Raw genomic sequence first — 88185 nt, 5'->3', positions numbered from 1 at the left:
TATCTGGATGATGGCAATCTACCTATTTGCAATAATTGGGTCGAGAATCAGATGCGTCCCTGGGCGTTGGGGCGCAAGAACTGGCTGTTTGCAGGTTCGCTGCGCAGTGGTCAGCGAGCGGCAAACATCATGACGTTAATCCAGTCAGCAAAGCTGAATGGCTTGGATCCGTATGCCTATTTAAGTGATGTGCTGAAAAGGCTGCCGACACATAAAGTGACCCAGATTGAAGAGTTACTGCCACACTGCTGGAAACCTAAATCGAATTAAAATTGGTATGGGATTCAGCGGACGCTTACATTGCAACAACATTTTTCTATGTCTCTTGAAAACATTTTCAAAACCTCAATCAGACAATGGCGCAATGGGGGCTAAGTTAATGGCTCATGAGCGAATTTTGATGTGGGTACATTAAGAGTTACATTGCACATAATTTTTGATACTATGTATTAAAATTGTTCACTAAAAGTAAATGATATGAAACACAATCTTGTACTAATTTTGGTGGTGTTGGTCGTTTTATTAGGTTATCTTGTTTACTTGGAAGAGCAAACGAGAAAGCAGGCAGAACTGAACCAAGTTTTGACAGAATCTGCAAATTTATCGCTAGAAAAAACAGAAGTCGCTACACCTCACGCTTTGCAAGTCACAGAATAAACGTAGAAATTTCTAACATGCTGTCTGGTAATTGTCTTATTCATCACTCTTTTGTGTGGTTCACTTTATCGTAAAATTTTATCTTTAATTCAAAAAACTAGAATTTAAAAAAAATCCCTATGATATAATTTGCCAATTGAAACTGCTTCATCACAACTCAATTGCATTACTTTTGAGAGTGCCTGAAGTAAAAAAGATGAATAAAGCTGCATAAAATTTATGCGGCTTTTTTATTTAGCATTCCGAAATTTTGATTTTGATAAAATCAAATGCTTGATTGTGAATTAAGTTTATCTTTTTTTTGTAATTTTACATGCTTATTGGGCAAATCCATTGTTGCAACTGACACAGGCTTTTAAGTGCTGACTTAAAATTCAGTCATGCTGCAAATTAAGTTTATTTACAGGGGCTAGGTCATGACGACTCCTAATCCATCCTCAGCAGGAATGCTTGAGCGCTTATTCAAATTAAGCGAAAACAAGACTACATTCCGTACCGAGATTTTGGCGGGTGTAACCACCTTCTTAACTATGTGTTACATCATTATTGTCAATCCAATGATTTTATCTGAAACAGGAATGGATCATGGAGCTGTCTTTGTCGCCACCTGCTTAGCCGCAGCAATTGGCTGTTTGGTGATGGGAATTGTTGCTAACTACCCAATAGCACTGGCACCGGGCATGGGGCTAAATGCCTATTTCACTTACTCGGTGTGTTTAGGCATGGGAGTGCCTTGGCAAACGGCTTTGGCTGCAGTTTTTGTATCAGGGATTATCTTCATTGCCATTAGCATGTTTAAAATCCGTGAAGCAATTGTCAATGCCATTCCTATGTCATTAAAATTAGCCATTGGCGGTGGTATTGGTTTATTCCTTGCTTTAATCGCACTTAAAAATGCTGGTGTTATTGTCGATAATCCTGCGACTTTGGTGGGCTTAGGTGACTTAAAACAACCCACTGTACTTTTAGCGCTATTGGGGTTTTTAATGGTGGTGGTGATGCATCACTTTAAAGTGCGTGGTGCAATTATCATCAGTATTTTGGTGCTAACTGCGATTTCAACAGCTTTAGGTCTAAGCGAATTTAAAGGAGTGGTTGGTGAAATTCCATCTATTGCACCTACTTTTATGCAGATGGACTTTGAAGGTCTATTTACAGCAAGTTTAATTGGTGTAATTTTCGTATTTTTCTTGGTCGATTTATTTGACTCTACAGGCACTTTAGTGGGTGTTTCACACCGCGCAGGCTTGTTACAAGATGGTAAATTACCTCGTTTGAAAAAAGCGCTTTTTGCCGATTCTTCTGCCATTGTAGCAGGTGCGGCATTGGGTACATCTTCAACAACGCCATATATTGAATCATCTGCAGGTGTTGCAGCGGGTGGTCGTACTGGTTTAACCGCAGTGATTGTTGGCTTGTTGTTTATTGCCTGTTTATTTCTAGCGCCGCTCGCGCAATCGGTACCTGGTTTTGCAACAGCACCTGCCTTGTTATTTGTGGGTGTATTGATGATTCAGGGCATTGTGCATATTGATTGGGATGACATTACCGAAGCAGTACCTGCCTTCTTAACCCTCGTGTTCATGCCATTTACCTATTCCATTGCCGATGGCATCGCCATGGGCTTTATTAGCTATGCGCTGATTAAACTACTCACAGGCAAAGCGAAATCTGTACCTTATATGGTTTGGATTATTGCTGTACTTTGGGCATTAAAATTTGCCATGTTTGGCGGTTAATATTTTAAACGGAAAAGGGGTGTAAACTCAGTTTGCACCCTTTTTTATTTTGATCAGTTTTTAAAACTCTCCCATTCAATAGCAAAAAGGACAGAACATGAATCAACTTGAGCTAATCCGAGCATTACCTAAAGCAGAACTGCATGTGCATATTGAAGGTACTTTTGAACCAGAATTGATGTTTGCTATTGCGCAGCGCAACCAAATTGACATCCCTTATCAGTCTGTAGAAGAAGTCAAACAAGCCTATAATTTTCATAACTTGCAGTCTTTTTTAGATATTTATTATGCAGGCGCACAAGTGTTGGTGCATGAGCAAGATTTTTACGATTTGGCTTGGGCGTATTTTGAAAAATGTGCTGAAGACCGTGTGGTACATACCGAAATGTTTTTTGACCCGCAAACCCATACCGAGCGTGGTGTGGCATTTGCAACCGTGATTAATGGTTTACAACGTGCTTGCGAAGATGCACAAACAAAATTAGGCATCAGTTCACATTTAATTATGTGTTTCTTGCGTCATTTAAGTGAAGATGCTGCATTTGTTACGCTAGAAGAGGCTTTACCTTATAAAGACCAAATTATTGCAGTAGGTTTGGATTCAAGCGAAGTCGGGCATCCACCTTCAAAGTTTGAGCGTGTCTTTGCCAAAGCGCGTGAAGCAGGCTTTTTGGTCGTTGCTCATGCGGGCGAAGAAGGGCCTGCTGAATATGTCTGGGAAGCATTAGATTTACTGAAAGTAAACCGTATTGATCATGGTGTGCGTTCTGAAGAAGACCCTGTGTTAATGCAACGTTTAATTGAAGAAAAAATGCCGCTCACGGTCTGCCCATTGAGTAATTTAAAGTTGTGTGTGGTGGATGATATGGCACAGCACAATATTCGTCGTTTGTTACAGCAGGGTGTTAAAGTAACCGTCAATTCAGATGACCCAGCTTATTTTGGTGGCTATATGAATGATAACTTTGTTGCAATTAGCCAAGCTTTAGATTTAAGCAATGCTGAATTAAAACAATTGGCGATCAACTCTTTTGAAGCATCATTTATTTCGGTTGAAGAAAAGCAAAAATGGATTGAACAAATTCAGACATTACAGGCAAGCACCCACTGAACACATCTTATGCACTTGTCCTCTAAGCCTAAATTTAATCCTCACTTAAATACCGAAGTGAGGATTTAAATAAATGTCTACAAATAACCAGACAGCTATTATTTCTCATGCGAAAAACGAAGGCCATACCGCGCTGAATTTAAATAGCTAATTGTTCAGGCTTGTAAAGCAGTGAATGTTTCAATTGCTTCAGTCGCTTTGCAACATCGATAGAATGCAAATCTTCTATATAAATGGATACGTTCAATTGATACTAAGCCAGAAAATGATCGCTCCCATTACTCGATAAACCTGCATTTATCAGCTTACCTTGCTCTGCATGATTAAATTATTTTTCTATATGTTGTCAACGGCATTCAAAATTGCCCCCTTTGATCTTGTTTTAAGTTTCAATCTGGGGCTGAACCCCACTATGACCTTAAGCCTAAGCACACGAATGTAGAAATTGCAAAAAGCTATTCCTTCGCCAAACAAGTTTAGGCACAATAGCGACATTGTTTCATCCAAATGACTTGAATATTAAATACAGGAAATATCCATGAAAAAACTACTCGCTGTATTTGCACCTATCGCTTTGTCCTTATCTGCATGTACCACAACTACAGGTACTACTACAGGAACGACAACTGCACCGACAGCAACTCAACAATTGGGTATGGCGGCGATTAAAATTGCCATCAACGCGAAATGTGTCACTGAACTGAATAACATTCCTGCATGGCACACTGCGACACGTATGATGACAACAACGCAAAAGCAAAATGTTCAAGCTGAAATTTGTGGCTGTGTCAGTGAAAAAGCACCACAAAACGTGACAGCAGTAGATTTAGCCACTGCAGCAATTGACCCTGCTGCCCGTGCAACTATTGTGAGCAATGCAGTATCTCGAACCATTAATGCATGTGTGGCAGAAGCAGTAAAATAATTTAGTGAATCTGAACAATTAAAAAGGCGCCGTGATGACGCCCACCGTGAGTTAGGCTGAATATTTCAGCCTATTTTTTATGGAAAAAGATGATGAAAATTGCAGGTGTAGATGAAGCAGGGCGTGGGCCTTTAGTGGGTTCTGTTGTCGCTGCGGCAGTTATTTTAGATCCGAATAACCCGATTGAAGGTTTAAATGATTCTAAAAAGTTGACTGAAAAAAAGCGTGAAAAGTTGTTTGTTGAAATTCAGGAAAAAGCTTTAGCTTGGGCAATTGCAGAAGCATCAGCAGCCGAAATTGATGAACTGAATATTTTGCAAGCGTCGTTATTGGCAATGCGTCGAGCGGTAGAAGCCTTGTCTATTCAACCTGAGCATGTCTTGGTCGATGGCAATAAAATTCCGCAAGGTTTAGCAATGTCGTGTGATGCAGTTGTTGGGGGCGATGCATTACATGCAGAGATTTCGGCAGCCAGTATTTTAGCCAAAGTGGCGCGTGATCGTGAAATGGTGTTGCTTGACCAAGCATTTCCGCAATTTGGTTTTGCCAAACACAAAGGTTACCCAACCAAAGCACATTTTGAAGCCATTGCGCAGCATGGCGTAATTGCGGCACATCGACGAAGTTTTGCACCTGTGCGTAAGGCTTTGGAATTGATGGAAAAATAACATTAACTTAAAAGTAAATCTATTGCTGAGTTGTAGATAAAAGATTCTGTATATAATTAGAATCAGCGAGCGACTTAGAGATTGGGCAAGTTTTAAAAAAAGCATTCAGCAAGAAAATTAAAGCGGCAAATGAGCCGCTTTATATTCAATAAACTTCATCGTTTAACGTCAAAGTCATTATGCGAGTAGTTATCTTCTTCAAATGAAGGTTGGTAATCTTGATCTAAGTGTTGCAAATGCTCATGCATGGCACGCTCGTGTTGAATACGTTGATAGATTTCTTCACGATGTACCGATACTTCTTTTGGCGCATTTACCCCAATACGAACTTGGTTACCTTTGACACCCAGCACAGTCACGCTGACTTGGTCCCCAATCATTAATGTTTCTCCGACACGTCGGGTGAGAATCAGCATGTTTATCTCCTTGCAAAATGCTAAACCTGCATTGATTTTTAAAGCAATTTAAAAGTCACAACCAAATAAAAAACCAGTAAATTTTTACGGCACGTATCATTATTTATTTTATAAGATACAGCGCTGTCAAAATTTATGAAAGCATATTGCTCAATATAACAGAGCCACTATAAAAAAAACTATAGTGGCTCTAATTTTTTGTACTTTTTCGCAAAATTTGTCAGACAATTACATTTTCTGACAGGGAGTCATTAAGCGCGTGCGCTAGACTCGCCGCTTTCACGATCTAGACCAAATACAGTGTGTAAACTACGAACTGCAAGCTCTAGGTAATTTTCTTCAATGATTACTGAAATTTTAATTTCAGAGGTAGAAATCATGAGAATGTTAATGCCTTNATTATTTATTTTATAAGATACAGCGCTGTCAAAATTTATGAAAGCATATTGCTCAATATAACAGAGCCACTATAAAAAAAACTATAGTGGCTCTAATTTTTTGTACTTTTTCGCAAAATTTGTCAGACAATTACATTTTCTGACAGGGAGTCATTAAGCGCGTGCGCTAGACTCGCCGCTTTCACGATCTAGACCAAATACAGTGTGTAAACTACGAACTGCAAGCTCTAGGTAATTTTCTTCAATGATTACTGAAATTTTAATTTCAGAGGTAGAAATCATGAGAATGTTAATGCCTTCATCAGCAAGGGCAGTAAACATTTTGCTTGCAACGCCCGCATGTGAACGCATACCTACACCTACGATAGATACTTTGACAATGTCGCTACGTGTCGCGACTTCACGCGCACCAATTTCTTTTGCAGTAGCTTCAAGAATTGATTTTGCTTTGGCAAGTTCACCGCGGTTTACGGTAAAGGTAAAGTCAGTAGTACCATCTTCTTCTACGTTTTGGATGATCATGTCGACTTCAACATTGGCAGCGCCAATAGGTGACAAGATTTTAGATGCAATACCTGGCTCGTCAGGCACACCTAAAATAGTTAATTTTGCTTCGTCACGGTTAAACGCGATACCTGAGATGATAGGTTGTTCCATGTTGTCTTCCAATTCAGTAGTAATGAGTGTGCCGACATTTTGTTTAAAATCTTCGTCGAATGCGCCATCATCGTCATTATCAAAACTTGATAATACACGTAAAGGAACTTGGTATTTACCTGCAAATTCAACCGCACGAATTTGCAATACTTTAGAACCTAAAGATGCCATTTCTAGCATTTCTTCAAAAGAAATACGATCTACTTTTTTAGCTTTTGGTGCGACGCGTGGGTCTGTGGTGTAAACCCCATCTACGTCAGTATAAATTTGACACTCATCAGCTTTCAATGCAGCAGCAAGTGCAACGCCAGAAGTATCAGAACCACCACGACCTAAAGTAGTGGTGTTACCTTCGGCATCAAAACCTTGGAAACCAGCAACCACAATCACACGGCCTGCGTCTAGGTTTTCAGTCAATACATCGGTATTGATTGATTCAATACGTGCTTTGGTAAATGCGCTGTCAGTTTGAATACCAACTTGGCGACCTGTTAGTGATTTTGCCTCAACACCAATAGAATTCAGCGCCATCGCTAACATCGAAATCGTCACCTGTTCGCCTGTAGACACCATTTGGTCTAATTCACGCGGATCAGGGGTTTCGGTAATGGCTTTCGCGAGAGCGAGTAGGCGATTGGTTTCGCCACTCATGGCAGAAACGACAACCACTATTTTGTGGCCATGATCATGCCAGCGCTTCACACGACGAGCAACATTTAAAATGCGCTCGGGAGTACCCATTGAGGTACCGCCATATTTTTGAACGATTAGTGCCATAGTTGTTCCATATAAGCCATGACCCTGAATTACCGGTGCAGGGTCAGTTACACAAAAAGTGAGATTATTTTGCCGCAAGCCAAGCAGTTAAACCTGCCATCACCGATGCAAAGTTCTCGTTAAGTGGCGCGCCACCTTGTGCCAAATCAGGTTTACCACCACCTTTACCACCTAGTTCTGTCGCCAAGTGTTTGATGATGTCTCCTGCTTTAATCGTAGCAGTAAAGTCTGGTGCAACAGAAGCGATCAAGCTGACTTTATCGCCCTCTACACCTGCAAGTACAATCACTGCTTGGTCGAGTTTGGATTTTACACCGTCGTGCAAGTTACGCAGTGATTTTGCATCCATATTTTGTACAGTCGTTATGAGCGTAGTACGCCCAGCAAGTTCTTGTACTTGACTTAAAAGTTCATTTGCTTGGAAGTGCGCTAATTTTTGATTGAGCTGTTCAATCTGCTTTTGAAGGCTAGATGCTGTATCGACCAATGTATTCACTTTTTCTAAAGTCTGGTCTTTTTGTGCTTTCAACAAGGCATTGATGCTGTTGATGTCACGTTCAGTCTTTTGAACAGCTTCAATAGCTTTGCTGCCTGTAATTGCTTCAATACGACGTACGCCAGCCGCAACACCACCTTCAGAAATGATTTTGAATAGACCAATATCACCTGTACGTTTTACGTGAATACCACCACACAGTTCAATTGAGAAGTTTTTATCTTCAATAATAGAACCCATTGAAAGTACGCGAACTTCATCGCCATACTTTTCACCAAATAGCATCATTGCACCTTTGGCTTTGGCTGCTTCAATATCCAGTAATTCAGTAGAAACTGCGGTATTGGCAATAACTTCTGCATTGACCAAGCGCTCAATTTCTTGTAATTGTTCAAATGACACAGGTTGATCATTGGCAAAGTCAAAACGTAAAATGTCTGAAGCAACTAATGAACCTTTTTGCTGTACGTGTGCGCCTAAAACTTGACGTAGGCCAGCGTGTAATAGGTGTGTTGCAGAGTGATTGCGCGCAGTTGCTTCGCGGATGTCTGCTTTTACAATGGCTTCGACGATTTGCGCAGCTTTTAAACTGCCCATGGTGACAATACCTTGATGTACAAAGGCACCACCAGATTTTTTGGTGTCTTGAACTTCAAAGATACCGGTATCGTTTTTGAAGATACCTGTATCGCCAATTTGACCACCGCTTTCTGCATAGAAAGGAGTTTGATTGAGTACGATTAAAGCTTCATCACCTTCAACGACTTCATCAACTTGCTCACCATCCTTATAGATGGCGATGATTTGACCTTCGCCTGAAGTCGCATCGTAACCATCAAATTGCGTGTCACCCTCAACTTTCACAATTGAGTTGTAGTCAACCGCAAACTTACCTGCGTCACGTGCACGTTGGCGTTGTGCTGCCATTTCAACTTCAAAGCCTGCTTCGTCAATGGTCAATTCACGTTCACGTGCGATGTCTGCTGTTAAGTCAGTCGGGAAGCCGTAAGTGTCATATAGTTTAAATACTACTTCGCCTGGAATTACGGAACCTTTCAGTTGTGCTAATTCACCCTCAAGCAACTTCAAACCTTGCTCAAGTGTTTTGGCAAATTGTTCTTCTTCTTTCAGAAGTTGTGCTTCAATACGTGCTTGTTGTGCTGCAAGTTCAGGATAGGCATCACCCATGACTTCAATGAGTGGCTTCAACATTTTATGGAAGAATGAACCTGTTGCGCCTAATTTGTTGCCGTGACGTACTGCACGACGAATAATCCGACGTAAAACATAACCACGACCTTCATTCGATGGATTTACGCCATCAGCAATTAGGAAGCAGCAAGAACGAGCGTGGTCAGCAACTACTTTGAGTGAAGCAGGGTAGTCGACAGGTTTACCAGTTTGCTGTGCCGTTGCTTCAAGCTCAGTAGTATCTAAACCAATAATTTCTGCTGCATTTTTGAGTAAGTGCTGGAACAGATCAATTTCGTAGTTTGAGTTGACGTGTTGCAATACTGCAGAAATACGCTCCAAGCCCATACCTGTATCTACAGAAGGTGCTGGAAGCGGGTGTAATACACCATCTGCAGTGCGGTTGAACTGCATGAATACGTTGTTCCAAATTTCAATGAAACGGTCGCCATCTTCTTCAGGTGTGCCTGGTAAGCCACCCCAGATATGATCGCCATGATCATAGAAAATTTCAGAACACGGACCGCAAGGACCTGTATCACCCATTGCCCAGAAGTTGTCTGAAGCATATTGGCCGCCTTTGTTATCGCCAATACGGATAATACGAGAAGCATCTAAACCAATTTCTTTGTTCCAGATGTCAAATGCTTCATCATCGGTGTGGTAAACCGTGGCATATAAACGGTCTTTTGGTAGCGCTAACCATTGTTCGCCTGTTAGAAACTCCCAAGCAAATTTAATTGCATCACGTTTGAAATAATCACCAAACGAGAAGTTACCTAGCATTTCAAAGAATGTATGGTGACGAGCAGTATAACCGACATTGTCTAAATCGTTGTGTTTACCGCCTGCGCGTACACATTTTTGTGACGATACAGCCCGCACATAATCACGTTTTTCCAGCCCTAGGAAACAGTCTTTAAACTGGTTCATACCCGCATTGGTAAATAATAAGGTTGGGTCGTTGGCAGGAACTAGAGAACTCGATGTGACACGTGTATGCCCTTGCGATTCAAAGTAACGCAAAAATGCTTCACGAATTTCAGCTGATGTCATAAAACGAGTACTCACAACCAAGTCACTCCATAAATTCTGATTTGGCTAAATGCAAGACAGTCTGACAAAAAATAATTCTTTTGCTGTCATGCAGGCTTAAAATTTTAAAAACGCCAAATTATAACGGAAAAAGCCACTATCACCAATCATTTTAGTGTGAATAGATGACAATTCTGACGCAAACTTGGTTGCGATTACGCAGAATAAATCTTTGCATTAGAAGATGATGAATATTTATATTCAAAATAAGCGTTTACTGTAGGTCACGGAGTATGCCGAACTGCCATAAAGTAGAATACAAAATTTAAGAAAACGTAAATGTAAGCTAGAAAGTCAAAGCTGATATTTTTGATTTGCCGAATTAAACAACAAATTGCGTGAAAATTCGCAGCATTGATCTGATTTTTTTCAGTAAGGCCTCAAAATCTATTAACATAGTCTGTGCTTAAATTTTGATTTCATTATGAAAGGATCGGTCATGCAACGAGTGGCAATCAATGGCTTTGGTAGAATCGGGCGCAATGTGCTGCGGGCTTGGTTTGAAAATCCCAAAGACTTTCATTTTGAAATCGTCGCCATAAATGACATTGCCGATGTAGAAACCTTGGTTCATTTATTTAAATACGACAGTACCCATGGTCGTTTTAAAGGGCAGGTGGAAATTAGCCTTGAAAATGAACAGATTTTTTTGAATATTTCTGCAGGTTTGGCGCAATTAAAAGTTCAGGTGTTGAATCAGGCTCAACCTGCACAGTTGCCGTGGCAAGCTTTAAATGTAGATGTGGTATTGGAATGCACAGGGTTGTTTCGTTCCCGCGAGGCGGCAACGCAGCATATTACTGCGGGCGCCAAACGTGTGATTATTGGCGCTGCACCATTCGATACTGTAGATGCTGCGATTGTTTATGGTGTCAATCATCACGAAGTCAAAAATACTGACCAAATTATTTCCAGTGTGTCTTGCACCACGCAGGCTTTAGTACCACTGGTTAAAATTATTGATGATGCTTTCGGAATTGATACTGCATTAATGACTGAAATTCATGCAGTGACAGCCGATCAAACTGTATTGGATCAGGCGCATCGCGATTTACGTCGTGCGCGCGCATCAGGACAAAATATTATTCCGACAACTTCATCTGCCTTGGGTGCTTTAAAACAAGTCATGCCAAAAATGGAAGAGCGGATTGATGGTTATTCGATTCGTGTGCCAACCATTAATGTTGCAGCTATTGATTTAACTTTTATTTCGCAGTCACCAATTACGGTGCACAGATTGAATCAGGTGTTATGTGCTGCGGCTGTGCATGATTATGCCGAAATAATGCAAGTGACCGATGAGCCTTTGGTATCGAGTGACTTTAATCATTCACCTTATTCGTTAATTGTCGATTTAAGCCAAACCATGGTGGTAGGACATCAAGCCAAAGTTTTTGCCTGGTATGACAACGAGTGGGGTTATGCCAATCGGTTACTGGATTTATGTGAATCTTTTAGTCAGCGGGTAGAGTAAGCGCTACTTTTAAAGACATATACAAAGTCTAAAAAGCATGTAATAGTGTTGAATAACTTTATAATTCGTATTCACGGTTAATTCGCTAATTGATAAAACAAAGTTTGCATAGAAAATTTGAATAGAGTAGTAGCATGATGATTATTTTGTTGTGGGGATTTATTTTTTTGCTCGCACTTGCCGTCATTTTTCTGATTTGGTTGCAGTTTAAAAATCAGGCAGACAGTAGCAACGATATGCGGCATCAACAGCAAGTCGAGCAAAAAGTATTACATTTAGAAGAGCATCTGAAAAAGACTTTAGAAATTATGCAAGACTTGGCCAAAAAGATGCAGGTTCAGCAAGAAGCGCTGGATAAAACCGTGCAAAAAACAGCACAGCTTGAAATGCAAAACGCCGAGTTGGTCAGTTTATTGGCAAAGGCAGTTAAACCAAATCAGGACTTTTAAATGGTGGTTTTGAAAGATGTCGTGTATTCATGTTTTTTTACCGCATATTTCAGAAAAAGTCAGGTGCATGCGCAAAAGTATCATGCTAAACTAGGAGAAATCGGGTGTCCTCCCGATTTTTTTATGCGGATTCGTTCCGCGCAAACAAGAATTTAGGTTTACAACATGCCCATTTCAGAGACATGGTTATTACCTGATGGTGTAGCTGATGTATTACCAGAACAAGCGCAAGTGATTGAAAACTTGCGTCGTAAGTCACTGGATTTCCTCGCATCTCGAGGTTATCAGTTGGTGTACACGCCATTCATAGAATACATTGAATCTCTATCTTCTCTTTCAGAATCGAATCAAGATTTAGACCTTGCCACATTTAAAGTGATTGACCAACTTTCAGGTCGTTTGCTGGGTGTTCGTGCCGATATGACACCCCAAGTAGCGCGTATCGATGCACATGTACATCCTGTAGATGGTATTGCACGTTACTGCTATGCTGGTACGGTTTTACATACTAAACCACAAGGTTTTAATTCCACACGTGCACCATTGCAATTGGGTGCAGAGTTATTTGGTTCAGATAGCATTGATGCCGATGTAGAAATGGTTGATCTGATGATCAGCTTGCTCAAAGAAGCAGGTCTGGCAGAAGGTGTGCATTTAGACTTGGGTCATGTCGGTATGTTCCGGAGCTTGGTTAAACAAGCAGAATTAAGCAAAGCCACTGAACGTCAATTGTCAGATTTATATCAGCGTAAAGCATTGCCTGAACTTTCAGAATTTACCAGAGATTTAAACTTCGGTTCAGATTTTTATGCTTTAGGTCGCTATGCCAGCGATTTAAATGCTTTGCGGGCTCATTTAAGTGCTGAAGTGTTGGCAAATAGCGAATTTAATCAAGCATTTGAAGCCGTTAAAGCAACACAAGCTGAAATTCAGGCGCGTTGGCCAAATCTGCATATTGGTATAGATGTGGTTGAGCTGCGTTCTTATCACTATCACACTGGCTTAATGTACGCGGTATATGCACCAAATCGTGCTGCGCCATTGGCACAAGGCGGCCGTTATGATGGCATTGGTCAGCATTTCGGACGTGCGCGTCCTGCAACAGGTTTCTCTTGTGACTTGTTTGTATTAAGTGCAGGTCGTTTTGAATCATCTTCTGTTGTTGTTGCGCCTAAAGGCTCACAACCTGATTTAATCGCTGCTATTCAAAACACACGTGTACAAGGCTTTAGTGTAATTCAATTGTTGGGCAATGATGATTTAAACTCGGTTCCATACGCAACGCACCAATTGGTTCTTGCACATGGTGAGTGGACAGTCGAAAAAATTTAATCGCCAAGGCATGTTTCATGTTACAAGTCTTGGTTTTCAATTTTAACAGCATGATGTAATGAGGCTATTATGGGCAAGAATGTTGTGGTACTTGGTACCCAATGGGGCGACGAAGGTAAAGGTAAGATCGTCGACCTGCTCACCGATCAGGCGGCGGCAGTCGTTCGTTATCAAGGCGGACACAACGCAGGCCATACTCTCGTGGTTGGTGGTAAGAAAACTGTATTACACCTCATTCCATCAGGTATTTTACGTGAAAACGTACTGTGCTTAATTGGTAATGGTGTTGTACTTTCTCCTGAAGCACTCATTAAAGAAATGGGTATTTTGGAGCAAGAAGGCGTGCCAGTGAAAGAGCGTTTACGTATTTCACCAAACTGTCCGCTTATTTTGCCGAACCACATTGCACTTGACCAAGCACGTGAGAAAAAACGTGGTAATGCCAAAATTGGTACAACAGGTCGTGGTATTGGCCCAGCTTATGAAGACAAGGTTGCACGTCGTGCGATTCGTGTTGCTGACTTGGTTCGTGGCGGTGAAGCATTACGCGCTCAATTGACTGAATTATTGGACTATCACAACTTCCAATTGACACAATACTACGGTGTTGAAGCAGTTCAGTTAGATGAAGTTTTAGCGCTATGTGACCAATGGCGTGAAGTGATTGCACCATTAGTGGTTGATGTAACGACTGAAATTCATAATTACCGTAAAAACGGTGACAACATTATGTTTGAAGGTGCGCAAGGCTCATTGCTTGATGTTGACCACGGTACATACCCGTATGTGACTTCATCGAACACGACTGCGGGCGGTGTAAGCTCAGGTTCAGGCTTGGGTCCATTACATTTAGACTACGTTTTAGGTATTACCAAAGCTTATACCACACGTGTTGGTGCAGGCCCATTCCCAACAGAGTTGGTATACGACGCAGCAAATGACGTGGGTGATGCGATTGGTAAACACTTAGGTACTGTGGGTCATGAGTTCGGTGCCTCTACAGGTCGTCAGCGTCGTTGTGGTTGGTTTGATGCCGAAATTTTACGTCGTTCAGTCGATGTAAACTCACTTTCTGGTATTTGCTTGACCAAGTTAGATGTGTTGGATGGTTTAGAAGAAATCAAAATCTGTGTAGGTTATGAAAATGCCGATTCAGGTTGTGTAGGTTCTTCTGATGCGCTTGCATACGAAAATCTAAAGCCAATTTACGAAACTATGCCAGGTTGGTCTGAATCAACTGTGGGCGCGACCAGTGTAGAGCAATTGCCTGAAAATGCAGTGAACTACATCAAACGTCTTGAGCAGTTAATTGAATGTCCAATCGATATTATTTCTACAGGCCCAGACCGCGCAGAAACGATAGTATTGCGTCATCCATTTGATGCTTAAGTGGTTGTGCTTTGACATAACATACAAGTTCAGATGATGTACTCAGCCCTGTCTAAATGATGGGGCTTTTTATTGATGTTGTTTCAGTTTCAATAGCGACTCATTTGGTGAAAAATTGCAGATGATGCTGAGTGAGTTGTTTTTTCAAGACTAAAGTTGCAGATGACTGGCACTGTGCAGCGCTGGGTGGCTTGTTACAATGGCTTTAGAAAATTAAATTTAATAAAGGTTATGCAGGATGCATAAAAATATTACCAGTACGATTTTTTATTCTTTATTGTTCGCAATGGGCGGTGCACCGACCATTGCCATGATGCTGATTTTATCGCAAAAGCATGATCCGAATATTATGTATCAGGCATTTATGGGTTTGAGCGTTATTTTTGCCTGTATTTTGGTGCCGCTGATTCTGATTCAAAATGCGTACCTACTCTACAAACGCAAAAATCCAGAAATGGAAGAAAAAATAGAAGTAGTGTCTAAAATTTACTTGGGTTTAAATATCTTCTGTTTAGTGTTTTGGTTGTGTTATCAATTTCTTTACTAAGGCAGTGATTGATCGCTTAGACATACAATCTGTACACAGCTTAGGAGTTGTTTACATAAATGATATGATTATGAAGTGATTATTGATTTAAAGCCTTGAATTGATTTCATATAATTGATTGGTATGAAGATAGCTCGCAAGGCGGAGATTATTATAATGAACAAAAAACTGATGTTAAGTTTATGTGCCGCAGGCGCAATCACTTTTTCAGGCTGTACCACTGTGGCAGATATGGCTGGTGCAGATACTGCCACCTTAAATGCAACTGCATCTAAAAGTTATAACGAAATGGTACAAGATGCACGCAATAAAAATCAGTTAGACACGAGTTCAACCACGTATAAACGTATTAATACCGTGTTTCAGCGTTTGATTCCATATGCCAACCAAATGAACCAAACTGGGCAGCCTTTCCAATGGCAATTGGCGGTGCTTAAGTCTGATCAGGTAAACGCTTTTGTTGCACCTGGTGGTAAGGTTGTGTTCTATACAGGTATTGTCAACAAACTGAATTTGACCGATGCTGAAATTGCCGCAATTATGGGTCATGAAATGGTGCACGCACTAGAAGAGCACGCGAAAAGTAAAATTGGTGCGCAAGCTTTAACAAACTTGGCGCTGAATGTTGGTTTAAGTGCAGCGGGTAACAACGTAGGTCAGTTGGGTGCTGCTGCAGCACAATTAGGTACTCAAATTGGCATAGGCTTGCCTTATTCACGTAATTTGGAAGGTCGTGCCGATCAGGGCGGTTTAATGCTGATGGCGCGTGCAGGTTATAACCCGCAAGCTGCAATTACCCTTTGGGAGAAAATGAACAAGCTTGAAGGTGGTGGCGGTGCGTCATTCTTATCGACTCACCCATCGAACAGTCAGCGTATTGAAGCAATGCGTAAAAACTTGCCAGCAGCACAAGCGGTATATAACCAAAACCGTCGTTAAGATGACATCAGTCAGTTAGACAGATAAATAAAAGAAAGGATACGTATGGAAATGCGCATCCTTTTTTAATTTCATTTTAAAACAGGGTTTAAAAATAAAATTAAGGTGCCGGGTTGGGCTGCTGACGGTGAATCGCTTCAATGTCTTGTAAAATTTCATCAGATAAGTTGATCTCAAAAGCATCAATATTTTGTTTGAGTTGTGCCATATTGGTCGCGCCAATAATGGTACTGGTCACAAAAAATTGCTGCTTGATAAAGGCCAGCGCCAGTTGCGTCAAACTCAAGCCGTGTTGTGCTGCAAGTTGGGCATATTGTTCGGTCGCCCATTCGCTTTGTGGATTGCTGTAACGGCTAAAACGTGAATATAGCGTGACACGGGCATTGGCAGGGCGTGCACCATGACGGAATTTACCAGTTAAATAACCAAAAGCCAAAGGTGAGTAGGCGAGTAGTCCAATACCTTCATAATGGGCAATTTCAGACATGCCGATTTCGTAAGTGCGGTTCAGTAAGTTATAAGGATTTTGTACGCTGACAAATTTGCTTAATCCTAGCTGTTCTGCCAAGTGTAGAAACTTCATGGTGCCCCAGGGGGTTTCGTTTGACAGGCCAATATAGCGAATCCGTCCTTTTTGAATTTCTTGTTGCAACGCGGTTAAGGTTTCAGCAAGGTCGGTTACTTCTTGCGTATTTTGTGCTTCTTGGTTGCCATAACCGAGTTTGCCAAAAAAATTGGTCGGACGCTGCGGCCAGTGCAGTTGGTATAAGTCAATATAGTCGGTTTGAAGGCGTTTTAAGTTGCCATCTAGCGCAGATTGAATATCCTGTGCGTTAAAGCGAGTTTTGCCATCTCGAATATGACTGCCGCCTTGCGATGGGCCTGCAATTTTAGAGGCTAAAAATAATTTATCACGTCCGCCACGTTGCTGTAACCAATTACCAATGATAGTTTCAGTTGCACCTTGAGTTTCTATTTTGGGCGGTACGGGATACATTTCTGCGGTATCCCAAAAATACACGCCACGCTCTAAGGCATAATCCAGTTGCTCAAAGGCATCTGATTGCGTGTTTTGTTCACCAAAGGTCATGGTGCCCAAGCAGATTTCTGGAACTAAAATCCCCGTCTTTGCCAATGGTTTAAATTGCATATTGTCTCTCGCTCAAGATTATATGTATATATTGATGTTACAAGAGCTGAAACCATTTTGCGCCACTTGTGGCTGCGAAAATTGCTACTTCATTGTAGTGACAGCAATAATAGTATTTTGATAATTGTAAATGGTAAAAAGTTAACAGCTGGTAATAAAAAAGCAAATCCGAAGATTTGCTTTTTTTAATGAGCATATAGATGGTTTACTCGTCATCAAAGTTGCCATCAGTGGATTCATTTTGCTCCAATGAAGCATCAAAAATAAGAATGGCTTTACCATCAGTTTCAATCATGCCTTGCTCTTCAAGTGTTTTTAGAACACGCCCGACCATTTCACGTGAACAGCCGACAATACGACCAATTTCTTGGCGTGTAATACGAATTTGACGACCGTTTGGCAAAATCATGGCTTCTGGCTGCGCAGAAAGATCAATCAAGCAACGTGCAATACGACCAGACACATCTATAAAGGCAAGGTCAGTCACTTTACGTGTAGTATTTTTTAAACGACGTACCAGCTGTGCAAAAACGGCATAGCTTAAATCGGGATATTGTTTGCTGAGTTCGTGGAAATTTTCATAAGTAATTTCTGCGATTTCACAGACATCACGAGTACGAACCTCTGCAGTACGTTGCGGATTCGATTCAAACAGACCCATTTCCCCAAAAAAGTCGCCTGGATTCAAATATGCCACAACAATTTCGCGATCATCATCTTCGCGAAGAATAATTGATACTGAACCTTTTAGAATCAAATATAATGATTTTGATTCAGTCCCTGCATCAACAATAGTTGTCCGTTTTGGATAACGGTTGATGTATGCACGTTTTAATAATGCTTTGACTGATTCAGGCAGTTGTCCTGGGGACAATGCATCAGTACTCAGCTGTGAAAAGTTGGAAGTCATGCTAACGGTTCCGAAAATGGATAAATAATAGATCGCACAAGACCTAAGCTGAACTTGTCACACAGTAGAGATGAAATTCCTTATCAACTCAAGTTATGTTAGTGTACAAATACCCGTGTCAATTTATAGTTTTTTTTAGGTAGTTGCAATGCAAACAAGTGTTCAATGGTTAGAGAACGTTGCTTTTGAAGCCAAATCAGAAAGTGGTCATTCTGTAGTGATGGATGGATCCGCAGAATATGGCGGTGAAAACCGTGGTCCACGTCCTATGGAGTTAATCTTAATGGGACTTGGTGGTTGTGCTTCATTCGATATTGTGACTATTTTAAAGAAATCACGCCAAGAAGTGACGCATGTTGAATGTCAGTTAACAGCAGAACGTGCCGATAGCATCCCTGCAGTGTTCACCAAAATTCATTTGCATTTTGTGGTCAAAGGCAAGGCTGTCAAGGAAAAGCAGGTCGCGAAGGCGGTTGAACTTTCAGCAGAAAAATACTGTTCTGCCAGTAAAATGCTATCTGATGGTGGTGTTGAAATTAGCCATGATTTTGAAATTATTGAACAAGATTAAGCGTTGACTGATAGGTCATACAATGGTTGGTATATTTGCCAATCATTGTAACTAAATATTTCTATTTACATGAATAATAATCAAAAGCCTTTAATTTATTGATATACAAGTGTATGTCAATCATTCAACTCACTATAAAAAAATTACCAGACTAAACTTGAAATTTACTTTAATCAGTCTAATATTATAATTGAAATCTAACTGTTAATTTTTAATTAAGATTTTGAAAAATATATAAAAAATTTAATTGAAATTTACGCCTGCGTTCCCATATATCCATCAAGTACACAATTTGTTGTGAGGAATAACAAGAATGCGTTTTGAAAAGTTTACCAACCGCCTACAGCAAGCTTTATCCGATGCCCAATCTCTCGCGATAGGGAAAGATCATACTGCCATTGAAGGCATTCATTTATTGGCGACTTTGCTCGAAGAAGCCTCCAATGTAAGTTTATTACAACAAGCAGGCGCCAACCTACGTGATTTGCAAAGCAAATTACAGCAAGCGATTGCCGATGCACCGACTTTGGCCAATCCAACAGGCGATATCAACTTAAGTCCAGATGCGGTTAAAGCCTTGAATTTGGCTGACAGCTTTGCCCAAAAAGCAGGTGATGAGTTCTTGTCAACCGATTGGTTGATGCTGGGTTTGAGTGAAGTGGGCGCGACCAAAACACTACTGAACAGTGTAGGCGTGACCTCAGACAGTTTGCGTAGTGTAATTGACAAAATTAGAGGGGATGAAAAAGTCATGAGCAATAATCACGAAGATCAACGTGACTCACTCAATAAATATACCATCGACTTAACTGAACGTGCATTGGCAGGCAAGCTAGACCCTGTTATTGGTCGTGATGATGAAATTCGTCGTACCGTTCAGGTGTTGTCACGCCGTACCAAAAACAACCCAGTACTCATTGGTGAACCTGGTGTGGGTAAAACTGCGATTGTTGAAGGTTTGGCGCAGCGTATTGTGAATGGTGAAGTGCCAGAAAGTTTAAAAGGTAAACGTGTTTTATCTTTAGATTTGGGTTCATTGTTGGCAGGTGCGAAATATCGCGGTGAGTTTGAAGAACGTCTAAAAGCTGTCTTAAAAGACTTGGCGAAACAAGAAGGTGAAGTCATCTTATTTATTGATGAATTACACACACTTGTGGGTGCAGGTAAAGGCGACGGTGCCATGGATGCAGGCAATATGTTGAAACCTGCATTGGCGCGTGGCGAATTGCGCTGCGTCGGTGCCACTACTTTAGATGAGTATCGTCAATATATTGAAAAAGATGCGGCTTTAGAACGTCGTTTCCAAAAAGTATTGGTCGATGAGCCAAGTGTAGAAGACACCATTGCAATTTTACGAGGTCTGAAAGAACGCTATGAAGTACACCACGGGGTTAAAATTTTAGACTCTGCGATTATTGCCGCGGCTAAAATGTCGCACCGTTATATCACCGACCGTCAACTTCCCGACAAGGCAATTGACTTGGTGGATGAGGCAGCGTCACGGATTAAAATGGAGCTAGATTCTAAGCCTGAAGCCTTAGATAAATTAGAGCGCCGTTTAATTCAATTGAAACTGCAACTTGAAGCCGTGAAGAAAGATGAAGATGCAGGCAGCCGTGCCGAAGTTGCGCATCTGGAAAAACAAATTATTGAAGTTCAGAATGAATACAATGATTTGGAAGAAGTCTGGAAAGCGGAAAAAACCTTGGTTGAAGGTACTAAGCAAATACAGACTCAGTTAGATCAGGCACGTATGGCATTGCAAAAGGCGCAGCGTGAGAACGACTTGGCAGAAATGTCACGTTTGCAATACGGCGTGATTCCTGAGTTGGAAAAACAACTGGCACAAGATGAGTTGGTTGAAGAGAAAGAAGAACCAAAATTATTGCGTAACAAAGTTACGGACAATGAAATTGCTGAAGTCGTTAGTGCAGCAACGGGCATTCCTGTATCGAAAATGCTGCAGGGTGAGCGTGAAAAACTGCTACACATGGAAGATTTCTTGCATAACCGTGTGGTGGGACAAGACGAAGCTGTGGTAGCGGTATCGAATGCAGTACGTCGTTCACGCGCTGGTTTGTCTGATCCTAACCGTCCAAGTGGTTCGTTCCTGTTCCTTGGCCCAACAGGGGTAGGTAAAACAGAATTGACCAAAGCGTTGGCAAACTTCTTGTTTGACAGTGATGATGCCATGATTCGGATTGATATGTCTGAATTTATGGAAAAACACTCGGTTAGCCGTTTAGTTGGTGCGCCTCCGGGCTATGTTGGTTATGAAGAAGGTGGTGTGTTAACCGAAGCAGTGCGTCGTAAACCGTACAGTGTGGTGTTGTTTGATGAGGTGGAAAAAGCCCATCCGGACGTATTTAACATCTTATTGCAAGTGTTGGATGATGGTCGCCTGACCGATTCGCAAGGTCGCGTGGTGGACTTTAAAAACACTGTAATTGTGATGACTTCTAACTTGGGTTCTCACGATGTACGTGAACTAGGTGACAATCCAACACGTGAAGAAGTACGTGCCGTGGTCATGGCAGCAGTGTCGCAACATTTCCGCCCTGAATTTATTAACCGTATTGATGAATTGGTGGTGTTCCATTCATTGGAAAAAGCACAAATTCGTGGCATTGCCGATATTCAATTGGATCGTTTACGTGCACGATTAAGCGAACGCGATTTGCGCTTGTCGATAGACGATACTGCATTTGATCAATTGATTGAAGCAGGTTTTGACCCAGTCTACGGTGCGCGTCCATTGAAACGTGCGATTCAGCAACAAGTGGAAAACACGTTGGCGCAAAAAATCTTAGCAGGCGACTTTGTTGCAGGCGATACGATTTTAATTAAAGCTGAAAATGGTCATTTGCTGTTTGAAAAAATGAAACTCAGCTAATTGGCTATATGTTAGCAACTTTCAAGAAACCCAGCTTCGGCTGGGTTTTTTATGACTGACAATTCAGGTCACATTAGTAAAATTTTTGGTCAAAAGTGACAGCTATTTTAAATATTTTGTGATAAATATTTTATTTAAGTGATTTATTTGCAAAACAATTATCTTTTTTAAAGAAGATTAATTATAATTTTTTTATCAATAAAAATAGATAAATTCTGAGCAGAATCTATGTCAAAAATAGTATGGGGTGGAATGGGGGTTGCAGTGTTAGCAGGAGCTGCCGCTGCGGGAAATTTATATGCAGATAAGAGCCTGCGTGAGCATTATCAACAAAATTCAAATCCTGCACCTAATATTAGCTTGCAATATACAGACTACCACATGGCGACTTTGACAGGTACTGCCAAATGGAAAATGACCATTATTTCAGACCCGTGTAATGCTAAAGAAAAATTGGTGTTTCACGGACAAGATCAAATTCAGCGGACATGGAAAGGTTACCAAATTGATTCTAAAATGAATTTGGAACAAGGGCAGGGCCAATTTTCCGAGTTATTTCAGCAGCCTTTAAATATGACAACACAAGTAAATTGGTTGGGCGTGTCGACCACAAAATTGAGCATACCTGCCATAGAGAAAAAAGAAGCAGGACTTGAAGCTAAATTTTCGCCTATGCAGATTGAGTTTCAGGCGAAACAAAGTCAAGGGCATCAGAAAATTGTAAATATGAGTTTTGATGTGCCTCAATTGACGGTGCGGGATCAATTTGGACATCTTCAAGTAAAAGGTATGCAGTTTAAAACCAATCAGGCTTTGAATGCACAGTCTTTAGAGCCGGGCTATTTTCAATTCAGTATTGCAGAAATGCAGCGTCAAGACCCAAAAGCAGTGGGTTCAGGCAAAATGAAGGACTTCAGTTGGCGTATGGATACTCAACTGCATGAGCGTACGGTTGATATTCATTCAAAATTTAAAATTGCCGAGTTAGGTTTAAATAATGTGCCTGCCATGCAAGATTTGCAGTTCAATTGGGATGTTAAAGATTTGCAACGCACAAAAATGCAGACCTTTTTTGATATTATTCAAAAACAAAGCAATTCCTGCTTAGAAGCAGAAAACTTTAAGAAAGAAGTTCAACAAGCCTTGTTGGCTGTGATTAATGAGGGCTTTCAGTTCGAATCCAAGAAGAATCAGTTGAAATTAGGCACAGGCAGTATTCGGGCAGATTTGGTTGGTAAAGTGATGCCAGGGCATCAAACCACTGTAGAAGGCTTAGCGAAAATGTTCCCAAGTTTATTGGAAATGCAAACCGATGTGAGTTTTAACAAGCAAGTGGTCAAAACCATTATGAATAATTATATGAATGCTGCAGGTAAAAGCATGTCTGATCAAGAGTTGGAACAGATACTCAGTGCGATGCAAGGCAATCAGCAAATTCAACGTGATGGTGATGAATTTAAACTGTCGATGCATTATCAATATGGTGAAAAGAAGTTTTTAACTGGTCAATAATCTAGATACTGATCTACGATAAAACAAAGCCTGTTCAAATGAACAGGCTTTGTTGTATTGCCATATCGTTTATTTAAACAGGCGGGTGCTGAATTTTCCAAGCACGGTGGATTTTGGTATTGCGTTTGAAATCTTGCCCAATGGTTTCATGGCTAATTTCCTGCACATCAAACATGGCTTCAATTTCTTCATCCATTTCAAAACCACGGTAGTTGTTGGAGAAGTACAGCGTACCGCTTGTGGTTAAGCGGTTCATGGCACGTTTAATTAAAGAAACGTGGTCGCGTTGTACGTCAAACGTTCCGTAGAATTTTTTAGAGTTAGAGAAAGTTGGTGGGTCAATAAAGATCAGATCATATTGTTCATGACCTTCTTTGAGCCATTCAAAACAATCGCTGGCAAAGAATTGATGTTGCTCATCGGCATGGTCTACCGTTAAACCATTCAATACAAAGTTTTCTTTAGACCAGTTTAAATAAGTATTAGACAAATCGACACTGGTGGTGCTTGCTGCACCGCCAAGCGCGGCATGTAAACTTGCAGTCGAGGTATAACTGTATAAATTCAGGAAGTGCTTGCCACGGGCTTCTTTGGCAATGCGTAAACGCATTTGACGATGGTCAAGGAATAAGCCTGTATCAAGGTAGTCGGTGAGGTTGACCAAAATTTTAGCCTGACCTTCCTGCACAATAAAACGCTTCGAGGCTGTACTTTGTTTGGTGTACTGGTTTTTACCTTCTTGACGGGCTCGGGTTTTAATAAATACCGCATCGCGCCCTAAACCTGTAACGGCGCGAATGGCTTGTAAGGCAAGGTTAAAACGCTTTTTGGCTTTTTCAGGGTCAATTTTTTTCGGTGGTGCATATTCCTGCACGTGCAAACGGTCGCCGTATAAATCGACTGCGACATTAAAGTCAGGTAAGTCGGCATCGTATAAACGCAGACAATGCACATTTTCTTTCACGGCCCATTTTTTCAGACTTTGCATATTTTTTTGCAAACGGTTGGTGAAGTCTTCTGCACCTTCAATGGGTTCAAATTGTTGCGGTTGCCAATCTGCCAAGAATGGACGTGCGACTGCTGCAGGTTTGATCGTACCAAAACGGACATAAATTGGTAGTTTACCGTTCATCAAACGTAAAATTTGTGGGTCATTGAAAGCCAACACATCGGCTTGTTCAACTTGGGCTGCAATGACGGCTGCTTTTTGATTTGGGAAATGCTTTTGCAAGAGTGCAGACAGACCCAAATATAAGGCACGGTTTGAGGCTTTATCACCTAAACGCTCACCATAAGGCGGGTTGGTTACAATAAAGGCTTTTTTGCCTTCGGCTTGAAAGTCGGGCCAGTCAGCCAAAGTACGTTCTTCAATTTGAATCTGATCGAGCAGACTTTCAAAGCCTGCCGCAATAATATTTTGCTTGGTGGCTTTGACTGCTTCCCAGTCAGCATCGAAAGCATAAAGTTTTGGCAAGGGTTGTTGTAATGCAGTTTGATGGCGTTCTGCCGCTTCTGCTTTAATACTCATCCATAATTCATGGTCATGACCTTGCCAACCATTAAAACCAAAACGACGTACTAGACCTGGCGCACGGTCAGTCAGCATCATTAATGCTTCAATAATAAAAGTACCCGAACCACACATTGGGTCTAGAATAATGTCGGGTTGAATTTGTTGTAATTGACCTTTTTGCAGAATAGCTGCGGCAAGGTTTTCTTTAATTGGAGCATCGGTCATAAAACGACGATAGCCGCGCTTATGCAATGAATCGCCCGATAAATCAAGGCAGTATGTATGTTCTTTTTTGCCTGCCAACACGTATAAGGTAATTTCTGGCTGTTTGATGTCGATGCTTGGACGTTTGCCCACTGCATCCATAAATGAATCGACCACACCATCTTTAACGCGCAAGGTCGCAAACTGGCTATTTACTTTGATGTCACGTTCAATGTGTAAACGCACTGCAAATGTACTTTGTGGGGCAAAAATGAGTGACCAGTCAAAGCTAAGCGCACCTTCATAAAGCTCTTCGGCTACATCGCGCGCGTCGTGACTGAATTCAATTTCGTGTGTGTGAATTGGCGTAAGGACACGTGAGGCTAAACGTGACCACATGCAGACACGATAGGCATTTTCGAGTGTGCCTTTGAAAATTAAACGACCCGGTAAACGTTCGATATTTTGAATACCTAAACCTTGCATTTCTTCTTGCAATAAGGTTTCAAGTCCATCTGCACAGGTGACCCAATATGTAGAAAGACGGGGTTTCGAATTCATGAAAATTTCCAAAAGCAATTCAGCAATCGGCTATTTTACCGTATTTTGTGCTAGAAAACTTAGTGATTTAGCGTGAATCGTGCAGAATTTTAAAGGTCTTGGTTTGAAGAGTTTCAGGGCATTTTTTACTATTTTTTCTAAAAATGCAGTGAGGATGCAATGACATCCCATAAAATTTTGAGTGATTGTATTGCGCAAGAATAAAAACCTGAATATTCACATGATTGGTATGTATTTTGCTCATACATTGTTGTGATGGTGAACATTTTGCAGATGAGCATCAAACACTGCAAAACAACAATGAAGCGATAAGGGGAATATTTAAATGACCACGGCTACTTTAAACACGGCACAGGCTTTAGCGGCAAATAACGAGATTTTTTCAGTTGCAACTTTAATTTATACGCGATTAAGACGGGTCAGTGGACGTGTGATTGATGTCATGTATCTGGTGGAAAATTCTGACTATGCACGTGCAGTGCTGCAATTAGCGCTCGCTACACACGATGAGGAATTGTGCCGTTATGCGCTGCGCTTAAACAGTATATTGGCTAACTTAATGGATGCTGATGCAGAAATAACGTCGCCGCAGACTGAAGTGCAGCAATTAGATGCAGTAGAAAATATAGATGACTTGACTGAACCGACAGCTGAAGAAATTTATCGGGCGCAGGTGTCGCATCATTATATAGGGGCATTGCGTTAAACGGGGAATAGTACAGACTTTGCCTACATAGCCTGAAGGTTGCGTAGGCTGTTGTAGGCGAAGATTGACCCACCAGATGTTCATCAAGCTCATATCAAGATGATTGGCTAGCAGAGCAGTTAAATATAAATGCCATCCTTTCACATCGCTTTGTAGAGTATTAAGCATGAAAGAAAGTGTAGATGAGTCTGCATGACTTAATTTTTAAAATCATAAGTTTCTTTTGACTAAATCACGCCAAGTTACACTGCTTTGCCAAATCAATTTCTGTATAATGCGTTAACTTAACGTATAAGGAATCTCTCATGCATTTGGCGGCATTGCATACTCCGAGCCAGATTCAATTGAATAAAGATGGGCATTTAAAACACTTTTTAACCATCGAAGGTCTTTCCAAAGAAACCCTCACCCAAATTCTGGACACAGCACAGTCCTTTTTCAATGAACAAAACCAACTGATCACCAATAATTTGCTCGAAGGGCGCACGGTGATGAATTTGTTCTTCGAAAACTCTACTCGTACCCGCACCACATTTGAAGCCGCAGCCAAGCGTCTTTCTGCCAATGTACTCAATATTGATATTGCCCGTTCAAGTACCTCTAAAGGTGAAACTTTGCGTGACACTTTGTGGAACTTAGAGGCGATGGCTGCTGACATTTTTGTGGTGCGTCATTCATCTTCAGGTGCAGCACATTTTATTGCTAAAACGGTTTGCCCAAAGGTTGCCATTATTAATGCGGGTGATGGCCGTCATGCACATCCAACGCAAGCGATGTTGGATATGCTGACCATTCGCCGTGAAACCCAACGACCTTATGAAGAATTAAGTGTTGCGATTATTGGTGATATCAAACATTCACGCGTGGCGCGTTCCGATGTGGCTGCCTTGCAAACACTGGGCTGTAAAGACATTCGCGTGATTGCACCGAACACTTTGTTGCCCTACGGTTTTGATGAATATGGCGCAGGCGTGCGTTTATTTAACAAAATGGAAGAAGGCATTAAAGATTGCGACGTGATTATCACCCTGCGTATTCAAAATGAACGTATTGATTCGCCAGCACTTGCCTCACAAGCCGAATTCTACAAAATGTACGGTTTAAACAAAGAGCGTTTGGCGCTTGCAAAACCAAACTGTATTGTGATGCATCCTGGTCCAATGAACCGTGGTGTCGAAATTGATTCAAGCATTGCCGATGGGCCTCAATCGGTGATTTTAAATCAAGTAACCAACGGTATTGCGGTACGTATGGCGGTATTGGCCTTGGCGATGCAAGGTCAATTGCAAGAACAAGGTTTGATTGACGCGATTGCGGTATAAGGAAAAAGTCATGGCGATTGTAAAAATTGAAAATGTACGTGTGCTTGACCCAATCCAGCAAATTGACCGCGTACAAACGGTATATCTTGAAAATGGCAAGTTGGTTGCAGAAAGTGCAGATATTAGCGAAAGCATAGATGCCCAAGGTCAATGGCTCATGCCAACTATGGTCGATTTATGCGCACGTTTACGTGAACCTGGTCAGCAACAACATGGCACGCTCAAATCTGAAGGCAAGGCCGCACGTGAAAACGGAATTCTGCACTTATTTACGCCACCCGATTCTAAACCAATCGTGCAAGACAACGGTGCACTCATTCATGGTTTGGTCGAAAAAGCCATGTTGGATGGTGGCATTTATTTAGAAGTGATTGGTGCACAAACTCAAGGTTTAAACGGCAAGCAGCCTGCCAATATGGCGGGACTGAAAAAAGGCGGCTGTAGTGCAGTGTCCAATGCCAATGCACCTTTTGAAGATGATGATGTGGTAATTAGGACTTTGGAGTATGCAGCGGGTTTAGACATGACTGTGGTGTTCTATGCTGAAGAACCACAAATTGCCAAAGATGGCTGTGTGCATGAAGGTTTTATTGCTTCGCGTCAAGGCTTACCCATGATTCCGACTTTGGCTGAAACCGTGGCGATTGCCAAGTATTTGCTGATGATTGAAGCCACAGGTGTACGTGCGCATTTTGGTTTATTGTCTTGTGGTGCCTCAGTTGAGTTAATTCAACAAGCCAAAGCTAAAGGTCTGCCTGTTACTTGTGATGTTGCGATGCATCAACTGCATTTAACCGATCAAATTATAGATGGTTTTAACTCGTTAGCGCATGTACGTCCGCCACTGCGCTCTGAAGAAGACAAAGCTTTGCTACGTCAAGGTGTAAAAGATGGCGTGATTGATGCGATTTGTACTCATCACGAGCCTTTAAACAGTTCTGCAAAAATGGCACCATTTGCGGATACTTTATCAGGTTTTACTGCATTTGATACTTATATTCCATTTGGGATTCAACTGATTCAGGAAGGTCTGCTCAGTCCATTGGAATGGGTAGAAAAAGTGACCCTTGCACCTGCACGTGTAGCAAAAATGCAAAGTCGTTGGGAACAGGAAGCGGGTTGGGTCTTGGTTGATCCAGAAGTGGAATGGACGCTCAACAAAGAAACGATTGTGTCACAGGGCAAAAATACGCCTTTAATCAATCAAGTGGTGAAAGGCAAAGCAGTACGCGTCTTTACTGCTTAATTTGCTCTGAATGATATTTTATTTTCAAGTTTAAATAAAAGTCAGCTTCGGCTGGCTTTTTTTTGAATTTTAACAATCCCAAAATAGAAAACTCTACATTCCGTTGACTCAAATTTCACAACAAAATCAAAACACCACAATTTATTACATTTGTTTAAATTTTAAGCATATATATTAAAAAACAACATGAAAACAAAGACAAAAAAGAGGACATATATATGCAAACAGATTTAATAGACTTACTCAAACAAAGTGTGTCATCCATTGTATTAGACGGGGAAACTCAGCATTTGCTTGAAAAAAATCAGGCATTGAATAGTTTTTATCCCATTTTATTGTCTATTTTAAATTCACGTCCTGAACTGATTGATACTCTGCAGCGACAACTAAATCCGCGTGTGGGGGATGTCTTTGGCGCAAATCTATCTTTAAAACAGCAGTTTTTAGATTTGGTCAGCGGCACAGCACCGCAAACCGAAATTGAAAACACCCTGAATCGTTCAATTGCACCTAGTCTAAACTTTCTTGAAAATCAGGCAGGTTCATCAGACCCAGTTGCGATTCAACATTTATTGCAAAATAATTTAGATTCAATTCAGGCAGCTTTGCCGCAGTGGGCAACAGCTTTATTGGCTGCATTGGGGGTAAATAATGCTGCAGGACAAACCGTACATCAAGCACCTGAAGTTATTGTGACTGAGCCAGTAGAAGAACGCCGTTCGTGGTTATTGCCAATTTTAGCTTTAATTATTTTAATTGGTTTATTGGCATTTTTATTCCGTGCATGCAGTGACCGCAACCTAGCGCCTGCAACCACACAGACCCAAGTGGCAGCAAATCAGGCTGCAATGTTACAAGTCAGCACTGGCAGTGATGGTAATTTGGTGACCTGTCAAATTTTGTTAAATAATCCAAGCTATATGGAAATTTTGCAAAATGAAGTGAAGCAAATTTTTAATCATCCAACAGGTTGTGGTGCAGAAAATTTTACCAACTATCATTCAGAATTTATTGATCAGGATGTGATTCCAAGCGTGTTGAAAATGCTGAAAGGGGTACCGAATGTCAATTTAAACTGGRTGGGCAATCAACTGTCTATTCAAGCAGCGAACCCTGCCGATGCAGAGCGTTTAGCCAGTCAAATTCGTCCATTGGCTAAAAACATGACTGTAGTGACTCAGCAACCTGCAGAAAACACAGTAACCGATGTCAATCAGGCTGTAACCAGCAGTATTAGTAATGCCGAGCAGGCTTTGGCTGCAATTAATCCTGACAATATCCGCGCGTTAGATGTTGCGACGGCACTCAATATGCAAATCATTAATTTTGATTCTGCATCGACTGAAATTCCAGCAGCCAATAAGTCTATTTTAGATCAGGCTGCGGTATTGATGCAGCGCGCGCCACAAGTGCAATTAACCGTGAAAGGGCACACCGATGCCGTAGGTGATGCCAATGCCAACAAGACATTGTCACAACAACGTGCGCAAGCCGTGGTCGATTATTTAGTATCACGTGGTGTAAACCCAGGTCAGCTGCAAGCCATTGGTTTTGGTTTAGAGCAGCCGATTGCGTCAAATGCAACCCCAGAAGGCCAATTTAAAAACCGCCGTATTGAGTTTGAAGTCTTGAATGTAGATACAGGCACGGTACGTAGTGTGGAAGATGCAGGCGTGGTAGAGCAAAAGGCGCCTCAATCTTAAAATAGGTCTATTTTCTTGTAAGCCTTCACTTTGCAAAGTGAAGGCTTTTTTATTGCGGATCAATCCCGAAGCATTGTTCATAAATGGTGCGTAAAGTCAAAGCATTGGGCTTAGAAGCTTGTATGACTTTCGGGATCTTAAGCAATCTCAAGTGGAACGATTAAAAAGATGCAGGTTTATTATAATAACCAGAATCTCGATACTTTGCGCGAATATTATCCTAATGGAATGAGTACCTGAAACTTTGATGATCAACTAAATACTTTGGATAGTGTTCGTCAAAAAGTATGAAAGTGTGTAGTGCTGGTACTGACGGTTAAGGTGAAAACACCCAAGACCCTATTGGTTTATTACATTAAGTTGAAAACTTTGCCATTGCAAACCGAATCTTTGCCAATCAATATGTTGGTTCAAATGGAAGACACTCCTTGGCTTAAGTCGAAAAGCTGGATGTGATTGAGTGGATTCGTACTATTTTACGATGCGTCTTATTATCCCAAACAGCTACAATCGATTATCGGCAGGGCGTGAGTGATTATCTGACTCAGACCAGGCACTCGCATTTATGGCATGAGCAAATACGTTTTATAAAAGCAGATAGACATCAATTTGCCCAGCAAGCACAGCTAGAAAACTTGCAGTTTGATGCGGCCAGGGCGATTTGTGGCGCATTATGTACCAGTAGAAAAAATATTATTTTTTCAAGATATTTACCAAACATTAAAACCTGTAGCGATTTTATTAAGCTATGATCTGATGCAGCAGACTGAAAATATAGAATTGCGGTGGATGCAGAATTTGGCTTTGGATTGTGGTTTAACTGCAATACAAGCAGAAAAAATGCTTGCACGATTATTTGGAGAATTTCATTTAATTGCTGCAGATACACAGACGGGATTGCTGGCTCTAGTCGGTTTCCGCCAGTGTAAAAGGTATTGTTAACTCATGAGTTATTATGGTTTTTTGCGTAGAAATAGTTGAGCTAGATTCAATCAGTAATCTTTGTAGTAAAAGTATCAGCACAAGAAAAGTCAGATGAGGGAAAGAGAAAGAATGTCAGCATATTACACTTTACTTAAACGTGAACAACATGCCGATGGTTGCTGTACTGCGTACTATCGTTGCAACATTCATGCACAAGGTGCGTGGAACCCGCATGAACAACACATGGCACCTGCAACGGGTATATTATGTGCAGAGCTTGAGCAATTTATGCTGCGTGATGATATGCGCATTGGTCGGGTTGGTTTAGATATTTTTGGCTTGATTGCCTTTGGGGAGTTTAGTATCACTACCCGTATGATCCGACCAGGTAAAACCATTGAGTTGATTGAAGCGGAAATGTGCGCTGAAGGAAAAACCTGTATTGTGGCGCGCGCATGGAAAATGAAGACCTCAGATACACGCGCGATTGCAGGACTGGAAGATTTACCCATAGAAAACCCTGAATATTTGTCCCATTGGGATGGTATGCGTTGTTGGCCAGGCGGCTATATTCAAAGTATTGAAACACGTGCGCATCCGGATCGTCGTGCAGGTAAGGGCATCGTTTGGTTAAGAAACCAATTTGATATGGTCGAAAATCAAAGCACCTCCAGTTTTGTGCGTTTATTGGGGATGGTGGATACCGCCAATGGCGTAGTACCACGCATAGACCCAAATGCGGGTTGGGGTTTTCCAAATCTAGATTTGCAAATCCATTTACACCGATTGCCGCAAGGTGAATGGTTAGGTTTAGAAGTGACACAACAATATGGTGAAGATGGAATCGGCTTAACGAGTGCTATTTTGCATGATACTCAAGGGCCATTTGGGCGCAGTGAGCAGATTTTAACTTTGCGCCAATTCTAAATCTATTCAACATCAAACAAAAAACATCAGGACGAATTGCTTCGTCCTTTTTTTATTGGCATGCTGTGTGCAGATTATTTCATCTTATTTTATCTGAAAATATTATGCGAATTAGTTTGATTGGTGCAGGGCGCGTTGCACATCATTTGGCTCATGTTTTAAACGCACAGCATCAAATTGTGCAAATTTATAGCCGTAGTCTGGACAAAGCACAGCATTTGGCTGCGCAGGTTGGCGCAGAAGCGATTGCAGAAGTAGAACATCTTCATTCAGACCTAGATTTAGTGATTATCGCAGTGAGCGATCAGGCCATTGCACAGGTGATTCAGGAAGTTCATCGTGACTTAAATCATGTGTTGATTGTGCATACCTCAGGCAGTACTAAACTAGATGTATTGCGACAGTATCATGCACGTTCAGGGGTATTTTATCCCTTGCAAACCTTTAGTCTAGAGCGCGAAATTGACTGGTCAGAAACGCCTTTATTGATAGAAGCTGCCCTTGCTGAAGATCAGCAGCTTTTAATGACTTTGGCAAATAGCCTAAGCAAAAGAGTCTATGCTTATACTTCAGAACAGCGTTCAAGTTTGCATTTGGCTGCGGTATTTGCCTGTAATTTTAGTAATTATTGCTATGACATGGCCAAGCAACTGGTCGATGCTCAGCAAGTAGATTTTAGTTTGCTATATCCGCTTATTTTGGAAACTGCGCATAAAGCGATCCAAAATGCCCCGTATCACATGCAAACAGGGCCTGCTATGCGGGGTGATCACAATATTTTAAACATGCATCAAGACGTATTGGCAGCAGGGCAGCAACATGCACTTGCCGAAGTTTATGCGCTAATGAGTCAACAGATTTTAACGCGGCATCAACCCTAGTCATTTGATGCGATAAAACGAGTTCACATAACAAATGCTTCCTTGTGGAAGCATTTTTTCTAGCAGAAATTAGTTAATTTTTTTGAAGATAAAGTCATTAATCTTATGACCTGCTTCAATTCCACGACGTTCAAACTTGGTTTGTGGACGCCATTCAGGACGCGGGTAGCTATTGCCTTTACCCGCCAAATTTTCTAAACGTGGACGATTGTCCAATACATCTAGCATCCATTCTGCATACGGTTCCCAGTCGGTTGCAGCATGGAACGTCCCGCCCAACGCTAATTTTTGCTCTACCAATTCCATACGTTCATGGGCAACGAAACGTCGTTTGAAATGACGTTTTTTCTGCCATGGGTCTGGGAAATAGAGTWGAACCGTATCAATGCTGTTGTCTGGCATTTCACGTAGCACTTGAATTGCATCGGCATCTAAAACACGTAAATTGCTTAAACCTGCTGTACCTGCTTCATAAACACATTGTGCAATCCCTGGAATATGGACTTCAATCCCGACAAAGTTACGTTCAGGATTGGCCTGCGCCATCAGTACCAAAGAACGACCCATCCCGAAACCAATTTCTACGGTGAGCGGGCGTTCAGGGTGTTCAAAATGCTGACGTAAATCGCCAACAGGATATTCCAAAATTAAGTTACCGTATTGTTCCAAGGCACTACGTTGTGACGTATTCAATGGTGAAGAACGGCGCATGAACGTTACAATTTCACGATGCTCGTTGAGGTTGTCCAGCTCGACAACGTGCTGGTCTAATTGATCGTTCGACATAATTTTGGCAAATCTAATAAATTCGAATGCGGTATTTTAAGTCCTGAGCCTTTGAAGTCAAATTTTTTCGCTGTTTTTCGCAGCGCCGCGCAAGATTGCGATCCATCTGCATCGTTTGAGCATAAAAAATGCCGAATCATCAAGATTCAGCATTCAGTGCCTTTAACAGTGTTTTAATATTTTTTCAGTAATTACGGATTGGTACTGTATTGATCAATTAAGGTGTGACTGGCCTCATTTAATCCAATAATATACACTTTAACTTGTTGAGCTTTAAATTTGTTCACCACGGTATTTAGCATATTTACAGAGGTAATATCCCAAATATGGGCATGCGTTAAGTCGATGGTGACATTGCTAATATCTTCTGAAAAATCAAAAAACTGATAAAACTTTTCCGAACTACTAAAGAAAATTTGCCCAGAAATCACATATTGGCGAGTATGTTCGCCCAATAAAAATGAGCTGACTTTAACTTCACTTTCCAGTTTATTCACCAAAAATAGAGCAGAAAGCAGTACGCCAACAAAAACACCCAAAGCAAGGTTGTGGGTAGCTAACACTACAATCACCACAGCTAACATAACAATATTGCTTTGTTTAGGATGTTTTTTAAAGTTACGGATGGAATCCCAGTTAAAAGTCGTGAAAGACACCATAATCATAATTGCGACCAGTGCTGCCATAGGAATATATGCCAACCAATCTTTGAGAAACACCACCAAGCACAGTAAAAATACCCCTGCAGTAAGTGTAGATAGACGTGTGCGCGCCCCAGAACTGACGTTGATAATAGATTGCCCAATCATGGCACAGCCTGCCATACCGCCCATAAAGCCACTAACAATATTGGCATAGCCTTGACCGCGACATTCCTGATGCCGATCTGCTTCTGTGCCTGTGGCTTCATTGACAATCGTGGTGGTCATCATGGTTTCAAGCAAACCGACTGTGGCTAAGGTCATGGCATAAGGGAAAATAATCGATAAAGTTTCAAAATTTAGCGGAATGTCAGGTATTATAAAAATAGGCAGCGTATCTGGAAATTGTCCCAAATCGCTTACGGTGCGCGTATCTGAACCAAGTAATATAGCAACCACACTTAGTACAATAATGCAGACCAAAGGTGAGGGGATGCTTTTACCAATTTTAGGGATGTAAGGAAATAGATAGACCACCGCCAAACCTAATCCTACAAACAAATAGCCTAAGCCATCCATTTGCGATAATTCAGGCAGTTGTGCCACAAAAATTAAAATCGCCAAAGCATTTACAAAGCCATAAACTACCGATTGCGAAACAAAACGCATCAGTTTTGCAACTTTAAAATAGCCTGCTATAACCTGAATCAGCCCTGTGAGTACCGTGGCTGCCAATAAATATTGCAAACCATGTTCTTTGACTAGGGTAATCATAAGCAATGCCATAGCGCCTGTTGCGGCAGAAATCATGGCAGTACGCCCACCAAAAAAAGCAATCGTGACCGCAATACAGAACGAGGCATATAAGCCGACTTGCGGATCGACGCCTGCAATAGCCGAAAAGGCAATTGATTCAGGAATTAATGCCAAACCTACGACTAAACCCGCCAAAACATCGGTACGGATATTGGAAAACCACTCTTCTTTTTTCAGGCTAATCACTATCTCAATTTCATGAAACTTTAAAGGGCTGTATGATAAAACATCTTGAGATAAAAAAAGCAGCTAAAACAGACTTGAAAAAGCCTGAATTTTGCAGGATAGTCAAACCGTAAGGGCTTTTTAAGACATTTACGTTTTTTGCAATTCATAGGTTCAATCACTTGCAAGTTTGTGACAGGCGATTTAGAAAAGAGATAGTTATATAACAAGGATCAAATATGAAGCTTTATTATTCACCAGGCGCATGTTCTTTAGCAGCACATATTATTTTAAATGAAGTGAATGTCGATTTTGATATTGAACGTGTGGATTTAAAAACCCATAAAACAGAAAAGGGTGTCAATTATTACGAAATTAACCCTAAAGGCTATGTACCTGCTTTAGAAATTAACCCGGGTTTGATTTTGACGGAAAACGTAGCAATATTGCCATTTTTAGCGCAGCAAGACCCTAAACAAGACTTAATTCCGCCATCTGGTTTAGGTCGTGCTAAAGTTTTGGAATGGTTAGGTTATTTAAACTCAGAATTACATGACGCTTACTCAGTATTTTTTGGCGCGCCTTTAGATGCAGAAGCCAAAGAAAAAGCGTATGCAGAAATTGATCGCTTGTTGACTTATATTGATCAAGCAATTGAATCATCAGACCATGAATATTTGGTGGATGATAACTTCGGCCCAGCCGATGCGTATTTGTTTGTCATCACCAATTGGTCAAACCACATTGAGCATGATTTAACCCCTTATAGCCATGTGGTTGAAATCCGTAATAAAGTTGCTGCACGTCAGTCGGTACAAATTGCGATGCGTGATGAAGGCTTGATTCCTTAATCGGCTTTTATTCACCAGAACCAGGTAGTAAAAAAAGACGTTGAGTTGATACTTAACGTCTTTTTATTTGAGTTGTCGAACTTGGAAAAGACCGTGCAACTTTTTTATGATTACTTAAAGAAATAACCCGTTTCAGGTGAGCTGGCATTCGCCATACGCTTACGTGGCATACGTCCTGCCAAATAAGCTTCTCGCCCTGCTTCTACAGCTTTACGCATAGCAGAAGCCATCAATACAGGGTTTTGTGCAGCTGCAATTGCAGTATTCATGAGTACGCCATCACAGCCTAATTCCATGGCAATCGCCGCATCACTGGCTGTACCTACACCTGCATCCACCAATACTGGTACTTTGGCATTTTCTTTAATAATAGAAATGGTGTGCGGGTTTAAAATACCTAATCCAGAACCGATCAGGCTACCCAATGGCATAATGGCCACACAACCCATACTTTCCAGTTCTTGTGCCACAATCGGGTCGTCTGATGTGTAGACCATGATCTCAAAACCATCGTCAATCAGCGTACGTGCAGCTTTTAATGTTTCGGTGATATTTGGATAGAGGGTTTTTTCATCGCCCAATACTTCCAGTTTTACCAAGTTGTGACCATCGAGCAATTCACGCGCCAGCATACAAGTACGCACGGCACTGTTGGCATCGAAACAGCCTGCGGTATTCGGCAAAATAGTGTATTTTTCAGGTGGAATCACGGAAAGTAAGTTGGGTTGATCAGGATGTTGCCCAATGTTTACACGACGAATGGCAACCGTGACAATTTCTGCGCCACTGGCTTGAATCGCCAAATCAGTTTCGGTTAAATCTTTATATTTTCCCGTACCCACCAACAAACGTGAATTAAAGGTACGTGAACCGATTTTAAATGTATCTTGCATGGGTGCTCCAGATTAGCCGCCACCAACGGCATGAATAATTTCAATGCGGTCTTGATCGCAAATAGGGGTTTCGGCAAGTTTACTTTTGGCAATAATTTTTTCGTTTTGCTCCACAGCAAAACGTTTGCCTTCTAAATCTAATGCCTGAATCAGTTGTAACAGGGTCGTGTGAGAGGTCTGTTGTGCTTCGCCATTCAGATAAATTTGCATGACCGAGAATCCATCTTCAAAATTACAAAATACAATTGAGCTTTATTTGGCATATTTCATGGCTTGCCATGCTAAGGTCAGCCAACCAGCAATCATGAGAGCACCACCAATTGGGGTAATCATGCCCAAACCGCGTACAATGTCCAATGCCATGATATAAAGTGAACCGCAGAAAAATAAAATACCCAGTTGGATTAGAATAAAACTGGCTTTAATGGGAAGTTGTGGAATCACTTTAGCTAAGATGCTTAATGCCAAAAGTCCAAGAGCATGATAGAAAAAATAATCTGTTGCAGTTTGCCACCAACCCAATTGAACCTCAGTTGCACGGGCTTTTAAACCATGTGCACCAAATGCACCGAGTAATACCGCAACCGCTAAATTCAAGGCAGAAATTGCAATCCACATACGCAAATTGACCTATTTAATTTTGCGCTTAACCTTAGCACATTTTTAAGCTTGGGAAAATCTGAGAATTGCCTGCCCGTATGTGGGTTGTACAAATCCAAGACAATAAAAAAGGGCAGTTTGCCCAATTTTATTTTTCGATGTGTTTGTATTCATCTTGAGAGTGTCAGTTTAGTTTGATGACATTGCCACTTTAATTTTTTCCATGGCATTTTTTTCGAGCTGACGAATACGTTCTGCTGAAACATTATATTCTGCTGCCAATTCATGCAGGGTCGATTTATCATCATCTAACCAGCGACGCTGCAAAATGTTACGTGAACGATCATCCAACTGCTCCATGGCTTCATGTAGGGCAGAAGTGCTTTGTTCTTCGTAGTCTTCGTTTTCGACCAAACGTGCAGGGTCGTAACGGTTATCTTCCAAATACAATGCAGGTGCAACATAAGTTGAACCTTCATCGTCATCATCGCCCTGTGCTTCAAAAGCTGCGTCATAAGCCGTTAAACGACCTTCCATTTCCAAGACTTGTTCTGCAGTCACATTTAAGTCATTGGCAATAGATTGTGCTTCTTCAAGCGTCAGTTTCTTGCTAGATTTTTTGAGACTACGCAAATTAAAGAACAATTTACGCTGTGCTTTGGTGGTGGCAATTTTAACAATACGCCAGTTACGAATAACATATTCGTGAATTTCAGCTTTAATCCAATGCACGGCAAATGACACCAAACGCACGCCCATATTCGGGTCAAAGCGTTTCACGGCTTTCATTAAGCCCAAGTTGCCTTCCTGAATTAAATCGCCCTGCGGTAAACCATAGCCCGCATAACTTCGTGCAATATGCACCACAAAACGTAAATGCGACATGACCAACATTTTGGCCGCGTCTAAATCTTGATCGTAATAATAACGCTCGGCTAACTCTTTTTCTTGTTCAGCCGTTAAAATAGGAATTTGGTTAACAGTACTAATATAAGCCCCGAGGTTTACCCCTGGTGCAGATAATGACAGGGGCATCAACTGATTGCTGCTGTCACTCATGAGATCTCCTTATAGGATTTGGTAGGTAAAATAACCGATGTCTTTATCTTAATGCCAATATTCTACTTAAATAAGTAAAATTGGTGTAGATATGTAAATCTTTATAGCAACAAGTGGCGAATATTAAGTCATTAAAACAAATGAACCATCAAACAGATGCACTTATTGCGATACTTTGGGCTTGGCAATGTCAATCACGTAATGAAACTCTGTCGCCGAAATTTGGCTGGCTTCACAGCTGTATTGATGTAACTGACAATAACGCGCCACATCTTGCTGGCTGTGCGGATCAGATGACTTCAATAAAAACCGAGCAGAATCTGAATGTTTAAGGGCGCGTTTTAGCATCAATAAAGGCATAGGACAAGGTTGTCCCATGGCATCAATCACTATGATAGGTTGTTCAGCATCACACAGCATTGAAGTAAAATTTCGCCTTAAAAAACAGAATGATCATACTAGCAAATTCACTCACAAATCCCAAATAAATTTCATCCGAAGCATAGGGGCTATTCATTGCACGGCTTACTGCACATTAGGGGTAGAGAATTGGTTTAATCTCTAAGAAATTTGCAATAAATCTATAGCTCAAAATTCTGCTAAGTCACTTAACAGAAATAAAATTTTTCTATTTGTTCAAATCTTTTTAAACTGAACAAGATTAATCAAAAAAAATCTATTAATTGTCATAAAGCCGTGTTAAGCTCGATGCGTATTTAGGATTATAGATAGACAATCGTTGTTTGTCGCCCTATTACAAATGGATGTAACCGGGATTTTGTTAATAGTTATACAGAATGATTACAAGCTTAGAAATAAAAATATTTTTAAACTTTGTTTGCTCTGCTGTTTGCAACACCGGGTGGTCCTTCTTTTTAATCAATGAGGATTAACTTATGACAGCTCGTGAACAAGGCGTAGTTAAATGGTTCAACGACACTAAAGGCTTTGGCTTTATCCAACGCAATGGCGGCGACGATGTATTCGTTCACTTCCGTGCGATCCAAGGTGACGGCCACCGTTCACTTCGTGACGGCCAACGTGTTGAATTCAGCGTAGTAAAAGGCCAAAAAGGCTTCCAAGCTGAAGAAGTACAGCCACTAGACTAATCTCTCGATTATTCTAAAAAAACGCTCCAATCATGATTGGGGCGTTTTTTATTTGTATTTCTGTTTATAATAGGTCAGTTTTTTGTCTGTATAAGTTCGAGCATATATTTATGTCTTCTGGTTTTGAAACCTTAAATTTACATCCGCAATTGAAACAGGCTATTGATGCTTTGGGTTTCAAGGAAATGACGCCAATTCAGCAAAAGGTTTTAAAATTTACTTTGGCTGGACATGATGCTATTGGTCGTGCGCAAACAGGTACAGGAAAAACTGCTGCCTTTTTAATTAGTGTCATCAACGATTTATTGAATAACCCAATTCAAGGGCAGCGTTATCGTGGTGAACCGCGTGCTTTGATTTTGGCACCTACACGTGAATTGGCTTTGCAAATTGAAAGTGACGCAAAAGATCTGACCAAATATACCGACTTAAATGTGGTGACTTTGTTGGGTGGTGTAGATTTTGATAAGCAAAAGTCACAACTCAATAAAAACTTTGTTGATATTATTGTTGCAACACCAGGGCGCTTAATTGATTTTGTAGAACAAAAAGAAGTTTGGCTCGATCAAATTGAATTTTTAGTGATTGATGAAGCAGACCGTTTACTAGATATGGGCTTTATTCCCGCGGTAAAACGTATTGTGCGTTATTCACCGCGTAAAGAGCAGCGTCAGACGTTAATGTTCTCTGCAACTTTTAGTTATGATGTATTGAACTTGGCTCAACAGTGGTTATTCGAACCTGTTACAGTGGAAATTGAACCTGAAAAGAAAACCAATGCCGATGTTGAGCAACGGGTATATATGGTTGCTAAAACTGATAAATATAAATTGCTTGAAGAAATTTTACGTGATGAGCCTATTGAAAAAGTCATGATTTTTGCTAATCGTCGTGATCAGGTGCGTAAGCTTTATGATCATTTAAAGCGAGATGGCTATAAAGTAGTGATGTTGTCGGGTGAGATTGCACAAGACAAACGCTTAAAAATGCTGGATCAATTCAAAAACGGTAAACATAACATCATGATTGCAACTGACGTTGCAGGGCGTGGTATTCACGTCGATGGTGTGTCGCATGTAGTGAATTTTACTTTGCCTGAACAGTCTGATGATTACGTCCATCGTATTGGTCGTACTGGTCGTGCAGGTACACAGGGTGTGAGTATTAGCTTCTTGTCTGAAGATGATGCGTTCTATTTGCCAGAAATTGAAAAGGCGATTGGTCAAAAATTGCCATTAACGCGTTTAGATGGTTATTGCTAATCATTAAATTTTTAAGCTATTTTTAGTTTAAATTTTGCTGTTCTTAGTTTAAAAGTCGCTCTCAGTGGAGCGACTTTTTTTGTATTGGGTTGTTGAGTTGTCTTGTCGTATTTACTTTGCCTGACATCTAAAGGTCAGCACAGTTTGGTAGTCATCATCACGAGCAATATCAGTATTGCGTCCTGCARTCGTACCTAAAACATTTGCAGCTGCTTGAATCATTTGTCCCGTTTGTTCATCTACCACACCTTTGAGTGCGCCGTTATAAGATGTTTTTTCATCGACCAAGACTGGAGCGGCACGCGTACCACAGGTTTTATTGGCAGCTGTAATTGCATTATTTTTAGAAATAATATTACTTTTACCTAAACCTGTGACTTCATAAAGGTTGTTTTCTTTTTGAATGGCAAGAGAATTATTCGGTGTGGTGGCACATGCTGTTAAAAGTGCAAAAACGGCAAGGCTAGAAAAGGTGACTATTTTTTTCATATCTACCTCAGGGTTATAACGCTGTCGCGCGTATTGTTTGTTGATGATATTTCAATACAAATGAGCAGAGATTGAAAATAACAATTTGATCTAGTTGAACATAATCTGGCTGTTTTTAAATGTAGACACTGTATATGCTGTGTTGATAATTCGTCATTGATTTATACGCATCAAACCCAATGTATTATGCAATTTTATGCTCTTAAGCTATAAATAAATGAGTCAAAGCATCAATTTTGAGATATTTTGCGCAGGTTCATCTTAAAAGCGCAGGCATCCAGACTCTAATCAGAATCTTGCAAATAAGCATACGGAAATAGCGCAATTTTTTGAGTTTATGCTAATCTTAACTGAGCTTTTTGAAATAGTTATATAAGTTAATGACGGATACAGCGATAGAAATCGTTCATCAGAATATTCATCAACGCCAGTCTATGGGGCAGTTAGTTGATCCTGCACCAAATGCTGTGCAGCTTGAAATGGCTTTTCAGGCCGCTTTAACCGCGCCAGATCATCATCGTTTAAAACCTACGCGCTTTGTGGTAGTTACTGCTGAACAGCGTGCAGCATTTGGTGAGTTACTTTTTCAGGCTTTGACAGATATGGGCGAAACTGATGCAGTCCAGTTAGAGCGAGTGAAACAACATCCGTTTCGTGCGCCACTTTTGGTGTTGGCGTTAACGCAATTTCAGGATCATCCGAAAGTCCCACGTTTTGAGCAGACTTTAAGTACAGGTGCTGCGGTACAGAACTTTTTATTGTCTTTGCAGGCACAGGGTTTTGCCAGTATGTGGCGCAGTGGRGCAGTCGTTGAGTCGAACTTGCTAAAACAAGCTTTAAACTTAAATTCAGATGATTTTATTTCAGGCATTATYTATGTGGGAACAGCGGCCAAAGCCATTCCTGCGCGCGCTGAGATCAATACGCAAGCTTATGTTCGTTATTGGAACGGATAAGTCTATTTTTTAGGATATAACAATAATGTCAGAAGTAAACTTTACCGATTTGGTTGAACCTGTTGCAGTAGATCGAAAAACTGCGTTACGCATTACAGTATTGGGTGGTGGCAGTTTTGGCACAGCAATGGCCAATACAGCAGTCCGTAATGGCTGTGACACGATGATTTGGATTCGTGACGAAGCGACTGCCAAAGAAATTAATGAAACGCATATTAATCGACGTTATTTACCAGATTTTCAGTTGGAACAGGACTTAAGAGCCGTTTCAGACTTAGAAACTGCAGTCCGTGACCGTGACATTATTTTAGTGGCTATTCCAAGTCATTCGTTCCGAAGTGTGTTGCGTCAAATTAAGCCTTTTATTAGTGCCCAAGCAGTGGTGTCTTTAACTAAGGGGATTGAAGCCAAAACTTTTAGTTTTATGAGCGATATTATCCGCGAAGAATTACCAGAAGTGCCGTATGGCGTATTGTCTGGCCCGAACCTTGCCAAAGAAATTGTGGCGGGGCAGCCTGCAGGTACGGTCATTGCCAGTCATTCTGAATTGGTGCGTTATGCGGTGCAACAAGCTTTGCATAGTGCCTTATTCCGTGTTTTTGCCAGTGATGATGTGAATGGTGTGGAATTAGGCGGTGCACTGAAAAATATTTATGCAGTAGCAATGGGGATGGCGGCAGCCTATAACGTGGGTGAAAACACTAAAAGTATGATTTTAACCCGTGCATTGGCAGAAATGAGCCGTTTTGCGGTGAAACTTGGCGCAAATCCATTGACCTTTTTAGGTTTGTCGGGTGTTGGCGACTTATTTGCAACGTGTAGCAGTCCATTGAGTCGTAACTATCAAGTAGGTTATGCATTGGGTAAAGGCAAAACGTTGCAACAAGCCACGGAACAATTGGGGCAAACAGCTGAAGGAATTAATACCATCGTGCAAGTGCGTGCGCGCTCGAATGAATTAGATGTGTATATGCCAATCACTTGTGCGCTTTATGAAGTGATTTTTGAAGGTGCGCCGCCCATGAACATTGCACTGTCTTTAATGAAGAATGGACATCGTAGTGATGTGGAATTTGTCTTGCCACATCATCTAGTTTAGTTTTACATCCATCAAAACAGCGCCACAGCAGGTAAAAACTTGCTTGAAATATGACAGTTTGGTGAACTGAATTGTCATATTCTCAGGTTATACTGAGCGTATAATTTGAGTTAAATTGACACAACTTAATCTGTTTCATCCTATAAGGAAATTCTATGCAACTGACTCTTGTTCGTCATGGTGAAGCCGCTCCTGCAGTGATGGGTAATGATCATCAGCGTCCATTGACTGAGCGTGGTCATATACAAGCACAAGAAACAGCGGACTTTTTAAAGAATATTATTCAGCCCGATGTATTTGTGGTCAGTCCTTTACTACGTGCACAAGAAACTTTGGCACATTTGCAGCAATATTTTAAAGATGTGCCTGTGGTGGTATGCAATGCCATTAAACCTGAAGATGATGCAAAAGTAGCAGTAGAATGGTTGTCGCAATTACCGTATGAGTCAATTGCAGTGGTATGTCACATGAATGTGGTGGCTTATATGTCTGAGATTTTAACATCAGAATCGTTTAATCCGTATCAATTGGCAGAAGCACGGATTTATGAACAGGCTGTGATTGCTGCGGGACTTTCAACCCAACTCAAAAGTTTTATTCCAAACGCATAAAATAAATGTATAAAGTTAAATACAATTCAACGGTAGAACGATAATAATGCTGTATTTATGGATGCCAGAAGCCAATGGGGTTTGGCAATGGTCAACAGGGGAACATTGGACGCAGGCAGATAATCTTGATGCCTTGATTCAGTCATTGCAGCCTTTTCAAGGGAAAGATGCTGTGGTGTTTTTTCCAAGCCGTGATGTACAAATCATGCAACAAACTTTGCCTAAAGCCCAATATAAACAATTGGGTGCAGATGGCGTGAAGTATTTATTAGAAGAATATACCGTATTGCCAATTGATGCGATGCAGGTGGTTCATCATTTTGTGCCACCTGAGCGAATAACCGTGTTGGGAATGGCTAAGCATAGTATTGAAACCTATTTGCATGTATTCAGTTTGTTACCAGTTAAAATTAGTGCATTGTTACCTGACTTTTTAATTTTGCCGCAACCTGAAGCAGGACAAACGGTGATTGGAAATATTTGCGGACGTTTACTGGTACGTGAAAGTGAATTTTTAGGTTATTCAGTTGATGATTTGGCGCTTTATTTAGATTATCAAACTGCAGAACGCAATTATAGAATCACCAACTTCTGTGCAGAGCAGATGCAAAGTATTGAAGCATTTGTAACCCAAGAGCAGTTAGAAAGTTTTCATTATGTTGTGCCTGTATTGCCTAAAGCCAAACAGCATCCATTCAATATGCTACCAAAAGCCAAGCACGACACGGGTGTTTCAGGTTATTGGAAAGCCTGTGCTGCAGTACTCCTTGGGATTTTAATTGTACAATTTAGCTATGATGCACTGCGCTGGAGCAAACTTAAAAAAGTAGCTGATCAAACAGCGATTCAAGCCATAGAACAGTATCAATATTGGTTTGGCGCAAACAGCCGTATTACCGAACAAAATATTCAAAGTCAGTTTCAAAGTCAGGTACGCATGAGTAAAAATGCAGATACTCAAGCGCTGCAATTGCTTAGTCGCGTTGGCCCTGTGTTGATGCAAAATCAAATTGTGGCTAATCGTGTGAGTTATGATGCGAATATGTTGAACATGGAGTTGAATGCCAACTCGGCAGCAACCTTGCAAGCACTCACCCAACAATTAAATCAGCAAGGTTTTAAGGTCGAGCTAGGTAATATTCAGCCGAGTGCATCAGGCGCAGTAGGATTGGTGAAAATACAATAATGAAAGCCATGGAAAAAATGTCCACTTTGATGGATCGACGTATTGAACTGATACAAGATTATTTAGATCGTTTAAATCCACGTGAACGTGTTTTGGTGGTCTTTACCACAATCTTTGTGATTGTTGCTGCTGTAGGTTCGGCTCTGTGGTATATGCATGCTGCGGCCGAAAAACAGCAAAAACGGGTGAATGACCTTAAAGACTTGGTGGTGGTGATGCAAAGTCAAGCGGTCACCATGAAACCTGCTAATGATGCACAACTCAGTGCAGCCGATAAGATTCAGCGTGTGGCTCAGCAACAGGGCTTATCGGTCGCTTCGCAGCAAAGTGGCGACAAGATGCAACTGGTGGCGAGTCATGCTAATTATGCTGTATTGGCAAATTTTTTAACCCAATTGGCGCAAATGGGTTTAAGTATCGAAAAAATGGAATTAATTTCTGAAGCAGGGCAGATTAAATTAACTGCGACAGTCCAGTAAAGGCTAAAAATAAAGTCCGAAACTCGGAAAATAAACTCATGTCAAGCATAGCGTTTTGAATGGGCTAAGCCTATAATATGGCGACTTAGAAAGCAGTAGACTTTTGCAGATATGTTGTATTCTCTAGCCCGCCCGCTGTTATTTTCTTTAGCACCAGAGCGTGCACATGAGCTGACACTATCACTGTTGAAATCGAGCCATAAAATGGGCTTGATGCGTCAAAAGACTGTAGCGAAACCAGTGACTTGTATGGGAATTGAATTCCCTAATCCAGTAGGTTTGGCAGCGGGTCTAGACAAAAATGGTGCGTATATTGATGCCTTAGCTGGTTTGGGCTTTGGGTTTATTGAAATTGGCACCATTACGCCACGTCCTCAAGCGGGCAATCCGCATCCACGTTTATTCCGTATTCCACAGGCCAAAGCCATTATTAACCGTATGGGTTTTAATAATGATGGGGTCGATCAGCTGATTGAAAACGTCAAAGCGGCAAAATTTAAAGGCATTTTGGGAATTAATATTGGCAAAAATGCCGATACACCAGTTGAAAATGCAGTAGATGATTATCTGATTTGTTTAGAAAAAGTCTATAACTATGCCTCTTATATTACTGTAAATATTTCATCACCGAATACCAAAAACTTGCGTAGTTTACAAAGTGGTGATGCGCTGACTGAATTATTGCAAACGTTAAAACAACGTCAGTTGGAGTTGGCTGAAGAGCATCAGCACTATGTGCCGCTAGTGTTAAAAGTTGCCCCAGATTTAGATGCAGAAGATATTCAATTCATTGCCAAACAATTGTTGCAATTTAAAATTGATGGTCTGATTGTGACCAATACAACTTTGTCTCGTGAAGGTGTAGAAAACTTACCACATGGTGATGAAGCAGGTGGTTTGTCTGGCGCACCTGTGTTTGAAAAAAGCACCGCATGTTTGGCGGCTTTTTCAGAAGCACTCAAAGGTGAAATTCCTTTAATTGGCGTAGGTGGTATTCTTTCAGGCGAACAGGCGCTTGCTAAAAAAAATGCAGGTGCATCTTTGGTTCAGGTGTATAGTGGCTTGATCTATGCAGGTCCTGAACTGGTTCAAGATTGTGTGAACGCATTCTAAGCTCATGAACGCCATTGATATCGTTATTCTGATTCTCTTGCTCATTGGAGGGCTGAACGGTTTGCGTCAAGGATTTATTAAAGCCTTTGCGAACTTGGTCGGATGGATTTTTGCCCTGATTGTTGCGGCAAAATATGCCACAGTCCTCGCACCTTCAATGTCAGCGCTGAGTAGCGATCCAGTGGTGCAAAAAATTGCAGCCTTTGCCTTTATTGTTTTGGTGATTGTGGTACTCACTTGGATTGTGACCGCCATTTTAAACAGTGTATTAAAGAGTTTAAAACTGGGGCCATTAAACCGTTTGGCAGGTGGCGCATTTGGTACCTTGAAAGGTTTGCTTATTGTCCTTATAACTATTCAGGGGATTGGTCCTTGGGTAGAAAGTTCTCCTTATTGGAAACAATCTAAATTCGTACAAAGTTTATTGCCGTATGCACCGTGGGCAACTGAATTGTCTAAAGACGCTGCCAATGAGGCTTTACAGCACATCAAGTCGAAAGATGCAGCGCCATCTTCCGATGTAGCATCTGACGCAAAAGAGAATACATCTGGCGCAGATGGCTCAACGAATAATCCTTTTTATTAATCCTAGCTGGTCTGCGAGGTTGCTATGTGTGGAGTTGTTGGTATAGCTGGTAAATCACCTGTTAACCAAATGTTGTTTGATGCATTAACGATGTTACAACATCGTGGACAGGATGCAGGTGGGATCGTAACTTGCCACAATGGACGTTTGTTCTTGCGTAAAGATAACGGTATGGTGCGTGATGTATTCCATACACGCCACATGCGTGCGTTACAAGGGAACTATGGCATCGGTCATGTGCGTTACCCGACTGCAGGTTCTTCAAGCAGTGCCGAAGCGCAGCCATTTTATGTGAACTCACCGTACGGGATTACTTTGGCTCACAATGGTAACCTGACCAATGCTGAAGAAATTCATGAAGATCTGTTTAAAACAGATTTGCGTCACATGAACACAGACTCTGATTCAGAAGTGTTACTAAACGTATTTGCCCATGAGTTACAACATCGTGGCAAATTAAGCCCAACACCTGAAGATATTTTTCATGTGGTTAGCCGTGTGCATGAGCGTTGTAAAGGTGCTTATGGCGTAGTGGCAATGATCACTGGTCAAGGTTTGGTTGGCTTCCGTGATCCAAATGGTATTCGTCCACTTATTTATGGTTCGCGTGAAACTGAACAGGGTATGGAATATATTATTGCATCAGAATCTGTGGCAATTACTGCACTTGGCTTTAAAGTTGAGCGTGATATCGCACCGGGTGAAGCAATTTTTATAAATGATGCTGGTGAGTTATTTATCCAGCAATGTGCCGCTAAACCTCAATATCGTCCATGTATTTTTGAATATGTGTACTTTGCTCGTCCAGATGCGACCATTGATGGCATTTCTGTGTATAAAGCCCGTTTAAAAATGGGTGAAAAACTGGCGCATAAAATTTCCAAAGAATGGGGCGAGCAGCACGATATTGATGTAGTGATTCCCATTCCTGATACATCCCGAACCTCGGCTTTAGAGTTGGCAAATATTTTAGGGGTTAAATTCCGTGAAGGTTTTATGAAAAACCGCTATATCGGACGTACCTTTATTATGCCAGGTCAGCAATTGCGAAAAAAATCAGTGCGCCAAAAACTGAACCCTGTTGAGCTTGAGTTTAAAGGCAAAAATGTACTGTTGGTGGATGACTCGATTGTCCGTGGTACGACTTGTAACGAAATCATCCAAATGGCACGTGATGCAGGTGCGAAAAAAGTATTCTTTGCTTCGGCAGCGCCAATGGTGAAATATCCAAATGTGTATGGTATTGATATGCCAGCCAAAGATGAGTTAATTGCGTCTAACCGTAATGTCGAAGAAATTCGTGAAATTATTGGTGCAGACCGCTTAATTTTCCAAGATTTAGAAGACTTAAAACAAGCCGTTCGTACCCATAAAGTACCGCATTTGACTGAATTTGATTGTTCAGTATTTGATGGTGTGTATGTGGCTGGCGGAATTGATGAAGCTTATCTGAATGATCTTGAACAAAAGCGTAACGACTTCGCTAAAAAAGGCAAAGATGGTTATATTGATGTCAATATTGATGCTGCGTCAGTAGACTTAACTGGTGTGAAAGAGAGTTAATTCTTTTTCTGATCAGCTCATTGAGAAAAGCGGGAAATTCCCGCTTTTTTCATTTATGATGGTGGCTCAAATACAATGTAATTCAGGATGTTTACATTGAGGTCTGTGAGTAGTTACTTGATTAAAAACAAAAATATGATTTGGTCTGCAATTTTATGTTTGGTTGCAGTCGCTTTGACCCTGTTTATCTTAAACACAGTTTTGGGTCTGTTGGTTTATTATGTGGATTCAAGCCAGTCCATCTATTGGCACAGTCTAAGCCCATACTGGATTACAGTTTTAGTGCTGATTATGACGGTATCCGTCATTTTGGAATTTTATGTTTTTCGTTCAGGCGGTCACTCCTTGGCAAAACAATTGGGTGCGCGTCGTTTAACCCAGTTTGAAAGTACCCCAGAAGAAAGTACTGCACTTAAACTGAGCGAACAATTGGCAGATACTTTTCAAATTCAAGCACCCACCGTATATGTATTGCCCGATGAAATTGGGGTAAATGCCTTAACTGCAGGTTTTAGTCATAAAGATATTGTGATTATTTTGACTTGGGGTGCTTTACAAAACTTGGATGAACAAGAGCTATATGGACTACTTAGCCATGAGTTTAACCATATTTTGAGCGGTGAAACCATTGATAATACTAAGCTTAAAATCCTCTACAGTAGTCTAACCACGTTGAGTAAGTGGGGCAGTAGCATCGCCAAACTTGGCTTTGGACAGCATCGTGATGCACCGCCACATAAACTGGCAACTTTTTTTGTTGCTGTGGGTGGTGGCATTTGGTTATTGGGTAGTTTGGGAGTGTTGATTACTCGCTTCATTAAATACATTAGCTTAAGCGGACGTACTTTTAAAAATGATTTAAAAACCAAGCGCTTGATTCAAAACAATGCCAATATTCAAACTTTGCTGCGAATTTATGTGCATCATGCGGGATCGCAAATTCATAGTGAATATTCAGAATCGATTTCCCACATGTGCTTTGCTAACTCGCTCAGTCCGCAAAGCTGGATGAATATTCATCCAAGTATTGAAGCCCGTATTTTTGAGCTTGATCCAACCTTGGTACAAGACTTACAACTCGAAAATTTGAAGCGTTTACGCAATCAGCCTTTGTTTAGCCTATTTCGCTCGTTAGAAGAAATGAATGCTGAATATTATGCGCCGTGGAGCTCGCCGCAACCTTTGCCTTTGCTGCGCTTGTCGCCGATTAGCTTTGCAATTAATGATGCAATTAAGCCACTCAAGCCTGAAATTCGCAATAACATGCCGCGTCCAGAGCTAATTCAGCGTGCCTTACAAACGGCAACGGGTTCGCGTGAGGTGATTGTCGCTATTTTGATGATTCGCCAATATCGTGAATTTATTCCTGCTGAAGCAGAAGTGAGTCGTGCAATTGTAGATGCTTTATTACATTTGGATGGGCGAGTACATATCTCGATTTTCCATGAAGCGTGTAAAAATATTGGTGGTATGCCGCTGAGTATCGCACGGCAGTTTCTAACCAAATTAGCAAAAATCATTCAGGAAGATGGCGAGATTGGTTTGTTGGATGCCTTGCTGCTTGAACGTATTAAGTTTGAATTGAACTTGCTGCCGTTACATACACCCGCAGCGTTACACGAAGTTAAACCGCAAATTGTACGTTTAATTGATGCTTTATTGCATGTGCAGCAAATCAATAGCGTCAATCAGTTAGATGTACGTGAACGTATTTTAGAACGTGTTTTAACTGCAGATGAGCTTATTGCTTATGAAGAAATTTCAGATGAACCAATTGATTTATCAGAAATTTTAAATGATATGGCAGGTTTGCTGCTGCGTGATCGACTGATGGTGTTGGGCATTGCTGAAATTTGTTTGTGGAATGACCGTATTATCACCCAAGATGAATTGGATGTTTTGGAGTTGCTCTATTGGCGTTTAGGTTTTAAAACCGAAGAAATTGTCGAGCAAATGCAAAAACAAAACAGTTTGATGATTGTGTGACACTGATTGATTAGGTGTGTTTAAAGCAGATTTTGAGAAAAATACGAATAGGTCAGATTGGGTGAAAGAAAGCACAGCATTGTGCAGCCTTTCTAGGTAGAATAGGTGCTATCTTGTATATTCTTCTGTGATGAAAATGTGCAGCGAAAAATTAGCTAGGTGATGATAAACATGATGGCGCATCAGCGTGAGATTTTAGCCAGTTTGGGGATCGATATTTGGGTTTCTAGAACTGCTGTGCCTCAAACTTTGCCACAATCATCGCTTTGGCGCGATTTAGCTGCCCCTGAATTACACAGTGAAATTATTGTTCTAGCTACAGTCAATCAGCAATCAAAACAACAACAGTCAACTATTCTCGAAGAGCCCGCGCAAGAACCATCTCCTCAACATACAGCGGTGGAAGTGGTTGCGCCAGACGATATTCCTGAAGCGCGTGTGATACTTCAGGTCGAAGCCTTTAGCATTGAAGCTTTACAGTTACCACATTGTGTTATTTTGGTAGAAAGCACTGCATTGAGTCAGAAACAGCAACAATTGTGGCGTAATATTCAGCATGCGCTGCAGGCTGAATATCATGTATTACAATGGCCTTTTGCCTTAGAAGTATTACAAGACGGCATAGGGGTAGAAAATTATGTACAAGGTTTTGTTGATGTTTTAAGCGCTGATAAAAACATGCTGATTTTAGGTCATTTACCGCATTTTAAATCTGAACAGTGTTTGCATTTAGCCAGTTTGCAAGAAATGCTAGATCAGCCACTGTTGAAAAAAAGCCTGTGGGATGCGATCCAAGCCACATCGTGACAGCTCAAAGCCTAAGTCGATTTTGATATTCAAAAATTTACCTATTTAAGTAATTAGAGACAAGGAACAGGGATAATCATGCGTAAAAAAGTGGTGGTGTTTAGTCAAATTGATGCAGAAATTTTAAGTAAGCTAGAGCAAGATTATCAGGTGGTGCAGGTCAGCCCTAAATTGGGTGATGTGAATCAACAGTTGCTTGAGCATGTGCAAGATGCCGATGGCATGATTGGTGCAGGGCGTTTGCTTAATCAAAGCAACTTGCATACTGCAAACAAACTCAAAGTGATTTCGAGTGTTAGTGTCGGTTATGACAACTATGATGTAGATTATTTAACCCAACAAAAGATTAGCCTCTGCCATACACCGCATGTCTTGACTGAAACTACAGCCGATTTAGCCTTTACCTTATTGATGAGTGCAGCACGACAAGTGCCATATTTAGATCGGTGGACTAAACAAGGACAATGGAAAAGTACTGTTGGCGCAGCGCAGTTTGGACAGAACATTTATGGTAAAACTATTGGTATTGTAGGTTTAGGGCATATTGGTGCTGCTATCGCGCGTCGTGCATTTCATGGTTTTAATATGAACGTGGTGTACCATAATCGTCGTGAAAAAATGGAAGTGGCGCAAGCATTTAATGCGGAATATTTGAGTCTGGATGAATTGCTACAACAGTCTGATTTTGTGGTGCTGGTAGTCGATTTAAATGTGGATTCTAAAGCCTTAATTGGTCAGCGTGAACTGGATTTAATGCAGTCACATGCAATTTTGGTCAATATTTCGCGTGGTTCGGTCATTGATGAACAGGCACTAATCCAGACCTTGCAAGCAGGCAAAATTTTTGCCGCAGCTTTGGATGTCTATGACAAAGAACCCCTGCAAGAATCACCATTATTTGAGTTAGACAATGTCGTCACTTTGCCGCATATTGGTTCTGCAACTACAGCAACTCGTAAAAAAATGGCAAATTTAGCTTATAAAAATTTGGTTGATGCGCTGGAAGGACGTCGTCCACAATATGTGGTTAATCCTGCTTGCTATACGCCCTAAAGTTACAAGTGACTGGATAAAAATTGATAACACATCATTGCAAATGCGTTCATTTTTCAATGTTATAGTGAATCATAATGCAAGATATGTATTTGAGATCATCCATTGAAACGTGTATTACTGATCTGCGGTTTGAGTTTTGCCAGTATTGCGACAACCCAAAGTGCCAATTTGACCACCACAGCACAATTTAATGTGCCTGAAATAGGCAGTGGTGTGGGATTAATCGATCAGCAAAAAGAACGCAGTATAGGCGAAAAAGTCTATCGGGAAGTGCAGCGTAAAATGCCTGTCACGCAAAACCCGTGGCTAGAAGATCAATTAATCAATACGTTTTCGCACCTACTCAGCCAAACTCAACTGGGGCAACCTATTGGGCTACTCATTATCAATGATCCACAAATTAATGCTTTTGCCGTGCCAGGCGGTTTATTTGCGTTAAACACAGGTCTTATTAATTCTGCCCGTAATATGGATGAAGTTGCCGGTGTAATGGCGCATGAAATTGCCCATGTATCTCAACGTCATTACAGCCGATCTCAAGAGGCATTTAAAGGGCAGGGCTTGTTAGCTCTAGCTGGAGTTGTGGTTGGGGCATTGGTTGCCTCACAAGCTGATGGTGATGCAGGCGCAGCAGTGATGATGGGTTCTCAAGCCGCTTTAATGGATCAGCAATTGACCTATAGCCGTAATCAGGAACGTGAAGCAGACCGTATAGGCATGCAATATATGTATAGCGCAGGCTATAACCCACAAAGCATGGCAGATTTTTTTGAAGTGATGCACCGTACCACCAGCCGAGTCAGTTTCTTGCCAGATTTTTGGTTTACCCATCCCTTAACCTCAGAGCGGATGAGTGAGGCGCGTTTACGTGCCAATCAATTACCACCTGTGCCAACCTCGCTGCGTGATGAAGACTTTGAAATTTTAAAGTTATATAGCTTGGTGGTTTCTCAGCAGGCGACAGAACAACAGCTCAAAGCATTTGCAACCCGTAACCATTTTGCTGCACAGTTGGCTTTGGCTTATTTTTATAKCCAGCAAGGCGATTTTGTTTTGGCGCAGCAAACCATAGATCAGGCTAAAAATCACAATCGTTTACATAATTTATTTACACTTATTCAAACTGACATTTATTTAGGACAAAATAAAATTGATTTGGCGCTCAAAACAATTAGCTCACCTGCGCGAATTATGCCTGAAAATCGTGCACTGAATTATAAATGGGCAGAGGTTTTGATTCGTCAAAATCAAACCGCACAGGCAGAAAGTATTTTGAAGGATTTCTTGCAAAAAAATCCGCGTGATTTATCGGCCTGGAATTTAATGCAGCAAGCGGCAAATGCAGACCGAAGTTCTGCCTTGCGCACCGTAAATGTGTTACGGTATCGTGCAGAAGTACAGTATTGGTCGGGTTGGGAAGAAGAGGCAATTAAATCATTACTGCACGCGCAGCGCTTAGCCAAAGACAATCAGGCGATGTCGGCAAATATAAAAAACCGTGTGACTGAAATGCAAAGAGAGCGACAGTTAAAAATATAAGTCAGGCGTACATACGGTGACATAACAATAAAGAAAAGGAGTTTAAGAATGATTGAGGGACAATGTTTATGTGGTGCGGTGTATTACCGTTACCACGCCGAAATTCAAAAAACAATATTATGTTTTTGCCAGCATTGCCGCCGTGCGCAAGGCAGTATTATGGGATGGAATAGTCCAGTTGCACGTGAACATTTTGAAGTGGTGCGTGGCTTAAAATACTTAAAAGAATATTTTCACAGTCCCAATAAAGCACGAGTATTTTGTCAGGAATGTGGCAGCCCGATTTATTCTTATCGGCTAGATTTACCCGATATTATTCGTTTGCGTTTAGGAACTGTGACACAAGGCAAAGTTCCCGAACCATGTGAGCAAGCTTTTGCGCAATACAAACCAAACTTTTTGGCAATTGAGTCCTGTGAATAGTTATTCACTGAATATACAGTGCTAAAATATAACTTGAAATTGAGTTAAAACGACCCTGAATTGAAAATGAAAAAATATATCTATTTATGCCTTATTTTGGGGATGAACTTGCCAAATGTCTATGCTGCGAGTGCAGAGCAGTATGTGTTAGCTGTCGAAGAAATTAATATGCAATATAAACAAGATGCTCGACAGTTTTTACGGGGGTTAAATCCACAACAGCAGGGTTTTAATCCGCAGCAACAGCAGCAGTTTTGCGGCATTGTCAGTCGTTATGTCGATCGCTTATATCAGGCAGCAGATGAAAATCGTGCCTATTTGGATCGTCGTTATCAGAATATTAATAAACAGGATGTGATTCAGCAGGTCAGCGCATCTAAAGAAATGCAATTGCTGAAAAAGTATCAAGTGAACTGCGATTTAAAGTAAAAAGCGTCTAAGGGTGAGTAATAATTTATCTCATCCTTGATCTAGTATTTTACTGAATAGTATTGGAGCGAAAGATTAAACAGGTTTAATCTGACTTTTAAATGAGTGTTTGGAAAAACACAAATTTGGGATGAGTTGATTAGCTTAATTTGCTTTTAATTTTTGCAGATACTTGTGCAGGATCGGCGCGCCCGGCTATGAGCGGACGCAGAGAGTTCATCACCTTACCCATATCTTTCATGCTAGTAGCTTGTTGCGCTTGAATGGTTTGCGCAATCATGGAATCAAGTTCTTCCTCAGTCATAGCTTCTGGTAGAAACTGAGATAACACCTCAATTTCAGCTTGTTCCTTACTAGCTAAATCTTCTCGGCCAGCGCCTTCAAAGGCTTTAACCGATTCTTTACGTTGTTTAATTTGCTTTTCAATGACCGCAAGAACCTGAGCATCGTCAAGCTCTTTGCGCTCATCGACTTCGATTTGCTTAATTGCCGCCTGTAGACTACGAATTACCGTTAACTTACCCATTTCTTTGGCGCGCATTGTCGCTTTCAAAACGTCAGTGATTTGGTTTTTTAAAGTCGTCATCATTTAATCCAGACAGGCAATCACAAATTAATTAGTAAAGGCGAGTAGTACGTACTGATTCACGCGCCAATTTCTTTTGGTAGCGTTTAACAGCAGCAGCTTTTTTGCGCTTACGTTCTTGAGTTGGTTTTTCGTAGAATTCACGTTTACGTACGTCAGCTAAAACACCTGCTTTTTCGCAAGAACGTTTGAAACGACGGATAGCTACGTCTACTGGTTCGCCTTCTTTCAATTTAACTTGTGGCATGAAGAATCCTCATTAAGTTATGGATAAGATCTGGGCGAAATTGCCCACGATCACAAGTGAAGGTCAATATTTTACTCATTTACATCTCATATCACAAGTCTATAATAGATTTCGCAATAGAATTGATACAGGTTATAGGCAATTTAATGATCGTTTTAGGCTTGGAAACATCTTGTGATGAAACGGGACTTGCACTGTATGACAGCGAGTTGGGTTTGCGCGGGCAAGTACTGTATAGCCAAATTAAATTGCATGCAGAGTATGGTGGTGTAGTACCCGAACTGGCTTCACGCGACCATGTGCGTAAACTGATCCCTTTAATCAATCAATTACTTAAGCAGAGTGAAGTCAAAAAATCTGAAATTGATGCCGTGGCGTATACCCGTGGCCCAGGGTTAATGGGTGCACTCATGACAGGTGCTTTATTTGGACGAACTTTGGCATTTGCCTTAAATAAACCTGCGATTGGCGTGCATCACATGGAAGGGCACATGCTTGCACCATTATTGTCTGCAACACCACCAGAATTTCCGTTTGTGGCTTTATTGGTTTCGGGTGGACACACACAGCTCATGGCAGCTTATGGCATTRGTCAATATGAATTGTTAGGTGAGTCGATTGATGATGCTGCGGGCGAAGCTTTTGACAAAGTTGCCAAAATGATGGGTTTACCGTATCCAGGTGGGCCAAATATTGCCAAATTAGCCGAACAAGGCGATGCCACAACCTTTGAATTTCCACGTCCAATGTTGCACCAAGGCTTAGAATTTTCATTTAGTGGTTTAAAAACTGCGGTTTCAGTACAAATGAAAAAGTTGGGTGATGCAAACCGTGATGCAGACATTGCGGCAAGTTTCCAAGAAGCGATTGTTGATACTTTGGTGAAAAAATCGGTAAAAGCTTTAAAACAAACGGGTTTAAAACGCTTGGTGATCGCTGGTGGTGTGAGCGCAAATACTCGTTTACGTGAGCGTTTAGAAGCGGATTTAGCTAAAATTCGTGCAGCAGTTTATTATGCAGAACCTGCATTATGTACCGACAATGGTGCAATGATTGCTTTTGCGGGTTATCAGCGTTTAAAAGCAGGGCAACAAGATGGTTTATCTGTAACGACTACACCACGTTGGCCGATGACGGAATTAAGTAATCCAAACGAAGCATAAAGCGGGTTGATGAAAAGAGGTGTAAAAGCCTCTTTTTTCATTTGTATCAACATGATAAATCTTGTTGAAGGTGTTCGGCTTTATTTAAACTCTATGCCAAACTACGAATTAAAAATAAGTTGTGAGAATAAAAGATGTATACGGGACGTTGTTTATGTGGACAGGTTAATTTTTCCATTCAACAGAAAATTCATACAATTTATCATTGTCATTGCAGTTTGTGCCGAAAGCAGAGTGGTACTGGTGCAAATGCTGCAACCTTAGTTCTTCAGCAAAATTTTAACTGGGAATCCGCTAAGAATACTGTCCATACTTATAAGAAGGACAGTGGCTTTACCTCATCTTTTTGTACTCAATGTGGATCCCCTGTACCTAATCAAGTGGGAAAAACGGATTATATGTGGATTCCTTTAGGTCTACTGGAAAATAATCTTCAACCAGAGCGGCGATTAAATTTTTGTCTTCAGTCGAAAACTGCTTGGATACCCACACTCGTTGCAGATCAGGATTATGCTGAATTACCAGAGTGGACGGTATTAGCATCACATTTTCAGTCGGATAGTTGATATTTTAGATATGCCATTTAAATTAGAAAAAGCCCAATAAGTTTATTGGGCATTGAATGAATTGAAACATTTTACAAAGATTTTAACTGCGCAGACCCAATCCAGTGCTTCGAGAATTGATAAGCGGCACGACCAGAACGCTGCCCACGCGCCTGACACCAGCGTAAAGCTTCGGCACGCGCTTCAGCGGTGAGTTCCATCTCCGCCTTTTGCAGATAATGCTCGACAATTTCTAAATACAGATTCTGATCCATTGGATAAAACGACAGCCACAGACCAAAGCGATCAGACAATGAAATTTTTTCCTCAATCGCTTCTTGGGGATGCAATTCAGTATATTGTGGTACATCTACACGAGTGACAGGTGTGTTTTCGTGCATAAATTCAGGCAGCAGATGACGTCTGTTACTGGTCGCATAGATAATAAAATTACTGGAACCTGATTGTAATGAACCATCTAAAACACTTTTTAAAGTACGATAATTTTCATCTTCTGCGTTAAAAGCTAAATCATCGCAATAGACAATAAATTTCTCAGGGCGATGCTGAATGATTTTTTGAATTTCTGGTAATTCAGACAAATCATCACGTTCAATTTCAATTAAACGTAATCCTTGATTGGCATACTCAGTCAGCAAGGCTCGTACAATAGATGATTTGCCCGTACCGCGAGAACCTGTAAGTAACACATCATTTGCAGGTAAGCCATTTAAAAACTGCAATGTGTTTTGAATGACTTTTTCTTTTTGCTTTTCGATCCCTTTTAAATCATCTAAATCTATTTTTCTTGGTTGTTGAATCGCCATCAATTGTTGATCTTGCCATTTGAATGCAATAGCAGAAAAGTCGGTTTCTTGTTTTAAAGCAGGTAAACTTTGCTGTAGTTGTTGGAGTACATGCGAAAGTGATAATAAAATGTTGTCGGGTAAATCTAGGTTTGCCATGATAATTCAGCTTAAAAAATTCAGATCATATTGCTACACTTTAAGACTAGCGCAATTGACCTAGAGTTGACAATCAAAGTGTGTTGAGTCATTGACGCGTACGACAAATTTTTAGATATTGTTGTGTATAGTAGGCATAGGCAAGCGTAGTGCTGCGAATAAACTAAAGGATCGAGGAAGGCTATGTTATTTAAAGGTTTTACCGAAGATGTTAATCCGCATCAAGCCTATCGCATAAAAAAGCTCAAGCGCCAAATACAAAATGCCGAATCTTATGAAGAATGGAAAAGTATTGCCATTCGTATAGATGAAGAAACTGGTGCACAAGAATGGAAATATGACAACAGTTCACCATATTTTGACGCGGAAATTATTTCGCATCGTTTAAATTTATTACGCCGCTACCGCACTACCGACCGCAGTCGCGATTTAATTTATATATTGCGTGAAGGTTTAACTTTTGACATCGCCAATATTGCCCATCCAATGTTGTTCACTGCAACTTATGTGGGTACAAAAAAAATTATTGAAGATTATGTTGATGAGGTCAGCAAAAGTTTGGCTTTTGTCGCTTCAGATGAATGTCAGGCTTTCACCAAATCAGAAAAAATAGATTTTTTTCAGCAATGCCAAACGGCATACGGACAACCTGCATTGATGTTCTCTGGTGGTGCAACGCTAGGTTTATTTCACACAGGTGTTTGTAAGGCATTGTTTGAACAAGATTTAATGCCTAAAGTGCTATCGGGTTCGAGTGCAGGCGCAATAATGACTGCAATGTTAGGCATTTCAAAACCTGAAGAAGTACAACATATATTGGGGGGGGAGTCATTTTTCCACGAAGCATTTCAATTTAGACAAATGCGGGAAATTATTAAAGGCAATGGGGGAATTGCCGATGTGCATTATTTAAAAAAATTCCTTATCAAGAACTTAGGCGATACAACATTTCAAGAAGCTTTTCAAAAATCAGGTTTACATATTAATGTGGCGGTTGCGCCTTATGATGCATCGCAAGACTCACGCATTATGAATAGCTTTACTGCGCCAGATTTGTTGGTTTGGAGTGCGGTGTTGGCCTCGTGTGCTGTGCCAATTTTATTCCCACCAGTACGTTTAACTAACAAGCGCTATGATGGTGAACACACTCCGTATATGGGTAAAACCCGCTGGGTGGATGGCAGTGTGCGTAGCGATTTCCCGCAGGAAAAAATGGCACGTTTATATAATATTAATTACACTATTGCCAGTCAGGTCAATCCACATGTAGTGCCGTTTATGCAGGATGATATTAAGCGTTATCGCAAAGATATGCTGAGTTGGCCAGAACGGATTATTCGTCGTCAGGGCAAAGTCATTAGTCGTGGGGTAATGGATTTTGTACGTGAGCGCGCAGGAGCTGTACCGCCAGTGCGTCGTTTGCTAGATCATGGCTATGGCATTGTCGATCAACGCTATTATGGTGATGTGAATATTGTAGGAAGCTACAACCTGCGCCATTACACATATATGCTGCAAAACCCGAAACCACAATTGTTTAAAATTTTACAGCGTGAGGGCGAACGCGCGACTTGGCCCAAAATTTCATCAATTGAAACGCATGCACGTGTTGGTAAAACTTTGCAACATTGCTTAGAGTTACTAACTGCACCTCAAAGAGCAGTATCTAATGAAGTCGCAGCAGAAATTCGCGCTAGTGTAAGTGTTGTTTAATGTTTTGAATTTGGATATTGAACAGTTAGATTCTGCGCAGTTCGAGTTGCGTAGTAAAGCAAAAAGTTTGCAACATGGTCGGCATATCTATCGTTTTGAACATCAAGGGCAGTTTTATTGGCTTAAAGCCCAACAACCAGGTGTTCATAGGACAGTCGAGCAGGGCTTTGCACAAGAATGGAACTTTTATAAACAGTACGCGCAATCATCACATTTATCTTTTTTATTGCCATGTCAATTGATGGATGCTGTACCCATTCATATTCAGTCGCATGGCAATTCACATGACATTTCATTTCATTATTCACAGGTCTATTCACGTGCTTTGATTTTACCTGAAGCAAAAGCCGCTCTTGCGATGGGTAATTTACCTGAGCAAACAGAAGAGATTAAACACATATTTTGGCGTGTCTTTGAAACAGTAGAAGCATTGCATCAATTGGATTGGATTCATGCCGACCTAAAAGCTGAACATCTTGTACAGTTAGATGGACAAATCAAGTTATTAGATTTTGAGCAAGTACAGAAAGTTACAGATATTCAATGTCAAGAGATAACCGCTACACCGCGTTATATGGCGCCAGAGTTATTTCACGGGCAGCCTAAAACTGTACAAAGTGATATTTATGCTTTAGGCATTATTTTTTATGAATGGTTAACGCAACAACGCTTACAGGCAAACAGTCACCATGATTGGGCATATTTGCACTGTCAAAGATTGCATATTCAACTTCCTGCGCATCTACAAGCATTTTTACCACTACTGAATCACATGTTAGTAAAACCCTATTCACGGCGTGCGTCGAGTATTGCTGAGTTGAAATTATTGCTTAGTGGCTGAATATGCAGAAGAAAAAATCAAAAAATAGGTTTTTGTTTTTTATTTAAACAGTCATTGCGCTTTTTTATAAAAAAGGCTTGTCATCAGGAAGTGATCTCTATAATATACACAGCCATCGGGGACGTGGCGAAATTGGTAGACGCACTGGATTTAGGTTCCAGCGCCGCGAGGTGTGAGAGTTCGAGTCTCTCCGTCCCCACCACTTAAATATCAAGCCAGCTTGATTTTAAGTTATAGAGGATTGGTGTAATGGTAGCATGACGGTCTCCAAAACCGTTCGTCAAGGTTCGAATCCTTGATCCTCTGCCAAATCAAAATCCAACAACTGAGTTGGTACCCAATGTTGGGGACGTGGCGAAATTGGTAGACGCACTGGATTTAGGTTCCAGCGCCGCGAGGTGTGAGAGTTCGAGTCTCTCCGTCCCCACCATACATTAAAGAGCAAGGCAATGACCTTGCTTTTTTATTGCCTGTTATTTTAGCTTTAAATCATTGTACTTCTTTGACAGAGCTTAGATACATTTCAAGATTTAAAATTCGGCACAAAAAAGCCCATAAACAGGTTATAGGCAATATCATCTTTAAATGTTGATGAAATACGATTTGAATTTTTATTTTTGCATCCTATCGAGTTCAACCGTTATCGCATACTTATCGGTATTGTATCAATATTTATGCTTTTAAATGGTCTTCAAATTCCTCGCCTAATTTCATTGCTAAAGCGTTACCTGAAAGTTCACACGTAACCAAACCATACTCTTTTTGAAAGCTAAAAGTGAAACCGTGACCATCCGCCAAATTTTTGACTGAATAGCCTAACTTTTCTAACCAAATACGAAACGCAATTAAATTTTTTGCTTTAACAACTTTTTTCACGAGAGAACTCCCATCCATTCATTTAAATATTAATAGGGATATTTCTTTAATTTTTAAAGGGCAGCAATGTATATCTTTGATTTTTTTTTCACTGATTTTGCGAAATCTAAAGTTTTTTTAAGAAAATAGAATATTTGAAAAGAATTATCAATTTATAAGTTATTGATATTGATTGTTTTTATTAGGGTGGTGCAATTTATTCTAAGGTCTTAAATGTATTGCCTAAAGATGACTTGGAAATATTTTGTTAATAATTTTTAAGTATAGACTGTATTTATTTTCAGCATTAACATAGAGGGGCTTTGTTGCATAAATATGTAAGCATCTGATTTAAATAAATTTAATTTTGGATCAAAAAGCAATCAAAACTTTTAAAATCATATAGTTATGAAATCTTTGTGCAACAAAGCCGCTGTAACATATGAAATATCGCACGTTTCATCAACTATTCGTCAATTTAAAAGTTATCTTTAAGTTCACGTAATTTCTGAAATTCTTCGACACTTTCGGCTCTTAAAAATGGATTGGTTGCCAGTTCTAGTTCGATGCTGCTCGGTAAAGTGGGTTGATTAAGCATGCGTAAACTTTCAATCTGTTGATAACGCTCTTGAATGGAAACATTGTCTGGTTCTACATGCAGTGCAAATTTGGCATTTGCCAATGTATATTCATGTGTGCAATATACTTGAGTACGCGGAGGCAGGGCAGCCAAACGGTTTAAAGATTGATACATTTGCAAATGTGTACCTTCAAAAACGCGCCCACAGCCCATCGCAAATAAAGTGTCGCCACAGAACAATACATCCAACGCATCTATAAAATACACTATGTGCCCCAAGGTATGTCCCGGAACGGAAATAACATCAACCTGTAAATCATGAAAATTAAAATGGTCTTGGTTTAGTAATGGATGTGTGATAAACGGAATTTTGCTTAATTCTTCACGTGGCCCATAAACGGGTAAATTGCGTTTTGCAATGAGTTCAGGCACACCGCCAATATGGTCTTGATGCCAATGCGTCAACCAAATTTGTGCAATATCTAAACCATGATTTTGACAAAAATTTTCAACAGGTTTGGCATCGGTCGGGTCAACAACCACCACTTGTTTGCTGGCACAATGTTCAAGCAACCAAATATAGTTTTGTGATGGCTTTTGCGCATCAATAAGATGGACTTGGTAGTGCATGCTCGATTCCTGGAACTTAATTGTTTGTGACTATTACAGCATGCTTTTACTGGTGTGTAAAAGTGTCTCCCAAAGTAGCATGTTATTGCTTTGCTGTGTAACTGTGTGGTGATGAATAAAACGTGTAAAGATAAAATAGAGATAAAAATCAAATCCATAAAAAATGCCGTGTTTAACACGGCATTTTACAACAGAGATTCGGTGAAGTCTTAGCGGATTTTTGCAAAGAAACGACCTAAACGTGTCATTGCTTCACGTAATTCATTTTCTGCTGGCAAGAACACCACACGGAAATGATCAGGCGTTGGCCAGTTAAAACCTGTACCTTGAACCAACAAAACTTTTTCTGCTTTGAGTAAATCGAGCATTAACTTTTCGTCATCTTCAATTGGATAGACGTTTGGATCAAGTTTCGGAAAGCAATACATTGCGCCTTCAGGTTTGACACAAGACACACCAGGAATGTCGTTCAGCATTTCCCATGCAATGTTACGTTGTTCGTATAAACGACCACCTGGACGAATTAAGTCATTGATAGACTGATAACCACCCAATGCCGTTTGAATCGCGTATTGCGCCTGATGGTTGGCGCACAAACGCATAGACGCCAGCATGTCTAAACCTTCAATGTAGTCTGCAGCACGTGATTTATCGCCTGTAATTGCCATCCAGCCCGAACGGAAGCCTGCGATGCGATACGATTTAGACAAGCCATTGAATGAAATACAGAGCTGATCACCTGCTAAAGCCGCAACTGCAACATGCTCAATGCCGTCATAAATAATTTTGTCATAAATTTCATCGGCAAATAAAATTAAGTCATATTTTTTTGCCAATGCTACAATTTGTTCCAACACATGACGTGGATAAACCGCACCCGTTGGGTTGTTTGGGTTAATAATGACAATACCACGCGTATTTGGCGTGATTTTACTTTCCATATCAGCAATGTCTGGATACCAAAAGTTTTCTTCATCACATTTGTAATGAATGGCAGTACCGCCCGATAAATTTACTGCTGCAGTCCAAAGGGGGTAGTCAGGCATAGGCACCAGCATTTCATCGCCATCGTCCAGCAAGCCTTGCATTGCCATAACAATCAGTTCAGATACGCCGTTGCCAATATACACATCATTGACATGCATATCGAAAATGCCTTTTTGCTGATAGTATTGACAAATTGCTTTACGTGCAGGGAAAATTCCTTTGGAGTCGGTATAACCAATTGCATTGGGTAAGTTCAATGCAACATCATTAATAATTTCCTGTGGCGCTTCAAAACCGAATGGGGCAGGGTTGCCAATATTCAGTTTAATAATTTTATGACCGGCCTCTTCCATTTCATTGGCCGCTCGTAACACAGGTCCGCGAATGTCGTAGCATACATGCTCAAGTTTTGATGATTTTTTTATTTCGCGTGGTGTCGTGTTACCTAGTACGGACATAGTTGCATCCAATGATAAGAAGATAAATAAATTATAGATTACTGAAATATCACAATCTATGCTGAAATTTAGCTAGATATTTTGCAAGCTCTAGCGTAAATATAGAAGTACTGAAGCATGACACTGAATGTCAAAGATTTAAAGGAGTTAGTGATGGGAAAACTCAATAAAACAGACCGAGAATGGCAAAGAGAGTTATCACCAGAGGAATTTCGGATTACACGTCAAAAAGGTACAGAGCCTGCTTTTACGGGGAGATATTGGAATACTCAACAAGAGGGTATTTATACCTGTCGTTGTTGCGGTACAGCGCTTTTCTCATCAGAAACAAAATATGACAGCGGTTGCGGTTGGCCAAGTTTCTTTCGTCCCCTTCAGCCAGGGGTGATTGAGGAGCATCAGGATGACTCGCATGGTATGCAGCGTACCGAGATTGTTTGTCATCATTGTGACGCACATTTAGGGCATGTTTTTAATGATGGCCCACAGCCAACGGGATTACGCTATTGTGTCAATTCGGCTTCTTTAGAACTCAAAACAGAAGAAAAAAATGATGAGGAAAATTATCCATGACTAACATTTATCAATTTGAAGCCGAGTTGTTAGATGGACAAAATAAAGCCTTTAGTGATTATGAAGGGAAAGTTTTGTTGATTGTAAATACAGCCAGTAAATGTGGTTTTACGCCTCAATTTGCAGGTTTAGAAAAGTTATATCAACAATACAAAGATCAGGGGCTAGAAATATTGGGCTTCCCGTGCAATCAGTTTGGTGGGCAAGATCCGGGCTCCAATGAGCAAATTGGGAGCTTCTGCCAAAAAAACTATGGTGTCAGTTTTCCAATGTTTAATAAAATTGATGTAAAAGGTCCTGAAGCACATGCGATTTTCCGTTACCTGACCAACAACAGTAAAGGTATTTTGGGTAATGGAATTAAATGGAATTTCACTAAGTTTTTAATTGGTAAAGATGGCAAGGTATTGAACCGCTTTGCTCCGACCACCAAACCTGAGGATTTACAGGCGGAAATTGAAAAGGCTTTACGATAAAGGTTCGCGCTTGTGCAAATAAGATAATTAAGGCGATAAGATGATCGCCTTAAATATAATTGAAATCATTAACTTATAAAATTGCTTTAAGACGTTGAATTACTTGTTCACATTGTGCCAAATCTGCAACCAAAGCTAAGCGAACATGGTTTTCACCTGGGTTACCTTGTGCAGTTTCACGAGATAAATATCGCCCTGGAAGCACTTTAATATGCGCTTTTTCCATCAACATTTTCGCAAAGTTTTCATCATGATCGACTTTGAGCCAGTAATAAAAACCTGCATCTGGTTTTTTTAATGGCAATAAATGCCCAAGCTCCGTTTGAAATAATTCAAACTTGGCGCGATATTGCATACGGTTATCTTCAACGTGCTGTTCATCATCCCAAGCTGCAATAGAGGCTAATTGGTGTTGTACAGGCATTGCCGCACCATGATAGGTACGATATTGCAAATAAGGTTTTAAAAAGTTTGCATCGCCCGCAACAAAGCCTGAGCGCATACCAGGTAAGTTTGATCGTTTAGATAAAGAATGGAATACGATACAGTTTTTGTAGTCATCGCGTCCAAGTTCGGCACAGACTTCCAGTAAACCTGTAGGCGCTTGGTCAAACCATAATTCTGAATAACATTCATCGGATGCAATGATAAAATTATATTGATCTGACAGGGCAATCAGCTTTTTAAATTGTGCTTTTGAAAGGACTGCACCCGTTGGATTTCCCGGTGTACAGACAAACAATAATGCGGTTTTCTCCCAGACTTCTGCAGGTACGGCATCAAAATCACCCAAGTAATTATTGTCTTCGGTGCAATTGATGAAATAGGGTTGAGCACCTGCCAATAAAGTTGCCCCTTCATAAATTTGATAAAACGGATTGGGCATCACTACATAAGGCGCATCTTCACGTCGAATCAAGGCTTGTACGAAAGAAAAAATCGCTTCACGTGTGCCTGAAACGGGGAGAACTTGTGTGTCTGGATTAACTTGCTTTAAATGAAAGCGTTGTGTCAGCCAATTGGCAATGCTGTGACGTAACTCAGGCAGACCTTTGCTGTTTGGATAAGTTGATAAATGCTGAAAATTATCAATAATGGCTTGCTTGACAAATTCAGGTGCAGGATGTTTAGGCTCACCTATAGTCAGTGGAATTAACGGCAAATTTGCAGGTTGTACGTCCTGAAATAGTTTGTTTAGCTTTTCAAAAGGATAAGGATGTAATAAGGACAAACTTGAGTTCATGGATGTTCCGTAAATTGAAGTTAATGTTGACCACAGACCTGATTAGAGGCCTCATCTAAAGCAGCTTTGAGCTGGATTGCAAAGGTATCTGCTTCAGATTTGGTCATTGGTTTGCCATCTTTTTTGGTGACAAAGAAAATATCTTCGGCACGTTCGCCCAAGGTGGCAATTTTGGCGGAGTGAATATCTAAGCCTTGCATCATAAACAAGCCACCAATTTTGGCGAGTAAACCTGGATGATCTAGTGTGGCAATTTCAACCATATTTTGATTCAGTGCTGCATTGAACGTCACTTCTACTGTGTTTTCAATGTCAAAATGACGTAATTGACGCGGAATACGACGTTGCATTAGACCTGGATATTTATCTGACTGGCTCAAGGCATTGACCAAAGCCTCAATCACCATTTCTTCACGTTCAGGGTCTGTTAAGAGTGTGCCAAAACGGTCTAAGACCACATAAGTATCCAAACTAAAGGCTTTGGTCGCAGTAATAATTCGTGCATCCTGAACATCAAGGTTCATGCGGTCTAAAATGGCGACAGTCGTGGCAAATAAGTTGGGTTGGTCTTGAGTGTAAATAAAGATTTGTACCGCATCTTGCGCTGATTTTCGGTGCGCGCGCATGAGCACTAATGGTGCAGGATTATCACCATGCTCCAAAATTGCGCGGGTATGCCATGCAATTTCATCGGCAGATTCTTTAATAAAGTATTCATCGCCCAGTTCTTGCCAGACTTTTTCAACAGCACTCAGTTCAAAATCATTGACCAGTAATTCGCTGGCAGCAAATTTAGTGTCTTCAATCAGCATTTGATAATCGACTGGACGCCCAAGCCCTGAACGAATGACATCACGCGCTTGTGTGTAAAGTTGTCGCATTAAGGATGCGCGCCATGAGTTCCAAAGTGTTGGATTAGTCGCGTTAATATCAGCAACGGTTAAGGTATAGAGATAATCTAAATGCTCCATATCTCCCATTTTTTCGGCAAATTCTTTGACCACATCGGGGTCGGAAATGTCTTTTTTCTGTGCTGTAACTGACATCAATAAGTGGTTTTTCACCAACCATGCCACAAGGTTACATTCACGCTCGGTAAAACCATGTTTACGGCAAAACTCGATCGCATCTACCGCACCAAGCTCACTATGATCACCACGACGGCCTTTGGCAATATCATGAAAAATCGCAGCCAAATAAATAATATCACGACGGGCGAGACGTTGAAATACCGAGCTGACCACAGGAAAATCTTTCGCAAATTCAGGTTCTTTGAAGCGGCTTAAATTGCGCAGCAATAGTAGAGTGTGGGCATCGACTGTATAAATATGGAATAAGTCATATTGCATTAAGCCTGTAATTTGTCCAAAAGCAGGGATGTAATTGCCCAAAACGCCTAAGCGTTTCATAGTCACCAAGGTATTATACAAACGGTGTGGTGAGCGCAAAATTGCCATAAACAGCGCTTGATGGGTGGGATCATCACGGAAACTTTGGTCAATGCGCTTGGCTGCAAGTGTTAGTAAGCGCAGTGTTCGTGCGCGAATTCCTTCAATTTCAGGACGATTGGCCAATAAATAGAAAATTTCTAAAATCGCACTTGGTTTTTCTGAGAAAATTTTGTGGTGCTGCACGGCAAGTTTGCCATCGACCAGTTTAAAATTTTCATTAATTTCTTCAATATTACGTTCATAATTAGGCAAACGCGGGGTAATGACCGACTCATTAAAGTAGGCCAGCAACATTTCATTTAAAGTTGAAACTTGCTGTGCAGAGCGATAATAACGTTTCATAAATTGTTCAATTGGGTAGTTTTGTGGTTTACCTTCCTCTCGAACATAGCCAAAAGTTGCTGCAATATCTCTTTGATAATCAAACAATAAACGGTTTTCATCACGTTTGGTCAAACGGTGGAGATGATGACGTATTTCCCATAAAAAGCTTTCAGCTTCTTCGAGTACACCTAATTCAAACTCTGAAATAAAACCTAAATGCACCAAGTCGTAAATACGATTGACCCGAAAATGGCGTTTGGCAATCCAGCCAATCTGATTGATGTCACGAATACCGCCGGGAGCATTTTTAATATCGGGTTCTAAATTACTTTCGGTGTCATTGTGCTGCGCGTAACGTTTGCTTTGTTCCTCCATTTTGGCATCAAAGAATGTTTTATCTGTCCAAGTTTGCGAAACAATACGACGCGGCCATTTGGTAAGTTGTTGATTTCCCGTAATTAAACGTGCTTCAATCAAGGCGGTTGCAACAGTCAAATCACTGGTTGCCTGAATCACACAGTCTTGAATAGTCCGTACGCTGATGGCAGGTTTGAAATTGCCAACATCCCATAAAGACGAAATAAAAGTCGAAATAAGTTGTTCTTGTTCTGCTGTGATTGCATCTTCCGACAACACCATAATATCGACATCGGAATAAGGGAGCATTTCTTTGCGTCCATAGCCACCCACCGCAAATAGGCTTAAATCGGTTTTGTCTAATTCGGCATGTTGCCATAAAAAGGTGAGCGCTTCATCAATCAGGTTAGAACGCGCCAAAATCACTTCACGAATGGATTGTCCATTTTCAAAACRTTGTTGTAGCTGATTTTCGACATCGGTGCGCCATTGGTTAATGGCCTGAATGTCATGGTTGCTTTTTACATAATTCAGCAAGGGTAATGTAATGATCATGGACAATTCCGTTATGCAATGACGAGCTTAATTTTGATTTTCGTTTAAATGTACGCGAACAGTCTCCGCAGTATGCTGAGCTAGCTCACGCGCTTTCTCTGTGGTTTCTGCACGCGCAGTCGCAACACCCATACGACGACGTTCAAAACCTTGAGGCTTGCCAAATAAACGTAAATCTGTATCGGGATGTGCTAATGCAAGATTCAAGCCAGAAAATGAAAGATTTGTTGCATCAACACCTGCATAAATCACTGCACTGGCTGCAACGCTATGGCGTGTGGTATTGACAGGTAAGCCTAAAATTGCGCGGGCATGTAATTCAAATTCACTTTGGAATTGTGATGCCAATGTCACCAAACCTGTGTCGTGTGGACGTGGAGATACTTCACTGAACCAGACTTTATCGCCTTTCACAAATAGTTCTACACCAAAAATACCGCAACCACCTAATGCAGTAGTCACTTTGTGTGCAATTCGTTTGGCTTCAGTCAAGGCAGCATCACTCATAGCTTGAGGTTGCCAGCTTTCTACATAGTCGCCTGCATCTTGACGGTGACCAATTGGCTCGCAATATGAAGTTTCGATCGCACCAGTTTCTGGGTTTTTAGAACGTACGGTTAATAAGGTAATTTCAAAATCGAAGTCAATTTGTGATTCCACAATTACTGTGCCTTGATTGACGCGTCCGCCTGTTTGGGCATATTCCCAAGCGGTATCAACTTCATCAAAACAAGTGACACGTGATTGTCCTTTGCCTGAAGATGACATTACAGGTTTCACAAAGTTGGGATAACCAATGTCATCACACGCAGCACGGAAAGATTCGAGTGAATTGGCAAAGCGATAAGCTGATGTTGGTAAACCTAATTCTTCGGCAGCTAAACGACGAATACCTTCACGGTTCATCGTCAAATTTACTGCTTTGGCAGATGGAATGACCGTTGCAATATTCTGCGCTTCAATTTCCAGTAAAACGGATGTCGCAATCGCCTCAATTTCAGGCACAATTAAATTGGGTTGAATTTTTTCAATCAATTGTTTTAATTCTGTGGCATCTGCCATGTTTAAAGTATAAGCATAATGTGCGACTTGCATGGCTGGTGCATGGTCGTAGCGATCGGCAGCATGTACTTCTACGCCTAAGCGTTGCAGTGAAATTACCACCTCTTTACCGAGTTCCCCTGAACCCAATAGCAAAACTTTAAAAGCAGAAGATTGAAGGGGAGTACCAATGGTCACGCTCATGTGAATCGTCCTTGCTAAAGTGGGCTTTTAGCATAGCAGAACTGTTCTATGAGTTAAGCCCTGTTTGCAATAAACTCATAATTTTGTCATCTGCTTGTATTGCATTCAGTGCTTTAAAGTAGTTAAGAGTGAATCTTGAAATAGATCATTTGGGCGATTCAAGCTCTAAGCCATAGACACATTAGAATGAAAATGGCACATAGGTATAAATTAAACCATAGGTGATGGCTGCGGTAAGTGTGGCAGGTACGATTTTCTTAAACTTAAAATACAAACTTATGAGTATTAAAAAGCCAATTAACATCGCAAAACTTTTATTGGGTGTTTCAAGCAAAGGTGGCAAGGTTGCAACTACGAGCATAGAGCTAATTGCGGCAATGCCAATACTGCTCAAAGCGATTTTGAGCCATAACGCACCACGTTGCCGTGAGCCTTGTTGAAACTTTTGAATCACAAAAAATGGCCCAAAACGTGAGGCGAAATTTGCGATACCGACCACAATCCCGACCAAAATAATTTCCAAACTCATGATTTTGCTCCTGTATGTTCAGGGTCGGGCTGTTTTAATACATAGTGTTTAAATAATCCCGCCAAAATACCTGAAGAAATCCCAATAAAAATTGCAGCAGATAAGTCAATAAAATAACAAGCCACGGCAGACACTAAAATGGTGATTCCCACAACAAAGGTGTGTTTCTTTTCAAAAGCGGCCAGTAAGAAGCTAAGGAATAACGCGGGTAATAAAAAGTCGAGTGCCGCTTGTAAAAACTGTGGCATTTTAGTGACTTGGTCGGCAAATAATCCACCTAACAAAGAGCCTAATGCCCAAGACAACCAACTAAATAAACTCAGTCCAAGCATCCATGATTCAGACCATTCCTGACGGCGTTGTGACAGTTTAATCATGCCTGAGGCAAAGACTTCATCAGTCAGACCCCATGACCAAATTGCAGTTTTTTTGAGATTTAAACGATCTTGAATCAGGTTTTGTAAGGCCGGGCCGTAAAGTAAATGTCGAATATCCAAAGCAATCACTGTTAAAGCAGTCATCCAAATTGAGGTTCCATTGCCCAATAATGCAACGACTAAAAATTGACTTGCTCCTGCATACATCGAGCAGGATAAAAATAAGGCTTCCCATGCGCTAAAGCCGAATTGAGTAGCAGAAACACCAAAAGCAAAAGAAACAGGTAGATAGGTGAAAATAATTGCCTGACTATCTTTTGCACCTTGCCAAAAGCTTGCTGCGGGTGCAGTTTGAATATTGTGTACGGACACGACACACCTTGTGGGAGAAAGTTGAACGATGGGTCAAATGAAGATTGTGTATTATACTTGAAATCATTAGCATGATGCCGAATTGTTTGTATGGGCGAACCGATATGTTGAAATTGAAAACACCTGTAATCCTGCTTGCTTCAATGTTATGCAGTAGCCTCTTATTGCAAGCGTGTAGCAATGACAACAACCCGAAAAAAACAGTAGAAATTAAGCCTGCGCCAAAACTCACGAATGATGCAACTGTATATGCGCAAGCCGCGTGGCAATTGATGAATGAAGTTGAGCCGTACGTGTATCGTAAACAGCGTAATTTAATTGAAGATAAAGTCCGCAAACCTGCCCGTAAATTAAGTACTGACTGGCGTATTAATGTCAAAATGACCGACTCTGTAACTGAAGGGAAATATGCGCTGTGTCGTAAAGCCCTGACTAGCTTGGAAATTTGGGCGCGTGCGACGATTGACAGTTCAAGTAGCCTATCGCAAAAACAAGCTGATTATGAACGTGATAAAAAACAATGTGCTGATGCTTTGGCGCACCCTGAGTTGGGTAATACCGACCCGAAACAAAAGGGTAATGTGGTGCAGTCTTAGTTGAATTGAGATTACTTTGTATTGATGTGATGCAGAGTTGCCCATAAAAAACCTCGATGCTTACATCGAGGTTTTTTGTTGAATCAATGCATGGCTGCAAGCATTGTTCTAAAACTCAACATTAAAACAATTAGACATTAAAGCGGAAGTGTAAAACATCACCGTCTTGAACGATATAAGTTTTACCTTCTAAGCGCCATTTACCTGCTTCTTTTGCGCCTGCTTCACCGTTGTATTGTACGAAATCCTCATAAGCAATACATTCTGCGCGGATGAAGCCTTTTTCAAAGTCAGTGTGAATTACACCTGCCGCTTGTGGTGCAGTTGAACCTACTTTCACTGTCCACGCGCGGACTTCTTGTACGCCTGCAGTAAAGTAAGTTTGCAGACCTAACAGCGCATAACCTGCACGAATCACGACGTTTAGACCCGGTTCTTCCATACCTAGAGCTTCTAGGAATTCTGCACGATCTTCATCTTCAAGCAATGAAATTTCGGCTTCAATTTGGTTGCATAACGGTACTACAATCGCATTTTCTTCTGCAGCAAGTTGTTTGACTGCATCTAAGTGCGGGTTGTTTTCAAAGCCATCTTCTGCCACGTTGGCAATATACATGGTTGGTTTTAAGGTTAATAAACCAAAACCACGAACCAATTTGCGTTCATCGTCATCTAAATTGGCTGCGCGTGCAGGCTTGCCATCATCTAGTAAAGGTTGAATTTTTTCTAAAACGGCTTTGGTCGCTACGGCTTCTTTATCGCCACCTTTGGCAGATTTTGCTAAGCGTGTAATGGCTTTGCTTACCGTTTCTAAATCGGCCAAAGCAAGTTCGGTATTGATGGTTGCAATGTCATCTAATGGGTCAATTTTACCATTTACGTGAATCACGTTTTCATCTTCAAAGCAACGAACCACATGCGCAATTGCATCGGTTTCACGAATGTTGGCAAGGAATTGGTTACCTAAACCTTCACCTTTAGATGCACCTGCAACCAAACCTGCAATATCCACAAATTCCATCGTGGTGGGTACTACACGTTGTGGATTTACGATTTCTGCCAATTTGTCCAAGCGCGAATCTGGCACAGGTACAATGCCTGTATTTGGCTCAATGGTACAAAACGGGAAGTTTTCCGCTGCAATTGCAGCTTTGGTTAAAGCATTAAAAAGCGTAGATTTACCAACGTTTGGCAGGCCCACAATACCACAATTAAAACCCATGAATAACTCACAACGTGTTATTTAAAATTAGGCACGATTTTACATGAAAGGGCAGATAAAGTCAGGTCATCGAACAGATGTTTCTCCAATCCAACGTGCTTGGCGTTGTTTGTTGAATTTCTAGCAGGAATTGATTTTGTAGTGTTGACTGTCTCGCCTGAATTTTGAATAAAAATTACATTGTAATTATAAGAAGCTATGACTAAAGTATGACAAGCACAGTATTGATACTGCTTTGGATATCAAAATTTAAATATGGAGATTTTATGCGCATCTTATACCAGTTTCCTTTGTCTCATTTTTGTGAGAAAGCTCGCTGGTTATTGGATCATAAAGAGTTATATTATGAAGCGCAAAACTTAATTCCAGGTGTGCATCGCGCTTTTGCCCAATTAAAAACAGGGCAAAATAAATTACCTATTTTACGTGATCAAGAGCGTTGGATAGCAGATTCGACTCAAATTGCGTTATATTTGGACGATATTTATCCCGAACATGCCTTGTTACGCAGTGATGCTGAGCAATATAAACATGCCTTAGCCATAAATACTTTGGCTGATGAATTGGGGCAGCATGTGCGTCGTTGGGGTTTGGCGCATGCACTATCTGAAAGTGAAGAACCTCTGGAAATTTTAATTGGTGAAAAAGGCTATTTGCGTCAATTTTCTAAATATTCCAAGCCAATTATTAAAGCTTTGGTATCTAAGGGTTATCAACTTGATCAAGATAAAGTCGCAGAATCTAAACAGCGGATGGATGAATTAATTGTCATTTTAAATCAACATTTGATTGATAATTATGGACGTTATTTTGTAGGTGAGCGTTTAGGTTTAGCCGATATTTCAGTGTGTTCGATGCTTGCACCTATTTTAGAAATTTCAGGTACGCCGTGGGAAAAAGAACACGATGAAGTCATTTCTGAAGAATTTAAAGATTATAAAAAGTATTTGCTGGATTTGCCTTTAGGACAATATGTTTCTCGTATTTATCAAACTGAGCGTAATGCACGTGTAGATTGGCGCGGTATTTGAATGTTATTGCCTTAATAAACCTACGTGCAATCTGCGCCTATTTTTGTATACTGATGGCTAAAACCCTAGAGCCAAGAATTAGAACAAAGAATTTTAGTGATTCTAATTAAAATTCTGTACTGAGTTTGGCAGCGTATTGTGCTTATTGTTGAGCGCCTCTGTTTTTAATACATTTCTTAAACTTGCAAAAAATAGACGGCTATGATTGTGACAATTTATGAACGAAGCCGTTATTGATTGGATTGTTGAGAATTTAAATCTTTCAAAACAATAGGTTCAATGAAATCCCCTTTGTCAATGTAGTTGCTCTAGCGATCAGCGGTTATTTCTAAAACATAAAGATTTTGCTTTACTCATGGAAAGAATTTTCATTAAAAATGCTTAGTCTGCAAAACAATTCAAGTATAATGGCGGTATGTGTTTAATTTTTATCTGATTAAATTGAGTGCTTAAAATGGAATTGGATCGTTACGATAAGCATATTTTAGAAATTTTAAGCTATGAAGATGTCAATTTGAATGAGCTTTCCGAGCGGGTTAGTTTGTCGGTAAGTTCAGTGCATCGACGTATTAAAAGTCTGATCGATCATAAAATTATTTCAGGTTTAAAGCGTGAAATTAATTATCAAAAACTGGGTTTTAGTTTACATGTGTTGTTGCAGGTATCTTTGAGCAAACACGATACTGATATTTTTGCCAAATTTTTGGAAGAATTAGAAAGTATTCCTGAAGTGATACGCGCATTTTTGGTGACAGGACAGGCTGCAGATTTTATTGTAGAGGTTGTGGCACGAGATATGGAAAATTACAGTGAAATTTTACTAAAAAGGATTGGTAAAATTGAGCATGTGGCAGGTTTGCATTCTAGCTTTGTGATTAAAGAATATGATGTTTTAAACTGTCATGGTTTATTAAATAAAGTTTAATTTATTAGCATTATTTTGTGTGATCTATTAAAAACGCACGATAACGTGCGTTTTTAGGAAGTACAGTTAGACAGATTATGCGTCTAATTGTGCTAAAACCTCATCGGAGAATTCAACGTTGGTGTAAACGTTTTGAACATCGTCTAAATCTTCAAGCATATCAATCATTTTCATGATTTTTTTGGCTTGGTCGATGTCTGTAATTTCTGCTTTGGTCGATGGACTCATAACCACTTCAGCATTGTCAGATTTCAAACCTGCTGCTGTTAGCGCATCTTGAACTATACCAAAAGCTTCTGGCGTAGTAATAACCAAAATACCATCTTCAGACACTTCAATATCTTCTGCCCCAGCTTCTAAAGCCACTTCCATCACTTGATCTTCTAAAGATGAATCTTCAAATGAAATTTCACCACGTTTGGTGAATAGGAATGCTACAGAACCATTGGTGCCTAAGTTACCGTCAGTTTTAGAGAAACAGTGACGTACATCTGGCACGGTGCGGTTTAAGTTGTCTGTCATGGTTTCTACAATAACCGCAACACCACCTACACCATAACCTTCATAGGTTACTTCTTTAAGATCGTCGTTATCTTCACCGCCTGCACCACGCTGGATGGCACGGTTAATGACGTCACGTGTCATGTTAACTGAAAGTGCTTTTTCCACAACAGCACGTAAACGAGGGTTACTTGCCGCATCTGGACCGCCGAGCTTTGCAGCAGTTGTTAATTCACGAATAAATTTGGTAAACAACTTACCACGACTAGCATCTTGTTTGGCTTTACGATGCTTAATGTTGGCCCACTTGGAATGACCCGCCATGCGAACTATGCTCCTTACAGATTGGCAGTATGCCTATCAAAATTGCGCCCATTCTAACATAAGCCCTTTTTTTAGATAAAGGGCAGAGTTTTAGGTTTTTTAAGTGTTGCTTTGAGTTGTTTTTGGCTCAGGAATGACAATATCTAAGCCCACTTGTTCTTTATATAATTGTTGGATAAGTGCCATATCGTGATCTAAATCTGTCGGATAGATTTTGCCAAAAATCCCACCTTGTTTGGTTTGTGAGTTGGCATACATTAAAACGATAGGCTCATTGGCTGCTTTGGCAATATGCCAAAAACCTGTACGAATTGGCTTGCGGGCTTCACCTGTTTTTGCGCGAGTTGCTTCGGGTGCGATGACCAAATTGAAATGTTCATTTTGATCAAAAAGTTCAATCATTTGCGAAACTATATCTTTGCTAGATTTACGGTCGACTGGAATGCCGCCGATTTTTTCCAAAATGGGTTTAAGCGGCCCTTTAAAAAGCTCTTTTTTAATTAATCGGAATCCTGCTTAAGCCGATGATTCCATAATTTGAATTATTGGCTTATTCCGATGGGTTAATTGATATGCACATAACGAAGCATATATTCCACTAAGAAATCCATGAATACTACGTGCTTTACTCGTTACTAAATTGTATTGATCTTTCAATAAGCTAAATAATGTTTCTATCTTATTGCGTTGCCGTAGGTGATATTAATCTGGTCAATGTTTGAGTTGTTTTTGGAAGTGAGTAAAGAGAAGCGTTTAAAATTTCATCGGGCAAATTTTCGGAAAGTGAAGGTGTATTTTTTTATTTCAATAATAATCAAATTTGTCTGATGATTATCTATACCGCAATTTCTGAAAATAGCTTGTTTTTTTAAAAAAACTTCGCTAGTATTCTTTGCGCTTGAACTTGTTGAATTATAACAAATTCAATTTTAGGGCCTATAGCTCAGTCGGTTAGAGCAGCGGACTCATAATCCGTTGGTCCCCAGTTCGAGTCTGGGTGGGCCCACCATATAAAACAACCACTTACGTGTACTAATCGTAAGTGGTTTTTTTGTTTTTAGAGTCTGGTAAGCAAATAGTAAGCGGAATGAATCAACATTATTTTCCATTGGCTTTGATAAACAAACGATTTAAAAATAGAGATTTCTGTAGGTACTCAAATTAAAGTGACAATTTGGTGGGTATAGGGCGGCCTAATATGGGCTATCACCGTCGTAGTTTGGTGGAAACTCAAATGCCATGTATCAAATTATTAGGAGATAAGCTGACGGCAAGACATTTTTAAAGTCAGGTCAATGAAATTCATGCGCGTGTAGTAGTTCTGAATAGATTTACGGAATTGGGTAGACCTCACACCCAAGTTATCACTTAAATTTGAATGAATTGGGAAAACTCAGCTTTTGAATGTCTATGCAACAAAGCAGATAGCTAATCGCAATATCAATATGTTTTTGTCTTCGACAAAGCGTGCTGTAATCTGGCGCAGTCCAATTTAATCAACACAGTTTAATCAAACTTTGAACAAAACCTGTGACCATGCGTAAAGAGAGTCTGAATAGAGATTTGATCATTAAACAGCATTGAATAGCGGTATCAGAGTAAGTTTGATTTCGACCTTGCTTGCCTTGTGGTTGTGCATACCACTGAGTGTTTGGATCAAACCAAATGGAAATATCACCTCGGTTAATGAGGGCACGATTGTAGGAAGACCAGTTAGTTGTACGATAGATTTTAGGAGCAGGTTTATTCATAGTGAAATTATAGGGCCGAATAATCTTTCTAGGCTAGGTTTATGCAACAAAACCTGCTCAAATTAAAAAGTAAATATCAGCGAGGCTTTGTTGCATAAAGATTTTGTAAGCTTCTGATTTAAATAGGTTTGTATGAATTTCAACCTAAAAATTAAATGAACAAAATCAGTTGGTTATGTATTTATGCAACAAAGCCATTTTTTTCTGTAAATTTGATTCGCTTAATTTTTCAATGGCTAGCATTTAATCCAGATTGCATAGTCATAGAAAAAAATTGTGCTTTTTCTTGACCTGTATAACATTTGCAGCGTTGGGTGGAGATATTAGATACTCCTTTACTTAGTTTTATGCATAGATTTTAATTGTGATTTTCAGTTTTATTTTTTTGGATATAGAATATGATGTGGGAAGGAAACAAATCATTAAAGTTAAGGGCAATTAGATCATTTGGATCAGTAGCAATTTTCACCTTCAATATTAAAGAATCAGAATAAGAAATGTAAATTTCTTTTTTTTTCAATTTTTTTGATATAACAGCATTTTTGCTCAAATTATATTCGGATACATATGAGTTCATTCGAATATTACTCTTCCAATCAGTACCTCTTAACTTGCGCCAATTTATATTAGTTACTTCAGCAATAGTTAAGTCTTTATAATTCACTTTTTTTATTTTATTAAAAATTATGTCAAACAAAAAAATGTGAGATCTATGCAGATAGCTAATATTTAATAAGAATTTTTCTAAGTTTTTTTCAAGTGTTACAGCACAACAGTTACATAACTGATAATTATTAATGATTAATCCCCATTGATATAAAAGATAAATAGCATAAATAGCATCAAGATCATGGAAAGCAGAGATTTTTTTTAAAATTGAATATGATACTGGTTGTGGAGTATATACTCCTTCGGATATTACATGTTCGCGAATACCTAAAGTTAAATTGTGCATTTCGCTTATAACCTTATCTGAGTTGAATTCAAGATTTTCAATATTCCAAATCGGATGTTCAATAATATCGATCGCACTAGGTATAAGTTCCTCAGTACTCTTTTTCCATGCTTTTTGAGGTGTAGATAAACCAAATTTATATTTTCTAAATAATTTAGCCTCAGGTGAATATATAGAGTTTGAATACATAAATTTATAAAACTGGTATTCATTTATTATTTTTATTTCCTTCAATTTTTTAGCTTCATTGAATAAATAATCATACCAAGTAATCGTTTTGGCATATTCCAAAATACCACGAGCTCTGCGTCCCAAATTTTGCTACTCCATACTAAAGTTGGGGTAAAGATATTTTAAAATTATACTTCTTTTCTGTACCCGTTGGAATATGTTTTTATAGCTATAAATCATTCTAAAGAGAAAAAAATGTCATTTAAGCATAAACATAGGCCGATTACAGATGATCGGCTTTTATTGACCACTAGAGAGACAGCTAGGCTTTTGGGGTATGCAGAACAAACATTGCGTAAATGGGCGTTGTATGAAAACGGCCCAATTAATCCTATTAGACATGGACGTACTCTTCGTTGGAGTAAGGCGGATGTCTACAAATTTGCTGGCTTAAAAGAAGACTGATTTTGAAGATGGTATGGACTAATTGCTCATACCTATTTATTAGGTTTCAACATGCAAAAAAAATCATTTGAAGTCTTGATCAAACTCAGAGCAGTTTTGATATTAGACCTGCCAGATTTTATTCATTCATTTATATTGAATTTAAAAAACAAGTTAGATGTTTATATCAAAAAAACCTTGAAAAAGGATGCTAGAGCCAATCAAGTGAATAATGAATTTGAGATCCTGAAATTGTTAATCCAAAAAATTTCTCAAGATATTAAGCAGATCCCAAAGCACAAACATAAACAGATACACGCTGTGCTTTTTAGCTGCTTTTTTACTCAATTGTCCGATGCCTTGGTTCTGCAGTTATCTCACCATATGAGGATAGATCGTCATCCACAGCGTTGTGTTCAATTGAGTGCCAGCACCTATAAAAAATACTTCAAGTTGCATAAAGACTTGAACCTCAAGTTAGAGCAAAACCTAACTTTCAATTTTTACCCTAAAAAATTATGGTGATTTTATGAGTCAAAATGATAAATCGTCAGAGTTAGACGAAGAAACCAAATTATTGGAAGAATGGGTCAATCAGTCCCTGAGCGAAAAAAAACAAATTTTGAATCAGCTCCTGGCGCAAGATCAGCAGGCACAGGAACTCTATGCTGCTGCTCACAAAATACATGTGGTGATTAAAAATAATCGGATAGTGACACAACAGAAATTACTAGCAGGGTTAACGCAATGGACTAAAAGTGCATCTATAGGACAACTAAGCGACCAACAAAAAGAAGTATTTATCTATTCCTATCTTTGTACTGCAGTCTTGTGTGAAATACTGAAGGAAATCATCTTGTTAGAGCCTCAGATTACAAGGGATGAAAAGGATGAAAAACAGGTTATTCTAAATAATTGTAAAAACAACAATAAAATCAATACAGTATCTTATAATTTAAAACTTCTTTTGCAAAAGCAGTTATCGAATACTGAGAAAAATAAACTGTTGTATAAAAAAGTTACACGCAAACTCCAAGCTATGGATGAATTTGATGCCAACGAGTTAAAAATTCTTTTAGAGCGTAAAATAATAAAAAATGATTTTGAACAGCTTAATCTTGGCCGCTATATTCAACAATTTATTATTGTTTTCAACGAGATTGCCAATAGTAGATTAAATTCAACAGTAATTAATGTTCAGGCTTTAATTAACGATATTAAAAAGGGCATGACCTATAAATCTGATTCAGGCACATCATCGTTGGATGTAGAGAATGAGGATACTGGACAAGATACAGACATCAATATTTCTGATCCTGAACAGGATGGGATCGCTAAGCGGGAGAAGGAGATTTTTTCTGATGACCAGCAGAAAAATCAGGAACAGCTTGAAAAACAGGGACGGCGCATTCAGCGACGTGACTTACCCTATAAAACGAATCCGCTTTATGTGAAACCCAGTTTACTACATCTGGTCTATCATCTCTTGCAGGAATGTTATCAAGAAAAGATCAGAACTGATCCATATCAATCGTCTTTAGCTGTGTGTGGTTTGATGTGTCTCTTGACGGGGCTGAGTCCAACGATCTTTCAAAAGATTAAGAATTTGATTGAGGGTGGCAGAATCAAAGAAAAATCAATCAACAAAGTCATCCATTATTACTGGGTGATTGATCCCAAGCTCAATCCCAATCATTCTGGTGCCATGCAGGATAAAGCACAGCGTTATAATCGGGCCTTAACTCTGGAATGGCGTATTCCAGAACCGTGGATCACCAGTTTAAAGGCTTTAGAGAATTTAAAGCGACGTGAATTTTGTGCGATTAAATACAATAATTTTTTGCGGGAAGTCTTTAAAGAGTATCAGATTGGTGAAATCACCTACGGGATGTTGGAGCGACAAATCTATTTCCATTTGGATATGGAGACTGGTGATAACTTGGTTGCACACTTGCTGGCCAATCGGGATACCCATCATATCGTGCAATGGAACTATGAAGGGCGCCAGATCGATCAAATCGACCAGCATTTTCAAGGCTATATCAATGTTCTATTAGACCGTAGAAAAGGTGATCCATGGATTGAGCATAAACACCCTGGTTATATTTTTCATCGTGAGGAACGTATCGGCAGTCAGCGTTGCTGGACTATAGAGGCAGCGAGTGAATTTTTTAATCAGCTTTATCATTTTGTCAAAAACACATTAGCGAGTGCTCAAGCCAATCGGATCGAGAAGCTGAATGCTTACAGCATTTGGATGTGGCATCTTTCCTTAATCTGCCTGACGGTGCGTCCAATAGTCGGCATGCCGGGGTTACTGAAACATTATGATCCTAAGGCACAACTGCTTTACGTGCATGATAAAAAAACTGATTCACGAAAAGTAGGACGTCCTGTTCCTGTTACAGGCTACTGGCAGGATCATTTCAATGCATATCGAAAATATCTGACGAAAACCATCGAATCACTCGGGATAAAAAGTTTGCAAGCGCAATTGGAAAACGAGGGTTTTATGCTCTATGTCATCTCATATCCTTGGATCAAGTCCAAGAAAGGTCCAGTGAATCTTGCCGAAGTCGTGGAGCATTTGGAGCTACAGCCGATGTCTGCTGATTTTGTCACGCATTACCTCAAAGAGACTGTGCAGATTTATAAAAACTGGCCAAGGCATTTCACTAAAAATCATCTTGATCTCAGTGGTGATATTCACAATACGCTGTATGCCCATGACAAACAGACGATGGGATTCAGTCACATTTCTGGATTAAGCCCTTATCTCTACAAATACGACATTCAGCAACAAGTTGAAAGCTTGCTCAACAAACTAGAAATCGTAAAGCTTGAAGTAATTTAAAGGATCATACCGTGCTTGATAAACAAATCGAAGTTCAATTAGAAAATGCCATTGAAAGTGGGATCGCCGACATTTTTAAGGAAATTTCTCAGCTGATCACTGTTACATACACAGATGTAAATTCTGACCTTACTCAAATTGATTTTAAGTGGCTTGATCAGCAAATTCTGGACAAGTTTACTCTCTATAGAGCAGTTTTAGAGCAGCTCTGCCAAACATCCAAATTTAAGGACAAGGCTGCAGATTACCTTCAATTCTGTTTTAAACAAGTGAAACGGATTTGTAAGGTGAAAAACCAGCAGTGGCAAAAGGATTACCCTTCCTATGCCCAAAGCTATGAGATTAAGTTGCCAGATTGGACAGTCTACTCAGCTAAACGTTATGACAATGTTTTTTCTGACCGCAAACTACAGCAGGGCATTATGCTTGCCGAGGTAAAAGAAAAACTGTATGTGAATTGGGCGGATTATCTCAAACAACAAACCCAAGGTATCTTCTTAGACTCTACGGCCGAAGAGCAACAAAAATTAGTGAATACCTTGTTTGAATGTCTGTGTATTTCATTAATTTTTGATCAAGGATGCATTCAACCTGAACGGCTATTGGCCATTCATGATGCCATTTTTAATATGAACCTCGATAGTGGCTTGCTCTCTATCTATCCAAATTGCCATCATGCTTATGTTTTTTCTTACACTTTGCCTTCGACAAAATATGGCAACATCTATCAGCAGTATGGTGAGAAAGAGGCGGAGTTATGGCAAACTCAGCACATCTATTTCAATGCCTTTGCGATGCTATGTTACAGAAGGATCCAGCAGCTACTCAATGGACCACAAGCGTATGAATTACAAAACACGTCACCATTGCAGTGCTGGGAAAAAGAATATAGTGGAGCTATAACGCCGATTCAGCGCGAAGCCTTACTGCTAGAAAAACTCAAGACGCATTTCGATAATGTACTGAATCTGAAGAAGCAGGATACGGGGGACGAGAAAGCCTCTAAAAAATCGCCTAAGAATGTGCGATTTGAACAGCTTGATCATCACGTGAAGCTATTTTTAAAAGGTCTGGAAAAAACTGGCTTTGCTATTTTTAAACATATGGATTATGTCTTATGGCAAGAGATTCCCGATCTGGATGTGTTCAGCACCAATGTACTGAATAATCAGATCATCACTTCGCCTTTAATCTATCAGCAGTATACACAGCTCTATGATCAACCTGATCGCTGGAAAACCATTCAAGCCAGAATCAAAAATCTTGAAAAAAATCCTCCCACTTTAGACTTGGAGATGCCTACAGTTACGGTCAAAACGTTTCATGATCGACGCATTGGTAAACGACATAATCTGAAATCCTGGCTTTTATCTTTTCATCAGGGTATCAAACTCAAACAGCTCGCGGATCAACTCCAAGAATGCATCCAAAAATCCGAGGACTATAAATCTGCTTATGAAGCTGGAAATGGCGAGTATCTGGATTATGTGGTTGCCATTGCACATTTACGCATATGCCAGTGGTTAAAAGGCGAATTTGTTTACCAAGAGAAGACGGGAAAAAGTGTCCTTAAGGTATCGACGATCCAACGTTACTATGGCAGTTTCGTACTTAACCTACTTTATTATGTCCTAGAACAGCAGCTCAATCTAGAGACCGCTACTGAAGATCAGTTTGAGGAAATGTACCGCACGATTGTTGAAGAAAAACTGCTGAATGATCAGGAAAAACAGAAACAAACCGCTAGAACCAAGAACAATAAAAAACACAATACCTCTGGTGATGCCTTCGATCGGCTGAAAGCCTTCCACCAGTACTTGGTTCATAAACATCGTGCACCGATTGTGCAATATTTATATGACCGCCAAAGTGATGGCTTATTTTTGAAAACCAGATTGATTAGTCCTCAGATGTTTGGATGGATGATGCGAATTCTTAGAGAGTATCCAACGGCTCTAGGCCTGACCGAGCAGGATGCAACTTGTCTGCAATGGGTCTATATATTGGCATTTAGACTAGGCTTACGTATTGATGAGGCTGCCAGAATTTGTATCGATGATTTTGTATCTCCACAGCTGCGTAAACATCCAGACAATCGACAGCTTTATTATGTATTCGAGTTTCCTTCGGATCAGCAGAATGGTGATCAGTCTGACCAGAAAAGGAATAAAACAACGGGTGATATCGATGATCTAACCCTTAGGATTCGTCTGAATTCAGAGCGTGGTCTGAAAAGTGACAATGCTAACCGCCAGTTTGATTTGGCATATTTTTTAGCACCGGATGAATTTACAGGATTCTGTCGCTTTTATCAAAACCTGTTACCTGGTTCTAAAGCGGCTGCAGCCGTTTGTAAAAGAAAAACCAAACAACTTTTTGTATTGGGTGAACAACCCTTATCGAGTACAAATTTATCCAGAATTACCCAGCAGCTGTTTAATACTGTATTGGGGACAGATGATCATCAATATACCTTTCATGCTTTCAGGCATAGTACCGCTTCACATTTGGCTATCCTGTTAAAAGGCAGTAAAGCGTTGGTAGATTGTTTTACTGACTATAATTCCGATTCACATCCCGGGTTTGGACCTAAGCTTAAAAAGCACATTTTGCCCAATATTAAGAATGCTTCATCGCGTAGTGCCCAGGCCTGGTCTCGACTCGCGCATTTGATGGGGCATGAAGATATTCGGATGACCGCTAGACAATATCTACATCATCTGCAGATTCTGATTGCCGATATGTTTTATCAAGCCAACCGTGAATATTCGCCTCAACTGATCAAAGTGTTATTAGGAGATAGTCATCTGATGCATCACGGCTTCAAAATTGAATTTCAGTCGAATGAAAGAGATATTTTAAAAGCGATGAAGAAATTTCATCCACCCACAGAAAATGATCTTCAACTTGACCCGTTAAAAAACAAGCTAAAGCAAAAACTGCCTCAACAGCAGGATGGATTTTTATACCGTGAAATATTTTTAGACAATTACCATAAGTGGATAGAAGGCAACGCACGCGAAACGATTGATGCTGAATTATTGAAGTTGATTCAATCGATCAGTCAGCCGTCCTTTATCTACACCAAGCGCGTAAAAAATGAAGGTAACAGTGAGGATTATATTGGTTCAACCTGGAATCAAATGGTGAAATGGTCCGATCACTATCAGATTGATCAACCTTTTAGATTAAATAAAAAGATAACCCGGAAAGTTCTTAAAGAATTCTTTTATTGCTTAGAAAATAACATTTCATTAGCAAAAGATCGTCCTGTTTTAACCTTTAAGGTATCCTGTGAAAAAGATCTGAATGACTACCATAAATTTATAGATTGTATTGATAAAATTTATTCAGAAGGCACATCATATTTAGAGTGGGAGCAACCTGATTCAAATATATTGAATGATTTAAAAGAGGGTAAAATTAAAATAATAAAATATGTAATCCGTAATAATAAAATACCAAAAGATAATAATTTTATTCAAAAGATGCTGTTGCAGAGCATTTTCTATAAGGTGAAAGAGCATCAAGAACGCCCCAAAAAGATAGCTCAGGGTTCTACCTGAGGTTACGCATACGAACGGAAATCTTGTAAAATAAAAATAAATAAAAACAAATGGATGTTGTTGTTTTGAATTTTGCAGTTTTTCTCTTTCTCCGTATTTTTGCAAAAAATCGGGTTTTAGCTCTCAAAAACTGGGTAAATAAGGGTAGAAATCCTCCACCCATTTTTAGCCTTTTTTGAACATTTTTTATTCAGAATTGGAAATTTTCTTGAGAATTAATTTCATATTCAATTTAGGCTAAAATTAATAAAATGATCTGGAATTATTATTCATATGAGTAATATATTTTACTGGTAGTAAAAGGATTAATTTGGTTTAAAATTAATCTATGTTAAATAGGTTTTTAAGAGTTCTGGAAAGCTAATTGACAAGTTGATTTTAATTAAAGATTTTTTAGTATTTTTAAAATAATGATTCTAGTTTTTAATTTAGCTAAGCTGTCATTAAAAAGTAAACATGTATTCTTTTCCGAATTGGTTTGATACTCTCTCCACCCACTGCTCTATTTTATCAGCTGTCATGACTTGAAAATCTCGCCAATAATATTTCATCTGCTTCCATACCATCTCGATTCGATTTAACTCAGGGCTATAAGCTGGAATAAAATACAAATTCGTCGAAAAGTTACTTTTAAGTAGCTCTCTGTAATCAGCCATCTTTTTACTTCTATGAATCGAGGCATTATCTACAATAAGAACCAATGGAAGGTTATAAGTCTGTTTTACTTGTTGAGCTATTCCAGTTAAATAGGCATAAAACCAAGTGCTTGTAACTGACTCTTGTAAACAACTTGTCACCAGTTTCCCCGTTGAAAGCAAACACCCCATGACATTAACTCGTTTTAATCTTATTGCATCAACCGCATGAACATCACCTATCTTTGTCCACGCATAGCGGTTATCAGGTGTAGATGAAAACCCTGTTTCATCAACATAACCTAATATAATTTCACCACGTGCCGCTTGCTCTCGTAATTTTTCAATCTG

The 88185-nt window shown here is 40.2% G+C and carries 82 protein-coding genes, 4 tRNA genes and 4 pseudogenes; 57 read left to right on the top strand and 33 right to left on the bottom strand.

The window, feature by feature from the left end; genetic code table 11:
- From BJN41_RS14480 to rnhB, 6 genes are all read left to right on the top strand, one after another.
- Window positions 1-270: transposase domain-containing protein (locus BJN41_RS14480; RefSeq protein ID WP_031970682.1), on the top strand; the 270-nt coding region annotated here is incomplete at its 5' end.
- Window positions 271-477: 207 nt separating this feature from the next.
- Window positions 478-657: a hypothetical protein gene (locus tag BJN41_RS14475; RefSeq protein ID WP_070156055.1), complete on the top strand. Its 180-nt coding sequence runs from the start codon at window positions 478-480 to the stop codon at window positions 655-657.
- A gap of 416 nt (window positions 658-1073) precedes the next feature.
- Window positions 1074-2396 (top strand): NCS2 family permease, encoded by a 1323-nt coding sequence (locus BJN41_RS14470; protein WP_026438181.1) that lies wholly within the window; start codon window positions 1074-1076, stop codon window positions 2394-2396.
- Between the two features lie 97 nt (window positions 2397-2493).
- The gene (locus tag BJN41_RS14465; protein ID WP_070156053.1) at window positions 2494-3507 is read left to right on the top strand and encodes an adenosine deaminase; all 1014 of its coding nucleotides are present in this window, start codon (window positions 2494-2496) and stop codon (window positions 3505-3507) included.
- 538 nt (window positions 3508-4045) lie between these two features.
- A complete protein-coding gene (locus BJN41_RS14460) occupies window positions 4046-4432 on the top strand; it encodes a hypothetical protein (protein WP_019837630.1) in 387 nt (128 codons plus the stop codon).
- A 92-nt stretch (window positions 4433-4524) separates the two neighbouring features.
- Window positions 4525-5100 carry a ribonuclease HII gene (rnhB, locus tag BJN41_RS14455; RefSeq protein ID WP_070156051.1) on the top strand — a complete coding sequence of 192 codons (576 nt, stop codon included), beginning with the start codon at window positions 4525-4527 and terminating at the stop codon, window positions 5098-5100.
- Window positions 5101-5255: 155 nt separating this feature from the next.
- Here the strand turns inward: rnhB and csrA are convergent, their stop codons facing one another.
- The 4 genes from csrA to alaS form a co-directional block, all read right to left on the bottom strand.
- Window positions 5256-5516 carry a carbon storage regulator CsrA gene (gene csrA / locus BJN41_RS14450; protein WP_019837628.1) on the bottom strand — a complete coding sequence of 87 codons (261 nt, stop codon included), beginning with the start codon at window positions 5514-5516 and terminating at the stop codon, window positions 5256-5258.
- Between the two features lie 251 nt (window positions 5517-5767).
- Window positions 5768-5971 carry an ACT domain-containing protein gene (locus BJN41_RS15220; RefSeq protein ID WP_413772613.1) on the bottom strand — a complete coding sequence of 68 codons (204 nt, stop codon included), beginning with the start codon at window positions 5969-5971 and terminating at the stop codon, window positions 5768-5770.
- Between the two features lie 96 nt (window positions 5972-6067).
- Window positions 6068-7348 carry an aspartate kinase gene (locus tag BJN41_RS14445; RefSeq protein WP_019837627.1) on the bottom strand — a complete coding sequence of 427 codons (1281 nt, stop codon included), beginning with the start codon at window positions 7346-7348 and terminating at the stop codon, window positions 6068-6070.
- Between the two features lie 64 nt (window positions 7349-7412).
- Window positions 7413-10106 (bottom strand): alanine--tRNA ligase, encoded by a 2694-nt coding sequence (gene alaS, locus BJN41_RS14440; RefSeq protein WP_171257448.1) that lies wholly within the window; start codon window positions 10104-10106, stop codon window positions 7413-7415.
- 463 nt (window positions 10107-10569) lie between these two features.
- On the opposite strand from alaS, the gene BJN41_RS14435 reads away from it, so the two are divergent.
- The 6 genes from BJN41_RS14435 to BJN41_RS14410 all read left to right on the top strand — a co-directional run bounded on the left by BJN41_RS14435 (window position 10570) and on the right by BJN41_RS14410 (window position 16260).
- Entirely contained in the window at window positions 10570-11604 is a 1035-nt protein-coding gene (locus tag BJN41_RS14435; protein ID WP_019837625.1) for a type I glyceraldehyde-3-phosphate dehydrogenase, read from the top strand.
- Between the two features lie 134 nt (window positions 11605-11738).
- Entirely contained in the window at window positions 11739-12053 is a 315-nt protein-coding gene (locus tag BJN41_RS14430; protein ID WP_019837624.1) for a hypothetical protein, read from the top strand.
- A 165-nt stretch (window positions 12054-12218) separates the two neighbouring features.
- A complete protein-coding gene (locus BJN41_RS14425; RefSeq protein WP_019837623.1) occupies window positions 12219-13385 on the top strand; it encodes an ATP phosphoribosyltransferase regulatory subunit in 1167 nt (388 codons plus the stop codon).
- A 69-nt stretch (window positions 13386-13454) separates the two neighbouring features.
- Window positions 13455-14774, top strand: coding sequence for an adenylosuccinate synthase (locus BJN41_RS14420; RefSeq protein ID WP_019837622.1), 1320 nt, complete (start codon window positions 13455-13457; stop codon window positions 14772-14774).
- 238 nt (window positions 14775-15012) lie between these two features.
- Window positions 15013-15321: a hypothetical protein gene (locus tag BJN41_RS14415; RefSeq protein WP_019837621.1), complete on the top strand. Its 309-nt coding sequence runs from the start codon at window positions 15013-15015 to the stop codon at window positions 15319-15321.
- A gap of 156 nt (window positions 15322-15477) precedes the next feature.
- Window positions 15478-16260 (top strand): M48 family metallopeptidase, encoded by a 783-nt coding sequence (locus tag BJN41_RS14410; protein ID WP_070156047.1) that lies wholly within the window; start codon window positions 15478-15480, stop codon window positions 16258-16260.
- A 100-nt stretch (window positions 16261-16360) separates the two neighbouring features.
- On the opposite strand, the gene BJN41_RS14405 is transcribed toward BJN41_RS14410, so the two are convergent.
- Both BJN41_RS14405 and crp read right to left on the bottom strand, forming a co-directional pair.
- The gene (locus tag BJN41_RS14405; protein ID WP_070156045.1) at window positions 16361-17410 is read right to left on the bottom strand and encodes an NADP(H)-dependent aldo-keto reductase; all 1050 of its coding nucleotides are present in this window, start codon (window positions 17408-17410) and stop codon (window positions 16361-16363) included.
- Window positions 17411-17615: 205 nt separating this feature from the next.
- A complete protein-coding gene (gene crp / locus BJN41_RS14400) occupies window positions 17616-18320 on the bottom strand; it encodes a cAMP-activated global transcriptional regulator CRP (protein WP_070156043.1) in 705 nt (234 codons plus the stop codon).
- Between the two features lie 148 nt (window positions 18321-18468).
- Here crp and BJN41_RS14395 point away from each other — a divergent pair, with 148 nt between their 5' ends.
- The 3 genes from BJN41_RS14395 (at window position 18469) to BJN41_RS14385 (ending at window position 23296) form a co-directional block, all read left to right on the top strand.
- Window positions 18469-18891 carry an OsmC family protein gene (locus tag BJN41_RS14395; RefSeq protein WP_070156041.1) on the top strand — a complete coding sequence of 141 codons (423 nt, stop codon included), beginning with the start codon at window positions 18469-18471 and terminating at the stop codon, window positions 18889-18891.
- A gap of 313 nt (window positions 18892-19204) precedes the next feature.
- On the top strand, window positions 19205-21784 hold the full coding sequence (gene clpB, locus BJN41_RS14390) for an ATP-dependent chaperone ClpB (protein WP_070156039.1): 2580 nt from the start codon (window positions 19205-19207) through the stop codon (window positions 21782-21784).
- Window positions 21785-22012: 228 nt separating this feature from the next.
- Window positions 22013-23296, top strand: a complete 1284-nt coding sequence (locus BJN41_RS14385) for a DUF945 family protein (RefSeq protein WP_070156037.1) — start codon at window positions 22013-22015, stop codon at window positions 23294-23296.
- A gap of 73 nt (window positions 23297-23369) precedes the next feature.
- Here the strand turns inward: BJN41_RS14385 and rlmKL are convergent, their stop codons facing one another.
- Window positions 23370-25574, bottom strand: a complete 2205-nt coding sequence (rlmKL, locus tag BJN41_RS14380; protein ID WP_070156035.1) for a bifunctional 23S rRNA (guanine(2069)-N(7))-methyltransferase RlmK/23S rRNA (guanine(2445)-N(2))-methyltransferase RlmL — start codon at window positions 25572-25574, stop codon at window positions 23370-23372.
- A 325-nt stretch (window positions 25575-25899) separates the two neighbouring features.
- Between rlmKL and BJN41_RS14375 the strand changes: the two genes are divergently transcribed.
- From BJN41_RS14375 to BJN41_RS14345, 7 genes are all read left to right on the top strand, one after another.
- On the top strand, window positions 25900-26280 hold the full coding sequence (locus tag BJN41_RS14375; protein WP_070156033.1) for a hypothetical protein: 381 nt from the start codon (window positions 25900-25902) through the stop codon (window positions 26278-26280).
- A gap of 305 nt (window positions 26281-26585) precedes the next feature.
- The gene (locus BJN41_RS14370) at window positions 26586-27602 is read left to right on the top strand and encodes an aspartate carbamoyltransferase catalytic subunit (protein WP_004971550.1); all 1017 of its coding nucleotides are present in this window, start codon (window positions 26586-26588) and stop codon (window positions 27600-27602) included.
- Window positions 27603-27612: 10 nt separating this feature from the next.
- Window positions 27613-28848 (top strand): dihydroorotase, encoded by a 1236-nt coding sequence (locus BJN41_RS14365; RefSeq protein ID WP_070156031.1) that lies wholly within the window; start codon window positions 27613-27615, stop codon window positions 28846-28848.
- Between the two features lie 218 nt (window positions 28849-29066).
- Complete coding sequence (locus BJN41_RS14360; protein ID WP_070156029.1) at window positions 29067-30551, top strand: OmpA family protein; 1485 nt, start codon at window positions 29067-29069, stop codon at window positions 30549-30551.
- 663 nt (window positions 30552-31214) lie between these two features.
- Window positions 31215-31493 (top strand): hypothetical protein, encoded by a 279-nt coding sequence (locus BJN41_RS14355; RefSeq protein ID WP_051092516.1) that lies wholly within the window; start codon window positions 31215-31217, stop codon window positions 31491-31493.
- A gap of 111 nt (window positions 31494-31604) precedes the next feature.
- Window positions 31605-32402 carry a thioesterase family protein gene (locus tag BJN41_RS14350; protein ID WP_019837607.1) on the top strand — a complete coding sequence of 266 codons (798 nt, stop codon included), beginning with the start codon at window positions 31605-31607 and terminating at the stop codon, window positions 32400-32402.
- 104 nt (window positions 32403-32506) lie between these two features.
- A complete protein-coding gene (locus tag BJN41_RS14345) occupies window positions 32507-33283 on the top strand; it encodes a Rossmann-like and DUF2520 domain-containing protein (protein ID WP_070156027.1) in 777 nt (258 codons plus the stop codon).
- 69 nt (window positions 33284-33352) lie between these two features.
- On the opposite strand, the gene trmB is transcribed toward BJN41_RS14345, so the two are convergent.
- Complete coding sequence (trmB, locus tag BJN41_RS14340; RefSeq protein ID WP_070156025.1) at window positions 33353-34069, bottom strand: tRNA (guanosine(46)-N7)-methyltransferase TrmB; 717 nt, start codon at window positions 34067-34069, stop codon at window positions 33353-33355.
- Window positions 34070-34260: 191 nt separating this feature from the next.
- On the bottom strand, window positions 34261-35712 hold the full coding sequence (locus BJN41_RS14335; protein WP_070156024.1) for a SulP family inorganic anion transporter: 1452 nt from the start codon (window positions 35710-35712) through the stop codon (window positions 34261-34263).
- A gap of 218 nt (window positions 35713-35930) precedes the next feature.
- Here BJN41_RS14335 and BJN41_RS14330 point away from each other — a divergent pair, with 218 nt between their 5' ends.
- Window positions 35931-36542, top strand: coding sequence for a glutathione binding-like protein (locus tag BJN41_RS14330; RefSeq protein ID WP_070156021.1), 612 nt, complete (start codon window positions 35931-35933; stop codon window positions 36540-36542).
- A 110-nt stretch (window positions 36543-36652) separates the two neighbouring features.
- Here the strand turns inward: BJN41_RS14330 and BJN41_RS14325 are convergent, their stop codons facing one another.
- The 5 genes from BJN41_RS14325 to BJN41_RS14305 all read right to left on the bottom strand — a co-directional run bounded on the left by BJN41_RS14325 (window position 36653) and on the right by BJN41_RS14305 (window position 39514).
- Window positions 36653-37435, bottom strand: coding sequence for a thiazole synthase (locus BJN41_RS14325; RefSeq protein WP_004971502.1), 783 nt, complete (start codon window positions 37433-37435; stop codon window positions 36653-36655).
- Between the two features lie 12 nt (window positions 37436-37447).
- Window positions 37448-37645, bottom strand: coding sequence for a sulfur carrier protein ThiS (gene thiS, locus BJN41_RS14320; protein ID WP_070156019.1), 198 nt, complete (start codon window positions 37643-37645; stop codon window positions 37448-37450).
- A 42-nt stretch (window positions 37646-37687) separates the two neighbouring features.
- The gene (locus BJN41_RS14315) at window positions 37688-38053 is read right to left on the bottom strand and encodes a DUF423 domain-containing protein (protein WP_070156017.1); all 366 of its coding nucleotides are present in this window, start codon (window positions 38051-38053) and stop codon (window positions 37688-37690) included.
- Window positions 38054-38224: 171 nt separating this feature from the next.
- Entirely contained in the window at window positions 38225-39094 is an 870-nt protein-coding gene (gene rpoH, locus BJN41_RS14310; protein ID WP_004971496.1) for an RNA polymerase sigma factor RpoH, read from the bottom strand.
- 162 nt (window positions 39095-39256) lie between these two features.
- Complete coding sequence (locus BJN41_RS14305; protein ID WP_070156015.1) at window positions 39257-39514, bottom strand: sulfurtransferase TusA family protein; 258 nt, start codon at window positions 39512-39514, stop codon at window positions 39257-39259.
- 476 nt (window positions 39515-39990) lie between these two features.
- Between BJN41_RS14305 and BJN41_RS14300 the strand changes: the two genes are divergently transcribed.
- Entirely contained in the window at window positions 39991-40203 is a 213-nt protein-coding gene (locus BJN41_RS14300; protein ID WP_004648643.1) for a cold-shock protein, read from the top strand.
- 110 nt (window positions 40204-40313) lie between these two features.
- Entirely contained in the window at window positions 40314-41465 is a 1152-nt protein-coding gene (gene rhlB, locus BJN41_RS14295) for an ATP-dependent RNA helicase RhlB (RefSeq protein WP_019837599.1), read from the top strand.
- A 111-nt stretch (window positions 41466-41576) separates the two neighbouring features.
- On the opposite strand, the gene BJN41_RS14290 is transcribed toward rhlB, so the two are convergent.
- Window positions 41577-41954 carry a hypothetical protein gene (locus BJN41_RS14290; protein ID WP_070156013.1) on the bottom strand — a complete coding sequence of 126 codons (378 nt, stop codon included), beginning with the start codon at window positions 41952-41954 and terminating at the stop codon, window positions 41577-41579.
- A gap of 380 nt (window positions 41955-42334) precedes the next feature.
- Between BJN41_RS14290 and BJN41_RS14285 the strand changes: the two genes are divergently transcribed.
- The 14 genes from BJN41_RS14285 (at window position 42335) to BJN41_RS14220 (ending at window position 55787) form a co-directional block, all read left to right on the top strand.
- Complete coding sequence (locus BJN41_RS14285; protein ID WP_070156011.1) at window positions 42335-42910, top strand: nitroreductase; 576 nt, start codon at window positions 42335-42337, stop codon at window positions 42908-42910.
- Window positions 42911-42935: 25 nt separating this feature from the next.
- Window positions 42936-44009, top strand: a complete 1074-nt coding sequence (locus tag BJN41_RS14280; RefSeq protein ID WP_070156009.1) for an NAD(P)H-dependent glycerol-3-phosphate dehydrogenase — start codon at window positions 42936-42938, stop codon at window positions 44007-44009.
- Between the two features lie 155 nt (window positions 44010-44164).
- Window positions 44165-44620 (top strand): phosphohistidine phosphatase SixA, encoded by a 456-nt coding sequence (gene sixA / locus BJN41_RS14275; protein ID WP_070156007.1) that lies wholly within the window; start codon window positions 44165-44167, stop codon window positions 44618-44620.
- A 46-nt stretch (window positions 44621-44666) separates the two neighbouring features.
- Window positions 44667-45806 (top strand): type II secretion system protein GspL, encoded by a 1140-nt coding sequence (gene gspL / locus BJN41_RS14270; RefSeq protein ID WP_070156005.1) that lies wholly within the window; start codon window positions 44667-44669, stop codon window positions 45804-45806.
- Window positions 45806-46285, top strand: coding sequence for a type II secretion system protein GspM (gspM, locus tag BJN41_RS14265; protein WP_019837593.1), 480 nt, complete (start codon window positions 45806-45808; stop codon window positions 46283-46285). The genes gspL and gspM overlap by 1 nt, the downstream gene beginning before the upstream one ends.
- 111 nt (window positions 46286-46396) lie before the next feature.
- On the top strand, window positions 46397-47398 hold the full coding sequence (locus BJN41_RS14260) for a quinone-dependent dihydroorotate dehydrogenase (RefSeq protein WP_070156003.1): 1002 nt from the start codon (window positions 46397-46399) through the stop codon (window positions 47396-47398).
- A gap of 4 nt (window positions 47399-47402) precedes the next feature.
- Entirely contained in the window at window positions 47403-47984 is a 582-nt protein-coding gene (locus BJN41_RS14255; protein WP_070156001.1) for a CvpA family protein, read from the top strand.
- A 24-nt stretch (window positions 47985-48008) separates the two neighbouring features.
- Complete coding sequence (gene purF, locus BJN41_RS14250; RefSeq protein ID WP_070155999.1) at window positions 48009-49547, top strand: amidophosphoribosyltransferase; 1539 nt, start codon at window positions 48009-48011, stop codon at window positions 49545-49547.
- 96 nt (window positions 49548-49643) lie between these two features.
- Window positions 49644-51533 carry a M48 family metallopeptidase gene (locus BJN41_RS14245; RefSeq protein WP_070156058.1) on the top strand — a complete coding sequence of 630 codons (1890 nt, stop codon included), beginning with the start codon at window positions 49644-49646 and terminating at the stop codon, window positions 51531-51533.
- A gap of 171 nt (window positions 51534-51704) precedes the next feature.
- Window positions 51705-52340 (top strand): hypothetical protein, encoded by a 636-nt coding sequence (locus BJN41_RS14240; protein ID WP_026438175.1) that lies wholly within the window; start codon window positions 51705-51707, stop codon window positions 52338-52340.
- A 78-nt stretch (window positions 52341-52418) separates the two neighbouring features.
- Window positions 52419-53393 (top strand): 2-hydroxyacid dehydrogenase, encoded by a 975-nt coding sequence (locus BJN41_RS14235; RefSeq protein ID WP_070155997.1) that lies wholly within the window; start codon window positions 52419-52421, stop codon window positions 53391-53393.
- A 105-nt stretch (window positions 53394-53498) separates the two neighbouring features.
- On the top strand, window positions 53499-54935 hold the full coding sequence (locus BJN41_RS14230; RefSeq protein ID WP_070155995.1) for a M48 family metalloprotease: 1437 nt from the start codon (window positions 53499-53501) through the stop codon (window positions 54933-54935).
- Window positions 54936-54983: 48 nt separating this feature from the next.
- On the top strand, window positions 54984-55358 hold the full coding sequence (locus tag BJN41_RS14225; protein WP_070155993.1) for a GFA family protein: 375 nt from the start codon (window positions 54984-54986) through the stop codon (window positions 55356-55358).
- A gap of 66 nt (window positions 55359-55424) precedes the next feature.
- Window positions 55425-55787: a hypothetical protein gene (locus tag BJN41_RS14220; protein WP_070155991.1), complete on the top strand. Its 363-nt coding sequence runs from the start codon at window positions 55425-55427 to the stop codon at window positions 55785-55787.
- Window positions 55788-55926: 139 nt separating this feature from the next.
- Here the strand turns inward: BJN41_RS14220 and BJN41_RS14215 are convergent, their stop codons facing one another.
- A complete protein-coding gene (locus BJN41_RS14215) occupies window positions 55927-56373 on the bottom strand; it encodes a GatB/YqeY domain-containing protein (protein ID WP_070155989.1) in 447 nt (148 codons plus the stop codon).
- Between the two features lie 31 nt (window positions 56374-56404).
- Complete coding sequence (gene rpsU, locus BJN41_RS14210; RefSeq protein WP_001136722.1) at window positions 56405-56620, bottom strand: 30S ribosomal protein S21; 216 nt, start codon at window positions 56618-56620, stop codon at window positions 56405-56407.
- Window positions 56621-56766: 146 nt separating this feature from the next.
- On the opposite strand from rpsU, the gene tsaD reads away from it, so the two are divergent.
- Both tsaD and BJN41_RS14200 read left to right on the top strand, forming a co-directional pair.
- On the top strand, window positions 56767-57783 hold the full coding sequence (tsaD, locus tag BJN41_RS14205) for a tRNA (adenosine(37)-N6)-threonylcarbamoyltransferase complex transferase subunit TsaD (RefSeq protein ID WP_070155987.1): 1017 nt from the start codon (window positions 56767-56769) through the stop codon (window positions 57781-57783).
- 134 nt (window positions 57784-57917) lie between these two features.
- Window positions 57918-58349 (top strand): GFA family protein, encoded by a 432-nt coding sequence (locus BJN41_RS14200; RefSeq protein ID WP_070155986.1) that lies wholly within the window; start codon window positions 57918-57920, stop codon window positions 58347-58349.
- Window positions 58350-58420: 71 nt separating this feature from the next.
- Here the strand turns inward: BJN41_RS14200 and BJN41_RS14195 are convergent, their stop codons facing one another.
- Window positions 58421-59293, bottom strand: a complete 873-nt coding sequence (locus BJN41_RS14195; protein WP_070155984.1) for an ATP-binding protein — start codon at window positions 59291-59293, stop codon at window positions 58421-58423.
- A gap of 183 nt (window positions 59294-59476) precedes the next feature.
- Here BJN41_RS14195 and BJN41_RS14190 point away from each other — a divergent pair, with 183 nt between their 5' ends.
- From BJN41_RS14190 to BJN41_RS14170, 5 genes are all read left to right on the top strand, one after another.
- On the top strand, window positions 59477-61006 hold the full coding sequence (locus BJN41_RS14190; protein ID WP_019838443.1) for a DUF3336 domain-containing protein: 1530 nt from the start codon (window positions 59477-59479) through the stop codon (window positions 61004-61006).
- Window positions 60996-61847 (top strand): serine/threonine protein kinase, encoded by an 852-nt coding sequence (locus BJN41_RS14185; protein WP_070155982.1) that lies wholly within the window; start codon window positions 60996-60998, stop codon window positions 61845-61847. Before BJN41_RS14190 ends, BJN41_RS14185 begins: the two co-directional genes overlap by 11 nt.
- 117 nt (window positions 61848-61964) lie before the next feature.
- Window positions 61965-62049 (top strand) — tRNA-Leu (locus BJN41_RS14180).
- Between the two features lie 33 nt (window positions 62050-62082).
- A tRNA-Trp gene (locus BJN41_RS14175) sits at window positions 62083-62156 on the top strand.
- A 36-nt stretch (window positions 62157-62192) separates the two neighbouring features.
- A tRNA-Leu gene (locus tag BJN41_RS14170) sits at window positions 62193-62277 on the top strand.
- 242 nt (window positions 62278-62519) lie between these two features.
- Here BJN41_RS14170 and BJN41_RS14165 read toward each other — a convergent pair.
- The 3 genes from BJN41_RS14165 to BJN41_RS14155 all read right to left on the bottom strand — a co-directional run bounded on the left by BJN41_RS14165 (window position 62520) and on the right by BJN41_RS14155 (window position 65357).
- A complete protein-coding gene (locus tag BJN41_RS14165; protein WP_004971452.1) occupies window positions 62520-62723 on the bottom strand; it encodes a hypothetical protein in 204 nt (67 codons plus the stop codon).
- 457 nt (window positions 62724-63180) lie between these two features.
- Entirely contained in the window at window positions 63181-63912 is a 732-nt protein-coding gene (gene gloB / locus BJN41_RS14160; protein ID WP_070155980.1) for a hydroxyacylglutathione hydrolase, read from the bottom strand.
- A gap of 209 nt (window positions 63913-64121) precedes the next feature.
- Complete coding sequence (locus tag BJN41_RS14155; protein WP_070155978.1) at window positions 64122-65357, bottom strand: pyridoxal phosphate-dependent aminotransferase; 1236 nt, start codon at window positions 65355-65357, stop codon at window positions 64122-64124.
- A gap of 153 nt (window positions 65358-65510) precedes the next feature.
- Between BJN41_RS14155 and msrB the strand changes: the two genes are divergently transcribed.
- Together msrB and BJN41_RS14145 are read left to right on the top strand one after the other, a co-directional pair.
- Window positions 65511-65930 carry a peptide-methionine (R)-S-oxide reductase MsrB gene (msrB, locus tag BJN41_RS14150; RefSeq protein ID WP_070155976.1) on the top strand — a complete coding sequence of 140 codons (420 nt, stop codon included), beginning with the start codon at window positions 65511-65513 and terminating at the stop codon, window positions 65928-65930.
- Window positions 65927-66406 carry a glutathione peroxidase gene (locus BJN41_RS14145; protein WP_070155973.1) on the top strand — a complete coding sequence of 160 codons (480 nt, stop codon included), beginning with the start codon at window positions 65927-65929 and terminating at the stop codon, window positions 66404-66406. Before msrB ends, BJN41_RS14145 begins: the two co-directional genes overlap by 4 nt.
- 73 nt (window positions 66407-66479) lie before the next feature.
- Here BJN41_RS14145 and dapC read toward each other — a convergent pair whose 3' ends face one another.
- The 5 genes from dapC to BJN41_RS14120 form a co-directional block, all read right to left on the bottom strand.
- Entirely contained in the window at window positions 66480-67649 is a 1170-nt protein-coding gene (dapC, locus tag BJN41_RS14140; RefSeq protein WP_070155971.1) for a succinyldiaminopimelate transaminase, read from the bottom strand.
- Window positions 67650-67669: 20 nt separating this feature from the next.
- Complete coding sequence (glnD, locus tag BJN41_RS14135; protein WP_070155969.1) at window positions 67670-70336, bottom strand: [protein-PII] uridylyltransferase; 2667 nt, start codon at window positions 70334-70336, stop codon at window positions 67670-67672.
- Window positions 70337-70363: 27 nt separating this feature from the next.
- On the bottom strand, window positions 70364-71581 hold the full coding sequence (gene purT, locus BJN41_RS14130) for a formate-dependent phosphoribosylglycinamide formyltransferase (RefSeq protein ID WP_070155963.1): 1218 nt from the start codon (window positions 71579-71581) through the stop codon (window positions 70364-70366).
- A 181-nt stretch (window positions 71582-71762) separates the two neighbouring features.
- Window positions 71763-72110, bottom strand: a complete 348-nt coding sequence (gene ygaH / locus BJN41_RS14125; protein ID WP_019836242.1) for an L-valine transporter subunit YgaH — start codon at window positions 72108-72110, stop codon at window positions 71763-71765.
- Window positions 72107-72844, bottom strand: coding sequence for an AzlC family ABC transporter permease (locus BJN41_RS14120; RefSeq protein WP_171066633.1), 738 nt, complete (start codon window positions 72842-72844; stop codon window positions 72107-72109). Before BJN41_RS14120 ends, ygaH begins: the two co-directional genes overlap by 4 nt.
- Window positions 72845-72963: 119 nt before the next feature.
- On the opposite strand from BJN41_RS14120, the gene BJN41_RS14115 reads away from it, so the two are divergent.
- Window positions 72964-73455 carry a hypothetical protein gene (locus BJN41_RS14115; protein ID WP_019836240.1) on the top strand — a complete coding sequence of 164 codons (492 nt, stop codon included), beginning with the start codon at window positions 72964-72966 and terminating at the stop codon, window positions 73453-73455.
- Between the two features lie 130 nt (window positions 73456-73585).
- On the opposite strand, the gene ychF is transcribed toward BJN41_RS14115, so the two are convergent.
- A complete protein-coding gene (ychF, locus tag BJN41_RS14110; protein WP_070155961.1) occupies window positions 73586-74677 on the bottom strand; it encodes a redox-regulated ATPase YchF in 1092 nt (363 codons plus the stop codon).
- Window positions 74678-74943: 266 nt separating this feature from the next.
- Between ychF and BJN41_RS14105 the strand changes: the two genes are divergently transcribed.
- Window positions 74944-75708: a glutathione S-transferase family protein gene (locus tag BJN41_RS14105; protein WP_019836238.1), complete on the top strand. Its 765-nt coding sequence runs from the start codon at window positions 74944-74946 to the stop codon at window positions 75706-75708.
- Window positions 75709-76162: 454 nt separating this feature from the next.
- The gene (locus BJN41_RS14100) at window positions 76163-76633 is read left to right on the top strand and encodes an Lrp/AsnC family transcriptional regulator (RefSeq protein WP_070155959.1); all 471 of its coding nucleotides are present in this window, start codon (window positions 76163-76165) and stop codon (window positions 76631-76633) included.
- A gap of 75 nt (window positions 76634-76708) precedes the next feature.
- Here the strand turns inward: BJN41_RS14100 and BJN41_RS14095 are convergent, their stop codons facing one another.
- The 3 genes and pseudogenes from BJN41_RS14095 to BJN41_RS15055 all read right to left on the bottom strand — a co-directional run.
- On the bottom strand, window positions 76709-77458 hold the full coding sequence (locus BJN41_RS14095; protein ID WP_070155957.1) for a YebC/PmpR family DNA-binding transcriptional regulator: 750 nt from the start codon (window positions 77456-77458) through the stop codon (window positions 76709-76711).
- Window positions 77459-77557: 99 nt separating this feature from the next.
- Window positions 77558-77962, bottom strand: a pseudogene (locus BJN41_RS14090) (1-acyl-sn-glycerol-3-phosphate acyltransferase); the annotation flags it as partial.
- A 12-nt stretch (window positions 77963-77974) separates the two neighbouring features.
- A pseudogene (locus BJN41_RS15055) lies at window positions 77975-78160 on the bottom strand (IS982 family transposase); the annotation flags it as partial.
- A gap of 230 nt (window positions 78161-78390) precedes the next feature.
- Here BJN41_RS15055 and BJN41_RS14085 point away from each other — a divergent pair.
- Window positions 78391-78467: transfer RNA gene (locus BJN41_RS14085), tRNA-Ile, on the top strand.
- A gap of 192 nt (window positions 78468-78659) precedes the next feature.
- Window positions 78660-78830: pseudogene (locus tag BJN41_RS15740) on the top strand (IS5/IS1182 family transposase); the annotation flags it as partial.
- A gap of 52 nt (window positions 78831-78882) precedes the next feature.
- On the opposite strand, the pseudogene BJN41_RS14080 reads toward BJN41_RS15740, so the two are convergent.
- Both BJN41_RS14080 and BJN41_RS14075 read right to left on the bottom strand, forming a co-directional pair.
- Window positions 78883-79209: pseudogene (locus BJN41_RS14080) on the bottom strand (transposase); the annotation flags it as partial.
- Window positions 79210-79567: 358 nt separating this feature from the next.
- A complete protein-coding gene (locus BJN41_RS14075; RefSeq protein WP_070155955.1) occupies window positions 79568-80479 on the bottom strand; it encodes a hypothetical protein in 912 nt (303 codons plus the stop codon).
- A gap of 111 nt (window positions 80480-80590) precedes the next feature.
- Here BJN41_RS14075 and BJN41_RS14070 point away from each other — a divergent pair, with 111 nt between their 5' ends.
- Genes BJN41_RS14070 through BJN41_RS14055 form a run of 4 tightly spaced genes read left to right on the top strand, consistent with a single transcriptional unit; the run spans window position 80591 to window position 87199 of the window.
- Window positions 80591-80800, top strand: coding sequence for a helix-turn-helix domain-containing protein (locus BJN41_RS14070; protein ID WP_070155952.1), 210 nt, complete (start codon window positions 80591-80593; stop codon window positions 80798-80800).
- A 51-nt stretch (window positions 80801-80851) separates the two neighbouring features.
- On the top strand, window positions 80852-81304 hold the full coding sequence (locus BJN41_RS14065; RefSeq protein ID WP_070155950.1) for a transporter: 453 nt from the start codon (window positions 80852-80854) through the stop codon (window positions 81302-81304).
- Between the two features lie 4 nt (window positions 81305-81308).
- Entirely contained in the window at window positions 81309-83633 is a 2325-nt protein-coding gene (locus BJN41_RS14060) for a hypothetical protein (RefSeq protein WP_081406311.1), read from the top strand.
- Between the two features lie 11 nt (window positions 83634-83644).
- Entirely contained in the window at window positions 83645-87199 is a 3555-nt protein-coding gene (locus BJN41_RS14055) for a hypothetical protein (protein WP_070155948.1), read from the top strand.
- Window positions 87200-87642: 443 nt separating this feature from the next.
- On the opposite strand, the gene BJN41_RS14050 is transcribed toward BJN41_RS14055, so the two are convergent.
- Complete coding sequence (locus BJN41_RS14050; RefSeq protein WP_141730351.1) at window positions 87643-88182, bottom strand: IS630 family transposase; 540 nt, start codon at window positions 88180-88182, stop codon at window positions 87643-87645.
- Between the last annotated feature and the right edge of the window lie 3 nt (window positions 88183-88185).

The organism is Acinetobacter towneri, assembly GCF_001758345.1.
Lineage (GTDB): Bacteria > Pseudomonadota > Gammaproteobacteria > Pseudomonadales > Moraxellaceae > Acinetobacter > Acinetobacter towneri_A.
This window is presented reverse-complemented; position numbering and strand designations above follow the sequence as displayed.

Excerpts from the sequence above, each read along its gene's own strand:
- BJN41_RS14475 (WP_070156055.1), top strand. The coding sequence starts at position 478 with ATGAAACACAATCTTGTACTAATTTTGGTGGTGTTGGTCGTTTTATTA.
- BJN41_RS14470 (WP_026438181.1), top strand. The coding sequence starts at position 1,074 with ATGACGACTCCTAATCCATCCTCAGCAGGAATGCTTGAGCGCTTATTC.
- BJN41_RS14465 (WP_070156053.1), top strand. The coding sequence starts at position 2,494 with ATGAATCAACTTGAGCTAATCCGAGCATTACCTAAAGCAGAACTGCAT.
- BJN41_RS14460 (WP_019837630.1), top strand. The coding sequence starts at position 4,046 with ATGAAAAAACTACTCGCTGTATTTGCACCTATCGCTTTGTCCTTATCT.
- rnhB (WP_070156051.1), top strand. The coding sequence starts at position 4,525 with ATGAAAATTGCAGGTGTAGATGAAGCAGGGCGTGGGCCTTTAGTGGGT.
- csrA (WP_019837628.1), bottom strand. The coding sequence starts at position 5,516 with ATGCTGATTCTCACCCGACGTGTCGGAGAAACATTAATGATTGGGGAC.
- BJN41_RS14445 (WP_019837627.1), bottom strand. The coding sequence starts at position 7,348 with ATGGCACTAATCGTTCAAAAATATGGCGGTACCTCAATGGGTACTCCC.
- BJN41_RS14435 (WP_019837625.1), top strand. The coding sequence starts at position 10,570 with ATGCAACGAGTGGCAATCAATGGCTTTGGTAGAATCGGGCGCAATGTG.
- BJN41_RS14430 (WP_019837624.1), top strand. The coding sequence starts at position 11,739 with ATGATGATTATTTTGTTGTGGGGATTTATTTTTTTGCTCGCACTTGCC.
- BJN41_RS14425 (WP_019837623.1), top strand. The coding sequence starts at position 12,219 with ATGCCCATTTCAGAGACATGGTTATTACCTGATGGTGTAGCTGATGTA.
- BJN41_RS14420 (WP_019837622.1), top strand. The coding sequence starts at position 13,455 with ATGGGCAAGAATGTTGTGGTACTTGGTACCCAATGGGGCGACGAAGGT.
- BJN41_RS14415 (WP_019837621.1), top strand. The coding sequence starts at position 15,013 with ATGCATAAAAATATTACCAGTACGATTTTTTATTCTTTATTGTTCGCA.
- BJN41_RS14410 (WP_070156047.1), top strand. The coding sequence starts at position 15,478 with ATGAACAAAAAACTGATGTTAAGTTTATGTGCCGCAGGCGCAATCACT.
- BJN41_RS14405 (WP_070156045.1), bottom strand. The coding sequence starts at position 17,410 with ATGCAATTTAAACCATTGGCAAAGACGGGGATTTTAGTTCCAGAAATC.
- crp (WP_070156043.1), bottom strand. The coding sequence starts at position 18,320 with ATGACTTCCAACTTTTCACAGCTGAGTACTGATGCATTGTCCCCAGGA.
- BJN41_RS14395 (WP_070156041.1), top strand. The coding sequence starts at position 18,469 with ATGCAAACAAGTGTTCAATGGTTAGAGAACGTTGCTTTTGAAGCCAAA.
- clpB (WP_070156039.1), top strand. The coding sequence starts at position 19,205 with ATGCGTTTTGAAAAGTTTACCAACCGCCTACAGCAAGCTTTATCCGAT.
- BJN41_RS14385 (WP_070156037.1), top strand. The coding sequence starts at position 22,013 with ATGTCAAAAATAGTATGGGGTGGAATGGGGGTTGCAGTGTTAGCAGGA.
- rlmKL (WP_070156035.1), bottom strand. The coding sequence starts at position 25,574 with ATGAATTCGAAACCCCGTCTTTCTACATATTGGGTCACCTGTGCAGAT.
- BJN41_RS14375 (WP_070156033.1), top strand. The coding sequence starts at position 25,900 with ATGACCACGGCTACTTTAAACACGGCACAGGCTTTAGCGGCAAATAAC.
- BJN41_RS14370 (WP_004971550.1), top strand. The coding sequence starts at position 26,586 with ATGCATTTGGCGGCATTGCATACTCCGAGCCAGATTCAATTGAATAAA.
- BJN41_RS14365 (WP_070156031.1), top strand. The coding sequence starts at position 27,613 with ATGGCGATTGTAAAAATTGAAAATGTACGTGTGCTTGACCCAATCCAG.
- BJN41_RS14350 (WP_019837607.1), top strand. The coding sequence starts at position 31,605 with ATGTCAGCATATTACACTTTACTTAAACGTGAACAACATGCCGATGGT.
- BJN41_RS14345 (WP_070156027.1), top strand. The coding sequence starts at position 32,507 with ATGCGAATTAGTTTGATTGGTGCAGGGCGCGTTGCACATCATTTGGCT.
- BJN41_RS14330 (WP_070156021.1), top strand. The coding sequence starts at position 35,931 with ATGAAGCTTTATTATTCACCAGGCGCATGTTCTTTAGCAGCACATATT.
- BJN41_RS14325 (WP_004971502.1), bottom strand. The coding sequence starts at position 37,435 with ATGCAAGATACATTTAAAATCGGTTCACGTACCTTTAATTCACGTTTG.
- thiS (WP_070156019.1), bottom strand. The coding sequence starts at position 37,645 with ATGCAAATTTATCTGAATGGCGAAGCACAACAGACCTCTCACACGACC.
- BJN41_RS14315 (WP_070156017.1), bottom strand. The coding sequence starts at position 38,053 with ATGTGGATTGCAATTTCTGCCTTGAATTTAGCGGTTGCGGTATTACTC.
- rpoH (WP_004971496.1), bottom strand. The coding sequence starts at position 39,094 with ATGAGTGACAGCAGCAATCAGTTGATGCCCCTGTCATTATCTGCACCA.
- BJN41_RS14305 (WP_070156015.1), bottom strand. The coding sequence starts at position 39,514 with ATGCTGTGTGATGCTGAACAACCTATCATAGTGATTGATGCCATGGGA.
- BJN41_RS14300 (WP_004648643.1), top strand. The coding sequence starts at position 39,991 with ATGACAGCTCGTGAACAAGGCGTAGTTAAATGGTTCAACGACACTAAA.
- rhlB (WP_019837599.1), top strand. The coding sequence starts at position 40,314 with ATGTCTTCTGGTTTTGAAACCTTAAATTTACATCCGCAATTGAAACAG.
- BJN41_RS14280 (WP_070156009.1), top strand. The coding sequence starts at position 42,936 with ATGTCAGAAGTAAACTTTACCGATTTGGTTGAACCTGTTGCAGTAGAT.
- sixA (WP_070156007.1), top strand. The coding sequence starts at position 44,165 with ATGCAACTGACTCTTGTTCGTCATGGTGAAGCCGCTCCTGCAGTGATG.
- gspL (WP_070156005.1), top strand. The coding sequence starts at position 44,667 with ATGCTGTATTTATGGATGCCAGAAGCCAATGGGGTTTGGCAATGGTCA.
- gspM (WP_019837593.1), top strand. The coding sequence starts at position 45,806 with ATGAAAGCCATGGAAAAAATGTCCACTTTGATGGATCGACGTATTGAA.
- BJN41_RS14260 (WP_070156003.1), top strand. The coding sequence starts at position 46,397 with ATGTTGTATTCTCTAGCCCGCCCGCTGTTATTTTCTTTAGCACCAGAG.
- BJN41_RS14255 (WP_070156001.1), top strand. The coding sequence starts at position 47,403 with ATGAACGCCATTGATATCGTTATTCTGATTCTCTTGCTCATTGGAGGG.
- purF (WP_070155999.1), top strand. The coding sequence starts at position 48,009 with ATGTGTGGAGTTGTTGGTATAGCTGGTAAATCACCTGTTAACCAAATG.
- BJN41_RS14240 (WP_026438175.1), top strand. The coding sequence starts at position 51,705 with ATGATGGCGCATCAGCGTGAGATTTTAGCCAGTTTGGGGATCGATATT.
- BJN41_RS14235 (WP_070155997.1), top strand. The coding sequence starts at position 52,419 with ATGCGTAAAAAAGTGGTGGTGTTTAGTCAAATTGATGCAGAAATTTTA.
- BJN41_RS14225 (WP_070155993.1), top strand. The coding sequence starts at position 54,984 with ATGATTGAGGGACAATGTTTATGTGGTGCGGTGTATTACCGTTACCAC.
- BJN41_RS14220 (WP_070155991.1), top strand. The coding sequence starts at position 55,425 with ATGAAAAAATATATCTATTTATGCCTTATTTTGGGGATGAACTTGCCA.
- BJN41_RS14215 (WP_070155989.1), bottom strand. The coding sequence starts at position 56,373 with ATGACGACTTTAAAAAACCAAATCACTGACGTTTTGAAAGCGACAATG.
- rpsU (WP_001136722.1), bottom strand. The coding sequence starts at position 56,620 with ATGCCACAAGTTAAATTGAAAGAAGGCGAACCAGTAGACGTAGCTATC.
- BJN41_RS14200 (WP_070155986.1), top strand. The coding sequence starts at position 57,918 with ATGTATACGGGACGTTGTTTATGTGGACAGGTTAATTTTTCCATTCAA.
- BJN41_RS14195 (WP_070155984.1), bottom strand. The coding sequence starts at position 59,293 with ATGGCAAACCTAGATTTACCCGACAACATTTTATTATCACTTTCGCAT.
- BJN41_RS14190 (WP_019838443.1), top strand. The coding sequence starts at position 59,477 with ATGTTATTTAAAGGTTTTACCGAAGATGTTAATCCGCATCAAGCCTAT.
- gloB (WP_070155980.1), bottom strand. The coding sequence starts at position 63,912 with ATGCACTACCAAGTCCATCTTATTGATGCGCAAAAGCCATCACAAAAC.
- BJN41_RS14155 (WP_070155978.1), bottom strand. The coding sequence starts at position 65,357 with ATGTCCGTACTAGGTAACACGACACCACGCGAAATAAAAAAATCATCA.
- msrB (WP_070155976.1), top strand. The coding sequence starts at position 65,511 with ATGGGAAAACTCAATAAAACAGACCGAGAATGGCAAAGAGAGTTATCA.
- BJN41_RS14145 (WP_070155973.1), top strand. The coding sequence starts at position 65,927 with ATGACTAACATTTATCAATTTGAAGCCGAGTTGTTAGATGGACAAAAT.
- dapC (WP_070155971.1), bottom strand. The coding sequence starts at position 67,649 with ATGAACTCAAGTTTGTCCTTATTACATCCTTATCCTTTTGAAAAGCTA.
- purT (WP_070155963.1), bottom strand. The coding sequence starts at position 71,581 with ATGAGCGTGACCATTGGTACTCCCCTTCAATCTTCTGCTTTTAAAGTT.
- ygaH (WP_019836242.1), bottom strand. The coding sequence starts at position 72,110 with ATGAGTTTGGAAATTATTTTGGTCGGGATTGTGGTCGGTATCGCAAAT.
- BJN41_RS14115 (WP_019836240.1), top strand. The coding sequence starts at position 72,964 with ATGTTGAAATTGAAAACACCTGTAATCCTGCTTGCTTCAATGTTATGC.
- ychF (WP_070155961.1), bottom strand. The coding sequence starts at position 74,677 with ATGGGTTTTAATTGTGGTATTGTGGGCCTGCCAAACGTTGGTAAATCT.
- BJN41_RS14105 (WP_019836238.1), top strand. The coding sequence starts at position 74,944 with ATGCGCATCTTATACCAGTTTCCTTTGTCTCATTTTTGTGAGAAAGCT.
- BJN41_RS14100 (WP_070155959.1), top strand. The coding sequence starts at position 76,163 with ATGGAATTGGATCGTTACGATAAGCATATTTTAGAAATTTTAAGCTAT.
- BJN41_RS14095 (WP_070155957.1), bottom strand. The coding sequence starts at position 77,458 with ATGGCGGGTCATTCCAAGTGGGCCAACATTAAGCATCGTAAAGCCAAA.
- BJN41_RS14070 (WP_070155952.1), top strand. The coding sequence starts at position 80,591 with ATGTCATTTAAGCATAAACATAGGCCGATTACAGATGATCGGCTTTTA.
- BJN41_RS14065 (WP_070155950.1), top strand. The coding sequence starts at position 80,852 with ATGCAAAAAAAATCATTTGAAGTCTTGATCAAACTCAGAGCAGTTTTG.
- BJN41_RS14060 (WP_081406311.1), top strand. The coding sequence starts at position 81,309 with ATGAGTCAAAATGATAAATCGTCAGAGTTAGACGAAGAAACCAAATTA.